Origin of the sequence: Bacillus sp. JNUCC-22, from assembly GCF_018861275.1 — a bacterium.
Lineage (GTDB): Bacteria > Bacillota > Bacilli > Bacillales > Bacillaceae > Bacillus > Bacillus velezensis.
The window spans coordinates 2035608-2148044 of record NZ_CP076408.1 but is presented as its reverse complement, the minus strand read 5'-3'; the positions used below and the strand labels follow the sequence as shown (position 1 = coordinate 2148044).

The following is a 112437-nucleotide window of genomic DNA, read 5'->3' as shown; positions in this document are numbered from 1 at the left end:
GAAAACTTCGAAAATCTTGATGGGTGCTTCTGCATTACTGATAGCAGGCTCTACATTTATTTGCAGTCCTAAAGCAGAAGCAGCAATGAGTTCATGGCAAACAGTTCAAGGAATTAAAGGTTGTGAAGCTAGGGTTTGGACTGATGCAACAACATATACAAGAAAAGCTACTTCTATTGATGTATATGCTCAAACAAACGGAAAATGTGGGACATTGAACTATCGAATGGGTGTTACCACCTTAGATGGGGAATACAACATCGGAAATTTTTCCCATAAGGGTTCATTCTCGAATAAAACACCTGTTAAAAAGTTTTATTTCAGTAAACTACTAAAACCTACATTTAAAGAGAGATGGCAGGTTAATGTTGAGTTATACAAAGGCGGGAAAATGAAAGACGCAGTTCAATCCAAAACTATTTATGTAGAGAAAAGAAAATAGTCAGAAAAATTTTTCTGTAGATATAATTTTAACAGGCTGTCGATATTCGACAGCCTGTAAGCATCTTTACGTTTTATTCTGCCATTACCAGCGGTGCGCTTTTGCGTTGCTCCGTAAAATAATGTTGGTCTGGGACATTTCGGTGTGGCCGTTCACTTGCGATTTAGAGCGTTTCGGCCGTGTCCAATTGTGATGAAACAATTCAGAATGCTGATCTAATCGATCTTTATAACTCATGTAACCATCACTCCCGGATAGAATAATTTTGTGAAGATGGATATTCAATCGAATATCTGTTGTAGTTTGTGCAGGTCAGGTGCGGATCATTCAGAATGGCATGTATAGAAAGTGAAGCATCGGCATAGAATGATGATTATTTCTATTTGAGAGGTGATCTATTTTATGCTGAACAGCGAGCACTTCACTAAAATACAAAAGGCGTTAGACGCAACTGCTTTCCGGTTGGAGGAAGCCGGAGCGGAGTTCGGTCCTTCCGCCATGACACACGCACAGGAAGAACTTGAAAATGCGGTAAAACATACACATTCAACAGACCATCCGTTCCTATGTACACATATCATTAACCGGAAATGATAATGACAAAAACTTGGCGAGGCCAAGTTTTTTTGTTGTATTGAAAAGGGTTAAATGATATTATAGATGGTCTGAATGCCGAATAGTTAGGGGTTGGAGTTGGGTGACAACATCACGTTTGCCTTTTGCTTTAACAAAAGAAAAGAATTTTTACGAAGAATTGAACAATTGGATTGGTGACGTGTTTTACGATATCCTTCCCGAGAAAGGCTTTGACCTTCGGGATGAGCAGGTATTTATGGCGTTTCAGCTTGAACGGGCATTTAAAGAGAAAAAGGTCATGTTCGCTGAGGCAGGAGTCGGTACGGGGAAAACGCTGGTGTATCTGCTGTTTGCCATCAGCTATGCCAGATATACGGGTAAACCGGCCATTATCGCATGCGCCGATGAAACGTTAATTGAACAGCTTGTCAAAAAAGAAGGCGACATTTCCAAGCTGACAGAACATTTGGATCTGCAGATTGATACACGGCTGTCCAAATCCCATGAGCAGTATTTGTGTCTGAAAAAGCTTGAGAAAACGATGCAGCGTTCTGATGATGAGAAGTGGCTGGATCTTTATGAGTCGCTGCCTTCATTCGTACACGAATCACAAGCGATGCAGCGCTTTTATCCGTACGGCGACCGCAAACAGTACGCTGATTTGACGAATGAAGAGTGGGCAGGCGTCAGCTATGATTCCTTCCAAGATTGTTTAACATGTGATATGAGACATAGATGCGGTTTAACACTTTCAAGAGATCATTACAGAAAATCAACGGATCTGATTGTTTGCTCTCATGATTTCTACATGGAACATGTATGGACGGAAGAATCACGCAAAAGGGAAGGACAGCTGCCGCTTTTGCCGGATCACAGCGCCGTCGTGTTTGATGAAGGACATCTGCTGGAATTCGCCGCGCAAAAAGCGTTAACCTATCGCGTGAAGCAGTCGACGCTTGAGCTGTTTTTAGAGCGTCTGCTTCAAAATGACATCAGAGAGGAATTCGCCGAACTGATTGAAGATGCCCTTGCCGCAAACGATGAGTTTTTCTATGTGCTGTCAGAGGAATCGAAGGAAATCGCCGGCTCTCACCGATTGGACATCCAAAACGACCAGCGCGTTAAGCGTGCGGCTGACGAGCTGTGCCGTCTGCTCGATAAAATCGGCGAGGCGCTCGTATTTGAATCGGAAATGTATACGATCGATAAGTACGAGCTGTCAGTTGTAGAAGAATACGTCGAACAAATGGCATATTCGCTGTCGCTGTATCAAAAGGATGCCATCAGCTGGCTTGAAACGCGGGATACAGACTCAACGTTTGTCGTTATGCCGAGAACAGTAGCCGAAGTTTTGGGAGAAAAGGTCTTTTCTAAAAAGATCCCTTATATTTTCTCATCGGCCACTCTTTCTGAGGGCGGTTCATTTGATTATATCGCTGACAGCCTCGGAATCCGTGATCCTTTATCATTCACCGTTGAATCTCCGTACGATTACGAGGAGCAAATGTCTGTTGCGCTTCACGGTGATATGACGTCTGAGCAGAAAACAGCCGTAACGATTGAAACCATTAAGAAGAATAAAGGACGCACCCTCGTTCTTTTCCCTTCCTTTGAAGACATGAAGGAATTTAAAGAACAGGCTGCCGCGTGGGAGCTGCCGTATCCGATATACTACGAAGGTGACGAAGAGATCAGCAGTCTGGTCGAAAAATTCCAGCGGGATGAAGAATCCGTGCTTTGTTCCGTCCACTTATGGGAAGGTCTTGACATTCCCGGTGACTCGCTCCGGAATGTGACCATTTGGGCATTGCCGTATCCGCCTCATGATCCCGTGTTTACCGCAAAGCGGAACGGAGCGAAAAAAGATCCGTTTGAGGAAGTTGATCTGCCGTACATGCTCTTGAGAGTCCGGCAGGGAATCGGCCGCCTCATCCGTTCTAATCAGGACAGCGGAACCATATCCATTTATGCGGGCGGAGAAAGTGAACGGGTCCTGGCCGAAGTCAAAAAGGTTTTGCCTGTTACACCGAAAATCGTATAAAAACAAAAGCTGCAGGATTCTTATCCTGCGGCTTTTTTAAATCCGGGAAGTTGACTTTGTCACGGCGTTCCATTAGCCTGTAATTGATAGTGAAAAGGGAGGGGAATGGATATGGATTTACATACATATGAAAAAGAGTTTTTTGATCTGTTAAAAAGAGTGTCCCACTATGAAGAAGCCATTGCGCTTATGCACTGGGACTTAAGAACGGGAGCCCCGAAAAAAGGCTCTGATGACCGGGCGGAAAGCATCGGACAGCTGTCGGCTGACGTTTTTCAAATCCAGACATCCGACCGGATGAAAGAGCTGATCGACATCCTTCTCGCGCATGCAGAAGAGCTGCCTGAAGATACAGTGAAAGCGGCGGAACTTGCGAAAAAAGATTATGATCATAATAAAAAAATTCCTGAAGATGAGTATAAAGAATATGTCATTTTAACATCGAAAGCTGAAACGGCTTGGGAGGATGCAAAGGCTGACTCTGATTTTTCTATGTTTGCTCCGTACCTTGAGAAGCTGATTGATTTTAATAAGCGGTTTATTTCGTATTGGGGCTATGAAGATCATCCATACAATGCATTGCTCGATATTTTTGAACCGGGTGTTACGGTAAAGGTGTTGGATCAGCTGTTTTCTGAATTGAAGGAATCGATCATTCCGCTTATCAAAAAAGTGACGGAATCCGGCAATAAACCGGACACTTCCTTTATAACGAAAACGTTTCCGAAAGAACAGCAAAGAGACCTCTCCTTGTATTTCTTAAAAGAGTTCGGGTATGATTTTGACGGCGGCCGCCTGGACGAGACGGTGCATCCGTTTGCGACGACAATCAACCGGGGCGATGTACGGGTGACGACCAGATATGACGAAAACGATTTCCGCACGGCGATTTTCGGAACGATTCATGAATGCGGGCATGCGATCTACGAGCAGAATATTGACGAAGCGCTGAGCGGAACGAACTTATCTGACGGTGCATCCATGGGAATTCATGAATCCCAATCGTTATTTTATGAAAACTTTATCGCCAGAAATCAACATTTCTGGACCGCCTATTATGAAAAAATGGTTGAGGCTTCACCTGATCAATTTCAAGATGTGAAAAGAGAGGACTTTGTACGCGCTGTCAACGAGGCGAAACCGACCTTTATCCGAATTGAAGCCGATGAGCTAACGTATCCGCTTCACATTATTATCCGTTATGAAATTGAAAAAGCGATTTTCAGCAATGAAGTGACAGTGGAAGAACTGCCTGCATTGTGGAATCAAAAATATCATGATTATTTAGGCATTACGCCGCCATCTGACGCAAAAGGCATTTTGCAGGACGTACATTGGGCGGGCGGCGATTTCGGCTATTTCCCTTCCTATGCGCTCGGATATATGTATGCGGCACAGCTGAAGCATACCATGCTTGACGATCTGCCTGAATTTGACCAATTAATAGAACGGGGCGATTTTGAGCCGATTAAACAATGGCTGACGGAAAAGGTTCATCAGCACGGAAGACGCAAAATGCCGCTTGACATCATAAAAGATGCAACGGGAGAAGAGCTGAACGTTCAATATCTCATTGAGTATCTCGTCGGCAAATATTCAAATTTATATTTATAAACGAAACGCCCGGCATACACCGGGCGTTTTTCTAAAAATTCTAAAAACACGAATAATCGAAAGCTAATTCTTTGTAAAAGTTCGGAAATATTCAAATTTCACTATGCAAAAGAAGTGTATCTTGTTATAATTTGATTAATATCATACGAACACTCATATAATCGCGTGGATATGGCACGCAAGTTTCTACCGGTCACCGTAAATGTCCGACTATGAGTGAGCAATGGGACGGCTTTATTCGGCCGTTGCGTGTAGATCATTCGGCATTGCTTGCTCTTTTTTTGGAGAGCGGGCAATGCTTTTTTTATTTTTTATAAGCGGGGGTAATCATTGTGGAAGCATTAAAACGAAAAATAGCAGAAGACGGAATTGTTCTTTCTGATCAAGTGCTGAAAGTGGATTCTTTTTTAAACCATCAAATTGATCCGGTTCTCATGCAGCAGATCGGCCGGGAATTTGCGCGCCGTTTTGAAAAAGACGAGATAACCAAAATCGTTACAATTGAATCTTCGGGTATCGCCCCTGCGGTGATGGCTGGCCTTGAACTCGGCGTTCCCGTCATCTTTGCGAGAAAAAGGAAGTCTCTCACATTAACGGATGATCTGCTGACGGCATCCGTCTATTCTTTCACGAAAAAAACAGAAAGTCAGATTGCAATCTCCGGAAATCATCTGTCGAAAGATGACCGCGTGTTAATCATTGACGACTTTTTAGCGAACGGACAGGCGGCAGAAGGACTTTTATCCATCGTAAAACAAGCAGGCGCAGCGGTTTGCGGGATCGGAATCGTCATTGAAAAGTCATTTCAGCCGGGAAGAGATGAGCTGGTGAAAAAAGGATGCCGGGTCGAATCACTGGCGAGAATTCAATCGCTTGAAGATGGAAAAGTGACATTTGTACAGGAGGTCCGTTCATGAAAAACGGCTATGCCAAAACACTTTCCCTCGGTATCCAGCACGTGCTTGCCATGTATGCCGGTGCCGTCGTCGTTCCTTTAATTGTAGGAGCGGCATTGGGACTGAACGCAGAACAGCTGACATATCTCGTATCAATTGATATTTTTATGTGCGGGGCGGCTACGCTGCTTCAAGTATGGAGGAATAAATTTTTCGGCATCGGCTTGCCCGTTGTGCTCGGCTGTACGTTCACCGCGGTAGCCCCGATTATTTCGATCGGTAAGGAGTATGGGATTTCAGCCATTTACGGAAGCATTTTGGCATCGGGTCTGCTTGTCATTCTGCTGTCGTTTTTCTTTGGTAAGCTCGTATCCTTTTTTCCGCCTGTCGTAACCGGATCTGTCGTGACGATTATCGGGATGACCTTAATGCCGGTCGCGATGAATCATATTGCCGGCGGGGAAGGCAGCAAGGATTTCGGTGATCCGGCTAACCTTGCCCTCGGATTTACGGTGCTCGTCATCATCGTGCTGCTTTATCGGTTTACAAAAGGATTTTTGAAATCCATTTCGATTTTAATCGGCATTGTCATCGGGACGGCCATCGCATATTTTATGGGAAAAGTGCAATTTGACAATGTGGCGAATGCTGATGCAATTCAAATGATTAAACCGTTTTACTTCGGGACGCCGACATTTCATGCGGCACCGATTATTACGATGTCCATCGTTGCCATTGTCAGCCTTGTTGAGTCAACCGGCGTCTATTTCGCTCTCGGTGACCTGACAAACCGGCGCCTGTCTGAACGTGATTTAGCAAAAGGCTACCGTGCGGAGGGCCTGGCGGTATTCATCAGCGGCATTTTTAATGCTTTTCCGTACACGGCTTATTCCCAAAACGTTGGCCTCGTGCAGCTGACGGGAATTAAGAAAAACGCGGTCATCGGTGTCACGGGCGCACTTTTAATGCTCTTCGGCCTTTTTCCGAAAATCGCAGCCTTCACGACCATCATCCCGTCTTCGGTACTGGGAGGCGCGATGGTGGCCATGTTCGGCATGGTCATTTCCTACGGCATTAAAATGCTCAGTCAAATTGACTTTAAAAAGCAGGAAAACCTTCTGATCGTCGCGTGTTCGGTCGGATTGGGACTCGGTGTAACCGTCGTTCCCGATATGTTTAAGCACCTGCCGTCTTACTTAAATCTGCTGACCACAAACGGAATCGTCGCCGGAAGCTTTACCGCCGTCCTTTTGAATATTATTTATAATATGATTCCTAAAACGAAAAAAACCCTTGATGTGACAAGGGTTCAAGAGGGTTAGTTATCCGTTTTCTTTAAAATAACATCTTATTTTATCCAGATCGAGGATGCTTCCGATTGTGAGGCATTCTCTTTTTTTATTAGTTTCATTGTTTGAAAAGAAATAAATTGAGTGATGAGGCATCCGCCTTTTTTGCCGAAAAACCGTCCCGAACTATATGTACGTGAACGAGTATCTTGTGCACGGATCCTTACAAATGAGAGTGAAAAGAAGGGAAAGCCCCTTCTTTTAATTAATCCATCCTTCAAAAGTTGCGCGATAGAACCCTTCGATTATCTCTACTTTCTTAAGGTAATATGTAACACCATTCTTAACAGTTGTATTTGGGATATCCCATCTATGAAGGTAATCCATTGTAAAAGAATCTTTGGTCGCTTGTGTCGATATTTTTGTTTGAGTTGAGTCGCTATTTGTATTGCCAGGGCTAGATGCAAAAGCAGGGGCAGCGGAAACGAGTAAAGCGAGAGACAAGGCAGAACCAGTTAAAACTTTTTTTAATTTCATTTTGAACACTCCTTTGTTTTTTAATACACTTGTATTATTACATACAATACAAAAATAACCAAGGGTTTTTTTGTTAATATTTTGCGAGCGTGAATTTAGTTAGGGGCAATCTTTTCATTCACTGTTGCGGCTTATTTCAGGATATTGATAAGTATATAGAGAAAAAGAGTTGAATATTGCTGGCCTCTGGTGAACTTTAGATATTTCAATGCTTTTCCAACGGGGAAGATGTGATAGTAACTTAATCAATTGTACAAAAGTAAAATCTTTATTTAAAATGTTATAAATACGAATTTTCAATATAGGAGGTTATCTGATGGCAGAAAAGAAAAAAGCTTTAATCATTGTGGATGTACAAAAAGCCTTTGATGATAAAAAGTGGGGAGAACGAAATAACGTAAAGGCGGAAGAAAATATCAGCAAAATACTGAAATTATGGAGAGAAAAAGGATGGACAGTCATATACATACAACATATTTCTGATAAACCTGGTTCTTTATTTTATCCAAAAAATGAGGGGGTTGCTATAAAGGAAATCGTTAAACCTATGGATAAAGAAGTCATATTAACCAAGAAAGTAAACAGCAGCTTTATTGGGACTAATCTAGAAGAGCTTTTAAAAGCAAATGATATAACAACTGTCGTAATCACTGGCTTGACTACGCCGCACTGTGTTTCAACAACCACAAGGATGAGCGGTAATTTAGGATTTGATACATACCTGATTTCAGATGCAACAGCAGCCTTCGGAATGAGAGATCAAAATGATACATATTATGATGCAGAGACTATTCACAATATATCTCTGGCAACATTGCATGATGAATTTGCCACAATATTAACGACTGATCAATTAATCAATGATTTTATAAAAACAAACTGATTAACATTATGGCTAAGGCCGGCGGTAGGGACAGGCGGCTGAAAAGCATATTCAGGCGCATACAAGGACCTCGTCGGAAAATACGGGGGTTGCCGACTCTTTTCATCGTCGCAATATCGATTGAAAAAGGCATCTGCTTCAGATGCTTTTTTTGTTTCTTGTAAACCGGTTTCGGTAAAAAATGATCGGCGGTTAACGGTCTGATTCGGCGAATAACAAAAGGCTTTACTAATCAGCGAATTATTCAAGATTTTTTGGCTTGTGCTGGGTCTGGTGACTTTTGATTTCCTCGAATATATTGGCTTGATCATCTTTTTGAGGCTGAGGCTCTTTGTTAAGACATTTTGGATCGATCACATTTTTAAGATCTTTGATGGTTAAAGGCTTACAGTCATCTTTTAATTCGTAGCCTAATTGTCCATTAGCTTCTAAAGTGGCATATTTAATTGTATTTATATTTGAAATGCCAAGAAGCCTTAAACGCATTTCGAGTTGATCTGCTGTCAGTCTCAGCTTCTTTAAGTTTTCTATATTGAGTTGGCCGTCTTCTATAACGAATTTAGATTTTCCGGTTAAAAAAGATTCAATCCAGTTTACTTTTACTTGAAACCACTCCATTAAAATCAAAGCGCTAAAAAGGATAGACGCAGCGATTAATGTTTTCAATAAACTGGTTTCTAAAATGGGGTGAACGATAATCGTACCGATTGAAATCATCACCATTGTCTGTGCAATGGTCATTTGTGCAATGGATTTTCTCCCTGAAATTCTCAGTAAAATCATTCCGAATGCAATTATAATTAATTCTTCCCAAGCAAATCTCATGTTATCACCCTGGATTGTGTTTTATCAAAAATAAAAGAGCAAGTAAGAGGTTTTATGGGGTACTTGCTCACGAAGAATTATTGCCCTTACATTTAATTTTATTCATTTTAGGTGTTTTCCTAACTGGAGAAACTATTCTGCGAGGGTGAATTCATTTCGGAATCTCCAATACAAGAGGCGGCGGTGAATATTGGTGGCTGAAAAGCACACCAAGGAGTATAAGGAGTGCGTAAGGCATGAAATAGAAGAACCTTGCCAAGAAATACGAGTTGTCAATTAACACAATTAAGTCATAGGAAAAGCGGCATGGTTGGGAACAAAAAAGGATGCATACTGAGACACCCTGCTAAAATGCATTGAGGAACAACGGTCTGCTGCTGAGACAGAGCTTGAAATACGGTTGCTTGGGATCGCCGCACAACGCTCTTCGTTGATCATGGTTTTTAGGAGGTTAGTAGGGAAAACAACTATGAAAAAAGGGATGAGAGAAAAATCTCTTATCCCTTAGATAATCTTAAAACCAACCTTGGTATTCACCAGTCCATGTACCATCACTGTTCTGCTTTGCATCTTTTAAATAGTATTTAACTCCAGCAAATACTGTTACATTAAGAAGTTCTCCACGTGTATTAGCATTGATGTATATAGTTTTTAACACTGCCTGAGGAGCTGCAGTTTTATGACTCCCGCCATCTGCAGTCGGGCTTGCTGCAAAAGCAGGAGCAGCAGAAACAAGTAAAGCAAGTGATAGAGCTGAACCGGTTAAAACTTTTTTAAATTTCATTTAAAACACTCCCTTTTTTTATTTGATACAACTGTATTATATAACTGTATGTAAAATTTGTCCATATAAACTTATGTTAACTTTTTGTGAATATAAGAAAGTATTTTCCCCCATGAGTTTTATTAACTCGTACCATCTTATTTTAAGCCTCCAGAGTAAGGCATCATCATATGGCCTCAAAACTGTTGTATGATACTAGGGAAATCATTTTTAGTCGAAATGAGGAGTTGCATGACATTTACGGAACGGGCGGTAGCCATTATCAAACAGATTCCTGAAGGAAAAGTGATGACGTATGGTCAAATTGCCGATCTTGCGGGAAGTCCGCGGGGAGCGAGGCAGGTTGTGAGGATTCTTCACTCCATGAGTAAAAAGCATCGTCTTCCTTGGCACAGGGTCATCAATGCAAAGGGCGAAATCGGATTGAGAGACGAAGAGATGTTTTCTGTACAGAAGCTGTCTCTTGAAGCTGAGGGGGTAGCGGTCACGTCAGACGGACGTATCGATCTCAATTTATACGTCCATGATCCGAATATGTGAAAAAACCTGCCGATACACGGCAGGTTTTTCAGTTATATGCTGCGAGCCGGCCAGAAAGGTTTTGCCGGATATAAGGCCATTCCTCCCGAAGGATGGAGTAGTAGGCGGTATCTCTGAGGCCGACGTCGACAGCCGGAATGTGTGCGCGGCGGATCCCTTCAAATTGGGCTCCGATCCGCAAAATCGCAGTCCGTGAGCGCTGATTGCGAACATCGGTTTTCAGTGTCACCCTGACAGCTTGCCACACGTCAAACGCATGAGTCAGCATCAGAAGTTTACACTCCGTATTGACACCGGTCCGCTGCACGGCAGAGGCATACCATGTGCTGCCGATCTCACACACTTCCGGAGCTGCATCCGTCGGCCGCGTAAGCACTTCCGCATCCATAAACCTCGTGCTTCCGACGATTCGGTCTGTTTCAAGACTCCGTACTGCAAAAGGCAATGCAAGTCTTTTTTCATAATCGGAAAGCGCGCGCTCGATATAACGCTTTGTTTCTTCGATTCCGTCAGGAACATGGGTGTAAGCGTAAGTCGTCCTATTTTCTGAAGCAGCGTCACAGAGTGCCTGAGTGTGATCAATCGCCAGCGGCTCTAACTGAACGAGTGACCCTTTAAGAATGACAGGCTTCAGCATTCTTATCACAACCTTTTTTTATGAATGGATCAAGTATAGTCGAACGGTTTCTTATTCAAAAGGGCCAATTTCCTATTAAAATGGCAGGTCAGTGAAATCCTCGATTCACACTTATGCATACATTCAGGAAAAAAGCGGAAACCTTTATGTGAAGAGGTGATGGGCATGGCATATGTGTTATCTGTCGGAACGAGCATTCCGAAGTATCATGTCTCGCAAGAAACGGCGGCGGATTTTGCGAGAGGGATGTTTGCCGATTCATTTAAGGATATTGACCGGCTGTTAAAAGCCTTTCAAAACGGCGAAATTGAATCAAGGCAGTTTGTCCGGCCGATTGAATGGTATAAAACGGCACGGGGTTTTTCAGAAAAAAACCGGCTGTATACGGAAGAAACCGTCAAGCATAGTGCGGATGCGGCACTTGATTGTTTAACAAACCCGGATTGTTTAACAAATCCCTTTCCATATGAAAAAGTGGATGCGATCTTTTTTATTTCCAGCACCGGGCTTTCGACACCCAGCATTGAAGCGAAAGTGATGAATCAGCTTCCGTTTTCTGCGAAAACAAAACGGATACCGATCTGGGGTTTAGGATGCGCGGGCGGAGCGGCCGGCCTGTCCAGGGCGTACGAATACTGCCGCGCGTATCCTGAAGCATACGTGCTTGTCATCGCGGCTGAACTCTGCAGCTTAACGTTTCAGCCGAACGACAAGTCAAAAAGCAACTTAATCGGAACTTCCCTGTTTGCGGACGGAATTGCCGCAGTACTAATCGGAGGAGAAAAGGCGAACCGAAACGACGTCAAACAGCCGCTTCTTCCGCGGATATTCGCCACTCAATCGGTGATGATGCCGGATGCGGAAGATGTGATGGGCTGGGAATTCACCGACAGCGGTTTTCAAGTCATTTTTTCAAGAGATATTCCCACCCTGGTTTCACAGTGGCTGAAGGACAATGTTAATGAATTTTTATTTGAATATGGCGTCAGTCCTCACGACATTAAAACCTTTCTTGCCCATCCAGGCGGGAAAAAGGTCATCGACGCCTATTTAACGAGTCTTTCAATGGGCACCGGTCAGCTTGCGGCATCTCGGAAGGTGCTGCAAAAACACGGGAACATGTCTTCCGCAACTATTTTTCATGTGATAAAAGAACAGTTGCTCCACGGGCGGCAGAAAGAAAACGAAAAAGGGCTGATCGGCGCTCTCGGGCCGGGATTTTCGTCTGAGCTTTTGCTGTTCAGCTGGGAAAAGGGGGCTTCTTAATGTTTTGGCTGTTTATCATGCTGCTTGCGGCCCAGCGGATTGCGGAGATGATCGTGGCCCGGCGCAATGAGCAAAAGGTGAAAAAGCTAGGCGCAGTCGAATACGGAGAAGGGCATTATCCCTTTCTCGTCCTGATGCACGTGCTCTTTTTTGTCTCTCTTACAGCTGAGGTGGCGGCGTTTCAAAAAACGCTTTCTCCAAGGTGGGCCGCCATTATATGTATCATTTTATTTGTACAGGGGATCAGGTATTGGGCGCTATTATCATTAGGGCGGTATTGGAATACGAAAATCCTTGTCGTGCCGGATGCGGAGCTTGTCAGAAAGGGGCCGTACAGGTGGATGAAGCACCCGAACTACGCGGTCGTCATCTTAGAATTTATTTTTCTGCCGCTGTTATACGGAGCGTATTGGACACTGTTTCTCTTTTCGATTCTCAATGCCTGCATGCTCACTGTGAGGATTCGCGCCGAAGAGAAAGCGCTAGAAGAAAACACCGCAAAATAGAGATTGAAAATCATTCTCACTCATGATAAGATATAAATATGAAAATGATTCTCATTCAAGGTGGTGCCGAAAATGACAATGTTATTTTTATTTGCAGCCGTTTGTACATACAGTGTTTTAATTGGTTTCGTATTGAAAAAAGTTTCGAATAAATCGATGTCTTCTTAAACATCTGCGGTTTTTCCTGCCGCGGGTGTTTTTTCTTTATCAGCTGCCGATATCGGCTGCTTTTTTGCGTTTCCTGAAGAAAAGTGAGCCATTCTTGTGTAAAATGGGGGAGAGGTTTTTTTCAGAGCTTTCTAAAAATGAAAAACGTCATTTGATGCGACAGACACAAAGGGGTAAAGACACATGACAGAAGAAGAACGCCATAACAGGGAGATTTTCAGCAGAACGGGTGCCTTATACGCACAATTTTTGGATCATCAGGATGAAAAACGGGCCGATCAGCTCGCGGCCATTATGAAAAAAGCGGCTGATGAAGAGGTTTATATCGCGTTTACCGGGCATTATTCGGCCGGAAAGTCCTCTTTATTAAACACATTGCTCGGTGAAGACATACTGCCGACAAGCCCGATTCCCACAAGCGCCAACCTCGTTGTCATCCGGCACGGTGAAGATAAAGTCGTGCTTCATACGACGGACGGGGCTTATGCAGAGATCAAAGGAAGTTACGATAAAGAACAAGTGCAGCAATTCTGTAAAGACGGTGAGCAAATTGAGACGGTGGAAGTCTATGCCGGCTTTAAGGAGTCAGAGCCTTATGCGGCCTACATTGACACACCGGGAATTGATTCGACGGACGAAGCGCATTTTTTATCTGCCGCTTCGGTTCTCCATCAGGCTGACGCTTTATTTTACGTCGTTCATTATAATCACGTCCATTCAGAAGAAAATATGCTGTTTCTCAGCTCCATCAAAGACCGTATTCCGAATTTGTTTCTGATCGTCAACCAAATTGATAGACATGATGAAACTGAAACGAAGTTTGAAGAGTACCGCAGGCAGGTGGAAGATATGCTTGAAGGCGCGGGAATACCGAAAGAATCGCTTTTCTTTACGTCTGTCACTGAGCCTGACCATCCTTTAAACGGCATGGAACAGCTGAAAAAACATCTGCAGAAGCTGAAACAGCAGGCAAAAACAAATTTATGGTCCTTAACGGAGAGAAAAGTTGCACACTTAGTCAAAGAGCATACAGAGATGCTCGTAAAAGATGATAAAAACGGCAGCGGAGAGCAGTTTGACAAACAAGAAGCACTTGTCCGTTCTGTTGAAAATGAGCTTAAAAAAGCCGTTCAACAGGCTGATACAGCAGAGAAAGACATCAGAAAAGACGTGCAGAACATATTGCAAAACGCTAATCTGACACCCTTTGAGATGAGGGAGCTTGCATCTGCTTATATTGAATCACAGCAGCCCTCATTTAAAACCGGATTATTCTTTTCAAAAGCGAAAACAGCATCGGAAAAAGAAAGAAGGCATGCTGAATTTTTTGCCGATATTAAAAAAAGAACGGAAGGGGAAGCGGATTGGCATATTATCGACACATTTACGAAAGCGGCCAAGCGGTATGAAGCGGATTCGGACGAACTGATCAAGAAAATCCAGGCGTACCGCACACCGCTTTCTGATGATATCACCGCTCAGGCCCTTAAGCAGGGAGCGGCCTTTTCATCTGAATACGTATTAACTTATACGAAAGACCTCGCTGAGATGATCAGAAGGGAAGCCAAAAGACAGACAGCGGAACTCATTGAGGAGCTGACCGCTTATGTTCAGACAAAAAACGGACCGCTCATTGAGAACTTGAAAAACCGGCTCGAAAAAGAAAAGAAAATAAGGGATGAGCTCGCGCAATCGGCAAAAGAAAAACGCAATGCCTTGGAAAAAGCAGCCCGAGTCCGCGCTTTGTGGGAAGAAGAATTGACCTGTGATACGGGAAGCGGCGACTGGTATACGCGAAAAAAACGCCTTGCAAAAGCGCCCGTCCAAAAGAAACCAAAAGAGGCTGTACAGCATGAAGTAAGCAAGTCCGAAAAAAATGCGATGAAGGAACTTCCTATAAAAGAGCAGACTGATCGGTTCTATGAGCTTGCCGGGATTCTTGAATCCTCGAGCATATTAGGAAAACAGGCAGAAGCCTTTCGAAGCAGGATTGAGCGGCTTGAAAACCGCCAGTTTACCTTGGCGTTATTCGGCGGATTCAGTTCCGGTAAATCATCATTTGCAAATGCGCTTGTCGGTGAATACGTGCTTCCGTCATCACCGACGCCCACAACGGCTACGATCAACAAAATAACGAAACCGCAAGATGGCAAACCGCATAAATCTGCGGAGATCGTTTTTAAAACGGAGGAGGAGCTGGACGCTGAAATGCTTCAGCTGACTGAGCTGAAAGATGCTGATTTAAAAGGGCGTTCACTGAAAGAGAGATGGAATTATGCCATTAAAAAGGGAAAAGTTCCGGATGAACTTATCCCGGTGATTCAGACGATGCTGCAGGCGTTTGATACGTACGAAGAACAGATCCGTCAAAGGCTGACACTGACGGTGCCGGTTGAAGATTTAAAACCGTATGCAGCCGAAGAAAAAACGGCCTGCTGCGTAAAAGAAGTCACCGTGTATTATGATTCGCCTCTCACGCAAAAAGGCATCACCATTGTTGATACGCCGGGAGCAAGCAGTATAAACAAGCGCCATACGGAACTTGCCTTTCAATATATAAAAGATGCTGACGCGTTCTTTTATATGACGTACTATCAGCATTCTTTTTCAAAAGGAGACAGGTCTTTTCTGAAGAAACTCGGCCTAGTCAAAGAATCATTCGGCATGGATAAAATGTTTTTTGTCATTAACGCCGCCGATCTGGTCAAAACCGAAAGCGAGCTGGAAACCGTCAAAGACTATGTCCGCTCAGAACTCTCAAAAGAGGGAATTAACCGGCCGAAATTATATCATGTCTCAAGTAAAGAAGAGCTTGCGGGTAAAAAAGCAGCTTTTTATAACAGGTTCTCTGATGTAAGAACCGGACTTGAGCACTTTATTGAGGAAGATGTAATGAGGGCCAGCTGCGCCCAGTTGAAAACAGAGGCGGACAAATTGTGCGATATGGTGGAACAGCTTCACGAATCTCTTCACCAGTCGGCAGAAGAAAAAGAGAAAAAGAAACAGCGTCTGGAGTCTTCCTATGAAAAAGCTCTCGCTGACATTTCAAAGCGCCGTACGTCTGAGGTCATCATTCGAAAAGTGATGAAAGATACGGAAGAACAGCTCTATCACATTAAACATCGCCTGACGTTTTATGCGAATGATATGCTGAAAACCGCCTTCCATCCGGGCCTTCAAAACGGCGATTGGAAACAAAATATAGCAGCGGCGCTGAATGAGGCGCTCAAGGAATTCCGTTTTGAATATATTCAAGAGCTGAAAACGCTCGATATCCGGATGACCGGTTTTATTGAGCGCCATATGACTGAGGAATGGATGGAAAACTGTCAGAAGAAGCTTATGGAAGACGGAGATTTCTCCATTTATGTGAGCGCCGAAAACGAATTTGCCGTTCAGCTGAAAGAGGTCGCTCCGGTCATTGACGTCTCAGCTTTCACAAATCACATAAAAGAAGTTAAATCGCCGAAACAATTTTTTGAACAGAACGGAAAAGCAGCGTTTGTGGAAGGGCTCAGGCTCAGCCTGCAAAAAGTGACAGAAAAGTGGCTTGAGCAGGAGAAAGAAAGCCTTTCAGAGCGATATACTGAGCAGGTGCGCCGTCTGCAAGAAGACATGGCGGATAAAAGCCTGTCCCAGATCCGCGAGCAGCGGGACACTTATTTACAAGGCCTTGCGGAAAATACGAGTGCAAGGGAAATTGAACACCTTTACGAAGCCGAAAAAGCATGGAAAAAGAAAGATGAAATGCTGAAAATTTAAAAATCCGGTTGGCGGGCAGATAACAGTCGTGGTAGACTAAAATGAAAAAAGCGAGATGAAACCTTTTATGTCAGAAGTCCATAAAGCAATTTCAGCACATTCCGCAAAACAGCATCAGCACGTCAAAACATTTGTACAGCTTGATTATGAGCGTGAACAGGCCATTGAAGAAGCCATTGTAAAATGCAGACAGAATAAACCGTTCACGACAGATGCCATCAATGGCATCACCGCAAAAATGAACCAGCTGGCGAAAAAGGGCATCGTGCCGCAAAGACGATTCGTAAGTGAAGAGATGGTGAAAGAATTCGTCAGCAGACAGTAATGGATGAACCTGCCGCGTGTGTCATCAGCGCTTGCTGTACATACTATCCGTATCTTCTCTAAAGGGGGATATGACCATGGGCAGAACAAAACTGGGAAACAGAAATGCTCAGCAGAATAACAATGCCAAAAAGAAAAACGGCTTCGGACAGAAATTTGATTCTTATGCCGGCCGTGAAGCTGAAAAGCTGATGGCAAGCAATAAAAGACACGGTGAATAACGTGACGGCAGCATCTTCCAAATGGGGGGATGCTGTTTTTTTACCGCCTTCTTTGGTAAAATAGGAACATTGAATAAAAAGGAGTTTCGATATATGAATAATAAATTACTGCTCGTTGACGGCATGGCGCTTTTGTTCCGCTCGTTTTTCGCGACGGCCGTTCATCGCAATTTTATGATAAATGAAAACGGAATTCCCACAAACGGAGTCAACGGTTTTTTAAAGCATCTTATTACGGCGGTTGATACGTTTCAGCCCACACATGTTGTCTGCTGCTGGGATATGGGAAGCAAAACGTACCGTAATGATTTGTTTCAAGATTATAAAGCCAACAGAAGCGAACCGCCGCTAGAGCTGATTCCGCAATTTGATCTAGCGAAAGAAGCAGCGCGAGAGCTCGGTTTTTTAAACATCGGCATAAAAGGCTATGAGGCGGATGACTGTATCGGTACGCTTTCTGCTCTATTTTCCGGGGAAGCGGAAATTACGATTGTAACGGGTGATAAAGATCTGCTTCAATTGCTGAATCATCAAGTTCAAGTAGCACTGCTGCAAAAGGGTATCGGCAATTATAAGGTATATACAGATGAGATATTCAGAGAAGAAACGGGAGTTCCGCCAAAAGCGCTGATTGACATTAAGGCGCTGATGGGAGACACGAGCGATAACTATCCCGGCGTTAAAGGGATCGGGGAAAAAACGGCGTACAAGCTGATCCGTGAATATCAAAACATAGACCGCTTATTAGAAAGCCTCGCTCTCTTGCCGAAGGGCCAGCAAACGAAAATTCAGCAAAGCTTGAAAGAATTGGAGCTGTCAAGGCAGCTTGCTGAAATACATTGCGAGGTGCCGTTAGTCTGTACGCTTGAAGAAGCGCTTTTCTCATTGAAGATGGAAGAGGCGGCATTAATGCTCAGACGTCATCAGATAAAAGGAATTGAAAGGATGCTCGAAAAGCTGAACGCCAGAGAGATCAGCTGATCCCTCTAGCGTTTTGTATTGCTTTTTTTTGCGTTGTTTTCAAGGGCTGATTTCGGGTCTTTGTGCGCATTTCCTTCCATATTTCCCTGAGGATTCACGCCCCCGGTCAGCCGGCCTTTATTTTCTTTTCTCATAGCTGTTCACCTCATTTGTAGGATGAACAGTGAGACGCAATTTCATTCCGGTTATTTATTCAGCCGAATCGCTTTTTTTGCGAGCTGATCGGCTGTTTGGTTTTGTCTGCCGGGAATCCACTTAATGAAAAACAATGGAAATCCGGCCTTTAAGCGGATGATTTCGTCCACAAACGGCTGGAAAGCCTTGTTTTTAACCGCTTCAAGATCTGCGGCCCGCTCCACGATATCCGAATCCGTCCGGAATGACACGGACTCAAATCCGCGGGCGGCACACAGCTTCATTCCTTCAATTAAAGCGAGAAATTCAGCTTCCTGATTTGAATGGTCGCCGATCGGAATTGAGAAAGATTCTGTTTTCCCGTCATGTTTAATAAAAATACCGATACCGGACGGGCCCGGGTTTCCGGCGCTTGCACCGTCCACATAAATTTCAGCGGGCATCATCCGTCACTCTCCATTCGGTGTCATTCGTTTTGCCGCATACGCATAAGGGACAGAAATGAGTGATACCGCAAATTTAATCAGGTAAGTTGAAATGAAGATGCTGAACCATACTCCCGCGGAATAAACGCCGATAAAGGCCACGGCAGTGAAGATAAATGTATCCAGCAGCTGGCTGAGCGCCGTGCTTCCGCTGTTTCTGAGCCAGAGAAGCCTATCTGAAGGAAAGATTCTCCGAATGGCTGAATATACATAAACATCTATCGTTTGGCTGAAAATAAAAGCCAAGAGGCTTCCGAGCGCAACACGCGGCAGAAAACCGAAAATCGTCTCAAGGGCAGGCTGTGCGATATCTGACGCAGCCGGTTTATATAAAAGAGCCCCCTGCATGGCGCATGTCAAAGCGAGCAGAGTGGAAAACCCGAGCCACACGGCTTTGCGAGCTTCCCTGGGACCGTATTTTTCATTCAGCACATCCGTTGCGAAGAAAACGGTGCCGTACATGATATTTCCCAGTGTTGCCGTAAGCCCGAACAGCTCGACTGTTTTGACAACCTGCAAGTTGGCGCACACCGTGGCGAAACCGATCCATACGAATAGGCCCGTTTTGCCAAATCCTTTATAAAACAGAAGAACAATGATAAAATGAATGACCGCAAATAAGATCCATAACACATCGTTAAACAAAACCTGCTGACTTCCTTTCAATTTGAGAATGGTTTGATTATAGCACACGCCCGTCAACTAATGAATGGTAAGGTGATTTCAATGAATCTTAAGCCGTATATCGAAATAGAAGCAAAAGGAACAGGCCCTGTCGCGTTTTTTTCCGAAGATTGGCTGACCGTTCCGAAAGCGCGTATGCTTGCAAGAGAAGTCAGCCGCTTTCCTTATATAAAAGACATTTATTTCGAGGATGAAAAAGGCGCGAGCTGGACGCTTAAAGAATTAGAAAAGCTTACTGAAGAGCTTGCGCACGAGCCTGACGACATTACAGTGTATTTCGACGGCGGCTTTGACAAAACAAGCGGACGCGCCGGACTCGGAATTGTCGTGTATTATTCTCTCGGCGGCAAGCGGCACCGCATACGGAAAAACAAAAGCTTAACGCTTCAGACAAACAATGAGGCGGAATATGCCGCTTTGTACGAAGCCCTTAAGGAAGTGCAGGAACTTGGTGCAAGCAGAAATTCAATCACGATAAGAGGGGATTCCCTCGTCGTTTTGCATCAGCTTGACGGCAGCTGGCCGTGTTATGATGAAACGCAAAACGAATGGCTGGATAAAATTGAAGCGCTGCTCGAATCCTTAAAGCTGACACCGACATATGAAGCCGTAAACCGAAAGGAAAATCAAGAAGCGGATGACCTTGCCAGAAAAATTCTCTCGGACCGGCAGATTGAAAGCCGCATAACATTAGAAGGTAACGGAGATGACTGATATTGGATAAAAAAAGCATTTATAAAGAATTGACTGAGCTTCAGGATGAATATTGCAAAGACTGTTTTGTAAAAAAGCATTTTCGCAAAGAGTTTGGAAAAACGCACGCTCATTCTTTCTGCATCAACCAATGCACGGTGGGGGAGAAGCTGAAAGCCTACGGCAAGGTGCTGACAAATCAATAAAAAATAAAACCGCAGTTTCTGCGGTTTTATTTTTCGAATTCATCGAGCTGATGCTGGCAATCGTCGAGAAGCATTCGCTGCTTTTGCAGAAAATCCTGGTCGAGAGCTTGCAGTTCACTGGATTGTGACATCGTTCTGGCATCCTGAATCGCCTGGTAAGCAGATTCCACCAAAGTTGAATTTTGGCCCCGGGTAGCCGCTCCCGTTGTTTTCTGGGCCGTTTCTACCGCTAATTCAAGCTGGCGTTTATCCGTCAGTCCGTTTGGAAAAAATTCAGAGTCCATTAAAAAACACCTCCGCAAATAGTTTGGAGATTTTTTTTAGAAATATGTACGGAAAATAGAAAAAATATATAAAATGAGCCGATATAACTATTGAACCTGATTAATTAGGGCTTAATTACTATTATTCAGGGTATCTTGGGAGAGAAGGGAAAAACCAGCCGTGAATGATAATGATTTAAAAACAATCCTTCAGCAGACATTTAAAGAAATATACGGTGATTTGGGAAGTTTAGCGGAAATGGCAAAAAAAGGAATGCCGTCAATGGAGAAACAAATTGAAGAAATCGAGCAGCGCTGCAAGCAGAATCTTGTCGCAATTGAGATTCAGACGGCAATCAAATAGGAGAGGCATACGCCTCTCCTCTATTTGTGTCATCTGATCAACATGTATTGAGTTTAGAGTTTTACAACATTAGAAGCTTGAGGTCCACGATTACCTTCGACAATTTCAAAAGAAACTTCTTGTCCTTCTTCTAATGATTTGTATCCGTCTCCTTCGATAGCAGTGAAGTGAACAAATACGTCGTCTCCGCCTTCAACTTCGATGAAGCCGAATCCTTTTTCGTTATTGAACCATTTTACTTTACCGTTTTGCATATTGCTTAATTCCTCCTAGTACTGTAGCACCTTCGTGCTAAAAAAAATTTTGTCATCATTCAACCGTACGTATGTTTACGTTGTTAAATGATGGTTCAACTATACACCATATGGGAGCGGGCGTCAAGCGGCCGCTCTCTATTTTTTATCTTTATTTTTCCAGTGACAAAGCTTATCCGGAAAAAAACAAAAAGCACACGAATCGTCCGTGTGCTTTTCTCTTACGATAATGCCATATCCGCCTTTTCGGCCATTAGTTCAGATTCTTTTATAATGTCCTGCAAAATGACTTCAGAGGAGTTAGGGAGGTGAAGGCTTTTAATATTGTCCTTCATCCGGTTCAGCTTCTCCTCATCCGCAAGAAGGGAGGTGACAGACTCTAAAATTTCTTCGTGGCGGTTGACCACGACAGCCGCACCGCGATCTTCAAAGAAAATGGCGTTTTCCTTTTCCTGTCCGGGAACCGGTTTGTACAAAATAACGGGTACTCCGATCGCCGTCGCTTCCGTCAGTGTGATGCCGCCCGGTTTCGTGATCATGCAGTCCGTAATACGGAACAGCTCGTCAATTCTTTCTACATAGCCCAGCACTTTCAGCCGGTCGGTATTGTCACCTTCCAAGCTGCTGAGGGATTCTTTCAGCGAGCTGTTTTTGCCGCATACCACCACAACCTGCACCTGATCGTCATGAACGAGATTTTCGCACAGTTCTTTTACGTTTTTCAGCACACCATGCGCTCCCGCCATAATAAGAAGAACTTTTTTGTCGGGAGAGAGATTGTATTTTTTATAAATCGGCTCTTTCGGCATCGATTCCTCGAATTGAGGCCTGATGGGAATGCCCGTGATCTTTACGTTGTTCGGGTGAGTGCCGATTTCAATCAGTTTTTCCTTCACGTAATCTGTGGCGACATAATATTTATCAACATTTTCATGAACCCAGATTTTGTGAAGGCAGAAATCGGTCATAACGTTGAACGTCGGGATCACTTTTCCGGTTCTCCGTCTGTATTCCGGTACGACAATCATCGGAAATGTATTGATAATAATGTCCGGCTTATGCTCTTCGACGAGCTGGCCTAAACGTTTATTTCCCATTTTAAAATAAATATTGAATTTGCGTTTATTATAGATTTTGTCAACTCCGTAATAAAACAAACGATAAAACTGTTTCCCGATTGAGAAGCTTTTTAAATAAAGGTATTGAGTAACCTCTGAAACAATCGGATTTGACTCTTGATACAAATTGGAAACCGTCACATCTAAGCCGAGACGCAGACACTGTTCGTAGAGCGTTTTGGCCACTTGAACATGCCCGTTTCCGTAATTTGCAGTCAAAATTAATACTTTTTTATTGGTATTCAAGTAAATTCACCTCAATGTAATCAACAACAAGCAAGCTTCATGCATCGTAAGGAGTTATTGTCTATAGATAAACATAACACAAGTGCATCATTTTATAATAAGCGCGGCAACATATTTAAACTAAATTTAATTGATATGTTCCATTATTTTAAAGTTTTGTTATACGCATACTGAATCAAGAGTATTTTATCATATTTTTGTCACCGTATCACTCAAAACAAAAATTAATCCCATTCATACGGGGTTTCCTGATATACGTAATAATTCAGCCAATTCATAAACAATAACGTTGCATGAGCTTTCCAGCGGTTAACAGGTTCTTTCCCGCCGGGCGCAAAATAGTGCTTAGGAGCTTCTACGTTTGAAAGATTTCTCTCTATGTCTCTCTCATACTCCTGAAGTAGCGTATCGGTATCATATTCCGGATGACCCGTTAAGAAAATCTGTTTTTCGTCTTTTGAAACGATTAAACAGACCCCCGCTTCCTCTGAAACGCTGAGCACATCCAGATCCGAAGCCGATTGCAGCTGCTCCGTATTAATATCTGTATGCCGTGAGTGGGGCACATAGTATAGCTCGTCAAACCCTCTTACCAATCTCTCATGTTTTTTAAGAACGGTATGCTCAAACACACCGAAGATTTTTTTCGGCAGCTCCACTTTCTCAATGCCGTAATGATAGTATAAACCGGCTTGAGCGCCCCAGCAGATATGGAGTGTTGAAGTGACGTTCGTTTTGCTCCATTCCATGATTTCCTTCAATTCTTCCCAGTAAGAAACATCTTCAAACGGCAGGTGCTCAATCGGAGCTCCGGTAATAATCATTCCGTCAAACCGTTTGTGGCGGATGCTGGAAAAATCCGTATAAAATTCATCCAGATGCTGCCTTGCCGTATTTTTTGGAGTATGTGTGCTCGGAATTAAGAACGTAAAGTGAACTTGTAAAGGTGAATTCCCAAGCATCCTGAGGAGCTGGGTTTCCGTTTGGATTTTTTTCGGCATCAGATTTAAAATCACGATCTTCTGCGGCCGGATATCCTGATGAAAAGCCCGGCTTTCATCCATTACAAAGATGTGTTCACTTTCAAGCACCTGCTTAGCGGGCAGGTGATTTGGTATATTAATAGGCAACATGCCACCTCCGTTATTCCCCGTTAATTTTCTTCATTATAGAAATTTTTAAGCCATTTTTCAATCCATCCCGGCGTAATAAACCGCATTTAACGCATAATGACAAGGGTAAAAGCGGCAAATGGGCATAAATTCGGAGCGACTCTTTATTATGACGGGTAAAGAGCCTTTTGGTTCCTCGAAAAAAACGTTTTCCGTTAAGTGGAAGGAAAAAGCGGTTTCCGTTTGTTTTGCAGTGTAAAACAGGTAAAATAAATGAAGAATGTAAATAGGAGGGCCGCAGATGACAATTTACGATATAAACGTACGGACCATAACAGGCGAAGACATGATGCTATCGGCTTACAGAGGCAAGGTGATGATCATTGTGAATACAGCAAGCAAATGCGGGTTCACATCCCAGCTCAAGCAGCTTCAGGAGCTCTATGATACATATCGGGAGGAAGGTCTTGAAATATTGGGATTTCCCTGCAACCAATTCATGAACCAAGAACCTGGAAACGAAGCGGAAATTAAAGAGTTCTGTGTGAAAAACTACGGAGTCATATTCCCGATGTTTGCAAAAGTCGATGTCAATGGAGCAGACGCTCATCCTCTCTTCACATATCTGACGGAACAGGCGAAGGGGATGCTCGGCACAAAAGCGGTCAAATGGAATTTCACTAAGTTTATCGTGGACCGAAACGGTGAAGTCACCGGGCGTTTTTCACCGAACGTCAACCCAAAAGAGCTTGAAGATACGGTGCAGAGGCTTTTGGCCCGATAAGAGGTGATACGGTGAACGAAAAAGAGCAGCTGGAAAGCGTCAGGAATTGGGTCAGAGAAAAGCTTATCAATGAACGGACGGGCCATGACTGGCTTCATATTTCCCGGGTCGCAACACTTTCTGTTTATATGGCAAAAGAAGAAGGCGCCGACTTATTTATCACTGAGACGGCCGCGCTGGTTCATGATCTGATTGACGCTAAGCTCGAAAAAAGCGAAAGGCTGACGGCAGGCGAAGTGACAGAACGGCTGGCTGCTTTCAACATCGCGGATGGCTCCATTCAGGAGATCACGGATATTATCACGAGAATGTCATTCAGACACAGGGAACTGCTGAAAAAGCGGCCGCTTTCATTGGAGGGGAAAGTTGTTCAGGATGCAGACATGCTTGATGCGATCGGCGCAGCGGGCATCGGCAGGGCTTTTATGTTTGCCGGCGCGAAAGGTCATCCGATGTACGGAACTCAAACAAGTGTGCTGGCCCATATAGAGGATAAATTAATCAAGCTTAAAGGCTTAATGAATACAAAAGCGGGGGCCGGTTTAGCAGAGGAGCGGCATCAATTTCTTTTGCAGTTCGCCGCCCGTATCCAAAAAGAGGCCGGCATTTGCAAAAGCTAAGCGGCGCAATAGAACGCTTGTGCCGACTATGTTAGAATAAGTGTCAGATTGCGCATAGGAGGACCAATATGAAGATTAAATCAATAGAACCGACGCCGAGTCCGAACACGATGAAAGTGATTTTGACTGAAGAGCTTCCGGCAGGGAAAAGCAACAATTACAAGCCCGATCAGGCAGATGATGCTCCGGCCGTCGTACGTGATATTTTAAACATTGAAGGAGTAAAGGGCGTTTATCACGTTGCCGATTTCCTGGCTGTGGAGAGAAACGCACGTTTTGACTGGAAGGAAATTCTGCCTCAGGTCCGTTCCGCTTTCGGAATGGAACATACGGAGCAGTCTGAGAGCCGTTCTGAACAGGAATCGTTCGGTGAAGTGAAGGTTTTCGTACAAATGTTCAGCGGAATCCCGATGCAGGTCAAATTGACGGACGGCGAACGTGAAGAACGCTTCGGCCTTCCGGAACGTTTCCAAGAAGCCATTTTAAAGCTGCGTTCCGAAGCTTCAAATGTTGTATTTGAGCGGACTTGGAAAGAACAAGGCGTGCGCTTCGGAGATTTTACCGAAATCGGACACGATGTCACAGAAGAGCTTCAGGCCGCCTACAGTGATGAGCGGCTCAAACGCCTGACAGAAGCAGCCGCACAGCAAAAGGGTGAGGCCAAACCGGCAGTGCAGCGGAAAGCTTATAAAGTGACATTGGAGATGCTTGATGATGAAGACTGGAAACAGCGCTATGCCCATCTTGAGCAAATGGATCCGGATGAAGACGATTTACCAGTATTGGAAAAGGCGCTGCATGATCCGAAGACTTCGATCAGAAGACAAGCCGTCGTTTATTTGGGAATGATCGAAAAACCGTCTGTGCTTCCGCTGTTATACAAAGCGCTTGAAGACAAAACGGTGACGGTCAGAAGGACGGCGGGTGACTGTCTGTCGGATCTCGGCGATGCGAGCGCCATCCCGGCCATGATGAAATCGCTCAGTGACTCAAGTAAGCTTGTGCGCTGGCGCGCGGCCATGTTTTTATATGAAGTCGGCGATGAAAGCGCGCTGGAAGCATTAAAAGCGGCGGAAGACGATCCGGAATTCGAAGTCAGCCTGCAAGTCAAAATGGCGATTGAACGGATTGAGCACGGAGAAGAGGCGAAAGGTTCAGTCTGGAAACAGATGACTGAAAGCAGAAAAAAAGAACAGTTATAACAAAAAGGTGCGCCCATGCACCTTTTTTATTTGAATTCACTTTTTATAAAAATTATTTAGAATATTGTTGAAAAATGATTCAAAACTCTATATAGTAAGTACAATATTAATTGTTGGAGGGTTTTTATCGAAATACAGAAAGAATAGAAAAGCGAGACAGGGCAAAGACACTGTAAAATTTGCAGAACGCGCCCTAGAATAAACTGAAAATTTTAAAAATAGTGCACAGTCTAAAAACAGTAGGGGGATCACCATGGCAGAATTACGCAGCAACATGATCACACAGGGAATTGACAGAGCGCCGCACCGCAGCCTTCTTCGCGCTGCCGGCGTAAAAGAAGAGGACTTCGGCAAGCCGTTTATCGCGGTCTGTAATTCATACATCGATATCGTTCCCGGGCATGTTCACCTGCAGGAATTTGGAAAAATCGTAAAAGAAGCAATCAGGGAAGCGGGCGGTGTGCCTTTTGAATTTAACACGATCGGAGTAGATGACGGAATCGCAATGGGGCATATCGGCATGAGATATTCGCTGCCGAGCCGCGAAATCATTGCCGATTCAGTTGAAACGGTCGTCTCGGCGCACTGGTTTGACGGAATGGTCTGCATTCCGAACTGCGACAAAATTACGCCGGGAATGCTGATGGCGGCTATGCGGATTAATATTCCGACCATTTTTGTCAGCGGGGGGCCGATGGCAGCCGGCCGCACAAGCGACGGCCGCAAAATTTCGCTTTCTTCAGTATTTGAAGGCGTCGGCGCATATCAAGCCGGGAAAATCGGTGAAAGCGACCTGCAGGAGCTGGAACAGTTCGGCTGCCCGACGTGCGGATCTTGTTCGGGCATGTTTACGGCAAACTCCATGAACTGTCTGTCTGAAGCGCTCGGTCTGGCGCTTCCGGGCAACGGAACAATTCTTGCAACTTCACCGGAAAGAAGAGAGTTTGTGAGAAAATCAGCGGCCCAATTGATGGAGACCATCAAAAAAGACATTAAGCCGCGCGATATCGTCACCGAAAAAGCGATTGACAACGCATTTGCGTTAGACATGGCTCTCGGCGGCTCAACCAACACAGTGCTACATACGCTTGCGCTTGCCAATGAAGCTGGGGTTGAGTACTCTTTAGAACGCATTAACGAAGTGGCTGAACGAGTGCCTCACTTATCGAAATTGGCGCCGGCCTCGGACGTCTTCATTGAAGATCTGCACGAAGCGGGCGGAGTCTCGGCGGCCCTTAATGAATTAGCGAAAAAAGAAGGGGCGCTTCATCTTGACGCGCTGACTGTAACAGGCCGCACACTCGGAGAAACAATTGCGGGTCATGAAGTAAAGGATTATGACGTGATTCATCCGCTTGACAATCCGTTTACCGAAAAAGGCGGTTTGGCCGTCTTGTTTGGGAATCTGGCTCCGGACGGCGCCATTATCAAAACAGGCGGCGTACAGGACGGGATTACAAGACATGAAGGTCCCGCTGTCGTCTTTGATTCCCAGGATGCCGCGCTTGAAGGCATTATAAACCGCAAAGTAAAAGAAGGAGATGTTGTCATTATCCGTTATGAAGGGCCAAAGGGCGGCCCGGGCATGCCGGAGATGCTCGCTCCGACGTCTCAGATTGTCGGAATGGGGCTTGGCCCGAAAGTGGCGCTTATTACAGACGGCCGTTTTTCAGGAGCGTCCCGGGGCCTTTCAATCGGGCACGTATCGCCTGAAGCGGCTGAAGGCGGCCCGCTCGCATTCGTAGAAAACGGTGACCATGTCATCGTTGACATAGAAAAACGGATTTTGGACGTACAAGTGCCTGAAGAAGAATGGGAAAAACGCAAGGCCGAATGGAAAGGCTTCGAGCCGAAAGTAAAAACAGGATATCTAGCCCGGTATTCCAAACTCGTAACAAGCGCCAATACAGGCGGAATCATGAAAATATAAAACAGAGGCCTGAACAATTGAATTCCGGCCCCCTCTATAGTATCCTTGACTTCATATAAGGATTTTAGAGGGGGCTTTTTTATGTCAATGGCTTATGAAGAATATATGCGCCAGCTGGTCGTGCCGATGCGCCGTGAGCTGACGGGTGCGGGTTTTCAGGAATTAACGACTGCTGAAGAAGTAGAAAGCTTTATGGAACAGGCAGAGGGCACGACATTGGTCGTTGTCAACTCCGTGTGCGGCTGTGCAGCCGGTCTTGCCCGGCCGGCTGCGACTCAGGCTGTTTTACAGCATGAAAAAGCGCCTGATCATACGGTTACCGTATTTGCCGGTCAAGATAAAGGCGCAACTGCAAAAATGCGTGAATATTTTACGGGGCAGGAACCTTCCTCGCCCTCAATGGCGCTGTTAAAAGGGAAAGAGGTCGTTCATTTTATTCCCCGCCACGAAATCGAAGGGCATGACATGGAGGAAATTATGAAAAATCTGACGGATGCCTTCGATGCGCACTGCTGAAATGCCCGAATTCCGGGCATTTTCTTTTTGGAGAAAAAAATGATCACAACGAGTTACAGACCAAGCGAATATACGATACACACAGCGCAGTCACTCAGTGTCAAGCTGGGTGACACTTACTGCAGCCGCAATAAACAGCCCATTGAAAAAATGCTGGAACGAGCGGCTGGCGATCTTTTAGTCATCGGAAAGGAACGGTTCGAACTTTACACGAAGCAAGGGGAGAAGTTCTTTTTTCACCCGAATACAGCGATGTTCCGCGCAAAGCGGTTTTTGAGAGGGGAAGCCGAGCCGTTGTTAAAAGCAGCCGGATTACGCGAAGGGGATTCCTTTTTAGATTGTACGCTCGGCCTGGCATCCGATGCGATTTTGGCAAGCCTGGCAGTCGGAAAAAGCGGACAAGTCATCGGCCTGGAGAAAAACAAGCTTGTCTCATTGCTTGTAGAAACAGGACTTCAAACGTGGGAAACCGGAATGGAGCAGCTCCAAACCGCCATGAAACGCATTCAGGTCAAACATGCCGACTGCGCCGATTATTTGCGGGAGCTTCCTGATTCATCGGTAGATGTCATTTATTTTGACCCGATGTTTCACGAACCTGTTGAAACGTCAGACGGCATTGCACCGCTCCGCGCGCTGGCAGAAGAGGGTTTTAACGAAGAGTGCATCACGCAAGCCGTCCGGGCGGCGAAAAAATGCGTAGTGCTTAAAGACCATTGGAAAAGCCCGCGGTTTGAACGATACGGCTTCAAGGTGCTGAAAAGAAAGACGGCGCTTTTCCACTTTGGTGTCATCCATGTGAGCTCATGATAACATGGGCTTCTTTTTCGTTAATCAGTGATTTCCATAACGACAAAATAAAGCAGCGTGAGAAGTGATACAGTCGCAAATAAAGCGTTAATCATCTCATCCCCTCCTTTTTCTCCTTCTTATTGTAAGCGGTTTATCCGCTCGGTCACAGTTACCAATTTCCCATATTGCATGATAATACGCTGCCGGACATGACGCCGCGCTTTCATCTATGCTAAAATAAAGGAAAAGAGGACAATAAAACAGAGGGGAACAATCTGTCATGAAATTGTGGATGAAAAAGACCCTTGTGGTTCTGTTTACCATTGTAACGTTCGGACTCGTGTCTCCTCCGGCTGCTTTGATGACAGACAAGCCTTCAGGACAGTCGAGCAGTCTTGAGCAGAATGATTACACCGCTTTTTATGATGAACACGCCCTGCCGGGAGAAGAGAAGGCAGGGCGGGAGCCTGAATTACAGTTTCAATCGTATCAGCAGCAGCTTCTCGGTGATGCTGAAAATCAATCATTTTTAAAATTCGGCAGCAAAATCTCTCCGGTCATTGAAGATGATTACAGAAGTGAAATTCTGCCGAAAATCGAAGGTGTGATCACAGGACATTTAGCCAAGTTTCAAGATGATGAAGCGTATCAGGATGTGGTTATTTCCAGCAAACCGTCGGCCGGAAAAACTGAAAAAATTTTTCATGTGTATAACAGGCTGACGGGTGAAGATCTTTTAAGGTTCCACGTCCGCCGGGATCATCCTCCGCAAGACGGCTACTGGTTTAATTTTCATTACCATACCGCTGAAGACGGATTTCAATCACATCATGAGCTCGGCAGCATTTACTGGGACCGCAATACGCCGCCTGACTGGATGAGCGTGTAATAGCGAGAAGAAATAAAAAAATCATTTCTGAGAAATTTTGCAGAAATGATTTTTTATTGTGTTACACTACTAAAAGACTACTTTAAAAGGATGAAAAAAATGAAACAATATAAAGATTTGTGCCGTCATGTGTTAGAAAACGGAGAAAAAAAAGGAGACCGTACGGGAACGGGTACGATCAGCACGTTCGGCTACCAAATGCGGTTTAACCTTCAGGAAGGTTTCCCGATGCTTACGACGAAAAAGCTCCATTTTAAGTCCATCGCGCATGAGCTGCTTTGGTTTTTAAAAGGAGATACGAATGTCCGCTACCTTCAGGAAAACGGAGTCCGCATCTGGAACGAATGGGCGGATGAAAACGGAGAACTCGGACCGGTTTACGGTTCTCAATGGCGTTCATGGCGCGGAGCGGACGGCGAGACCATTGATCAAATCTCCCGGCTGATTCACGACATCAAGACAAACCCGAATTCCAGACGTTTAATCGTCAGCGCCTGGAATGTCGGCGAAATTGATCATATGGCGCTTCCGCCTTGCCACTGCCTGTTTCAGTTTTATGTTGCGGACGGAAAACTGTCGTGCCAGCTTTATCAGCGCTCAGCGGATGTCTTTCTCGGCGTGCCGTTTAATATTGCGTCTTATGCGCTTTTAACAATGATGATCGCGCATGTGACGGGGCTTGAACCGGGTGAGTTTGTTCATACATTCGGAGACGTCCACATTTACCAAAACCATGTGGAGCAGGTGAATTTGCAGCTGACAAGGGATGTCCGTCCGCTGCCGAAACTGCGGTTTGCGCGAAATGTTGATTCTATTTTTGATTTTACGTTTGAAGACTTTATCATTGAGGATTATGATCCGCATCCGCACATAAAAGGAGCTGTCAGCGTATGATTTCGTTTATTTTTGCGATGGATGAAAACCGGCTGATCGGAAAAGATAACGATCTGCCTTGGCACCTTCCCGATGATCTCGCATATTTCAAAAAAGTGACGACGGGTCACACCATTGTAATGGGGCGGAAAACGTTTGAATCAATCGGACGCCCGCTTCCGAACCGGCGTAACATCGTTGTAACCTCACGGGACGAATCTTTATTCCCGGGCTGTATTACTGCCGACTCGGCTGAGGAAGTGCTCAAGCTGATCCCGGCAGATGAAGAATGCTTTGTGATCGGCGGCGCCCAGCTGTACAGTGCGCTCTTTCCTTATGCGGACAGACTCTACATGACAAAAATTCACCATGTCTTTGAAGGAGACCGTTTTTTTCCGGAATTTAATGAAGCTGAATGGGAATTGACATCCCGCAAACAGGGAGTAAAAGATGAAAAAAACCCTTACGATTATGAGTACCTTGTATACGAGAAAAAGAATTGATTTAAGCAGGGGGACAAGAATTGATTCGTTACGGCTGCCTTGTGATGTACGTTGTATTTATGTTCATGAAAAATATTCAGGAATATATCAATCAAAAAGAGCTTGACCCGCGGCTTTCTTTTCAAAAACAGATGAGGCTGGTGTATGAGAGGCCGAAAGCCTTTATGAGAGGCTGCATTGACGTGTCGGGATCGGCAATCGGCATTCATCATGATCAGCCGATACCGGACGGCCCCGTATTGTATGTGCATCCCAGATTGCGCCCGGCTGATCTTCTGCTGCTTGCGGGACATCTTGAAGAGCCGGCTGGTTTTATCGCTGGCGAGAAAGCTTTCCGGATGCCGTTTCTCGGGAAATGGCTGCGGCTGATGGGTATCATTTGTGACGGAGACAGCCGGGACGCCGTGTTTCAGGAGGCGGAAGTCCGTCTGCAAAAAGGACAAAGTCTGATTCTGTCTGAAGACGGCAAAATCAATCCGGAGGAACTGGCTCTTCGTTTCGATCTCCCGATTGTGCCCGTCAGCACTTCGGGAACAGACCGGCTGCTGCGGGGCAGATTACTGAAACGGCTGAAGCCGGCTGACATTGAATTACATATAAAGCCCGCTTATTATCCGGCCGGTCAGAAACGGCTCCGTGCATAAAAAAAGCACAGTCTCTATAGAGAGGCTGTGCTTTTTTATTTCAGATAAAGGGAACTTTGACGCAATAAAACAAAATACAGAAAAACATCGAGGCGCTGCCGCCTAAAACAAAACTGTGCCAAATGGCGTGATGATACGGAACCTTTCTCCAAATATAAAATATTGTGCCGGCGGAATACAATAAGCCGCCGAAAAGAAGAAGGCCGAAACCGGGGCCTGACAGCGAAGCGTACAGCGGTTTAATGGCGACGATGATCAGCCAGCCCATCAATAAATAGACAAGCGTTGAAAAAATGATAAACCGCTTCACGAAAAAGATTTTAAACACGATGCCTCCGATGGCAAGCGACCAAACAATAATTAAAAGGGTCAGACCGAGTGCCCCTTTAAGGGGTCCTAATAAAAATGGCGTATATGTTCCGGCTATTAATACGTATATCGCGGAATGATCCACAATTTCAAGAATGTCTTTTGTTTTTTTATGCTGAATGCTGTGCAAAAGAGTCGAGCTGAGATACAGCAGCAGCATTGAAGCGCCAAAGATTGAAAAGCTGACGATGTCTGTCGGCGAGCCGTATTTCACCGCGAAGATAATGAGAAAAATAAGCGCCGGAATCGACAGCAATACACCGATTCCGTGTGTGACGGCATTTGCGATTTCTTCTTTTATTGTGAACAATCAAATGTCCTCCTTTTTAAAGGATTTGTTTTTGCAGTGACTGCAAAAAGCTTAACCCTTCTAATGTAATTTTTGTTCCTGCGCGTCCTCGGCCTTTTGTCACATAGTTCATCTTTTCTAAGTAATCAAGCCTGTTTCTGACCTGCTGGGGCGATAATGTCATTGTGCTGTTTTCGCTTAATTCGGATATGCTCCGTCTGCTGGCGGGTTCGCCTTTTGTATTTAAGTCTTTAATTGATTCCAAAATAAACAAAAACTCTTCTTTCTCCATCAATGTCAGCCGTTTTTCTTTTTTCTTAGTTGTTTTCGCTTTCTGGCTGTTTTTGATATACAGCGGGACATCATCGGGATAAATCGTGTTGCCGGATGCTGCCGCGGCCATATAGTGCGCCGCATTTTGAAGTTCTCTGATGTTGCCGTTAAAGGTGTGCCGCTCAAACAGCGGATAAACGGACGGATCGATATGAACATGCTGCTCCGAGGCTGTCAGCATATGCTGCAGAAGAAGCGGTATATCGCTTTTTCGTTCAGATAAAGCAGGGAGCGGAAGGCATAACACGTGAAGCCTGTAAAATAAATCTTGGCTGAACGTATTTTCTGCGCCGGTATCGCCAAGATCCGCCGTGCTGCTTGCAATGATGCGGGCGGAAAGCCCGGCATCCAGCTCGGAAAGAAGGCGGGCCTGTACCGAGAGCGGCATGTCTCCGATTTCATATAAGAATAATGTTCCGCGGCGGGCCCTGTTTAATGCGCCTTCAGCGCCGAACAGTTCATATTCGAGCCGCTCTTCGCTTTGGCTGCAGTGAACGGTAATAAATAGTTCGCTGTTTCTGCGGGATTTATGATGGATCGCTCTGGCCATTTGTTTTTTTCCGGTTCCGACTTCACCTGTTATGAAGACCGGCAAATCAGATAAGGCAAATTGCGAGGCCAATCGTTTCGCTTCTGAAAAGGTGTGATGTTCGCCGGCCAGCTGATAAAAAGGATCAGTTTGTTCAATTACACTCATGAATTGGCTCCTTTTGGTTCTAATTGGTTTAAGTATAACACGTTTGTGCGATCAAAAATATCTTTTTCTCTTGTATCGGTTCATTTAATTTTATTTACAAAATTAAAATAATTGTCTTATTATTTGAATATTCATGTTATAATGGCATATTAAATAGGGATTTAAATAAGAAAGGACTCTGTAAATGAAACCGTTGCTTAAAGAAGACTCTCTCATCCAGGTAAAAGACATTTTAAAAGCGCACCAAAATGTAAAGGACGTTGTGATACATACGCCTTTGCAGAGGAATGACAGACTTTCTGAGAGGTATGGCTGCAACATCTATTTGAAAAGGGAAGACCTGCAGGTGGTCAGATCATTTAAGCTCAGAGGGGCTTATAATAAAATGAGGCAGCTCTCAAAAGAGCAGACTGAAAACGGAATTGTATGCGCAAGTGCGGGAAACCATGCGCAGGGGGTTGCGTTTTCATGCAAACACCTCGGCATTCACGGCAAGATTTTTATGCCGTCAACCACACCGAGACAGAAAGTATCCCAAGTGGAACTGTTCGGAAAAGAATTTGTAGAAATCATATTGACGGGTGACACTTTCGATGATGCGTATAAGAGTTCTGCGGAATGCTGTGAAAAAGAAAACCGCACGTTTATTCATCCGTTTGACGATCCCGATGTCATGGCCGGACAGGGAACGGCTGCCATCGAAATTTTAAATGACATTGACGTTGAACCGCATTTTCTTTTTGCAAGCGTAGGGGGAGGAGGACTCCTGTCCGGGCTCGGCACGTACATGAAAAACATCTCGCCGGATACAAAAATCATAGCGGTAGAGCCGAAGGGCGCAGCCTCCTATTTTGAATCGAAAAAAGCCGGACAAGTGGTTGAACTTGAGAAAATTGATAAATTTGTCGATGGGGCGGCCGTAAAAAAAATCGGCGCCGAAACCTTTCAAACGCTCGAAACCGTTGTCGATGACGTTGTGCTTGTCCCGGAAGGAAAAGTGTGCAGCACGATTCTCGAATTATATAATCAATGCGCCATCGTAGCGGAGCCGGCGGGGGCATTGTCCGTGTCAGCACTTGATCTGTACAAGGAAGAGATTAAAGGGAAAAACGTCATCTGCATGGTCAGCGGAGGGAATAACGACATCGGCAGAATGCAGGAGATGAAGGAGCGCTCCATGATTTATGAGGGGCTGCAGCATTATTTTATCGTTAATTTCCCGCAAAGGGCGGGAGCGCTTCGCGAATACCTAGATGAAGTGCTTGGGCCTGATGATGACATCACCCGGTTTGAATACACGAAAAAAAATAACAAAAGCAGCGGCCCCGCATTGGTCGGCATTGAGCTCAAGCATCGGGAAGATTACGGCGCGCTCATTGCCCGGATGAATCAAAAAGGATTTCATTACGTAGAGGTGAATAAAGATCAGGATCTGTTCCACCTGTTAATCTGACTTTTTTTAGAACGGCCGCGCAAAATGACAGACACGCTTTCTCAGATTGTATATAATAAAAAGAAAACAATCGAAAAAGAAGGATTGATATCTTGTTACTCAAAAGCCTAGAGTTCAAACGACAGGACGGGATTCAGGTAAAAGTGACAGAAATACCGGTTGTCACGGAAGGTGAACATTATTTTTTTCAAATTCATCAGCACCTTGAGCTTTATTTGAGAGAGGTTTTTGCTTCACAAAGTGTGAGAACAGTGTATTCATTCCGACAATATGTCAAGCGCCGTATGAAGTGGAAAGATTACGAGGCCGTTTTCAACCAAGAGATTTTAAAACATAACGCCTAACGGTGCATATTCCTTAGCGCCTTCCTTTTGATAAGGGAGGGTGCGGGAATTTTTTTATGATGAATGCTGTAAGCGTTTTATCCATGGGGGGAATGGAAATGAAAAAAATGAAAATCTTCGCTGCCGTCTTTTGTTTGCTGCTCTTGTGCGCCTGCGGGGGGAAAACGATAAAAGACCCGCTGAACTATCAGATTGAACCGTTTTCATACCAGAACCAAGACGGGAAAACAGTGTCACTGAAAAGCTTGAAGGGGCATGTCTGGATTGCCGACTTTATGTTTACAAATTGTAATACGGTCTGTCCGCCGATGACGGCCCACATGACCGAACTGCAAAAAAAACTGAAGGCTGAGAATCTGGACGTGCGGATTGTGTCGTTCAGTGTAGATCCTGAAAAGGATACGCCGAAACAGCTGAAAGCCTTTGCTTCCAAATATCCGCTTTCGCTTCGCAACTGGGATTTTCTGACCGGTTACAGCCAAAAGGACATTGAAGATTTTTCCCTGAACAGCTTTAAAGCAATCGTCAAAAAGCCGGAGGGAGAGGACCAGGTCATACATCAAACCTCTTTTTATTTAGTCGGACCTGATGGCAAGGTGCTTAAAGATTATGACGGCGTGCAGAAGGTTCCGTATGATGACATCCTCTCAGATGTCAGAGCGGCTGAGGAGCTCAAGTAAACTGGCAGATTAGACATTTTCAAATCTGAAAAAACATGTTACACTTTCCACTAGTAGACGGGGAAGGAGCAACCAGATTGAAGCTGCGAATGTTCTCATTGATCGCCGGACTGGCTTTGCTTTTATCAGCTTGTTCTGTCCAGCGCACCGGTTCTGACACTGAAGAACCGAAAACGAAAGATCATATTGTCATAGCTGCGGTCGGTGATTCATTGACTGAAGGAGTAGGAGATCCTGACGGTTCAGGATACGTCGGCAGGGCAGCGGAGTCTCTTAAGAAAAAGGGACATGTGAAAACGGTTGATATTAAAAATTATGCGGTGCAGGGTGACAAAACGTCTGACCTGCTGGAAAAGCTTGATAATAAAAAAGTGCAGAAATCATTAAAGAGCGCCGACTATATCTTTTTTACCATCGGCGGTAATGACTTAATGAAGGTGCTCCGCCAGAATATGATGCAGCTGACGGTTCAGCCGTTCCAAAAGGAAGAGAAACCTTTTGAAAAACGATTCAAGGCGATCGTTTCAAAAATCCGCAAATATAATGAAAACGCAGAGCTGGTGTATGTCAGCATGTATAATCCATTCACGTTTACGCTGCCTGAATTAAAAGAAATTAATGGGGTTGTAACGGATTGGAACAAGATCGCCGCAAAAGAGCTGGAAAAAGATCCTCACGCCGCCGCGGTGAATGTTGAAGACTTGTTCAGTCAAAAAAGCGGCAGCAGACGGATTTCAAAGGATGATGATTTTCATCCGAACGCAAAAGGGTATGCACTCATCGCCGATCGATTGTACGGCATCATTGAAAAACAAGGGTTACCAGCAGAATAGGGTGAAATGATGAAAAAGTGGAAATCGCTGTTTTTTGTTCTTCTCGCACTCAATGTGATTGCCGCCGCGGTAATTGTGACATTATTGGTTATGCCGGGAGAGCAGGCGAAAATACAAGATCAGACAAAAAGTGAGTACGGCTTTCATATCACAAGCTCCAAAGAATCTCTTGCCAGGTTTGTGAATGCGTACTTAAATGAGAAGGCATCGAATCAGCTTGACTACAAAGTGGACATCAATAACGATGTGCACGTGGCAGGTAAAATCAAAGCATTCTCAACCTCCATTAATGCGGTCGTCACATTTGAACCGTCCGTACAGGAGAACGGAGATGTGATTTTGAAAGTGACGAAGTTTTCATTAGGCGAATTAAGCCTGCCGATCAGCTTTGTGCTGAATTATATGGACAGCTTTTATGAACTCCCGTCATTTGTGCACGTTCATTCCGGGGATAAAAGCATCGAGATCCGTCTGTCAGAAATGCCTTTAGACAACGGCATGTATGTAAAAGCGGATAAAATCAATCTCGACACGGATGAAATTGAATTTTCCTATTATCATCCGAAACAATAAGTTTTCATAAAAAAAACACAGATCCTTTCAGGGATTTGTGTTTTTTCGTGTCAGCGTTTTTTGTCTAGCTTGCTGAACAGTTTGATTAACGTTGCAAGCTCTTCATCAGAGTAGCAGTCAAACCGTTTAAAAAAGTATTCTGTTTTTTTCTGGTTGAAATGATCGACAATTTTCTCCCCGGCTTCCGTAATATGGATTCTGATAATTCGCCTGTCCTCTTTAGAACGGATGCGGGTGATCCATTCCTTTTCTACTAAAGCGTCGGTCACTGCGGTAATGTGGCTTGCGGAGACCTCAAGAATAGGGGCGAATTCCGTTACTTTTTTAGGCCCTTGTTCACTGAGAATCCGCAAAATGGTGAATTCGTTCCTGGACAGCTCTTTATCTAGAATTTCATTAACTTCATTTCTGATTTGTTTAAACACTTTTCGAAGCAAAGCTTCCATATCATACATCATTTGTGTCCTTACTTTCAAATCATGAACCTCCAATATGTAGTCAGCGTGGCATTCGTTTAGCTTCCCCTGAAAGCAGAATTATTTTTATTCTGTTTATACATGCTATAATATAATAATACCACGTATGAACAAAGGAGGGCACCCGTATGTCAGAAAAAAAAGAAATCGCCACATTTGCAGGCGGCTGTTTTTGGTGCATGGTGAAGCCGTTTGACGAACAGCCCGGAATTGAAAAGGTGGTGTCCGGCTATACAGGAGGCCATACTGAGAATCCGACTTACGAAGAAGTGTGCAGTGAAACGACCGGACACAGAGAAGCCGTTCAAATCACATTTCAACCTGACATTTATCCGTATGAAAAGCTTGTCGAGCTGTTTTGGCAGCAGATCGACCCGACTGATGCAGGCGGCCAGTTTGCAGACCGCGGAAGTTCATATCGGGCGGCGATATATTACCATAATGATGAACAAAAACAAATCGCTGAAGCCTCAAAAAAACAGCTTGAAGAAAGCGGCATATTTAAAAAGCCGATCGTGACAGACATTTTAAAGGCTGAGCCTTTTTATGAAGCGGAAGGCTATCATCAGCACTTTTATAAGAAAAATCCTGATCACTACGGGCGCTACCGTGTAGGTTCCGGACGTCAAGGCTTTCTGGATGAGCATTGGAGGGACAGATAAGATGGCTTTTAATAAAGAAGAAAAAATCAAATCATTAAACCGCATGCAATATGAAGTCACACAAAATAACGGAACGGAGCCGCCGTTTCAAAATGAATTCTGGGATCACAAAGAAGAGGGGCTGTATGTTGATATCGTATCGGGAAAGCCCTTGTTTACTTCTCTGGATAAATTCGATTCTCATTGCGGCTGGCCCAGTTTTACAAAACCGATTGAGGAAGAAGAGGTTGACGAAAAACTGGACACAAGCCACGGGATGATCCGGACGGAAGTGAGAAGCAAAACAGCGGATTCCCACTTAGGCCACGTATTTAATGACGGCCCGGGGCCAAGCGGTCTCCGTTATTGCATTAACTCTGCGGCACTCCGGTTTATTCCGAAAGACAAGCTGAAGGAAGAGGGCTATGAAGCCTGCCTGCATTTATTTGAAAAATAGAGCTCAGCAATGAGGCCTGCCTATCAGACAGGCCTTTTTTCTATGTTTTTTTTTCTTCATGTAATCGTTCAATAATCTTTACGATTGTGTCTTTTGTGATGAGCGGCGCCTGATCGGATTGATATCTGGGGAGATTGACCTTCCGAAATTCCGGATGTTTGGCGGGGTCGGGCAATATCGCGTAAAGATTGCCCCATTCATATAAAGATTCCGTCTCATGAGGAGAGGTCAGTTCTTCATGAAGCTTCTCACCGGGACGTTTTCCCACTTCAACAGCGGCGGGGCGCGGCAGCCCGTGCCGGGACGCATATTCCTCAAACCCGTGAAGCAGTTCTTCGAGCCTCAGGGACTCCATTTTAAAAATAAACGTTTCTCCGCCCTTTGTAATCGCCGCAGATTGCAGGGTGAGCGATGCGGCATCATCAATCGACATAAAAAACCTCGTCATGTTTTTATCCGTAATGGTGAGCGGACCGCCTGCCATCAACTGCTCAAATAAAATAGGAATAACGGAACCGCGTGAACCTAGCACATTGCCGAAGCGGACCGAACAAAATACCGTACCGCGGTTTTGAACATGATGATTCGCCTGATGAAACAGCTTCTCGGACAACAGCTTCGTAGCTCCCATTGTGTTTACCGGGGAAACGGCTTTATCGGTTTTTTAAGGTATTTACTGTATTGTGAGGGACTATCAGTGACGGTGAGATCGAAAGCGAAAAATTAAACCTCAGGATAGGGGTGATTTCAAACTGAGCCGGAATTGGCCCTTTTCTTTTTTGTGTCATCGTAACGATAACTTCTTTGAAGACTATTCTTAATAGCGCGTTCTTTTTCTCTGTGCTTGTTTCAATGTGATATTGATCAATTATCTTATTTATGTTGTTTCTGACTGTATTACTGTCTATTTCTGATTTCGCTTCTTGGGTTCCATTGAGCTCATGCTTAGCAATCTGGAGTTCTTTAAATTCTTCATCTAAAACAGCTTTTCTCTTCAAAAAAAGTTCATCAGTGTAAATGCCGCTCTCATATTTCTCAAAGATAAAATTCTCTTTGTTTTTTAACTCTTGTTCTTTTTGTGAAAGATGTTCAGACATTTGCTTTTTTGCTTTCACATTACTATTTACGTCTTCGTATTTAGAAATCATTGAAGTGATATGTTTTGTTAAAGTCTTATTATCTAAGTTGCTTAAAGAAGAGAGGTAATCCAGAATGGCATTTTCAACATCGTTATATCTCACATAAGTGCATTTATTCTTTTTGCAAGTGAGTGATTTAACGTGATATACACTTTCCGTGCCGTTTTTGTTTTCTCGCGTTCGCCTAGTTTCGTATTTAGATAATGGTTCACCGCACTTAGAACAAGTGCATACGCCTGCCAATTCACTTAATTCCAATGCGTTTTTATTAGGCAGCAGGGGAACTTTGTTTGCAATTTTCTCTTGTGATTGTTGAAATTGTTCTTGATCTATTATAGGGGCATGTGCATCCGATACTACAATTTGTTCCTTTTCAGGTCTAATTGTTCGTTTACCGTCTTTTGTTTTTTCTCTAACCTTATATTTAACAGTTCCGATATACGCTTCGTTTTGCAGAATTGCTTTAATTGTGTATTGATTCCAGCGCTTTTTTCCTGATGGAGTCGGTATTTGTAATTTTGTTAAGTGAGAAGCAATCGCTGTATAACTATAATCTTTTCCATTCAACCCATTTAAAAAGAGGTTAAAGATGAATTGAACGACTTTTGCTTTTTCTTCGACTGGGACTAGTTTGGATGTTTTTTTGTTTAACCGGTATCCATAAGGCGCTAGTCCGGAAATCCATTTCCCTTGTGCCGCATATGTGTATTTAGCGCCTGTCATACGCTCTCTGGTCATTTCAAATTCTTCTCTGGCCATAAACAATTCAAAACGAATCTGACGCATGTCTGCAGGATTTCGAGGGTCATAAACTTTATATGGTGTAATGATAATCAATCGCTTGCTTTGAAGAAGGTTAACAATTTGTCCCGCATCACTGTAGCTCCCGCGGCTGAGTCTTGTTATTTCTTTAACAGCAATTGCCTGGTACTTGCCTTCCTCGAGGTCTTTAAGACATTCTTTAAAAACAGGGCGACCCTCAATGCTTTCTCCTGACCCGATTTCCATTTTTAATTCATAGGGGATTTCAATCGACTTCAGTATTTTATTCATGAGTTCATTTTGTTCTGTTAGCGTATCTTCGCCTGTTCTTTTTTCTCGCTCCATATCCTGACGAGAGCGTCTAAGATAACCCAAAATATTTGTAATGTTGTAAGAATGAACGATGTTTTTTAACTCCAAAAAATCAGCACCTCCTCTTTATTGTATTTACTGTAAAAACAGAAGTATTCGTACAATATTCTGTCTGACATTGAATACGAAAATAACGTAATATATTGTAAGGATTGTATTGTTTGAATATCTATTCTAATCGTGTTCATTTTTTAATTAAACGCCGCTGTAATTAACAGGGTTTTTATTTTGTTCATTTCTTGAAATGTCAACGCAATTCATTAGTGGCAGATAAGAATTTGCAACAATTTTTCAAATCAGTTTCATCTGAATGTCCTGATATTAAACAGTGAAACGGGGGCCGCAGAGCTCCCTCACATGCTAAGAAAATACCCAAATAAAAAAGAAGCCTCAGAGGACTTCAAAATAATTAATTCTTCTCACATGCAAAGTTGTCATTATCCCGATCCATTTTAGATGTATAAGCAGGGTGAGTGCTTGGTACACCATGCGGATATTTCTTTCTCAGCTCTGTGCAGTTTGCAAAGTGTTCTGTTCCTCCAGCAGAAGGGGAGGCTTGTGCAGAGTTAGAAGAGCTGCTTGATGCTGAACTGCTTGAGTTCGATTTATGTGTCTCGGATTGGTGTGTTGTAACTGACTTTTGAGCCGGCTTAGATACACTTACTGATTTCTTCGGTTTCGTTGCGCAGCCATTAAATCCTTTATCAGTCGCATATCCATTCTTACTCCAAATCTTCAAGTCTTTATCTTTCGCAGCTTGCTCATCGCTCTTATACGTGTCTAAATACTTCGTGTTTGGCTCATATACATAAGCTACTCGTGCTAATCCTTCTTTAAGCAGTGTTTCTTGTACTGATTTGCCATCTGCATAAACGTAAGCCAGCATTCTCCCATACTTGTCTGTACGATCTCCTTTATCAAACTCCAGTTGAAGTTTTCCCTTGTTAACCAGCTGTTTGTTTCTTGCTGAAGCATCCTCACCATATGGTTGTACGCAAGAGTTTGGGTTCTTAGTTTTAGGCGTGTCAACAAGTAAATAACGAACAGTTTTGACTCCGCCTTTATAGTTAACTTTAATCGTATTCCCATCAACTGTTCTGTTAAATGTTACATCGACCAGCTTTTTCTTTTTGTCAGACGCCTTTTTATCCGACGAATCCTTCTTTGAAGCATTTTCGGCTTTTTCATTTTTGTCATTTGATTGAGTGTCTGCCTTTGTCTCTTTTGCATCCTTTTCTTCTTGCTGCGTTGTTTTAGCTTTATCTGAATCTGTTTTATCTGTAGAAGCAGAATCAGATCCACACGCAGCCAAAGAAAAGCTTAGAGATAATGCGCCAATACCTAACAGCCATTTCTTCAATGTAATTCCCCCAAATTTGTTTGTTCTGTCTCTATATCGGACAAACCTTCCTTATTATAAATATAAAACCAAAGATTGTAAATTACGTTTGGCATTTTAGGACACTCAAATGCAGTTGCGTGGTAAAATTTAGTGACCTAAACACCATAAAGGAGGGAAATTTAAATGGAAGAAGGAAAGTTAATTCGCATGACTCTTGATGGGATAAAGGAAGCTGTTTCTAAATACGGAACTTTTCCTATGCTCCAACATGGAGGGCATGTCATGGAAGATGCTGCTTTTCGATTCAGAGACCCAGCCAGTCCTCAAGAAATTAATAGTTTAGAAAAGATGTTAGGGGTAACTTTGCCTGATGATTATAAAGAGTTCCTATTCAATCACAATGGAATGGAAATGTTTAATGGTATTGAGCTTCTAAGCACAGAAGGGATAATTGGATTTAATGAAGTTCAAGACTTCCCTAAGGGATATGTCCTAATTGGGTATCATTATGATGGCAGGTATGTTATTGATGTAAACACAAATCAAATAAGGGATTAGGATATATGTTGTATCTGGATTCAATTGATAATATTGAAGATACGGTATATTTAGACTCTAACTTTGAGATATGGTTTGACATGTTGGTGTCATCAAACGGAACTAAATACTGGGAAGTAAAGCCGAAAATTAAAGAATATTATAAATATGTTTCAGAATAGAGAGTTTAGATAAGATCAAGTGGAAAGGAGACGTAAATGAAAGTATTTGAAGCAGCCTCGTTCATTTCAGCCGCAGAAAAGCGGGCGAAACAATACGATCAGATTAGAGAACAATTTATCAATCTCAGAAAAGCGTTTCAGGGAATGGCTGACTTAGACGACAGTGAGTTTTCAGGCAAAGGCGCAGACAACATTAAAGCATTCTTTCAAGATCACGCTGGTGTCACAGACAGTTGGCTTGATCTGATGGATATGAAGATTGCGTTTCTTAACAGTATTTCAGGAAAAGTAGCTGATGCCGGATTGGCCGATTCGTTTGTGGAAGAGTCCTTTTTAGAACACGAGCTTATCCATGCGAAGAATAAATCAAAAGCCATCATGCAGGAGCAGCGCAATGAAATGAAAGGTATCCTTGATGAAATCAGTGATATCGTTCATCTAGAAGTTTTCTCGACAGAAGATGTCGATCAAAAGCTGGATTCAGCAGATGAAAAACGGGATGAGACCATACATAAGCTCGGAAAGCTTGATCACGATCTAACGAAAGAATACGCAGAAACCGAGGCAAATGAACATTTCATTCAGGCAGATTTTCAACAGCTCCTAAACGCTACGGGAAAAGGGAAAAACGCTACTCCGCTTCACTATAACGCCAAGGCATACAGAGAAAGTGACATACATAAGAAAAAAGGCGAGATTGCAAGACACTCAGACACATATTTAACGTTTAAGAAGGAAGAAGCAAAAGAGCGGGAAATCAAGGATCTGAAAAAAAAGCTCGCTGATGGAGTAACTGATCCTGATGAATACTTGGAGATTGCCAAGAAGATCGGTTACGAGAATCTTGAACCTTCCCAGCAGCAATATGTGATTCAGCTTGAACAAGCAAAACAGATGGAAGAAGCCGGAGAAGTGACTTGGGATATTTTAAAAGGAGCCGGCGTCGGTCTATATGATGTCGGGAAAGACACGGTAACCGGTTTATGGGACTTCATAACCGATCCAGGAGAAACCCTGTTAGCGCTGGGGAATGCAGTACTTCATCCAGTTAAAACATATGATGCTGTTTCAGCAGCAATCGAGGAATCGTATCAAAACGATATGGTGAACGGAGATGCTTACTCCAGATCAAGGTGGGTGACATATGCAATTGGTTCAGCAGCTGTGGCTGTCGTCGGAACGAAAGGCGCGGGAGCCGTTAACAAAGCTGATGCGGCGGGGAAGGTCATAAGCAAGGCAGGACAGGCAGGGAAGAAAATTAAAGATGTTAAACTTCCAGAACTGCTTCCTTATAACTCTAAATATGATCTTGCTCTGGCGGGTGACGTACCATACAATGTGGTTGACAGCCAAAACCTTAAAAATGAACTATTAACTAATGCGAAGAAATTAGATGAGCGCAGAAAGCCATTTACAGGTAAGGAATTAACTCTCCCTTGGCTAAATAAAGAGAAGTATGGCGCCTTTGAAGTTAAAGGGAAGGTAAAAGCTTCGGGTAAAACTAAAGATGTAAGTCGAAGAGTATACACATTGAAAGATATTGATATAAACAAAGTTGATGCTGAAAGCGGAAAAACAAATTTACAACTTATGAAAAAAGGTGACGCTCCTTTTGCTAATGATGGCACAAAAATCAACTTACATCATTTAATTCAAGAAGAGCCAGGAACGATGGTGGAAATTCCAGCTTCTGTTCATCAAAATAATAAAAAAGTTCTCCATGGATTGAAAAAAGGTGGGGAAAGTTTTAGAAATGACAGGGAGTTGCGGAATCAGTATAAAAGCTTCCAACGAAGATATTGGAAATGGAGAGCGAGCCAATTTGAGAAAGGAGAAATGTAACGATGACTTATCATGAAATTGAAGAATTTATTAAAGAAAACGCTGAAGATGATGATTTTACAGGCGGAATAAGTGAAGAAAAAATCATAGAGATACAAAATCGTTTAAATGTAAAACTTCCCGAGAGTTATAAGTGGTTTTTAAATAAATATGGCTCCGGTGGAATTTACGGGGTAAATATACTTGGCCATGGGAAAGTTTCTGCAAGGGTTGTTACAGTTACTGAGGAATATAGAACTCATTATAATTTAAGTGACGGTATTATCGTTATAGAAGATGTAGATGAATTCTCTTATTGCCTCGATACAAACAATATGGAAAACGACGAATGTCCAGTAATAGTTTGGGCAAATGAAGCCGGTTATGGTGACAAGGTTGCAGATAACTTTCTGCAATTTTTCTTGGAAGAGCTTGAAGAAGCAAAAGAAAATTGGGAAGAGGACGAAGATTGGGACGATTAAGTAGAAGTATTGCAAAGTTAAGCTCTCTTTTTGAGAGCTTTTTTTGTATGAAATAATGAAATAAGGTGCTGTTGGTTGAAAAGAAACTGTTTTTTCATCTTATATTTGGTGGAATTTAAGTTGAATACCTCGCTGGAATTACCGATAAATAACATGCGAAATAATACCAAACGGAAGAAATTTGTTATACAAAGGTGAAGCAAACATATACAAATATGATGCTATACTTGGGCAAAACAGGATAGTGATAGGATGGGACAAATATATTGAAATTCCAATGAACGAACTTCCTTCAAATGAGATTCAAGTTGAAGGATTTGGAAAAAACATGAAAATCATTTACAGCAACGTTGTAAAATTTGAGAGAGGGTGAATGTTATGGAAGGCCTTAATAACTCTTACAACATTACGAAAGACCCTAAGTTTTTAGCATTTTGCAGTTTAGCGACAGAAGGCGCAGGAAGTAATTCGAATCAGCAATGTTCAATTAATTTTGATGAATTTAAAGATGCGCTCGAGAACGGAAAAGTGGTTGATAATCAAAACCTTAAAAGCACTTCAGAATTAAATCACCAGTTCGATTACTGGAAATCTAGAATAACGGGTGGACGAGCTGTAACTGAAACAGATAATCAAGTGCTGGATATCATCAAACAAGCATACAATCTTGGAATGGTGACGAAAGATAATATGCTTTTGAGAAATCAAGCCATTAACGCGTATAAAACATCTATTTAATTTAAAATTAAAGCCCCTTATTCAGGAAGGGGCTTTTGCTTTGCAACTTATTCTTTATGTTTAATCTAAAACCATAAAGTCCTGCACTTTTGTTTCTTCTTCAGGCAAATCAAATTCATTAAGTTTCTTTTTAGTACGGATATCAAAAATCCCCATATAGCCACCAATGCCTTTTTTGTTTTCCTCTTGTGAAATCACATAAAGTTTTTGATCTTTAAACTTTGCATTCATATACGGAAATTTTAAATCGAATTTTTCAAAAGAAAAATCTTTCTCGTACTCAAGTAAGCAGGCGTATCCGGATTTGTTAATATATGTAACGTAAAATTTACCGCTTTTTTTGTCGTAATACACAGCGTCCGCTTGTTCGAGATCATCAGGATATTTTATGAATTTTGATTTCCAGGATCCTTTTTCGATTACAGTTAGTTCATGTTCTGAGCTAGCTACAACATATTTTTCAGAGTGATCAAATACATCTCCATAGGAAGCTAATCCAATCGTTTTAATAATCTCTTCTGTTTTTCTATCAATGACGTACAAAGACATTCCTTGAATGGCGTAAATATACTTATCATCGCTTTCTCCCATGGTTACTAGGGAGGGCAAAGTCAGGCTATATTTTTTATTGAACTTTTTATCATTTACTTTCAGTTCATTTCCATTGGTGTCGACATTATAGGCTTTTACGTTCCTCTCCTAGATACCAAAAAGCAAATGGATTTGACAATTGATGATCCTTAATGGTTTTGTTATTTAATGTGTAATAATATGGTTCATGTTCAGCTAACAAGACGATATCGTCTGAAGAAGGGTTTTTTTCTGGATATATGGTATATCCGGTACTTTAAAGTATCGTTTATTGAATTTTTCTCCTTGGGATGTGGATATGAGTACGCTTTTCTTGATGAGTGGATTTGAATAGATAAAAAAGATTTTATCTTCGGCTGGATTAATTTTAGAAGTACGTACAGAGTGTTCACTTTTATTTATAAAGATTGCATAGATCAACAATATAACTATTGCACCAATTAGAACTCCTGAAATCCCATATAAAACATAAGACTTTTTCATATAACGCTCCTTATCTTTTATATAAAATAAAAAGACACTTGCAGAATAAATCTGCAAAGCAAATGATTAGGAGCAGACAGTTTTTAATGAGCGGTCAATATCTGCAGGTGTGACAAGTGCGCCTCCATTACTGTCTAGGTCGGTTCCTTTTGTATTTTTGTATGATTGCCACACAAGTTTAGAGCAATACTATTTATTTGTGCTTTTTTTGGTTGCGGCCACTGAATAAGGCTTACCTGTTTTACTACTAGCATATCTCTGGGCCTTTACCTTATCATAGATATCTGCGCCCTTAACATACTGTTTCTTTTTGCTTTTGAATCGCTTACCCCAGTTGTTCTGATAATTCCTTACCCCTTTCATGCGTCCATAATTTTGTTATGGATGATAAGAAATAAATACGGATTAAAAGCGATCTTACGAGTTGTTTCTTATACACCTGGAGGCACAGCTTTGCATAGAGCAGGTTTGACAGGTGGCCACAAATTATAAAATAAAAAGCCCACTCATATGAGTAGGGCTAAATTAATTTTTAACCTCCGACTGGCCTTTCAGCTACCTGGATGTTAGATGGTGAATCTGTACTCAATTGCGTTAAAGCTACCCCACTTAAAATTACAGTTAAAATAGATACGCAAAGCACAATTTTTTTCATAAGATTCCCTCCACCTGATTCATTTTCTGTTCAGCCCAAATTTTTTCATTGAAAAAGCTTGTTGCTTCTTCAAAAGCACCTATTGATTCAAACCTTTTTGCAGCTATGTAGGACAATTCATCTACACTTTCAAGGTCATTTTGTTGTTTTAAAAACTCAATGTAACGGATGCAATTATTGAAGTTGTTTTTTAATTCACCACAATATAGGTTGTATAGGGTGCTAATTTTGGCTTCGTATACCTTATTCTCCATTAATATGAGTCTTTCCTGTGCTTTATTGTAAAAATTAATGGCTTTCATTTTTTCGTCAATTTTAAATAGCTCCTTAATCATCATGAATAAAGAATTTATATAATAATTTGAATTCATCCAAGATTCATTTCCAATAGCTTTTTCGAGAGATTTAATGCACTTATCAGGTTTGTCCCAATCAGAATACACGATACTAAGGTTGTGATATAACTGAGCTTCCAAATATTCATCCTTTGTTTCTTGTGCAATGTCTATTGCTTCTAAATAATATGTTTCTGACTCCTCAAACCGTTTCATATCGGAATAGTTTGCAGCCGCAATCATTGTTGAAGTTGCCAGTTTACATTTATAGTCAGGGTGTCGCTTATATATTGCAATTGCATTCTTGATATAGTGTTGTGCCACAATGCTTTGTTTAACAAGAGTGTATAAGTAGGAGACCTTGGAGTAGAATTCAGCTGCTTCAATTTCATCCGGAATTTCTGCAAGCTTTTTCTCAGCTAATCCATATAAGTTAATTGCTCGATCATAATTTTTGTTGTATGCCTCGTACATTGCTTCGAATAAATAAAAGTTATATTCCAATTTATCGTTCGTTCTTTTTATGAAATTTTCATTCTCTTCAGTGAAATAAGTGTGCTTTTGTAAAGGCTCTCCGCGTGAAGAGTGCAGCAACATTTTGTGTCTTTCTTCTAATAAACTGTAATATGCAAGAACTTCTTGATCCTCTTCCATATCATCGAACAGGCTTTTAATCTCTGAGTAATATTTTATTGACTCATGTACCTTTTGTTTCTTTATAGCAATGTACCAATCATTCAGTGTAGTAGCAACAACTTCTGAAGCGATCTTGCTCATCCAAACCCCTCTTTCTGAAAATTTCAAAAATCCTTTGGGAATAATCATAACATAGTCATTGAAAAAATTGTAAAAGGATGTAGAGTTTTTGGGGTTTTCTAATTTGAAAAACGAAAAAAATACCCTCCTCGTTAGAGAAGGGATGTGATCAATTTCCTGTTGCTTTCAGTGAGGCAAGCCACTCATCTAATGTTCCTGAGAAACCTTGTTGAACGGCTAATTCATATGCTGATTTTCGCATCTTTACCGGCAGCACCAGTAGCTCCTTTAGCTCCAGTACTGCCTTTTTCACCTTTTAATGAAGCTAACCATTCGAAAGTGATGAATATTCAAGGCGGGAGTAAGGGAAATTAACAAAAAAAGGTGAGGGAATGTAGATGAAACGATTTATCTTGGTTATACCTTTATTGGCTGCTGTTATTGCCTCTCCAACTCAAATGAAAGCAAGTCCAATGCCTTGTAGTGCAGTACTCAAACCGGTAAATCAAAAACTGAAAAATGCGAAGGGTGCGGCACTAATCTATAAAGTGCAGTTATACCCGCCAAGTGCTGCAAGAACGAATATGAGTATTCTTGCTGTCCACCTTCCTCAACCATCTTCTTATGGAAGCTACGACAGTTATGAAGGATTTGCCGCCAAAACAGGGGAAATCAGTTGGCGATTTAAACTATATCCGACTCCCGAGGGAGAGAGTCCTAATTGGGCTGGAAGGATTGATTCTATATCAGCTGAAATGACAAATGTTAAAGTGCAAGTACGCCTTTCAAATTCTAAGACACAAAAGTTGGGGCCGAGTGTATTAACAAACAATATTCAATCTTGCTATTAGAAATGTAGAGTTCTTATCAAAGAGAGCAATGCGACTGGATCTTTTGTAAATTGTCAAAAAGGTAATTGATCGAGAAATTCTGGTGAAAAATGAAGAAGAGTCCATTAAGATGGAATGTCTGGAGTCAATTCATCATTTGACAGAAGAGAGCCGGCAAAAGTCGATATTGCGTTTGATTTTGTACATAGAAAGACGGCATAAAAAGAAATGGTTAGCTAAAAAAAGGCAAAGAGTCAACGCTCTTTACCATCAGGTGTTTTCCTTAAGCGGTCTGCAATATGCTTAATTAAATTCAGCGCAGCAGTCACTAATCCAATAACTAAAACAATTTCAAGTAAGAGGATAAATCCAAAATTTAAACCGCGACTTTCAAAGTAATCATCGGTAAAAAAGAGAAATTGATAAATTCCAAGCATTAGCACAATAAAGGAAGCGCCTATAATCGCCAGAGACTTTTTAGAGAACTCCTTAGTATGGTTAAAATTATAAACCAATAAGAACAAGAATAGACAAGCCATGGCGATCTTATGAGTCAATGAATCACTTGCTGAGAACCCTTGCACAAGTAAGGAGATAATTAATCCGGTCATTCCGATTATTTTATTCAATATATCACCTGCTTTGTATAAGTATGACCTTAGATGTCAGCTTACCAATTAAAGGTGATATTCTCAACATAATGCAGTTTAAACTTAACTTAAAATCGTAATTTTAAGAACAAATTTAGAGTGGATCATGACATGCTGTTTATTATGCTGTAAACAAACGCAACAATAAATAATGGATAAGAGATAACAGCAATTAGTTTTGAAGATTTGCTCTTTTTTTCAAATGTGTATATTAGTGCAAATCCTAAAAGAAATATTGTGACAAACCAAGAAGAATAGGATGGATACAATGCAATAAGTAAGACAATAAGAGTGGATAACGCAAAAGAAGAGTCAAGTGTTATTTTCTGATCGTTTTTCAAATAAACCGCCTCCTTACACATATTCCCCCATATAAAAACACTTAAACATTATATTAAGTCAGCATGATTAAATGATAAACATTTTAAATAAAGAACAAGATAAAGCAATCCGGCATTTCAAGGACAAGCTGAACATGTCTGAAAAACTGTACATACCCTTAGTTAATGTAAACTGCTTATAGATAAGCAAAATGATTAAGCGGAAAGGTGTATAGACTTATAGGACCTTATAATATAAACATTAGATCGCTTAAAGAAGGTGATGTGGTTGATCAGTCAATTGAATATTTCATGATGCAATTTGTGCGGTTCTATAATGGTGAAGACCTCACCGTGTTCCATTTGTCTAGGAGGAATTTGTTTAAATTCATAAACATGAGGCGTTTTAGTCTGTCATTTCCTAAAACGGTGTTTTATTCTTGTTACAAATATGCAAGAAGGGCGGTTTTAACTTGTATAGAGTGTTTATAATGCTATTAATTTTGTTATGTATAACATTAGGGTGTCAAAACCAACATAACAAACATTTTATGGAGGCTGAGCAAACTATGGTCGGCTATGTCATTTTAAAAAGAGAGAATCAAGCAATTCTCATACCTAATGAAAAAGCTGATGTTAAAGACTATGAAAATCTTAGTGAAAAAGAGATTATTGAAAAGTATAGATCGGATATAGTTTTACTGGGGCTTAGTCAACTTAACAATAAAGATGACTTGAGCAAAGGACAAAAAATTCGTATTTGGTATAAAAAATTAAATGAATCTTCACCTCCAAAAACAAATATATCAAAATTTAAAATTATTCAGTAAGTGGTATTGTTTCCTAGAAAAACCGCTGCAAAACTAGGGAATGTCATATTGAACAGCAATAATGTCTTCAAACCTCACCTCATCCGCTGATCTTTTCTGTTGACGATGTGTTAAAGCTGATGAGCGCTCAATTGGATACTTAGTGAAGAAGTAACGTTCATTGACGGAGGCTCTATATATGAAGCATTCCTGCTCCAAGGTTTATTTGACGATTCAGATGATGAAAAAGACACATTTATATTTTCAAAGGCTGAATGATAATTAGAGAGTAATTGAAAAAGACCACAGGAGGCGGATACCAAGAACATATTTTTGAATTACTGAGTACCGTTAAAATGGTGATGGATGAACTCAACAAAGTCAAATATAAGATTAGCAAATAAGCATCTTGAGTATTATTCAGTTTAAGCACAAGTCTGCATTATTATTTTAAACAAATATTTTAAAAATAAAAAAGAGAGGGAAACCCTCTCAATGCATTAATAATTGTAGTCCCAGTAAACATCGACATTAACTGTTACTTGGGCTGAAGTGTCATTATTATGAGCTCGGATATACAATTGTTTTCCTGTGATGCTTGATGTGTTGACGCTAAATACTTTGTAAAATTGTTCTCTTGAATAATTTCCTCCACTCGGTCTAACAGTAGAAACTACAGTTCCATCTGACTTTACTAATTCATACGTCACATCCGCAGAGGCACTGCCCGTTGCGCCTGATTCTTGGAATCCCATCAGAGAGATCTTGGTTACATTGTTTGGTGTGAAGCTGCTGACTACAGTCTTCCATGAGTCTGGCCCTGTTCTAGCTAGATTGACTTTGCCTACACCGTTTTTGCGATCTGTGCCAGTTTTTAAAACATGGAAGCTATCAGTATTTGTTAAGGCTTCAAGATTACTGTGAGGCAGGGAAGCTGGCTCACTTTTAGCAGCAGCGTTCGCTGAAGCAGCTGCACCAGTAAGACCGATAGTTGAAACTAATAAAGCAATTGCTGTTTTTTTCATTAAAAGCATCTCCCTTGGTTTAGGTATGTAATACAACTATAGTATAACAATTAATTTTGAAATAAATGGATAATGTTGTGAATATATGGTGAATTTTCTGAATGGAGTGTAAATTTCTTCGGTGAGAATTTTAAGGAGGCGGTTAGTTGGAAACAAAAGATACAAGAATGATGGTTAAAGAAGGAGATAAAGATTTCGGAATTGCGGAATATTTGTGTTGACGAGGCTGCTGCTGCATTAAAGAAGTACGGGTAAATGAACTGATAATATGGAAGGAATGAACACTTGATGAACCGAAAATATCGAAGGCAGGTCTGAGGAAATTCGCAAAAGGGTGGATATAGCTGCGGATTTTGAATGGTTTAGAGAGCCAGAGAATAAAGTTTATGTCGTACATATAAATGATTTCCTTATGTATAAGAACATAGCTGAAAATCAATTAACACATACCTATATAAAAAGTAAAACAAGTACAAAACACCGATTTCATCTCTGATGAAATCGGTACTGAACGCTGGATAAAGAAAAAAGTTAACCATACATTTGAACAAGCTTGCGAGGCTTTGATAAAGAAAGAACAGTCAAGAGACGAACCATTACATACATATAATACTCCTGTGAAAGCGGGGGTGTAGTTTTGGAACCTTACCAACGTTATGAGGAATTAAAGAAGAAAACAATAAAGGTTGTCCATAAAGATAATTACAGTATCCGTTATATAGATCAGGATGAAGCGAGTAATGACTTAGATGAATTTTATAAACAATTTGCTCAGCATTTATTGGAGGCTGCTTTGGAAAGGAGTGCAGAGTAAGCTTCTTTTTTTGATTTGTTTGTGGTAAGTATCTTAATAAACGGCTTTATCGGTACTGATATTAATCACATGCGTCACTTCTTGCAGCAAAGCGGCTTCTGCGACATTTTGTCCGCCGATAAGGTTGGTTTGAATGGCTTCAAAGGGATTATCCTCACATGTCGGAACCTGCTTCAGCGCAGCTGTGTGAAAGACAATATCAACACCTTTCATCACTTGGTTGACTCTTCTGTAGTCACGAACATCGCCGAGCACAAACGACAGTCTTTGTTCATCCGCGTATTTTTGTTTCATCACATATTGTTTGCTGTCATCTTTGCTGAACACAATGATTTCTTTAGGGGTTAAGAGCAAAAGGCGTTTTACAATTTGGCTTCCGATTGATCCTGTCCCGCCTGTGACGAGAACAGTTTTATCGTGAAAAAACGGTTGTAGCTCTACTGCTTGCTGTTTAGGCATGGCTTATCCTCCAACTCTCGTTTCTCTACCATGCATCATATGTTGAACAATTTCAGCGAGTTAATGAAAGAAACCAATAAATCAAAAATTAGAGAAAAACATTAATCTGATGCGCTTTCATATCGCTTTACCCGGTTAATAGAATAGAACTTACAAATAAAACAATGTACTAAATATTCATCGAGAATATTTGCTCACGTCAATTTTTTCTCTTCATAAATTCTCATATGCGGACAATCTTCACAAAAACTTAACACTGAACTTCCTGTATGTATTTTACAATTAAGGTGCATTTTCATAAAAGGAGGAAGGAAAATGAATCATTCAAAAACACTTTTGTTAACCGCGGCAGCCGGATTGATGCTCACGTGCGGTGCGGTTTCTTCCCAGGCCAAGCATAAGCTGTCTGATCCTTATCATTTTACAGTGAATGCGGCGGCAGAAACGGAGCCGGTTGATACAGCCGGTGATGCAGCTGATGATCCTGCGATTTGGCTGGACTCCAAGAATCCTCAGAACAGCAAATTGATCACAACCAATAAAAAATCAGGCTTAGTCGTGTACAGCCTAGAGGGAAAGATGCTTCATTCCTATCATACCGGGAAGCTGAACAATGTTGATATCCGCTATGATTTTCCGTTGAACGGAAAAAAAGTCGATATTGCGGCGGCATCCAATCGGTCTGAAGGAAAGAATACCATTGAGATTTACGCCATTGACGGGAAAAACGGCACATTACAAAGCATTACGGATCCAGACCGCCCGATTGCATCAGCAATTGATGAAGTATACGGTTTCAGCTTGTACCACAGTCAAAAAACAGGAAAATATTACGCGATGGTGACAGGGAAAGAAGGCGAATTTGAACAATACGAATTAAATGCGGATAAAAATGGATACATATCCGGCAAAAAGGTAAGGGCGTTTAAAATGAATTCTCAGACAGAAGGAATGGCAGCAGACGATGAATACGGCAGTCTTTATATCGCAGAAGAAGATGAGGCCATCTGGAAGTTCAGTGCTGAGCCGGACGGCGGCAGTAACGGAACGGTTATCGATCGTGCCGACGGCAGACATTTAACCCCTGATATTGAAGGACTGACGATTTACTATGCTGCTGACGGGAAAGGTTATCTGCTTGCATCAAGCCAGGGTAACAGCAGCTACGCGATTTATGAAAGACAGGGACAGAACAAATATGTTGCGGACTTTCAGATAACAGACGGGCCTGAAACAGACGGCACAAGCGATACAGACGGAATTGACGTTCTGGGTTTCGGTCTGGGGCCTGAATATCCGTTCGGTCTTTTTGTCGCACAAGATGGAGAAAATATAGATCACGGCCAAAAGGCCAATCAAAATTTTAAAATGGTGCCATGGGAAAGAATCGCTGATAAAATCGGCTTTCATCCGCAGGTCAATAAACAGGTTGACCCGAGAAAACTGACTGACAGAAGCGGAAAATAAACATGAAAAAAGCAGCTTATCCAAGCTGCTTTTTTTGATGTGAAGAGCGTTTCATGAGAAAGTCCTGGAACGGATAGCCGCAAGCACAGCCGGCAGCCGGTCATACGTGTACGCCGGTACTGTCTCTTGGTAATTAAGCGCCGCGATTTGTTTACGTTCACCCGGGTTTGCCATATAAAAATGGATCTTATCCGCAAAATCCGCAAGCCCGCTGTAAGAAACAAAGGATGAAAACGGGGGCGCGGGAGAAAGGTCTGTCAGCTGAAAGGCCTGACAAGCCGCAATGTCTAAGCTTCTCGTATTTAAACTGATATTTTCGATGCCGCGTCCGTTCTGATTGAGCGCAAACCGATAAGAACGGTGAGGGTTTAAGACCACGTCTGCGCTGTTGTAATATAATGCGGCATGTTCGGGTTCAATCCATTCATCCATTACGAGCACATTTTGCTGCCTGGCGATTTTTTTAGGCAGATGTCTGCGCCATCCCTTCCCGATAATACGAAGCGTATACGGAAGCTTCGCCGCTGCTTTCACCAGTTCAACGCGGTTCGGGTAAGGGTATCCGATCAGAAGCAGATTTGTGTGAAGAGAGGCTTCAGCAGGTTGTTTCTTAAAAAGCCGCTGATTAACGGGGATCGGGACATAATATACGTGCTGTAAGCCCATTTGCCGGTAAGCATCAAGCGCGTTTTGTTCTATCGTCAAAACGGCATCGGCGAAAGGGGCGATTGTCATGCTCACATCGAAATAAAAAGGATCCTCCGTCATCCATAGATAAACGGGAATCTGTTCTGTCTTCAGCCATTGAAGCCATTCAGACGGAATACGGTCTCCCGTCATCATCAGACTGATGTCTGGTTTGAATGCCCGTATACTGCGGATGGTATCTTCCTCAAACTCAGAAACAGAAAAAAAGCGGACGGAAGACTGTAAAAAGCCTTCCTCGATCCAGCGGTCAAAATACGTGTATATGCCTTTATATCCTGAACGGATATATAAAACGTTCATATGCTGTTACGAAGTGAACGTGACACTTTCAACTTTGTCGACGTCAAGCAATGTTGTAGCAGAGCCTGCCGGTGTAACGGAATTTTCCTGCGTAACAAAAACGATTCCGTGAATTTCGTCAAAGGCAACAAATTGAACCGGGCCGATCATGTCTCCTGAATCCATCACAATGCTGATGACAGTGCCGGGCTGAATTCTTGCAAAAATCCATCTCGCCGCTAATGAAATACCGCTTCCCAATACAGATTGTGCGCTGAGACTGTCTTTCGCCGCTGCTTCATCTACTTTTGCATCAATTGCCGATTCCAATAAATCTTTTACTTTGTTTTCCACATTATCTCCTCCATCTGTGCCGCCAGATAAAGCGCTGTTGTCAAATACAGGGGCTAAAAGAGTTTTCAATAACGCCTTTTTAAGCTCCAAACGATCCTCGCTCATGCGAACATACACCTCCTTTAACAATTTCAACCTCACGTTTATTCATATTCCTGATTGAAGAGATTGGTATAAGTCGAATGCCGTTTTGCTTGTGTTTTTTTCAATATTTAATCAAACAGCTGAATTTTCGAATCAGGCTTTGTTTGCCTATGCGGTTTGTAAGAGTATGACATACGTTGTATAGATTAAAAAATGAAGGAGAGGAATATTTTGGATTCGGAAGAAACTGTAAAACACGGGGGTTTTGAGGAGGAATTTCAGCTCGTACTGCTTCTTCTTCTTTTGTTATCCCGTCAGCCGTCCGGAGATCATTCAGATTTGCGGCGTCAGCTTGTAATGGCAAAAGAGCTTGGGGTTCCTGTATCACGCGTCAATCTGATTAACGGCAGCACACTGCAAAACGTAATTGTCAAAGAAGTGCTGTCAGATTTGGCCGTTTTTCAAAATCCGCTCAATAATACGAGATCAAACGTCGCGATTTCAAGCATCGTCAGCTGGGGTGCTTTTTAATAACGGATATCAGGCTCTGTCTCTTTCGGAGCCGTTTTTTATGTTTTTACAGAAGGGGTGATGGGATGGAAAAGAAGATCTCAATTATCTTAACGAGTTACAACAAACCGGATCTTGTGAAACAGGCGATTGAAAGTGTTTTGCATCAGACCTACAGCAATTGGGAGCTGTTTGTAATGGATGATCATTCAAATGAAGAAACCTCGGCTGCCATCAGTACGTATATAAAAGATCCTCGCATATATTATGACAACAGTTTTATCAATCCTGCCGAACGGCTGAAGTCCACCCGGTATGCCGTTTTGATTAATGATGCGCTTTCACGGGCTAAAGGCGAATACATCACTTATTTGACAGACGACACCGTATTTCATCCGGATAGGCTCAGCCGCATGGCGGAAGCGCTTAATCAATACAGCGAGTTTGATGCCGTCTATTCCAGCCAGAAGGTGATACATGTAAACGGGCGCGGAACAGAACAATTCCACTTCTATCGTTTTGCTGAAGAGGTGCTAGATCAGGCCGCTTTTCTCGTTGATCACTGTTCAGTGATGCACCGGAGATCATTGCTTGAGCGTGTGAAAGAGAAGTTCGGCAGCTTTTGGGACGAAGATGTTATGCATTGGAATCACGGAGACTCTGTTTTTTGGAGCAGGCTCAACACATTTACATCATTTCTGCCGATAAAAGAAGTGTTGGATACGACCTATAAAACACCCCACTCATTTCAGAACACGTATCAATCGCTTCCGTCTGTCCTGATCGACGGATCCTTTGTAAAGGGGACGGATCAGAAAGTATATCAGCTTGACCGAAATAAAAGGAAGCCTGTAAACGAGCGCTGGCATTCGTTATATGAAGGCAGAACCGTCGTCATTCCGGATCCGTTTTTATTTCAATATGAGGAAGAGAACTCCGTCAGTATTCCGAATTTTCAGCTCGTCAGGGATCAGTTTCATGTTTATTTTATAGAAGACGGGGAGAAAAGGCTGGTTGATCATAGCGCATTTCGCTTTTACCGATTTAAACAGCATGACATCCCGGCTTTAGAGCGGGCCGAAATACAATCGCTTCCGGACGGTCCGCCGATCAGCCGGGAGACATCGGGCTGTATTCAACATCTGCCCGGGAGAATGCTGTTTCGCATTGAACGGGAATTTTATGTTTATTTGAGAGGGGTTCTCCATCCGATCAGTCATGACGTAGCGAAACGCTTTTTTGCGAATCAGAAGGCGATACCCATTTCCTTTCAGCAAATTAAACAATTACCAATTGGAATGCCGTTCTATCCGGTGTACGATGAAATTATGAGAAATCTCAATATAACAAAAGGTTGAGAGATGCAGTCGGATGTGTAAGGAAAAGGAGAGCTTTTATGACCGATCAATTTGATAAAACCGAGAAGCAGTATATAGAGCTTACTTCCGGCATTCAGAGGTTCGAGCATTTCAGTGTATATACGGACCCTTTTTTGCCGCAGATTTTTTCGCATAACTTTGTTCAGCTGCACCGTACATTTCCGTTAGACAAACTCCTGCCGTTTTTTTCGTCCGTTCCGGGCATGCTTCAAGCCAATTATATTCATGTGAAAGCGGCTCCGGAGCACACGTTTCCGCTTCTTCTGAAACAAACTCTGGTAAAACAGGGCTGCGTAGTGGAAGATGAGCTGTTTTTTGCAAGGAAACTGGAAAATGGGGACCTGCAGGCCGGGCACCCGCTCACTGCTTGGGGGACGGAAAAAAGCCTCGCCGACGGGTCGTCTATTATGAACATCTATGATGCCCTTTACATTGGCGAGGCGGCGGCCGAACAAAAGCTTGAGCGGAAATATCCTTTGTATAAGGACGGAACGGTTATGCTTGTCGTGTGCTACAGCGACGCCTCGCAAACGATTCCGATCGGCTGCGGAGAGCTTTTCATCAACAAAGCAGATAAAACCGCAAAAATAGAAGAAGTCGCAATTCTGGATCAATTCCAACGAAAAGGCTACGGATCGATATTGATGAATGAGCTGATGGCGGCGGCAAAGCTGAACGGCATGGAAACCGTATACCTTGTGACGTCCGGGATGGACGGTGTAAACCGCTTTTATGAAAAACTCGGTTTCAAAAGATTTCGGCGCGTGCATACAATTTTTCATTATTTTCTTACATAGTTGGGCATTCGCATAAACCAATTGGGAGTTGGCCCGCATACAATGCCGTATATCGTAAGAAGAAAGGATGATTTGCGTATGTACGGATACGGATATGGCTACGGTTGCGGCAGTTTTGGCTATGGTTACGGGCACGGCGGCTGCGGAGGCGGAACCAGCACTTTTGTGCTGATCGTTGTATTGTTTATTTTATTAATCATCGTCGGTGCGGCTTTTATTTGTTAGACTGAAAAAAATCCTATAATGAAAATCAGCCTGCAGAGAACATCACTTTCTGCAGGCTTTTTGTTATTTCCATGCTGAAAAATCAGCTTGAAAAACATTTTAATACATATTACCTTTCTGGAGAAGGGGGAGAAAATGTGAACATAACGATTGAAGAATTACCCGAATCCAGAATTGCTTATTTCCGAAACGTCGGAGAGTATGGCGGAAAGCAAAACAAAGAACTGATGGAGTCATTTAAAAACTGGGCGCAATTGAATGGCCTGCTTGATCATTCTGTCATTTTAGGAATTCCGCAAGATCATCCGAATCGTACTCCTAAAGAGAAATGCCGCTATGATGTTTGTCTTGTTATCAATCAAGACCATGTGCCTGAACCAGCCCAGATCGGTACATTTTCCGGAGGGAAGTACGCTGTTTTCTTGCTTGATCATACAAAAGAGGCAGTCAGTGGATTTTGGAACACTGTTTTTTCTGAGATCGAAAAAAATAATTTATCAATCAGAGAGAGCAGCCCATTATCGAAAGGTATACTTTACAAGAGGTGAATCATCATTTGTGTGAAATATTGATTCCCATACGGTAAAGAAGACGGGAATTTTCCGCCTTTTGCTTATACTGATTCAGATCAAAAATGATGTGATGATGAGCTGAGCAAAGAATAAAATCAACAATAGGAATAGAATTTCCAGAACGCTCTTCAGGCTGTCGGGACATCTCCGGCAGCCTGTTTTACAGAAAGGCATTTTCTGCAAAAAACTTTCTGAAGGATAAGAATGCGGTTATTCATCTGTTCATACAATGAAGCAAATGGGTTTTCGAGGTGGAAAGATATGGGGAGCTATTTAATCAAACCGGAGCTTGACGGGAATTATCCGTCAGTCAGTCATGGAAAGGGATCATATGTGTATGATCAGGAGGGGAACAAGTATCTTGACGGAGCATCGGGGGCGGTCACTTGCAATATCGGCCACGGCACAGAGGATATTATACAAGCTTTAAAAGAGCAGCTTGACTCTGTTTCGTTTGTGTATCGCTCGCAATTCACCAGTACTCCGGCAGAAGAACTGGCTTTATTTCTGGCCGATCATCTGCCGGGCGGGCTGAATTGGTCATTTTTTGTAAACAGCGGCTCAGAGGCAGTCGAAACAGCGATGAAAATAGCCGTTCAATATTGGCAGGAAAAAAGGCAATACCAAAAATCCGTCTTTCTATCAAGATGGGGCAGTTACCACGGCATTACTTTGGGAGCGCTTTCATTATCAGGGTTCTACGAACGGAGATACCGCTTCACCCAACTGCTTGAACGGTTTCCGGCCGTTTCAGCGCCTAATATGTATCGTTCTGAGCTGCAGGGAGAGGAATTTGTGAAAGCTGCGGCGGCTGAACTGGAAACGGCTGTTCAACGGATCGGTTCCTCATTTATCGCGGGATTTGTCGCAGAACCGATTGTCGGAGCAGCCGGGGCGGCCATCACTCCGCCGGCAGGTTATTATGAAGCGCTTGAGGAGGTCTGCCGCCGGCACGGTATTTTGTTTATCGCGGATGAAGTCATGACGGGGCTCGGGAGAACAGGGCGGATGCTTGCTTCTGAGCATTGGGGGATCGCACCTGATATCGCGGTGCTCGGAAAAGGGTTAGGCGCCGGTTACGCTCCGATAGCGGCAGCTGTTGCGTCTGATGACATCATTGAAACGATCAAGCGGGGCTCCGGGGTCATTATGAGCGGACATACGTACAGTGCCAACCCATACTGTGCAAGAGCGGCGCTTGAAGTGCTTCGCTATGTTAAGAAACACGAGCTGCTTCGGCAGTCAGAGGAGAAAGGCGTAATGCTGAAGCGGAAATTAGAAGAAATCAAAGAGCGCAGCGGGGTGATTGGGGATGTCCGCGGTAAAGGCCTCCTGATCGGGGTTGAATTCGTTAAGGATAAAACGACGAAGGACGTTTTTTCGAAAAAACAGGCCTTCACCGAAAAAATCATTAAAGCGGCAAAAAAACGGGGCCTGCTTATTTACCCTGCAAAGCCCGGTATTGACAGCGGAGAAGGAGACGCCGTCATCATCGCCCCGCCGTTCACGATTTCATATGCCGAGCTGGATGAGCTGTCAGATCTATTTTCACAGGCCGCAGAAGAAGTTGAAAAAATGATGAAGAAGGATTGAGCTGATATGTCTATTTTTCATAAAAAAATCGATATTCATGAAGCAATTGCCGATGTCAAGGACGAATCTGTCATCATGTTCGGCGGTTTTGGGGGAGTGGGTTCACCTCCGTCATTAATCGAAGCGATTTTGGAAAGCGGCGTTAAAGAGCTGACCGTCATCTGCAATGATGCCGGATTTCCGGAAATCGGCATCGGCCCGCTTATCGTTCATAAGCGGGTAAAAAGGCTGATCGCTTCCCATATCGGCTCAAATCCTGTCGCGGGCAGACAAATGACTGACGGAGCGCTTGAGGTGGAATTTTCGCCGCAAGGGACGCTTGCTGAACGGATTCGCGCAGGCGGAGCGGGGCTAGGCGGTATATTAACTGATATCGGCATTGATAACGCAACCGTTTGTGAAAACAAAGAAACCGTAACGATTGACGGAAAGTCCTATTTAGTTGAAAAAGCGCTGACGGCTGATTTCGCTTTTGTGTCCGCACATACTGCTGATGAATTCGGGAATCTGACGTTTGACAAAACGGCGCGCAACATGAACCCTCTGATGGCTGCGGCGGCCGAAAGAACATTTGCTGAGGCGGCAGAGATTGTGCCTGCCGGCGAACTTGACAGCGAGCATATTGTAACGCCGGGCGTTTTCGTGGAGGGTGTCGTGCAAAGTGAAGGAGTGAAGTGGAAATGGGCTTGGGAATAGCGGAAAGAGAGAGTATCGCGAGGCGGGCCGCCAGTGAAGTTACCTCAGGTATGATTGTCAACCTGGGGATCGGCATTCCTTCTTTAGTGCCGAACTTTCTGCCGGCCGGCATGGAGGTCATGCTGCAGGCGGAAAACGGCGTCCTCGGGATCGGCGGCAGTCCGGAGCGCGGAGAGGAGGATGAGCTTTTATGCAATGCGGCCGGGTTTCCTGTCAGTACAGTTAAGGGTGCTTCCTATTTTGATTCAGCTCTGTCTTTTGCCATGATCAGAAAAGGGCTGATAGATATTACCATTTTAGGCGCGCTCCAAGTCAGCAGGACAGGTGATCTCGCCAATTGGCTCGTGCCGGGAAAAAAAGTGCCCGGAATGGGCGGGGCGATGGAGCTTGCCCAAGGCGCGAAAAAAGTAGTTGTCGTCATGAGCCACACCGATCAGAAAGGCCGGTCGAAGCTTGTCGAAAGCTGTTCATTGCCGCTTACAGCAGCGGGCTGTGCAGATCTCATCATTACAGAGAAAGCCGTCATCAGCATAGATGATGGGGCTTTTGTTCTTGAGGAACTGCTGAATGGCACGACCATAGACGATGTCATTCAAACAACGGATGCCGAGATCAGATTGGGAGAATGTTTTCTTAAAAGGGGGCCTGTCCATGGATCAATTAGAAAAGAAAGTCACTGAGTGGGCGGAAGAAAACACAGCAAAAGCGGTAAGCTTGCTGAAACGGCTGATCGGGGAAAAAAGCACGTTCGGCCATGAATTTAACGCGCAGGCAGTCGTTTTAGAAAAACTGAGACAGTTTGACATGGATATTGATGTATGGGAGCCGAGTGTCAAACATTTGAAAGAGCATCCTTATTTTATATCAGAACGCGAAGACTTCCATGAAAGCCCGAATATCACAGCTGTAAAGAAAGGGGCCGGGGGCGGAAGATCACTGATACTGAACGGACATATTGATGTTGTCCCGGAAGGAAATCCCGCCGCATGGACGTATGAACCGTTTACCGCTGTTGAAAAGGACGGCAAAGTTTACGGCCGCGGGTCAACGGATATGAAAGGCGGCAATACAGCCCTCTTGTTTGCGTTAGAAGCGCTTGAAGCCTGCGGGATTACATTAAAAGGAGATGTTCTGTTTCAAAGTGTCATAGATGAAGAGTGCGGCGGCACGGGAACACTGGCGGCTGTTATGAGGGGCTACAAGGCTGACGGGGCGCTTATTCCCGAACCGACTAATTTAAAGCTGTTTGTTAAGCAGCAAGGGTCTATGTGGTTCCGCATTACGGTAAGGGGATTGTCCGCACACGGCGGCACCCGCTATGAAGGGGTGAGCGCCATTGAAAAAAGCCTGCATGTCATCACAGCCCTTAAAGAACTTGAACACGTCCGCAACGCCCGTATCACAGACCCGCTTTATCGGGACGTTCCGATCCCGGTTCCCATTAATATCGGCACCGTCCAAGGGGGAACGTGGCCATCATCGGTAGCTGACCGTGTGGTGATAGAAGGCAGGTGCGGAATAGCTCCGGATGAAACGCCCGAAGCAGTAAAAGAAGAGCTCGCAAGCTGGCTGAAAGATTTGGAGTACCGGGATGAGTGGTTTAAACACCACCCGGCGGAAATAGAATGGTTTGGGGCTCAGTGGCTTCCGAATGATCTCCCGGATGAGCATCCGCTGATTTCCGCTCTGGAATCTTCTTTTGAGAAAATGAAAGGGGCAAAACCGGTTCGTGAAGCGTCCCCGTGGGGAACGGACGGAGGGCTTTTGCAGCACGCGGGACAGACGCCGGTCATCGTCTTCGGGCCGGGAGAAGTCAAAGCGGCGCATCAGGCGAATGAATACATTGAAATCCGGGCGTTAATCGATGCCGTCAAAATCATTTCTCTTTTTATCATGGAATGGTGCGGGGTGGCAGATGGGGGTGACGGAGCTGATAAAGGAACTGAGGGCTGAAAAGGGAGCGGCCGAGATTGATGCAGACCGTTTCAATGAGCGGCTCAGAGTCATTCGTTATGACGGACAGATCACGGCGCTTATTCCGGCCGTTTTGGCAGAAGCAAAGCAAGAAGGAGCCCAAAAGGTAATTTTCTTTGCCAAGCGCGGCGATGAGCCGGAATTTGTCAAGCATCTTTTTATTGTTGAGGGTGTCATAGACGGGTATTACAACGGGCATGAGGCTGTTGTGATGGTGCGCTATTTAGCAGAGGAACGGAGACGGTCAGATTCATATGTATCAGAAGATTCGACTGTTGACCGTTTATATGAGACACCGCGGCGGGGACTGACTCAGGCAGAAAGCGCGCTGATGTTCAGAAAAGCGGACGAAGATGATGCAGACCTTTTAACGCACTTATATAAACATGTTTTTCTTACCTATCCGACTCCTGTCTTTAATCCCCTTTATATTAAAAAAACAATGAGAGAAAACACCATCTATTATGCCGCATTCGATCAGGATCGTCTCATTGGGGCGGCAAGCGCAGATATCAATCCGGTATTGGGGCACGCTGAAATGACCGATTGCGCGGTTCTGTCAGATTACAGGGGGAACTCCGTAACGGCACACTTGTTTAAAGCGTTGGAGCAGGAACTCGCGGGCCGGGGAATCATCCATCTTTTTTCCTTGGCCCGTGCAGCGTCTTACGGGATGAATGCTGTTTTGTACCATGCGGGATACGGCTACAGAGGCAGGCTTGTGAACAACTGCCGCATTTCAGAAGGGCTCGAAAATATGAATATATGGTGCAAGACTTTACGTTTGGCCATTCATAAGGAGGAATTCGTTTGACAAACAAATGGTTTCAGCCGAAGCGTCATTGGAAGGAGATTGAATTGTGGAAAGATGTGCCGGAAGACAAGTGGAATGATTGGCTGTGGCAGCTCACCCATACTGTAAGAACCGTCGATGACCTGAAAAAAGTCATTCATTTGACCGAAGAGGAAGAAGAAGGCGTCAGGATGTCTGTAAAAACCATTCCCCTGAACATTACGCCTTATTATGCTTCTTTAATGGATCCCGATAACCCGAGATGTCCGATCCGCATGCAGTCCGTGCCGCTGTCAGAAGAAATGCACAAAACGAAATATGACCTTGAAGATCCGCTGTTTGAAGATGAAGATTCACCGGTTCCCGGTCTTACGCACCGCTATCCCGACCGCGTTCTTTTTCTGGTGACAAATCAATGCTCGATGTATTGCCGATATTGCACCAGAAGGCGTTTTTCCGGACAGATCGGAATGGGGGTGCCGAAAAAACAGCTCGATGCGGCAATCGCTTACATCCGGGAAACGCCGGAAATCCGTGACTGCCTGATTTCCGGCGGAGACGGGCTTTTAATCAACGATCAGATTCTGGAATATATTTTGAAAAACCTGCGTGACATTCCCCATCTTGAAATTATCCGGATCGGAACGAGAGCGCCCGTTGTATTTCCGCAGCGGATAACGGATAACCTTTGTCAAATTTTGAAAAAGTATCATCCGGTCTGGCTGAACACTCATTTTAATACGAGCATCGAACTGACGGAAGAATCGGTTGCGGCGTGTGAAAAGCTCGTTAACGCAGGTGTTCCGGTCGGTAACCAGGCCGTTATTTTAGCAGGCATTAACGATTCGGTGCCGATTATGAAAAAACTCATGCATGATTTAGTGAAAATCCGCGTGCGTCCGTATTATATTTATCAATGTGATTTGTCAGAGGGGATCGGCCATTTCAGAGCGCCTGTGTCGAAAGGGCTGGAAATCATTGAAGGACTGAGGGGCCACACAACGGGCTTTGCCGTGCCGACCTTTGTCGTCGACGCCCCGGGCGGAGGCGGTAAAATCGCCCTGCAGCCGAACTACTTGCTCTCCCAAAGTCCGGAGAAAGTTGTGATCAGAAACTTCGAAGGGGTGATTACATCTTATCCCGAGCCGGAAAACTATATCCCGAATCAAGCCGACGACTATTTTGAATCTGTTTTTCCGGGAACGATGGCCAAACGTGAGCCGGTCGGACTGAGCGCCATTTTCGCGGACAAAGAGGTTTCGTTCACACCGGAAAATGTATCGAGGATCGACAGAAGGAAAACGTTTACATCCAACCCTGATCATGAAACGCTGAAAGACCGCAGGGAAAAAAGAGATGAATTGAAAGAAAAGAAATTTATTGCACAGCAAAAGAAAGAGCAAAAAGCAGGATCGGAAGTCGGAGGTGAGTCGCCGTGAAGCCATGCGAGTGGTGCGGCAATCAGAAGGCGTCAGCTTGTCAGGCGGCTGTGTACTGGGAGCTTCCTGACGGTACGAGGGCCATAGAAATTACAGAAACACCCGCATTCGCCTGTTCCTCCTGCGGCATGACTTATCAGGAGGAAGCGGTCATAGCGGAAATCGAAAATCAGCTTTTTTTAGTCAATGCAAAAAAATTACCGGAAACACTCACATATCAAGAGCTGATGGAGACAGAACGGATCTTGAAACGGAATTATTTTGACTTCTCCTAGTCTTCTTTTGTTGTAATTTCACACTTGAATTGTATAATAGTACAACAAAAGACAGTCATCAGGAGGGGAAACCCATGAAATCCTTTTATCACTATTTGATGAAATACAGGCATCCCAAGCCGCAGGACGCAATCAGCCAGTTTGCGAATCAGGCATACGAAGATCACGGCTTTCCGAAAACGTCAAGCGATTATCACGAGCTCAGTTCTTATTTAGAACTGAGCGCCGACTATTTAGAAACGATGGCGACATTTGATGAAGCTTGGGAAAAATATGAGACCGAGGTGCATCACGCCTGACGAAAAACCGCACATTGTGCGGTTTTTTTCTGTTGAAATCACTCGCTTATGAGCTGCCGTATGATCAAATCCCGTAACGCCGTCCGTTTTGATCAGCACGTAAACAAATCTTCCTGACGGCACGGATCATAAGGCAGGAGAAGGTATAGCTGCAGAGTTCACCGGATCAGGCCTGCTGCCGGCAGGGTCCCGTGTAAGGAGCCTCTTTTCACGGAGAAATAATCAAACATTTAAATGAAGTGAGAGGAATCAAATGATCCATTAGGTAAGACTGATGAGGCACTGACGTTTGGACGGAAAAGGGGATTTTATGTGACAAGGTTGAAGCGGATTGAAGTTGTGGCTTCATTGAAAGCCGAAACGAGTTTGGTTCTTCATGATAAACAAGCCATTGCAAATATGCGCCGGAATTGAGTCTCCATACATCTTCGATGATGTGTTTCACGGCAAATCTTGAACATCACGGCGGTGATATTGTCAACATGCCTTCGGGCCGGGTATTTACCTTTGCGTCATAGAGAAAAAAACAAAGACTCATAAAAATAGAAGCTTTTTGTCTCAGCATTGTTACTGCTCACTGCTCAGTCGATCGAGAGCGGAATGTCATCAGGCGCTTCTGTTACGGTAAGTGAAAAAACGCACAAGCATGTTGCGGTTTTTGCCATTTTGAACAGGTGCAGAAATAGATATTTCCTGTGGTTTTCATGCCCATGCGAAATGATGGCGGCCGGCATACGATAGCGTATGACAGTCCGCGGCAAGGGGGAGACAGCATGGAGCCAGATAAACCGAAATTTCAAGTGGGAGACATCGTGGTCGTCGTGATGTACGGAACCGTCGGCACCATTACGAAGGTTCATCAAATTGATAAACATTATCTTTACGAAGTCAATCATAATGAAGTGCTTTATTTTGAATCGTCCATCCAGCTTTATAAGGATTATGAGGGCGTGATCGTCGATATGGAGAAATTGGATATTGAATATGAATTTCTGATCGGCGACGTCGTATATGTAAAGGACTACGGAAAGGAATTATTCCGTGTCATCGGTCACAGAACTGAAATATGGAGATATTTAGAGGATGGCTGGGAGGATATTATTTATGAGCTGACTCGGCTGAAAGACGGAGAGTGGCTTGAAACGGAGGAAGAGGATCTCACGCTGGTTCTGAGAAAATATGAAATGGATCAGTTTGTGCATCAGCTGCTGTTTGTCCACTATGTTGGGGAAGCATCTCATGAGATCGGCGAGGATACCGTCGCGTCTGCTCTTCTTCAGTTTGAAGGCGATGCTGATGATCCCGATGCCCTGCATGTGCTGGCGGTATCGATTGTAGATGAGCTGCTTGATATTTATAACGATTATAAGATTCTTTATCATTTGTTCGGTGACGAAGAATATAAAGATATGATGAATTTTGTGCTGGAAAGCCTGCGGGAGCATTTCAGCTAGCCGGCAAAAAAACGGACGGTGACATATAAAAACCAGGGCAGACAGCCGGCAAAGATGACAAACGACATTCCTTTCAGCACTTTTTCCAATACGATATCAAATCCATCTCCGTCCAATAAAGCCATCATTTTCGTCATCATCTTTTCTCCCTCCGGGGCTTGTTTTTTAAAAGTATATGAGCGGACAAAACGTTTAGAACTTTCGGGTATAATTTGAACGGTTTTTTCATAAAACATAAAAAAGGAGGCGGTGTTTGCATGAAAGAAATAGATCTTGTGATTGACACAGAAGAAATAGCTGATTATTTTTACAGTCAGCTTGCTATGCGCGGGTACATACCGAGTGAAGAGGAAATCTTCGAAATAGCCGACATCACCTTTGATTATTTATTAGAAAAATGTATGATAGACGAAGAGCTTGATGAAGACTGAAACTGCGGAACCGAAGTGAAAAAGCTTCGGTTTTTTCAATCAGCTCGGGAGAATGAAACATGGGGGGAAAACGTTGTACAAGCCAGCAAGTCTTTTCGCATTGTTTATTCTGCTCGCAGCAGCGATCCGGATAGAAGCCGTCCGGGTTTTTGATGAGCGTGTCATAGAAGCGGCTGTCAGGATCAGGGCTGCCTGGCTGAATGAATTGATGTTATGGATAACGGAGCTCGGCACGACCGCGGTGCTTTTGCCGCTTCTTCTTTTGACAGGCGCGGCTCTGTATATGTACAAAAAAACGCCGGATGTTGTTTTTTTGCCGCTTCTCTTTCTCATTGAACGGATTGTAAACATAAAAATAAAAGAATTGATTGAAAGAGCCAGACCCGCTTTTGAACCGCTCGTCCATGAAACCTCATACAGTTTTCCGAGCGGCCACTCCATGAATTCGGCAGTGATGTATCCCGTCATCGCTTACTTTTTGATCAAGCATGTTCCGTTTTTCACGAAAAGAAAACGGGTCGTCACCGTCTTTACCGGGGTTCTCGTCATTCTGATCGGATTCAGCAGAATTTATTTGGGCGCGCATTTTCCGACGGATGTGCTTGCCGGATTCAGTCTCGGACTTTGCCTCGTTTCGCTTTTTGCGCTCTTTGACGAAAAGTATCATCCGTTTCGACAAAAATAGAGACAGGAGAAATGAGAAAAAACGCTAATACTATTAAGAAATAAGAGGGAGGGATCTTGATGCTGTTATCGCTGCCCGTGTTTAAAAAAAAGACTTGCGCCTATGATGTGACGATTTTTCAAACACCCCGCTACGGCGAGAAAAAGGGATACAGGGTCGTCTATCGGACAGAGCTGGCCGCTGACAATCATCAAGACGCACTGGAAAGGGCATTTTCTGTTTTTAATGTGCCTGATACGGTCCCAAACGACTATCAAGCCAGATTCATAGCGACCGGAGATGTCATACTCATAGACGAAGGAAGAAAAGGAAAGACCTATTACAGGCTTAACCCTGCGGGATGGAGCAAAATTAACCGGCTGCTCGTCCAGCCGAGGTAAGACGGGGCCGGCTGAATCTTCAGCCGGCTTCCGTATTGTCTGGGAAAGACAGTGTTAAGGCTTCCGTTTAGCGGCGGAATGCTCTTTTCCATGCGCTTCATCAGCTGCAATGACGTCTGAAACGGGCACGTGATTGTTCTTTTTCTGGCCGGTCACCCGGTTGCGCTGTTTTTTGCCCATTATGTTCACTCCTTTTTCTTTAGGCTTGTCATCCCGCATATTCTGCCCAAGATCGCCCCAGTCATGCTGATGATTGTCTCTTACCGTTATTCAGTGTACAATGGGTGGGAGTTTGAATAGGCAGGAGGAAAAGGAAATGAGTGTACATATAAACGCAGAAAAAGGCCAAATTGCGGATACAGTGCTTTTGCCGGGAGATCCGCTCCGAGCGAAATTTATTGCGGAAACTTATCTTGAAAATGTGGAATGCTATAATGAAGTCAGAGGAATGTACGGATTTACGGGTACATATAACGGCAAAAAAGTATCAGTCCAAGGCACCGGCATGGGTGTTCCGTCTATCTCTATTTATGTGAATGAACTGATTCAAAGCTATGATGTTCAAAACTTAATCAGAGTCGGCTCATGCGGAGCCATCCGTAATGACGTGAAGGTGCGTGACGTGATTTTGGCTATGACGTCTTCAACTGATTCACAGATGAACCGTGTCGCCTTCGGCAGTGTAGATTATGCTCCTTGCGCAGACTTCGAACTGCTTCATAAAGCGTACCAGGAAGCGCAAAAAAACAATCTTCCCGTAGCGGTCGGAAGCGTATTCACCGCCGATCAGTTTTACAATGAAGACTCCCAAATCGAAAAGCTTGCCAGATACGGCGTTCTCGGCGTAGAGATGGAAACGACTGCTTTATATACGCTTGCCGCTAAATACGGCAAAAAAGCGCTGTCTATCCTGACTGTAAGCGATCACGTATTAACGGGAGAAGAAACAACGGCAGAAGAGCGTCAAACGACTTTTCATGATATGATTAAACTGGCGCTGCATACTGTATCGTAAACTTGAGATGAGGGTTATGCTGATTAAAGCAGCCCTCTTCTTTATGCATCGCCCTGATTCAAAAAAAGAAAGGTAAGTGTAAAATGAAGAAATCCACTAAATGGTTCTCGCTCGCTGCCGCTCTCAGCGTAACCGCAATCGTGGGAACCGGCTGCAGCATTTCAGGCGGCGACAGCCACAAGGACACAAAAACAGCAGCTGAAACAAAACAATCAGATGACACATCAAGCAAAAAAACAACGAAGGCAGAAAACAGCGATTTTGTATTGGAGAGCAAATATTTTAATGATATTAAAGAAGTGAACGGGCTTGAGACCATTCAAAACCCGACAAATACACTTGCGCTCGTGAATAAGACATACACGCTGCCGGGAGATTATAAACCGAATGATCTCGTGATCCCGAAAGTCGAATTTTCTTTTACTGAGAAAATCGAGAAACGATATATCCGCAAACCTGCCGCCGATGCTTTGGCGGAACTATTTAGCGCCGGGAAAAAAGAAGGTTATGACCTGGTTGCCGTTTCAGGATACCGCTCTTATGACAGACAGAAAGTTATTTTCGATAATGAAGTCAGTCTGAAAGGTGAAAAAAAGGCGAAAGAAGCCGTCGCATATCCAGGGCAAAGCGAACACCAGACGGGGCTTGCCATGGACATTTCCAGCAAAAGCAACGGATATGAGCTGAATGAAGCGTTCGGAAACACGGCGGACGGCAAATGGGTGAAAGACCATGCGTATGAATACGGCTTTATCATCCGCTATCCTAAAGGCAAAGAAAATGTCACAAAGTATGAGTATGAACCATGGCATTTACGCTATGTAGGCAAAAAAGCGGCAAAAGCCATCCATGACCATCAATTAACGCTTGAAGAATATTTTAATGAAGTAAAGAAAGTGTAATAAGAAGAAGCCCGCTTGAAAAATAGAAAGCGGGCTTTCTTTATTACCAGAAGAGTAAACCTCCAAGCGCAAATCCGGTAATGAAACCAAGGCCGATACCGTAGGCTGCTCCCCAGCCTCCCCAGCCTCCCCAATAGCCGAACCCGTATCCTCTGTGACGGCCGCCGACAGGGGCGATATACACTTTGCTGTTAGTCACCCGTACGATTCTTCCGACGTGGACTCTGCCGTTTCGTTCTGTAATTCTTGCTACTTTTCCCTGGTGCTGCCGGCAAAGATGATAATAGTTTTGCATCTTTTCTCCTCCTATCCAACCTATCTTTCTATGTCAGCTTATGATAGAGTGCGGTAAAAAGGTTGGACGAAAACAGGAGGACAATCGCCGTTTTACTTGTAAGCGACAAAAGCGCAGTGTCCCATATATTCACGGTACGTCTGCATAAGCTCGTAATGAGCCGTCAGCGTATCGTAGTGAACCGGCTGAATAACGGGTGATAAATCCATTTCTGTAGTCGGCTCCTGCGCATTGTTTTCATAGACAGCGGGAATGAAATCCGCTTTCTGAAAGCCTTGCTGAAGCAATCTCTGTTTCCATGCCGTTTCATCCTGCAATACGGTAAAACCGTAGAAGTCTTTTATCTGCGTGATGGCGTTTTCCGGCATGGGTTTTTGTAAAGCAGCTTCAATGCCGATCAGCATACCCCCGGGTTTAAGGACTCGCAGGATTTCAGACAGCGATGAATCAAGATTTGAAAAGGTGAGAACTGATTCGGAAAGAACGGCGGAAAATTGATTTTCAGCAAACGGAAGCCGCTCAAGCTCCGCCAAATAGCCCGGAATGGTTAAGCCTTCAGCGGCAAATCGTTTTGCTGCTTTTTCAAGCATAAGGGGATCCTTATCAACACAGGTGACGGGGTACAGCAGGTGGCCGAGATAAGCGGCCGTCTGTCCCGTTCCGCAGCCGGCGTCAAGAATCGGTTCGCCAGGAGGAGGAGCCGCTTTTGTGAGAACGGCTTTGGAAAAAGCGAGCCCGCCGGGGTGAGCCCCTCCGACTCCGAATAAGGACAGCATTTCTAAATATTTGCTCAAAGGCCGAATCCTCCTTTTTCCTCAGCATATGTTGAGAGAAAAGCATAGGTTTGGGTAAACGGGAAAGAAGGGCGCCTCATGTTTGAAGTTGACGAATGAGCGTTCGTCTATGATAATAATGTAAGAATAAAAAGGTGGTGTTTTCTTGAAGCGGCAATTTAAACTGTTTTTTATTATATTGATCACTGCGGTCGCAGCCTCGGCGCTTACGCTGTTTATCACGGGCAATACGACCATTTTCGGGCAAGGATCGGCTGCTTTGACGAACAGCAAATTTGAGAAATTCAATAAAGCCTACGAGCAGATTAAAAGTGATTACTATCAAAAAACAGATGACAGCAAATTAGTAGACGGAGCGATAAAAGGCATGATCAGTTCCCTGGATGATCCATATTCTTCTTATATGGACCCGCAGGAAGGAAAGTCTTTTGAAGAAACCATTTCCGCTTCGTTTGAAGGCATCGGCGCACAAGTGGAAGAAAAGGACGGCAGCATCCTGATCGTATCGCCGATTAAAGGGTCACCCGCGGAAAAAGCGGGGGTTAAACCGAATGACCAGATCTTGAAGGTCAACGGCAAAAGCGTTAAAGGCCTTAATGTAAACGAAGCCGTCGCATTAATCCGCGGCAAAAAGGGAACAAACGTCAAGCTTGTGCTGCACAGAGCGGGTGTCGGCGATCTGAACCTGTCGATCAAACGTGACACCATTCCGGTTGAAACGGTGTACTCTGAAATGAAAAAAGGAGACATCGGCGAAATCCAAATCACATCCTTCTCCGAATCGACGGCAAAAGAGCTGAATTCAGCCATTGACAGCCTCGAAAAACAAGGAGCGAAAGGATACATTCTCGATTTAAGGGGCAACCCGGGCGGACTGATGGATGAAGCCATCAAAATGAGCAACATGTTTATCGATAAAGGGAAAAATATCATGCAGGTCGAATACAAAGACGGCACGAAAGAGGTCATGAAAGCGACGAAAGAGCGCAAAGTGACAAAACCGACAGTCGTCCTCGTCAATGACGGCACCGCGAGCGCCGCGGAAATCATGTCGGCTGCGCTGCATGAATCATCGGGCATTCCGCTGATCGGCGAGAAAACGTTCGGAAAAGGAACCGTGCAGACGGCAAAAGATTACAGCGACGGTTCTACCGTTAAACTGACAATCGCTAAATGGCTGACAGCGGACGGAGAGTGGATTCATAAAAAAGGCATCAAACCGCAATATCAGGTTAAGCTTCCTGAATATGCGAACCTGCCGTATTTAGATGCGAAAAAAACATACAAATACGGGGATTCCGGAACCACCGTCACCAATGCGCAAAAAATGCTGAAAGCGCTGGGGTACAGCGTGAAAGTAAACGGCACGTATGATAAAGCATTTGAACAAGCCGTTAAACAATTCCAAGCAAAAGAGAAACTGAAACAAACAGGCATTATAAAGGGAGACACAACGGCCAAATTGATGACGGATCTGCAAAAACAGCTTGCGGACAACGATACACAAATGAAAAAAGCCGTTGAAACATTAAATAAGAATATGAAATAGTAAAAAACACCCGATGCGCCGCTCGCGCATTGGGTGTTTTTTGTTTGCGAAAAGCCCGTCTTATGTCGTTTCCTGTTCAAAAAGGTGGCTGTTCGCCTGAATGAAAAACTGTGATTGCTCATAGTGATAGGTGACTTTTGAGAAGTCAAACGGCTGGCCGTTGGTTAAATGAAAAATCGTTTCAACGCAAAGCTTAGGCGCTCCTGTAAACAGACCTAAGTACTCCGCTTCTTCCTCATTTAACATCCCCGCGTACAGATATAAATCTGAAAAACCGCGCTTTAACCCGAGACCTTCTCTAATATAATCAAATATTGATTCTGCCACGATCTCTTTATTCAAATACGTAATAATCGATTTGTTGTAAAATGACTCTTCGATACACAATGTCAGCCCGTCAATATATCGGATTCGCTTGACATAATACACGTCGCCGTCAGGCGGCATATTCAGATTTTGGGCAGCCTCAGGCGTGGGTTTTCTCACTTCCAGCGCTAATAATTTGGAAGTGACATTAAAATCTTCAAGTGATTCTTTAAATCCCTGATTAGAAAGCAGACTGATATACCCTTTTCTTTTATTCCGTCTGACAAAAATGCCGCTTCCCCTCACTTGAAACACAATCCCCTTTTTTTCTAATAAATCTAAGGACTTGGTGATCGTGCTTTTGCTCACGTTAAACCGTGTCATTAAGGTTTGCAGCACAGGCAGTTTATCCCCTTGCTGCAGCTGATGTTCTTCTATGTATTTTTCAATATCTAACGCGATTTGCTGGTATTTTAACATATACATTCCTCATTCATTTATTGTCCCGCTTCTTTCAGAATTATAGCATAATCGTTTTTAAAAGCCATTTCGTAAATTAACTATAATTGTTTATGTATTGATAAATTATACCGGTACAATTATAATGTAAACGTATAATATGAAAATGAAGGCAGGAATTCTTCTACACTTGCGAAGCGGTGGTTGAAGCTGCTGCAGTGCATTTATTCGGCATGCAAGCGGCAGTCAAATAAAGGAGGATATAAACGATGGGGACATTGCCAAAAGATTTTTTATGGGGAGGCGCTCTGGCCGCCCACCAATTTGAAGGGGGATGGAATAAAGGCGGCAAGGGGCCGAGTGTAGTGGACGTCATGACAGCAGGCGCGCATGGTGTGCCCCGGAAAATAACAGATACAATTGAAGAGCGGGAATTTTATCCGAATCATGAAGCGATCGATTTTTATCACCGTTATAAAGAGGACATCGCATTATTCAGCGAGCTGGGCCTGAAATGTTTAAGAACGTCCATCGGCTGGAGCAGAATTTTTCCTAAAGGTGATGAAGCCGAGCCCAATGAGGAAGGATTGGCTTTTTACGACCGGGTGTTTGATGAATTGCTGAAACATGGGATTGAACCGGTAATCACGCTGTCACATTTTGAGATGCCGCTGCATTTGGCGAGGGAATACGGCGGTTTCAGAAACAGAAAAACAGTCGGGTTTTTTGTGAAATTCGCTGAAGTGTGTTTTGAACGCTATAAACATAAGGTGAAATATTGGATGACGTTTAACGAAATCAATAATAAGATGGATGTGAATAATCCGATCTTTTTATGGACGAACTCGGGCGTCGCCGTTAAAGAAAACGAAAACGCAAAAGAAGTCATGTATCAGGCCGGCCATCACGAACTGCTGGCAAGCGCATTGGCAGTTTCGAAGGGAAGAGAAATCAATCCCGAGTTCAGGATCGGCGCGATGGTATCACATGTCCCGATTTACCCGTACTCATCTCACCCCGATGATGTGATGCTGGCTGAAGAAACGATGAGACAGCGTTTTTTCTTCCCGGACGTGCAGGTTCGCGGATATTATCCAAGCTATGCGTTAAAAGAGTTTGAAAGAGAAGGCTATCAGATACACTTTGAAGACGGTGATGAAGAGATTTTGAAAAACGGCCGAGTGGACTACCTCGGATTCAGCTATTACATGTCCACTACCGTAAAAAGTGACGTGATAAACGATAATACCGGGGATGTCGTAAACGGAGGATTGCCAAACGGCGTGGAAAATCCTTATATTACAGCGAGTGATTGGGGCTGGGCGATTGACCCGACCGGTTTACGGTACACATTAAACCGCTTATACGACCGCTACCAGATTCCATTATTTATCGTGGAAAACGGATTCGGCGCCATTGACACATTAGAAGAGGACGGTTCAATTCATGACGCTTCAAGAATTGAATATTTATCGTCACATATAAAAGCTGTGGAAAAAGCAGTCACATATGATGGCGTGGATGTAATGGGCTATACACCATGGGGAATTATTGATATCGTGTCATTTACAACCGGAGAAATGAAAAAACGCTACGGCATGATTTATGTTGATCGGGATAATGAAGGCAACGGTTCAATGAAGCGGGTTAAGAAAGACTCATTTGAATGGTATAAAAAAGTGATTGAAACAAACGGTGCATATGTATCTTAAAGGTGTAAAAAGGGAAGGCTTCACTGTTGTGTGAAGCCGGCTTTTTATCAGTGGTTTTGAAAGCGCATTCATTTAAGCGGGAAGGAGGTGACTGTCCGGCTTTTCATTTAGAATCGCTTATAAAAATAAGGAAAGGGATGGTGGTTCATGTTTTTTAAAAAAAGTCTGCACATGACCCTGGTTTTTCTTATGTTTTTCTTTTTCATATCAAGCAGCACAGAAACCGAAGTGTATGCAGCTGATCGGAAGGCTTCAGACAAAAACAAAGTAAGGGTGTGGTTCAGTTCTGAAAAAGATCCGGCTTCCCGTACGTGGTATGACGGGCCGCTGGAAGTGAAATACGCCTTAGACGAACAAACACCGCTTATATGGACAAAAAAGAAGGCTTCTGACTCCGCCGCCGTGTATATTGATCCGTCGCACCGCTATCAAAGTGTGTTGGGCGTAGGATCGTCCCTGGAAGAATCCACAATCCATAATTTATCAAAAATGACACCCGCAAAAAGAAAAGAAGTGCTGAAAAAATTGGTTGATCCCAAAGATGGTATCGGCATGGACGTTATGCGCATAACGATCGGGACATCTGATTTTACGGCACAGGAATTTTATACGTATGACGATATGCCTGAAGGCCAAACAGATCCTAAGCTCCGTCATTTCTCGATCCAAAAGGATATTGATTTACACATTACAGCAACCATCAAGGAAGCGCTGGCGATAAATCCGGAACTGAAAATCATCGCCTCACCGTGGAGCCCGCCGGCTTGGATGAAAACGAATGAAAACCTCAAGCGGGGAAAGCTGAAAGATAAATATATCGGCGCACTGGCCGTTTACTTCCGCAAATTTATTGAGGCGTACGAAAAGCAGGGAATTCCGATTTATGCGATGACCCTTCAAAATGAACCTTTGCTGGAAATCGACTATCCGAGCATGTACATGCCGCCGTCTCAGCAGCGCAAACTGGCACTGGCCTTAAAAAAAGAAATGAAAAAACACGTAATTGACACGAAAATTTGGATTTATGATCACAATGCGAGCGGGGCGTGGAACTATATTCCGCCGATTTTAGATGATAAAAAAGGAAACCGGGCGGCAGACGGCATCGCTTTTCACGATTATGACGGTGACCTTTCCGTCATGTCGGAAATCGGAAAGAGATATCCTGATCAATCTATTCACTTAACGGAGCGGTCTGTCTGGGGGACGGCAGGGGCGGATCGGATCGCACAGTATTTCCGCAACGGCGCGTCGAGCTACAATGCGTGGGTGACGATGCTCGACAGTCAAATCAAGACGCATCATTGGATAGGCACCCCAGACCCGACGCTGTTTATTCAGGATGCTAAAAACCCTGACCGCTATTGGAATATCCCGATCTTTCATATAACAGGCAACTTTTCAAAATTTATCGACCGGGGAGCAAAGCGGATAGAAAGTAATTACGGCTCCAAAAACACAGTCTCGAATGTATCGTTCCTTAATCCTGATCAATCCATTGTGACAGTCGTAATCAACCAGACATCTTCAGAACAAAAATTCCATGTCGTTTCAGAAAATCGGCAGTTTGAAGCCGTCATCCCGGCAAAAACCGTCGCCACCTACAAATGGCAGCACAAAAAGTAAAAAACCGGCACATTTACGTGCCGGCTTCTTTCTGTTAAGCGCCTTTTTGGTTCAGTTTATCAGAGGGCGCTTTATTGAATAAACCGTCTTTGACGGCGTTTGAAGACGCTTTTTTTACAAAAAACGGGTTAAGGATAATAACGGCTGCCATGTTAGCGGTCAAACCCCAAAACCCTTCATATATACCGTGGGCGGATTGGGTGATATTTACCGTAAATGTCACGAGAAGACCGACGAGAAGACCGATAATTGTCGCTTCTTTCGTTTGATTCTTCCAAAACAGACTGACGGCGATAGCCGGAAAGATCTGAACCATGCCGGAAACACCGAGAAGCTGAAGGGTAACGAGCGCAGTCGGGAACAGCATACCGAATAAAAGCGCGAGCCCGATGACGACAAATACCATTGAACGGGTGATCAACGTCAGCTTGCTTGGTGACACATTCGGGTGAATCAAATCCCGATATAAGTTATTCGCAAATAAGTTTGATGCTCCGATGGCCATGATAGAGCAGGGAATTAATGACGCAAGGGCGATCGTGGAGTAAGCAAAGCCCTGCGCGACTCCGCCGTAAGACGTTTGAATCAGCTTCAATAAAGCGAGCCGCGGATTGGTATCTTCCGGCAGGACAAGAAACGCGATAAAGCCGAGAAAAATAACAAGAATCAAAACAATATTATAAAGCGGCAGAAACATGCTGTTTTTGCGGACGGCATCTGCGCTTTTTGCCGTAAATACGCCGGTTGCCGCATGCGCCCACATAAAGAGCGCCAGCGCAGATACGATGGAAGCTGTGATAAACCAAGGAATTCCTTTCGGCCCCGAGTCCGGAATCGTCAGCATTTGCGGCGCTTTTTCAGCCAAAGTGTGAATCATCGGCGTCCAGCCGTGAAAATGGATCAGCGGGAGTGAGACGACCATAAACAGCATAATCACCCACACCAGAATGTCTTTAATAATCGCCGTAAACGTCGGCCCTTTAATTCCGCTGAAAAAAGTATACAGCGCTACAAGAATAAAGGAGATGATGACGACCATATTAACATTAATGACTCCCGTTCCGGCCACCTGAAGCGTATCTTGAATGCCGCTCAGCTGGAGACAAATATAAGGAATGAGCATAAGAACGCCGACAATGGCGACAAGACTGGCCAAAAGCTTACTGTCAAAACGCTCACGGGCGTAATCGGCAAGCGTCGTTAATTTATGGATTTTTGCCACTTTCCACAGCTTCGGCAGAAAGAAATAAGCAATAAAATACGCCAAAACAGAATACGGGATTGCAAAAAAAGCAACGCTTCCCCCTGTGTAGGCGGTGCTTGTCAAGCCTAAAAACGTATAAGCCGTATAGAGGTCCGCGCCGACTAAAAACCAGACGAGGAGCCCTCCGAACCGTCTTCCGCCGACAGACCATTCCTCAACAGAAGTACGTGATGATTTGTCTCTTCCGGCTATAAAGCCGATACAGACAACGGTTAAAACGATGACGGCTGTAATGATCAATGCTGTTATATTTGCGGGCATCAGTCCAGTCCTCCTTGTTTCTTCTGCAGCCTATAAATAAGAAACGAACATAATGGAGTGACTGCGATCCATAAAAGCAGCCAGAAATGAAAAAAAGGCAGCCCGATAATGATCGGATGAACCCGATTAGCGACTGACAGCAGGGCCAGCTGGCTGAAAGGAATTAAGATGAGAACGAAAATTAGTGCTTTTCTGACCATTTACTTTCCTCCTGAAACTTGATAATGCTCCTTATCATAGCAGGTGTCAGATAAGATCACAAGATATTTTTCAGAAAAAAAAGAATTCTATTACTTTTTTAACTGAAACACTTTAGTTGCATCTTCATTCATATTAAATTAGAATAGTTAATATCTCGAAATCAAGATATTTAGGAGTGAATACATTGAATACACAAGGATTGCACCATGTTACCGCATTTGCAAAAGATCCTGCTGAAAATCTTCGGTTTTATACTGAAGTGCTGGGTTTGCGGCTCGTTAAAAAAACCGTTAATTTTGACGACCCGGCCACTTATCACTTTTATTTCGGCAACCAAAACGGAGAGCCGGGCACGATCATTACATTTTTTCCTTTTCAGGGTAGCCGCCCGGGAACCGTGGGAAAAGGGCAGGCCGGAAGAATCTATTTCTCCGTGCCGAAAGGAGCACTCGCGTTTTGGAAGCGCCGGCTTGAAGAAAACGGCTTGTCTGTAAAAGAACAGATCATGCTGTCTGAACAAGTCCTTCTCTTTAATGATACAGAAGACCTGCCGCTTGCCATAATGGAAGATGAAAGAAGCGGACAGAGTGAATGGACTCCTTCGGGCATTACTGAAAAAGAAGCGATCACAGGCATGAGAGGTGTTCTTCTGTACTCGTACCGTCCTGAAGCAACCATTCACTTTCTCATAGAACGCTTCGGTTATTCAAAGACAGGAGAAGAAAATCAGATTGTCAGGCTGCAATCGGAGGCGCGGATCGGACATATTATAGATGTTGACCTTGCGCCGAAAGAAGCAGGTGCCGGCGGTTACGGGACAGTTCATCATGTCGCTTTCCGCACTAGCGACAAAGAGCAGGCGGAGTGGAAGGGTATTCTTGCTGATTCTCATCTTGCTTCATCTGACATTCTTGACAGGTCATACTTTACTTCAATCTATTTCAGAGAAAGCGGCGGCATTTTATTTGAAATGGCAACCGATGAACCGGGCTTTATGACGGATGAATCCTTTGAAAATCTCGGAACAGAGCTGAAGCTTCCGGAATGGCTGGAAGAGCATCGCAGTCAGATTACAGCTGTTCTGCCCAAAATGGAGAAAGGAGAATGATGATGAAACATGTGTTTGAACAGGGAACGTCAGAAAATGTTCTGCTGCTTTTGCACGGAACGGGAGGAAATGAACATGATCTTCTGTCGCTCGGACGTTTTATCGATCCGAACGCAAGTCTGCTAGGGGTCAGAGGATCAGTGTCGGAAAACGGCATGCCCCGTTTTTTTAAGCGGCTGAAAGAAGGGGTATTTGACGAGAAAGATTTAATTGAACGGACGGAAGAATTAAAGAATTTTATTGATGAAGCGGCGCAAATGTACGGGTTCAGCAGAGAAAACGTGATTGCTGCCGGCTATTCAAACGGCGCCAATATTGCAGCAAGTCTTTTGTTTCATTATAAAGATGTACTGAAAGGAGCGGTTCTGCATCATCCGATGGTGCCGATACGCGGAGTGAAGCTGCCTGATATGGAAGGGCTGCCTGTGTTTATCGGTGCGGGAAAACGCGATCCCCTATGTACAAAAGAAGAATCGGAGGAGCTTTATCAGCATCTGACAGATGCTCATGCATCCGTTGCTCTTGAATGGCAGGAGGGCGGTCATCAGCTCACACAGCAGGAAGCCGAGCAGGCACGAGCCTGGTACAGTGAGCGATTCCTATAAAAAACCCTTAGTCTGCTTAAGCGGACTAAGGGTTTCTTTTATCTTACAGCCAAGTTGACACTTTAGATACAGGCAGCCGGTTGCTTTTATGCGCCGGCTTAACGGCTTTACCGATTGAAACCAGCATGACGGGCACGAAACGCTCGCTCACGTCGAATTCTTTAACGAATTGCTCTTTATTGAATCCGCCGATCGCGCAAGTGTCGTAGCCTTTTGCTTTAGCGGCAAGCATCAGCTGCATCGCTGCTAAAGAAGCGTTTAAAAATGCTGAATCACGGGCAAACTGATCATTTTGGTATGCACCGTTAATCTGGCCTAAAAGCGTTTGTTTAATCTCTTCTGTGATATTGCCTTGCTCAGCCAGTTCAGCATAAACTTCTTCACCATTTTCATTTGCTTTTAAGTCGCCTAATACGGCAATAACTGCTGATGAATCAATAATCTGTTTTTGATTAAAAGCTACCGGAAGCAGGGCAGCTTTTGCTTCATCACTGTGAAAGACTTGAAAATGCCAATGCTGAAGGTTCCAGGCGGAAGGCGCTTGCGTTGTGATTTCAAGGAGTTCTGTCAATTCCTCTTTTGTAATGACCGCGTCTTTATCGTATTCTTTAACAGATGCGCGTTCCTTTAAAACGTCTAATACGGATGTCATCATGTTTCCTCCTTCGGATAAACGTGTTATCATAATAGAAAAGTTAGAAGCTTACTAAATGTAACTCGAAAACTAATTTTAATGGATCACAAAAAACTTGTCAATTCATAGATGAAGGGATGAACTCACGTGGGATATACAATGTGTCCTAAAATGGAATCCGCTTTTTCTCTTTTGGGAAAGCGCTGGAACGGCCTCATTATCCATGTACTGATGGACGGGCCGAAACGATTTAAAGATATGACCGAAACGATACCGACAATCAGCCAAAAAATGCTCGCGGAGCGGCTCAAAGAGCTGGAACAAAATGAAATCGTCGAGCGTCAGGTGCTGCCTGAAACACCTGTCAAAGTCATTTATAAACTGACTGATAAAGGCTTGGCCCTGCAAGCCGTTTTTCAGGAAATGCAAAAATGGGCAGACAGTTTTTGCGAGCCCGGGGGATCTGCCAACGACACATGTGATGAATAACAAAGGCTGCCCAAGGCAGCCTTTTCTTAATGATAATGTTTACTCGTCATAAAAACCATTAATATCAAAATTGTTCAGATTGAAATTCAAGCCTTTTAATTGCTTTAATAAAGCATCGAATGTAAGGAAATGATCTTTTTTACATTCCGCCGGAACATCATTTGGAGAAAATAATTTCATTCCTCCTTCAATCCACTGTTTCCGGTATAACTGAAATGCCGATTCAATTAAATGATCAGGCGTTACAATAAACCCTAAGCTTACGTCATGGTCTTCGCTGTAGCCGAATTCAAACCCGCAGCAGGGGCAAATATCAAATGTTTTTTGATATTCGCCGTTATAAACGGGACTTGTCTCTAATCCTTTAAATCCGCATATCAAACAAGGGTACAACTCACTAACCAACATACATCCCTCTTTTATTCAGTTTGCAATCATTCAGAACAAGCGGGGAGGCCTTTTACAGTTTCCCGGTTAAAAACTGAGCCTCACCAAGCCCGAAGCTCCAATCGGCGTTCCCGTTTTCCGTAATGGAAATCATGACGTCCTCGGGTGATATGCCGCATTCTGTTTCAAGCTGATCAGCCATCAGTTGATATAACGTTTCTTTTTGATGTTCGGTGCGCGCTTTGCTGACAATGCTGATGATGACAAGATCTTTGCTTCTTTTGAAACCGAGCCCGGTATCTTCAATGATAAGCTCATGAGGCCGATGCTGGTGAACGATCTGATAACGGTCCGTTACAGGGACGTCAAAAGCTTTAACCATGGCGTAATGGGCGGTATCCAGTAATTTTTTTAATGCTGCGTCATCCCGGCCTTCAATAACGTCAAAACGAAGTAATGGCATATTTTATTCCCCCTGATGGTTTTTTATCATGTCGCAACTTGTAAAAAAGTATAACAATTAATCAAAATGTAATCAAATTCTAACCAAAATATTTATACATTAATGCAATATCAGAGAGAGGCACATGTTGTTACAATCGCCCAATCAATTTCCTCATTTTATGAATACGCTTAAGAATAGGCAGACATAAAGGAGGAAAAACATGTACCCTCGTCATGCATTGTATCGCGGGAATTTCGGTCCTGCCGGATTTCCGGCGAGAAGTCCTTTTTTGTTCGGCGCTCCTTTATTCGGCGGATTTTTAGGCGGTCTTCTCGGAGGCGTGATTGCCACAGGTTTCACAAGACCCCGCTATCCGTACGGGTTCGCCGGTTACGGATACGGAGGCGTCCCATACGGCGGTTTTGGGCCGGGAGCCGGCGGTTATCCGCCATTTTATTAAAGAAAAAACGGCCTGCATTGCGCGGGCCGTTTTTTTATCTTAAAATCTCCACTTCCGATAGATTGTAGTCTTCCTGTTTTGAAAACATAACTTCAATCATCCCGTCTTTATAGACTGCTTTTGTTCCTTTCCGTTTGACGAGGCTCGGAAGGACGATTTCTTTTTTTCCTTCTCCCAGACTGCTGTTCTCTACAACGAGGCTGTGTGACGTATGCTTAATCCTGATACGGTCGAGTTCCTCTTGTTCGGCGGGAATTTTCGCAAAAACATGATCGGATGTTTCAAACAGGTCAATTTCCGGCTTGGGCGGTTCCGCTTCGACCGGCTCGGCATTTTTGGACATGGGATCGCGAAAAGGGAACTGTCCGGCATAACCGGCGCCGAATACGCTTTCCATCACTCGGTTGACATATGTCTCGACATCTTTCGGATCAGCATTTTTAAACGTTTCTTTAGAGAACTGATTTTGGAAGGGAAAATATTTGTTCCAATCAAACACGGCATCTCACCCTTTCTTAACGGACAACATAGTATATGCCCGCCGGAAGCTTCCCGTGATATAATATAATCTGTTTACAGAAAGGAAGGGGAAGGCCGTGCAAGGGAATAACGCAAGAAAAGGAATCATTTATACCGCTTGTTCTTTCGCCATGTGGGGGCTGTTTCCGGTCTACTGGAAACTTCTTGAACAAATACCCGCATTGGACATTTTAGCTCACCGGATTTTATGGTCATTTGTTTTCATGTGTGTGCTTTTAACTGTGCTTAAGAAGTGGAAAACCGGATGGCGTGAACTGCGTCTTTTGAAATCGGAAGGGGGCCTGCTGGCGCTTTTTTTCGCTTCCGTTTTAATTTCCGTTAATTGGTTTGTGTACATATGGGCCGTCAATCACGGCTTTTTGCTTGAAGCAAGTCTCGGGTACTACATTAATCCGCTCGTTTCCGTTCTTTTGGGCATCCTATTCTTAAAAGAGAAGCTTAACAAGATGCAAACAGCAGCCGTTTCTATTGCCGGGGCGGCCGTGATCATATCTGCGTTTCAATATGGCGCGGTTCCTTATATCGCATTGCTGCTTGCATTCAGCTTCGGCCTGTACGGCTTATGTAAAAAAAGAACCCGCATGTCCAGCACGATCGGACTGACGCTGGAGACGCTTTTGATTACCCCGGCTGCACTTATTTATTTAGGATATACAGCTGACGGGAGCACTTCCGGGTCCTTGGGGGCAGGAACATGGGCGCTCCTATTCTTCGCAGGCGTATTTACGGCCCTGCCGCTGTTGCTGTTTGCAGAGGGGGCAAAGCGTCTGCCGCTGTATCAAGTCGGCATTTTGCAATATATAGCGCCGACCATTACCCTTATGCTCGGCGTATTTGTGTATCATGAACCGTTTTCCGGGCAAAAAGCGTTTACCTTCATTTGTATATGGGCAGCATTGCTTTTGTTTACCTTTTCACAGATAAAATGGAAGCGGCCGATAAAAAGCCGCTAAGCCTTTCGCTTTCCAGCGATAGCTTAAATTATGTATAATCATTACGAGTATGTAAAGGAGCTGTACAATGGGCACTGATAAAGACATAGCAAAAGCCTATCAGGCACTGTGGAATAACCGCACTCTCCCGGCTTCAACTCTTGAAGAAGCGGAGAAGGCAATTGATCTTGAATTGCTTGATCAAAGAACACATCCGAGGCTCCGGAAGTCACCCGAGGAAAAGTTTGCTCTGGCCGTGCAGCGAATTGTAGATTCCCGGCTGCGGCCGATTGAGAAATATGAATTGGTTGAACTACATACGAAGCGTTTGCAATTTTTAAAAGAAGAAAGAGGGGAGCAGCTATGAAAGCGATTATAAAAGAAGATGTGCAAACTTCTTTAGAGCGATATGCCGATCGTCCTGTATATATCCATTTGGAAACAACGACCGGTTCTTATTCAGCGCATCTGAATGAGAAAAACATGACGGTTGTAGCCTATATACGCAATGCAAAAGTGACGTACCATCAGGCGAAAATCAAGGGAAACGGCCCGTACCGCGTCGGTTTGAAAACGGAAGAAGGCTGGATTTACGCAGAAGGTCTGACTGAATATACAGTAGATGACGAAGACCGCTTGTTAATGGCAGGGCATCTGCCGGGCGGAAAATTGGCGATTTCGCTTCAAATCAGCGAAAAGCCGTTTACAGTTTAAAGAAAAGGGTGAAAATCATGAAAGAACATGTACTCGTCATCCTGCCTCACCCTGATGATGAATCATACGGAGTGGCAGGGCTGATTGCTTTACACAGACAAAAAGATATTCCCGTTACGTATGCATGCGCAACGCTTGGCGAAATGGGGCGGAACATGGGAGACCCTTTTTTCGCGAACCGTGAAACACTGCCGCTGTTAAGAAAACAAGAGCTGATCGACGCATGCAAAGCAATGGACGTTACTGACCTGAGAATGCTCGGGCTTCGTGATAAAACACTTGAATTTGAAGATGACGAGTGGCTCGCTGATATGATGGAAGAGATTATCGACGATGTAAAACCGAGTCTGATTGTCACATTCTATCCGGAGCACGGCGTCCATCCGGATCATGATGCATGCGGCGAAGCGGTTATCAGAGCGCTTTACAGAAAGAAAAAAGAGGACCGCCCGCGCACGCTTTGCATGGCAATCACCCGCAACAGGGAGGAAGCCGTCGGCAAGCCTGATGTCATTCTTGATATTAAAGAGGTTGCCGATATTAAAATGAATGCCTTAAAAGCGCACCGCACCCAAACGGAAGGCATGCTGAGAGAGCTGGAAGAAAAAATAAAAAATAACGAGCCGGTTCTTCAGACATGGTTTGAAGAAGAAGTGTATTGGACATATCCGTGGAAAGACTGATAAAAAAAGGGATAAGGCTGAAATGCCTTATCCCTTTTTTTGTGTCAGATCGGAGGCGATCGCTTCCGCAAGCGAAGACCGTATTGATAAATTTGAAAAACTCAGTCCGAGCTGCACCGCGGTTTGGGCGATTTCAGGACGGATTCCGGATAATGTCGCTTTCACGCCGAGCATTCCGAGTGATTCAATTAAGGTGAAAAGCTGTTGGGCAACCATCGTATCGATCATGGCTACGCCCGATAAATCAATGTACAGCTGCGTGATGCGCTTCTCTGAACACTGGTGCAGCGTATTCTCTAAAATCATTTTGGCTCTTGCCGTGTCAATATCCCCGATCAGCGGCAGCAGTCCGACATTATCAAAAAGCACAATTACCGGCGAGCTCAGCTCGGTGATCAATTCTTTTTGCGCTTCAAGCTGAATGTTTGTGTTTTTATACATTTCCTCTATGAAAATATGAATCACCACATCAAACGATTTAATCAGCGTATGGAATATATCTTCGGCATCTTCTTCTGTCAAGGTGTCTGAATGAAGTCTGGTAAACTGCTTGACATGGCCGACATACAAATCACGAACTCTGATAAACTCGCGAATAATATAATGGATGGGCGTTTTTAAATGTTCTTCATCCCGTGCGGCTTCAAACGCCCACTTTTCCAATGCCGCTGTATATACTTCCTTCTCTTCAGAAAAAATCCGGTTGAGCTGATAATTAAACGCCAGATTTTGTTTTTTCAGATTCGTGAGTACAGCCGGGTCAGTAGAAGCATAAACAGAATCAGGATCCGTATCATGAAGGGTATCAAACCATGTCTGACTGATGTCCTCCGCCCGTTCAGTTAAATAATCGTACAGCAGTTTATGTTTTGGCATTGCTGCTCCTCCTTTATGAAATCATCATTTTTTTTACATAACGCGTTTGCAGCTTCAGCAGTCTGAAGAATAAACCGACAGCACCTGCGGCAAGTCCTGCAATTAACCCGATCCAATAGCCGTATGCCCCGAGGCCCGTATAAGTGCCGACTGCGTAACCGACCGGAAGCCCGATAATCCAATACGACACAAAAGCCGCGCCGAGTGTATAGTTGACATCCTTATATCCTCTCAGAGCGCCTTGTATCGGAGCTGCTACGGCATCAGAAAGCTGGAAAAACAGCGCATAGATTAAAAAGTGCTGTGTCAACATGAGCACAGCCGGATCTGATGTATACATTCCGGCGATTTGCGGTCTGAACAGTAAAATGAAAGCCGCCGTGCATAAAGAAAAACTAAGCGCCATCACGATCCCGATATAGCTGTATGAGCGGGCATCTCTATAGCGATTTGCGCCTGCTTCAAAGCCGACCAAAATGGTCATGGCCATGGATACGCTGAGCGGCAGCATATACAAGAGGGAAGCAAAATTCATTGCCGCTTGGTGGGCTGCAATCGTCACCGTCTGAAAATGACTCATAAGCAGTGTGACAGCCGCAAAAATGCTCGTTTCAAAAAATACCGCAAAACCGATAGGCAAACCGATTTTCAAAAGCTTTCTGCATTCAGACGGAGAAAAACGGTACAGTTTCCGAAATATAGAGTACCCGGCAAACGGCTCAAATCTGCAGACGATAAAAAAGCTGATGGCGCAAATACACCAGTAAGTCAGGGCGGAAGCGAGCCCCGCACCGACTCCGCCCAATGCCGGCATGTTGAATTTCCCGAAAATAAATATATAATTTAAAACAAAATTAATAGGCAATGAGCAAAGCGTAATAAGCATTGTGACTCGCGTTTTGCCGAGTGCATCAATAAACGAGCGCAAAACGGTGTACACAAACAAAGGAAAAATACCGAGGGATAAAAACCCTAAAAAGTGTTTTGCGATCGTCCGGACACGAGGTTCCAGCCCCAAATGTCCCAAGATCATATCAACGGTGAAAAAGCCGATCAGGATAACCGCCGCACTGAGAACGGCCGCTACATAAACGGCCTGGATGACGGAAAACGGCACTTCCTTTTGTCTGCCGGCTCCAAACAGCTGCGAAACAACGGGCGTAACGGCCATTAATATTCCTGCAAGGCCCGTATACACCGGTGTCCACAGGCTTGAACCAATTGCAACCCCGGCTAAATCGGCAGCGCTCACTTTCCCTGACATCACCGTATCCAAAAAGGTGATCAGGGAAAGGCCCGCCTGTGTGATTAAAATCGGAATGAAGATATGTAACAGCTGTCTGACCTTTTGGCCGATCGTGTTCGTTTCTCTCAAGTTAGGTTCCCCGTTTCTTTATTTTAACGAGAGAAATTATAACATTTTATGTATAAAAAGCAATGAAAGCCGGCCTACTCTTTTTTGTCCGGTTTCGGCTTTTTAAACATCTTGGCATAAATGAATGAAAGTGAAATGACCCCTAAAAAGGTGCAGATATATTGCATCAGCCGTGCGAATTCCATATGATGTGCGCCTCCTTTCATGATTATGGTGCGCACAGCGGCGCATATCCATGCGCGCGATGCAGAAAATAAGGGAAAGGAGCTGATGTGACATGCGCCACACTCAAATGACGGAAAGCGCGTTTACCGCTGCCGTTCAAACGTATTTGAAACAAATTACGGAGGATGCCGGAATGATACTGCGGACATTGGATGAAAAAGACCAATGCCTTCTTTGCGAATTAGATGAACTGGGACATACGTTTCAGGAAATGCAGGCTGTCGCTTCGTCGTTTTACCTGCAGACATATATCGAACATTTTACGCCTTCCTATACAGAGCTGGCGAGGGCCGTGCAGCATCTGGCGGAAGAAAAACACGGAGCGCTGATTGTGATTGAACGTGCAGATCCGCTGGACGGAATAATACAAAAAGGGACCAGCCTGCATGCCGAGATCAGTGCGGCTTTAATTGAGAGTATTTTTTATCCCGGCAATCCGCTTCACGACGGAGCCGTATTGGTCAGAGAAAACCGGGTTGTATCAGCAGCCAATGTGCTTCCGCTCACAACAAAACATGTCGATCTCAAATACGGGACGCGCCACAGGGCCGCGATGGGACTTTCGGCCGTGACTGATGCACTCGTGCTCGTTGTTTCAGAAGAAACGGGAAAAATGTCCTTTGCTAAAGACGGCGGACTGTATCCGCTTGTTTCTCCGCGGGCGCTTCATGCGAAATAATAAGAAAATGGGAATATTGTACCCATTTAATATTAATAAGGTGAACATCTTTACCTTTTTCTGTATTGATGTTATCGTTTAAATATACATAAAATTTAAAAGAATAGGGAGTGGAAAGATGGCAAATGTATTGATGATCGGCTTTCCGGGAGAAGGCCATATCAATCCGTCTTTAGGCGTCGTAAAAGAACTGAAGGCAAAAGGGGAACATGTCGTATATTACGGCGTGAAGGAATATGAGAACAAAATCGCGTCAAGCGGAGCGGAATTCCGTGAATATGAAGATTTCCGAAAAGATGAATTCGGAAAAAATGCAACGGGTGATGAACAGCGGGACGCTACCGAGTTTTTGCTATTAATGATTGAGACTTCCAAAAAAGCCGCACTCCGTATTCTTGAGGAAGTAAAAGATGAATCCTACGACTACATCCTGTATGATCATCATTTTCTGGCAGGAAGGCTCGTGAGAAACCAGCTGAAACTGCCGGCATATTCACTTTGTACGACATTTGCAATGAATGAAGCATTTATTAAAGAAGTGTTTTCAAATACAAACCTTGTATCAGAGGAATCATCTCATTATCCGGCTTATACCGAAGCGGTCAGCCGGCTCAATGAAGAATTCAGCGCAGACATTAAAACGCCGTATGATATTTTCTCAAATGACGGCAGAAAAACCATCGTATTTACTTCAAGAGCGTTTCAGCCGAAAGAAGAAGAGTTTGGCGATTCTTATCTCTTTGTCGGTCCGTCCATAACCGAAAGGGCGGCGGCTCAAGATTTCCCGTTTGAACAGCTTGAAGGAGAAAAAGTCCTGTTTATTTCCATGGGTACGATTTTTAACAATCAGAAGGAATTGTTTAATAAATGCTTAAAAGCGGTCAGAAACTTTAACGGAAAAGCCGTCATGTCAATCGGCAAACATCTTGATCCGGCGGAGCTTGATGAAATTCCTGAGAATGTCATTGTCAAGCCTTATGTTCCGCAGCTTGAGATCCTGAAGAGAGCGGACTTATTTATCACTCACGGCGGAATGAACAGTACGAGCGAAGGGCTTTACTACAAAACCCCGATGATCGTCATTCCGATGGGCGCAGATCAGTTCGCCGTCGGAAGCCAAGTGGAAAACACGGGCGCGGGCAAAATGTTTAAAAAAGAAGATGTAACAGCGGAACTGCTTACTGAAGCAATAAAAGAATTGAGCGAAAATCCTGAATATCAGACAAAAACTTCTGAAATCGGAGAATCCCTGAAAGCGGCCGGCGGAGCACAGCGTGCAGCGGAATTGATAGCAGAAGACGTGAAAACTGCCGAGACCCGGGTTCTGTAATCAGCCCTCACCCGCTTCCTTTAAAGGAAGCGGGCTTTTTTTGATTGTTTTTCGGGAGGATTTTTCACGCCGTAAAGAGAATTGTATGAAAAACAGACAAGAAAGGTGGAATGTCGCGGAAAAAAGCCATGTTATGAAAATGATTCCAAAGTCTTTTGTGAAATGTTCTCAATTTATGTAAAATGTGTGGCATTGGTGATGATCTAAGGCCAAATGAATCGGAATTAATGTCGACTTCTGAATGAATCCTGCATAACAGGCGGCGTCCAAAGAAAAGGAACGTCCCTTTCAGCAATGATAAATAGGAGGTTTTTCGTTATATGAAGAAAAAAATCGCAGCCGGACTGGCTGTATCTGCAGTAATGACTTCAACCTTCGCCGTGCATCCCGCTGAAGCAAAAACCATTCAAGTAAAAAGCGGCGACTCTCTTTGGAAGCTTTCCCGGCAATATCATACAAGTATTTCAGCCCTGCAGGCGGAAAATAAACTGAAATCAACGATACTCCACCCAGGACAGCGGCTGCACATTCCCGACGGCAGCGGCACACATAAAACGGGGCAAAAGGGAAAACGAAGCACGGGTGCCTACACAGTTACATACGGAGACTCATTATGGGTGATCGCAAAAAAATACAAAATGAGCGTTTCTGAGCTGAGAAGCTTGAACCGTTTGAGTTCAGATGTCATCTATCCGGGCCAGAAACTGAAAATTAAAGGGTCTGCCGGCGGCACGGACGGAGGCGGCAGACAGACAAAGCCTGATAAAGGCGCATCAGGGACTTACACTGTGAAGCCGGGTGACTCGCTGTGGAAAATCGCCAATCAAACCGGGATCACCATCGCCGAACTGAAAAAGCTGAATCAATTAACATCAGACATGCTGTATCCGAATCAAGTGTTAAAGATCAAAGGTTCTTCACATAACGGAAACAGCGGCACAACACCGCCATCTCATTCAAACCCTTCTGAGAAGCCATCCACTTACAAAGTAAAAGCAGGCGATTCCCTCTGGAAAATTGCTAATCGGTTCGGCATCACCGCTCAGCTCATCAGAGAAAAAAATAAATTGACAACTGATGTGCTTCAAATCGGACAAGTTCTGGTGATTAACGGAACGGGAAAAACAGAAGATCCTGTGCGGCAGCCGGATAACAAACCGGCAAAACCAAACAAGCCGAATACTCCCGAACCTCCGGTGACAGGGTCAAAGATTGACAGAATGATAGGCGAGGCGAAAAAACATGTCGGCGTGCCTTACCGCTGGGGAGGCAATACGCCTGCGGGCTTCGATTGCAGCGGTTACATCTATTACCTTTTAAATAAGGTAAGCTCTGTTTCCCGTCTGAGCACGGCCGGATATTGGAATACGATGAAACATATCAGCCAGCCGTCAGCAGGCGACTTTGTCTTCTTTACGACATATAAAGCGGGCCCTTCTCATATGGGGATGTATTTAGGCGGAGGAGATTTTATTCACGCAAGCTCCTCCGGGGTTGAAGTTTCAAACTTAAGCAATCCGTATTGGAAAAAAGCGTATTTAGGAGCGCGCAGTTATTTTTAAAAAAAGCCTTTCGGGGCTTTTTTTGTTTACCATTTTCACGTTTTGACAAGACTGATGGGTAAAAAATAAGGGGGAGGAAGCATGAATCGTCTCTTGCTTTTTCTCATGCTCGCATCAATTACGCTTTGCGGCTGCGGGGGGAGACCCGCTCCTGTTCCGCCCAAAAAACATGGGGAAAGCCGCGCATTGGAAGCTTCTGCATACCGTGAGCATGCCGGACTCATCAATCAAAACGGAAAAACGATCGGATATATCGAAGTGAGGGAATCTGATGATGAAGGGTCAGACATTCATATATCAGCGGGGCATCTGCCGCCCGGCACTTCTCTCGGATTTCATATTTATGAAAAAGGGACTTGTCAGGCACCTGATTTCGAATCAGCCGGCGGTCCGTTCAACCCTTTGAACAAAGAACACGGCTTCAACAATCCGATGGGTCATCACGCCGGGGATCTCCCCAATCTTGAAGTGGGGGCTGACGGTAAAGTGGATGTCATTATGAACGCGCCGCAAACTTCATTAAAAGAAGGGAGCAGACTCAGCCTGCTCGACCGGGACGGAAGCGCGTTCGTCATTCATGAACATACGGACGATTATTTGACAAACCCGAGCGGAAATTCCGGAGCCAGAATCGCCTGCGCTCCCCTGACAAAAAGCGCCCGCAGGGAATGAGCCCTTTTGTATTGAGTATACAAGGGCTTTTTTAGTATACTCGGTTATGGAATACAAATGGAAAGGAAACATCACCTATGACTTCAGAATTACAGCACCTATCACTTCCGGAAGATATACAAAACAAACTGCAGGCTTATCAAAATCATCCCGTTTCCCAAGAATTCCGGGATTTAATCGGATCATCAGGCTATGAGGCCGAAGATAAAGCGATTGTATTCGATGCCGTCATCGCTTTGACTATGGGAAAAAATATCTTATTAAAAGGACCGACGGGTTCAGGGAAAACAAAATTGGCGGAAACGCTTTCGAACTATTTTCATAAACCGATGCACAGCGTCAACTGCTCCGTAGACCTCGATGCAGAAGCGCTTGTCGGCTATAAAACGATTGAAAATGAACAGGGACAGGCGACAATTGAATTCGTTCCCGGACCTGTAACAACCGCAATGAACGAAGGACATTTTTTATACATTGACGAAATTAATATGGCTAAGCCTGAAACCCTTCCGATTCTAAACGGCGTGCTTGATTACAGAAAAATGATGACAAATCCCTTTACAGGAGAAGTGATTAAGGCAAGCGAAGGATTCGGTGTTATCGCCGCGATTAATGAAGGCTACGTCGGCACCGTTCCGCTGAACGAAGCCCTTAAAAACCGTTTTGTCATCATTGATGTCCCGTATATTAAAGGAAGCCTCCTGAAGCAGGTGCTGACCTCTCAGTCTGTCTTAAAAGATGAGAAATTAATTGAGCGCTTTATGACGCTGTCTTCTGATTTAATCGCACAAGCGCATAACGGACAAGTGTCAGAAGAAGCGGCGTCCATCAGGGCTCTCATTGATACGTGCGACTTGGCTGCGTACATCCCGCCGAAACGGGCGATTGAAAGAGGCATCGTAGAAAAACTTGACGATGACAGGGAAAAAGCCGCTGTCAGAAATATTGCAGAAACGCTGTTCGAATGAGGGATATACAATGAAGTTTATCAAATTTAATGACAGCACGATTGATTCGTTTTTGTTCATGATGCTGACTGATCTGGCCAAAACACTGACCAGAAGCAGTGAAGTTGAAGTGGAATACGGCGTGCAGTCTTACTACAATCCCTTTGAAAAGAAAATTTACATGAGCCACTTTTGGAAAGACCGATCAGCCGGGGATATGGAAGCCGGCCTGAAAAGCGATGTCTATTTGCGCGCTGTCGGAACACGCAGCAGCTCATTTCGGGAATTTGCGGGGTTTTTAAATGACGTTCACCGGCATTTCACCCGCCAAAGCTTTGCCAAGCAGCTGTTTATGCTGCTTGAGGATATCAGAATTGAAGAGCTGATCAAAAAAGAACGGCCGGGAACGAAACGTGTTTTTCAGAAGCGGAGGGAGATGTACAGGAAATATTTCACGACGCAGCTGACATTGAATTTAGAACGGAGCATTTTCACCGACGCTTTGTATTGCGCGATGTTTGTCAAGCTGACGGCTGAGTCTCCGCTTGAAGGCATTCCTTCCATGCATGAACATATTGATATGATGATACCGTATATTGAACGTCAGCTCATCCGGGTGTATGAGGCGGATTCTACGGAACAAATCGCAAAAATAACGGAAGACCTCATGGAAGGCCTTGATGAAGTGCTTGAGAAAGATATGCTGAACACGTACTTTTTTCTGCCGGAACTTGATTACGAAAAAGCGGCTGAAGAGCCTTTATTCGAAAGTGTAAAAAAAGCGCCTTCGTTAAGTGACGATCTCACGCTCCCTGAGTCTTCCGACGGAGATGAAGAAATCCTTGAAGAGAAAATGAATACGTGGCACCGGGAAACCGAAGCGCCGTCAAAAAGTTTCCTTCAATTTGATATTGAGCACGGCGCGAAATCAGATCTTGGGAAAGACGCGGCCAGAGAAGGCGATGACGGTGACCAGGCGCTCGGCTCCGTTCAAGGTTCCGCACGTCAGACGAAAAGAGAGGATTACTCCAAACTGGAAGCGCTTGAATCCATTCAGGATGAACATGAGGGCGCGGGGCTGGCTGACGGAAAAGAAAATAAATTTGCCTTCCCGGTTTATCAAACGCCTCATAAAGCGTCTCCTGAAGAGGAGCAGTCTTATAAAGAACAGACAAAAACGATAGAATCATATCAAAAACGCCTGAAGCAGATGATACAAAAAACACTTGAGCACAAAAAGACGCTCCCGCGGACCGACCTTCACGCAGGCCGGCTGAATCGCAAACTGATCCGCTATTTTACGGAGCGGAACCCGCGCCTTTTCTTTAAAAAGCAGGACCCGTCTTCAGACATTGACGCCGTTTTTACATTGCTTGTCGATTGTTCGGCCAGCATGTTCGACAAAATGGATGAAACAAAAAGAGGGATCGTTCTTTTTCATGAAGCCTTGAAATCATTGTCCGTACCGCACCAGATCGTCGGATTTTGGGAGGATACGAACGAAGCGACTGAAACGAGCCAGCCGAATTTCTTCAATACCGTCATTCCGTTTGAAGAGTCGCTGCTGCAGGCGGCGGGTCCGCTGATCATGCAGCTTGCGCCTGAAGAAGATAACAGAGACGGATACGCCATCAGACAAATGACGAAACAGCTGATGCGGCGGAGTGAGGCGCAAAAATTTTTAATCGTGTTTTCAGACGGAGAGCCGGCAGCATTCGGATACGAACAAAACGGCATCGTCGATACGAGCGAGGCTGTCATCGAAGCGAGAAAAAAAGGGATAGAAGTCATAAATGTTTTTCTGTCCAATACTGCAATAGAGGAATCACAGATGAAAACCATTCAGGATATGTACGGAAAGTACAGTATTTTTGTTCCGGATGTCGATCAGCTGCCCGATGTGCTGTATCCGCTCTTGAAAAAACTGCTTCATAAAAGCATAGGATAGGCTTTTTCCTATGCTTTTTCGCTTTTTATTTTAAAATGATTTAATTTTTTCGGTATTGATCTGTTTTTTTTACTATTTTGTGAACAATCAAGGTAGAATCCAAACGCAATCAGTGGTAAAATATCCTTGGAAGCGTTTTTATTACATAATTTTGGGCACAGCGTTCAAAAGTTATTTCAAGATAGTGAATTGATCACTTGATTATCTAGGTTGGGGGTAATATTCAAATGTTTCAAAATAATATGAAACAAAGAATGAATTGGGAAGATTTTTACGGACCGAACCTCGGCTACGCACTGGAGCTGTACGACCAATATGCTGAAGATCCAGACAGCATTGATCCGGATCTGAAAGACATGTTTGACGAACTCGGCGCTCCGCCAAGCCAAATAAAAGAGGCATCGGGTACAAAGGAACAGGGACGCGTCACCGCAGATCTGATTCAAAAGATCGCAGCAGCAGTTAAACTTGCAGAAGATATTCGAACCTATGGCCATCTGAACGCTTCCGTCAATCCGCTCAGAAAGGATCCGAAAAAGAGCGAGCTCTTTCCGTTATCCGAGTACGGGCTTACAGAAGAAGAAATGAAAGCAATACCCGCGTCTGTCATCTGTAAAGACGCACCTGCCAATATAACAAACGGCTTAGAAGCCATCCAGCATTTACGCAATACCTATAAAAGAACCATCTCCTTCGAGTTTGACCATGTGCATGATTTCGAAGAGCGCGCATGGATTACAAAAATGGTCGAATCCGGAGAACTGTTCCGGAAAAATTCACCGGAAAAACTGTCAGCCGTTTTAGAAAGACTGACGGAAGTAGAAGGATTTGAACAATTTTTACACCGGACATTCGTCGGTCAGAAGCGTTTTTCAATTGAGGGATTAGACGCGCTTGTGCCGGTTCTTGACGACATTATCGCCCAGTCTGTGAAAGCGGGCACAACCAATGTCAATATCGGAATGGCGCATAGAGGCCGTTTAAATGTGCTTGCGCATGTGCTCGGCAAACCGTATGAGATTATTTTCTCAGAATTCCAGCACGCGCCGAATAAAGACCTTGTGCCGTCTGAAGGATCGACCGGCATCAGCTACGGCTGGACGGGCGATGTAAAATACCACCTCGGTGCAGACAGACAGCTTCAGGATGCTGAAACCAAAAGCGCGCGGATTACGCTTGCAAATAACCCGAGCCATTTGGAATTCATCAATCCGATTGTTGAAGGAAGCACGCGGGCGGCACAGGAAACAAGAACGCAAAAGGGGTACCCGGTTCAAGACGAAACAAAATCGCTCGCCATTTTAATTCACGGTGACGCAGCGTTTCCGGGAGAAGGCATTGTCGCCGAGACGCTGAACTTAAGCTCTCTGAAAGGCTATCAGGTCGGCGGGGCCATTCATATCATCGCCAATAATATGATCGGCTTTACAACTGAAAGCGATGAATCACGATCCACGAAATATGCCAGTGATTTGGCGAAGGGCTATGAAATTCCGATCGTTCACGTCAACGCGGATGATCCGGAAGCATGCCTGTCAGCCGTTAAATTTGCGGTTGAATACCGGAAGCGGTTCAATAAAGATTTCTTAATCGATTTAATCGGGTACAGACGGTACGGCCACAATGAAATGGATGAGCCGTCAACGACACAGCCGATGCTGTATGACGCCGTCAGAAAACACCCGACTGTCAAGCGGATCTTTGCGGAAAAACTCGTAAGTGAAGGTCTGATCAGCGAGGAAAAAGCGCAAAACATCGAAACGGCAGTGACAAAACGAATTGAAGACGCCTATAAAAAGGTGCCCGCCAAAAAAGAAGACGCCGTACGGGAAATTGAATTGCCGGAACCGGTGTCCAACGGTTTTCCAGACGTTGACACAGCCATTGACTTTGATGTTCTCCGCAAGCTGAACGGCGAACTTATCAACTGGCCGGAATCTTTTAACGTGTTCGGCAAGCTGAAAAGAATCCTGGAAAGACGTGCAAAAGCGTTTGATGATGACCGTAAAGTTGAATGGTCATTGGCTGAATCGCTTGCGTTTGCTTCCATTTTGAAAGACGGCACGCCGATCCGGCTGACCGGACAGGATTCAGAGCGCGGAACGTTCGCTCAAAGAAACCTTGTGCTGCATGACAGCGAAACAGGAGAAGAATTTGTTGCCCTCCATCACTTAGACGACTACGCTGCTTCATTTACGGTGCATAACAGCCCGCTCTCTGAAGGATCGGTTCTCGGCTTTGAATATGGATACAACGTGTATTCGCCTGAAACGCTTGTGATGTGGGAGGCGCAGTACGGGGACTTTGCCAATGCGGCTCAAGTCTATTTTGATCAATTCATATCTGCAGGACGGGCAAAATGGGGACAAAAATCAGGACTGGTCATGCTGCTGCCTCACGGTTACGAAGGGCAGGGCCCTGAACACTCCAGCGGCCGCGTCGAACGGTTCCTGCAGCTGGCGGCGGAAAACAACTGGACGGTGGCCAACCTGACAAGTGCGGCTCAGTATTTCCATATTTTAAGAAGACAAGCGAAAATGCTGCTTCGTGAGGAAATTCGCCCGCTTGTGATCATGACGCCGAAGAGCCTGCTGCGCAACCCGAATACGGTATCTGAAGTGCAGGAACTGAGCGAAAGCCGATTCAAGCCTGTCTATGAGCAGTCCGGTCTTTCCCATGCTTACGAAAAAGTGACTCGCGTCGTATTATCAAGCGGAAAAGTGTCAATTGATATCAGCGATCACTTCAACAAAATGGAAGGCGATAAGGATTGGCTTCATATTGCCAGAATCGAACAGCTGTATCCGTTCCCGGCAAAAGATACGAAGGAGCTTTTCGCCAAACTGCCGAACCTGCAAGAGATCGTTTGGGTTCAGGAAGAGCCGCAGAACATGGGGGCATGGAGTTATATCAGCCCGTATCTGACGGAAATCGCGCCAAAAGGAGTAAATGTCCAATACATCGGCCGAAGAAGACGATCCAGTCCCGCAGAAGGAGATCCGACAGTCCACAAAAAAGAACAGGAACGCATTGTATCTGATAGCTTGACTCGCAAAAACTAAGGGGGAAATGAAAAAATGGCGGAAATTAAGGTACCTGAATTAGCAGAATCAATCTCAGAAGGAACGATAGCCCAATGGTTAAAGCAGCCCGGTGATTATGTAGAACAGGGTGAGTACTTGCTTGAACTGGAGACGGACAAAGTAAATGTTGAATTGACAGCAGAAGAATCGGGTGTTCTAAAAGAGGTATTGAAAGATTCGGGTGATACCGTCCAAGTAGGAGAAATTATCGGTACCATTACAGAAGGCGCTGGCGAAAGTTCTGCACCCGCCCCTTCAGAAAGTGCTCCAGCCAATGAACAAACGAAAGAGGAAGCAAAAGCTGAACCTGCTGCACAAGAAGTCAGCCAGGAAGCACAATCAGAAGCGAAATCCAGAACGATAGCGTCTCCGGCTGCACGCAAGCTGGCAAGGGAAAAAGGAATTGATCTATCACAAATTCCGACGGGAGACCCGCTCGGCCGCGTGCGCAAACAAGATGTGGAAGCTTATGAAAAACCGGCTTCAAAACCTGCGGCACAGCCGAAACAGCAGGCTCCAAAAACACAGCAAAGCTTTGACAAACCTGTCGAAGTGCAAAAAATGTCCCGCCGCAGACAGACGATCGCGAAACGATTGGTTGAAGTGCAGCAGACTTCTGCGATGCTGACTACATTTAACGAAGTTGATATGACGGCCGTTATGAATCTAAGAAAACGCCGTAAAGACCAATTCCTTGAGCAAAACGAAGTAAAACTCGGTTTCATGTCGTTCTTTACAAAAGCCGTCGTGGCTGCATTGAAAAAATTCCCGCTCCTTAACGCTGAAATTCAAGGCGATGAGCTGATCGTGAAAAAATTCTATGACATCGGTATCGCTGTCGCGGCTGAAGAAGGGCTTGTCGTCCCAGTCGTGCGTGACGCTGACCGCCTGACGTTTGCCGGCATTGAAAGAGAGATCGGCGAACTTGCGAAGAAAGCGCGAAACAATAAATTAACATTAGGTGAGCTGCAAGGAGGCTCCTTCACGATCACAAACGGAGGTACATTCGGATCGCTTATGTCAACACCGATCCTAAACAGCCCTCAGGTTGGGATCTTAGGTATGCACAAAATTCAGCTGCGCCCAGTAGCGATTGATGCGGAGCGCTCTGAAAACCGTCCGATGATGTACATCGCTTTATCATACGATCACAGAATTGTAGATGGTAAAGAAGCGGTCGGATTCCTTGTCACCATTAAAAACCTGCTTGAAGATCCGGAACAGCTGTTGCTGGAAGGGTAATTTGAGACAGACAAAAAGTACACTGCCCTTACAAGCAGTGTACTTTTTTTATTGAGAGAAGGGGAGAATTTATATGAAAAGCTGTTATCCGCTTGAGATCGAATTTGAATATAATGAAGAATTGCATTCTATCACTCCGGTTCTTCTGCAAGACGAACATGACACGATATTAATAGACTGCGGATATCCCGGTTTTACAAACCATCTTCAACATGCTGCTGCCCGGCATGGAATGTCGCTTCATTCATTGACAAAAATCATTGTAACGCATCACGACATAGACCATATCGGTTCACTCGCTGCATTACACCGTTTGCACCCGGATGTCAGCGTGACAGTACATGAGCGTGAAGCGCCGTATATTGACGGCTCTAAAAAATCTTTACGGCTTGAGCAGGCTGAATCAACGTTTTGCTCATTGCCAGAGGATGCAAAGCCTTATGCAAAACAGTTCATCCGCTCGCTTCAATCAGTCGAATCGGCTCCAGTTCACCGGACAGTTACTGACGGCGAGCTGCTGCCTTGGTGCGGAGGCATTCGCGTTGTAGCCACGCCGGGTCATACACCCGGCCATATCAGTCTTTATCTGCCTGCCGAAAAAACAATGGTCACAGGTGATGCGGTCGTCATTGAAGACGGAAAGCTGAACCTTGCTAATCCCGGCTATACGTTACATATGGATGATGCGGTCCGTTCTGTGCAGCGGCTGCTCGATTATGATATCCGCCAATTGATTTGTTATCATGGAGGTTTATTTCAGGGGGATGTAAAAAAAGCGCTTTTGCGTCTGTTTCGTGATCTGCAGAATAAACAAGGATAGGAGCGGCAGCAGCCTATCCTTGTTCAGTTATGAAAACGGAATCTTTGCCGTTTCTTCTTCTTCGGCGCTGTTTTTCTCTTTTTTCTTAGACCAGTAGGTGGCAAGAACAGACCCCGACAGATTGTGCCATATGCTGAAAATTGCGCTCGGCACGGCTGACAAAGGGGAGAAATGCGCTGTCGCAAGCGCTGCGCCCAGTCCGGAGTTTTGCATTCCGACTTCGATCGCAATCGCTTTTTGTGAAGCATAATCCATTTTGAACAGCTTTGCAGTCAGGAATCCTAACAAATATCCGATTCCGTTATGTAAGATGACGACAGACACAATCAGCAGTCCTGATTGAAGCAGATGCTCACGATTTACGCTGACGACAGAGGATACAATCGCTACGATGCCGATTACCGACACGAGAGGAAGCGCGTGCACGGCTTGTCCGACCTGTTTTTTGAAGAACAGCTTCACAATCACCCCGAGGACGATCGGCAAAAGCACGGCTTGCATAATGGAAACAAACAGTGAGCCGAAAGAAACGGGGAGCCACTCTTTCGCAAACAGCATAATAAGTGCCGGCGTTACAATAGGAGCAAGCAATGTTGAGATCGTGGTGACCGCAACAGAAAGCGCCGTATTGCCTTTCGCCAAAAACGTCATGACGTTTGATGCCGTACCGCCCGGACAGCATCCGACCAGAATGACGCCCGCGGCGATTTCTGCGGGGAGGCGGAGCCCGATTGATAAACAGAAAGCCGTAAGCGGCATAATCGTAAACTGGGCAGCGACTCCGATCACGACATGCCAAGGCTTTCTGATTAATTCTTTAAAATCGTCTGCTTGAAGAGTAAGCCCCATCCCAAACATAATAATACCAAGGAAAATCGTCATATAAGAACTGATCCAAGAAAACAAATCAGGGCAGGCGAATCCTAAACCGGCAAAGACGATAACCCACAAGCCAAAGGTTTGGCCCGCAAACCTGCTTATTTTTTTCAGCCATTCCATAAACACAGCTCCTTTTACATTCAATCAATCAGTCAGAAAATATGACTGACTTTTCTGTATTCCATTATAAATAATTTTCTGAATAATTCAATATTAAATATAAGTTTTCAATAAAATTATTATGTAAACTAACATCTTCTTGACTATTCAGACATATATTCTTACAATTGATTTTTATACTGAAATGAATTGGGAGTGCTGAAGTGAAAGAAGCTAATCAATGGTCATCTAAGCTGGGATTTATTTTAGCTACGGCCGGCTCTGCAATCGGGCTCGGCGCAATATGGAAGTTCCCTTACGTAGCGGGAACCAGCGGAGGCGGCGCTTTTCTGCTTGTTTTTATTTTATTTACTGTTTTAATCGGACTGCCGCTTTTGCTTGCTGAATTTATTATCGGCAGAAAAACACAAAAAAACGCCGTTGAATCCTATAAGGCGCTCGCGCCGGGGAAAAAGTGGCACTGGATCGGATATCTCGGAATCATTACGTGTTTTATTCTATTATCCTTCTACAGCGTAGTGGGGGGATGGATATTAATCTACATTATAAAAGGCTTTACAGGCGGCTTATCGCTTTCTTCGGGATTTGATACGTTATTTATCGATACCATTTCAAATCCTTATGCAGCCGTTTTCGGCCAGCTGCTGTTTATCGTGCTGACGATTTTAGTTGTGGCAAAAGGGGTGAGCAGCGGAATCGAAAAGGTAAGCCAGGTGCTGATGCCGGCTCTGTTTATTCTGTTTATTCTCTTAATGATCCGCTCCGTTACGCTGCATGATGCAGCAAAAGGATTAAAATTCTTTTTTATGCCTGATTTTGGCGCGATGGATGCCAATACCATTTTATATGCGATGGGACAATCATTTTTCTCGTTAAGCGTCGGAGTGTCCGTAATGGTTACATACAGCGCATATTTAGAAAAAGAAGAAAATATTGTTCAATCCGCCGTATCGGTGACGGTATTAAATGTCCTTGTTGCTGTGATGGCGGGAGTTGCGATTTTTCCGGCGGTGTTTGCATTCGGCCTCAAGCCGGATCAAGGCCCGCAGCTTTTATTTAACGTGCTGCCGACCGTCTTTAACCAAATGCCGTTGGGCATCGTGTTTTTACTCGCCTTTTTGCTGCTGTTTTTATTTGCGACGCTGACATCGGCTTTTTCAATGCTTGAAATTTTAGTTGCTGTTTTGTCAAAAGGCGATTCGGCAAAACGGAAGCGGTATGCATGGATCGGGGGACTTGCTATATTTATTGTCGGGGTCCCTTCGGGGCTGTCGTACGGAATTTTGAGTGATGTTTCTATTTTTCACCGCAGTATTTTTGACGCTGCGGATTTTCTGGTCAGCAATGTCTTAATGCCGCTGGGCGCGCTTTTAATTGCCGTTTTCGTACCGCTGAAAATTCCGAAACAGATGCTGTTTGACGAACTGAAAAGCGGTTCCGGTATAAAACGAAAATGGTTTGCAGTCTGGCTCCTATTAATCCGTTATGTGGCTCCTGTAGCCATTATTATCGTTTTTCTGCACGTCCTTGGTATTTTTTAAACCAAAAGAAGCAGGCCCCCGTTCAAGACGGGGGCTTTTTTAATAAAGCGGCCATATCACGCGGTGCGCTTGCTCGAACCGTTTCTCCGCCTCCCGCCAATCAACGACATTCCACCATTGATCCACGTAAGCCGCTCGGTCGTTTTTATATTGTAAGTAATAAGCGTGTTCCCACACATCCAGCGGAAGCAAAGGAATGACGTCCCACTGGCTGTAGAGCTGATGCTTCTCAGCGGCCAAAATCTCCAGCCGCCCGGCGCGCGGCGCCCAGACTAGGATAGCCCAGCCGACTCCTTCGACTTTTTTCGCCGCTTGAGAAAATTGCTCTTTAAAAGCGGAGTAGCTTCCGAATGACACATCAATCATTTGAAAGAGCGCCCCCGTCGGCCGTCTTTTTCCGTTTGGATTCATCGAAAACCAGAAAATACTGTGCAAATAATGACCCGCGCCGTGAAACGCCAATTGCCGCCCCCAATGCGCCACTAAGTCGTACTGTTTCGTCTGTCTCGCTTTTTTGAGCTCCAGTTCTGCTTTATTCAGACCGTCAACATAGCTCTGATGGTGTTTTGTATGGTGAAGTTTCATAATCTCTCTTGAAATATACGGTTCCAGTGCGGAATAACTGTAAGGCAGTTTAGGGAGGACATGCTTGCCGATCGGCACATAAGCTCTGCGCTCATCCGGCTCTTCGGGTTCAGTAATGTCCCGGTAAAGTGCTGATGCCTGTTCGTACCATTCCGCCTCCGTTAATCCATCATCCTGAAGGGTGTGAAAAATCCGGTCGATTTGTGCCGCGAAGCGATCGAACCGACCTTGCTGAATAACTTGTTCCTTCAAGGTTTCACACCAATTCAGCATTTCGGTTTGATAAGCGTGCCGTTTCATTTTTCTTCCTCCTTTTCACTCATTTTCATAAAAGTGCTGAGCGCAAGCAAAGAAAACACATACGGGTAGCTGTGATACCTGATGTAAAACTGCTTCGGCAGGCCGATTCCGGTCGGATAGCTGAAAGCGGCTCCTTCGTAATGCCGGTTTTCAATAAGAAAAGATATGCCTTTTGTGACGGCTTGATGATGAGTTTTTTCGTATTGCAGCAAAGCTTCGGCCGCCCAAGCCGTCTGGACAAGCGTCCCGTAAGAAAGCGGAACATAGGTTTTCTCTTCTGCGCTTTTACAGGATTCCCCCCAGCTTCCGTCCTCGTTTTGAATGGACTTCAGCCAGCGGATCGCTTTTTTCACGGCCGGGTGGTTTTGGCTCACGCCGCAAGCCTTCATCCCTGTCAGCGCTGCCCATGTGCCGTAAATATAGCAGACACCCCATCTGCCGTACCACGAACCGTCCTCTTCTTGATGGCGGATCAGCCATTGGACGGCCTTTTCAATCTGAGGGTGATCAGAAGAAAGCCCCGCTTCTCCTAAACAGTGCAGCACCCGTCCGGTTAAGTCGCTTGTTGAGGGATCGATGGCAGCTTCCTCAGCCGATTCCAGCGGCAACAGGCGGACCAGCGGATGATTGACATTTTTCTCAAAAGCAGAGAAGCCGCCGTCACTGTTTTGCATGGACAAAAGCCAGCTCAGTCCGCGTTCCCATGAGGCGGGATAAAGTTTTCGCGGAATGGCTTTGAGCACTGCGGCTGTGTCATCACAATCAGGATTATTTGTATTGATGTTTGAAAAACCCCATCCTCCCGGTTCAGCATGCGGGTTGTGAACGGCCCAATCAGCGACTTTCGTCTGCTGCCGTTCACGCAGAAACCGGGCGGCGCTGGTTATCATCTGATCGTTATCTGAGATGCCGCTTTTCATAAGCGCATAGTTGAGAAGCGCCGTATCCCAAACGGTCGACGTTGAATTTTCCAGGTACGGTATATCGCCGCAAGACGTGAGCAAAGCTTTCGTGCCGGCAAGTGCTTTTCTGATAACGGGGGAGTGGCGCGATACACCGAGAGCGAGCAGGCCGTACACCATAAAAATAGTGGCGCTCGCATAGCTGTATAATGTGCCGTCTTCTTCAATCCGGTCAAGCATATACGTTTTGGCCGTACGCAGACCGAGCTGGTGAAAAGCGGCAGGAATCTGCAAAAGCCGCTTCCAGTGCGCGAAAAGAGAAGAGAGGTCTCTGTTCTCATCCTGATCGGAACGAAGCCATGTAAACGGATTTTTAGTCATATGCCGATCTAAATGCGCGAGAGACGGAACGTTGGGATTTTTCAGCGAAAATCTTTTGTTAAGCGTCACGGCCATCGGTACAAAATGAATACGGGCGTATGTACTGAACTGGTAAAAATGCAGCGGGAAGGATGGGGGAATAACTAAGAAAAATAATGGCAGATGCAGCGCGGGCCATGGATAAAGGCCGTTTGCCGCAAGCATCCACTTTGTCATGAAGTGTACGTTGCGCAAGCCGCCATTTGAGATGATAAAGCGTTCGGCCTGAATCATATGCGCCTCAGAACGGCTATATAAACCGGAAGCCAGCAAGCCGGCATAGCCCTGTACAGTGGCGGTCACATTTCCTTTCCGGTCATCAGGATAGTTGGCAAAAGTTCCGTCCGGGCGCTGTTTAGAGCGAATGCCTTCTGCAAGCTCAGCGATCAGTTCTTTATCATTGTCTCCAAGAGAAGTGAGAAGGAGGATCAGAAAGGCGTTTGTCAAAATCGGTCCTTCAAAACAAAATGACCATGAGCCGTCCGCATTTTGCGTTTCTCTTAATAGAGAGATGGTTTTCTTTTGGCGGCTTCTGACGTTTTCATGAATTGTGCTCACACTCGCTCAACTCCTTCAGAAGCATATATATTCATATGTAAAAGGCGGCATGACAAAAGAAAGAAACTGCTGACAGGCAGCAGTTTCTTGTTTGATTTAATCTTCCAGATTGATCCAGACGCTTTTCACTTCTGTATAATTATTCAGCGCGTAAGAGCCCATTTCCCGCCCGAGGCCGGACTGCTTATAGCCTCCGAAAGGAGATGCCGCATCGAAAACATTGTAGCAGTTGACCCAAACGGTGCCGGCTTGGAGACGGTCAGCAATGTAATGGGCGTTTTTCACATTCTCAGTCCAAAGTCCGGCTGCAAGGCCGTATTCCGAGCGGTTCGCCCTCTCAATGACTTCATCTACCGTATCATACGGAATGGCGGCTAAAACAGGGCCGAAAATTTCTTCTTTTGCGATGGTCATGTTGTCATCCACATCCGCAAATACAGTCGGGGAGACAAAATACCCTTCTTCAAACGGGCAGCTGCCGCCCGCGACAGCTTTGGCTCCTTCCGCTTTTCCTTTTTCAATATATGAAAGCACGCGCTCATGCTGTTCCTGACTGACGAGCGGGCCGATTTGTGTATCTTGGTGAAGGCCGGCGCCTTGCTGAAGCGATTTCGCATATGAAACCATTTCGCTGACGACCTCATCATATTTGTCTTTGTGAATGAAGACACGGGAGCCTGCGCAGCATACCTGCCCCTGATTAAACATGACCCCGTTTAAAGCGCCGGGAATGGCTTTCTTCAAATTGGCGTCAGGCAAAATGATGTTAGGTGACTTTCCGCCAAGCTCCAGTGTCACGCGTTTAATTTTTTTTGCGGCTTTTTCCATGATTTTTTTGCCGATTTCTGTAGAGCCGGTAAAAGCGAGTTTATCGACATCGTCATGGTTGGTCAGCGCTTCCCCGGCCGTCTCGCCGAACCCTGGGACAATATTGATGACGCCGTCAGGGAAGCCCGCCTGATCTATTAATTCCGCTAAATAGAGGGCGGTCAGCGGTGTCTGTTCCGCCGGTTTCAAAACGATTGTGCAGCCTGTGGCAAGGGCGGCGCCCATTTTCCACATCGCCATAAGGAGCGGGAAGTTCCAAGGGATGATCTGCCCCACGACGCCGACAGGCTCATGGCGGGTGTAATTAAAATATGAGCCGGCGACCGGAATCGTTTGTCCGGTTATCTTTGTAGACCATCCGGCATAATAACGCATATGCTCAATTGCAAGCGGGATATCCCCATTCGTCGTTTCATTAATCGGTTTTCCGTTATCAAGTGTTTCAAGCTGCGCGAGTTCCGTTTTGTGCTCTTCCATTAAATCGGCAAGCTTATACATCAGCCTGCTTCTGGAAGCGGCCGGCATAGTGCGCCATTCGCCGTGATCAAAGGCTTTGCGTGCCGCTTTCACTGCACTGTCAATGTCTTCTGTCTGTGCCTCGTAAAGCGTCATCAGCGTTTCTCCGGTTGCCGGATTCGGTGTGACAAATGTTGATCCTGAAGCGCTCGGAACAAATTTTCCGTCAATATAAAGTTTCTTCGTGCCCTGTAAAAATGTTTCCAGCCTTTTTGTGATCTGCATCGTTAAAGAACTCATTCGTAACAAACCTCCCGAAATTTTTTTATGGTCTGTTTTGAGCATCTTGATGTCCGCGCAAAGTAAGCGCATACAGTCATTCTATAATAACAGCCCCGGTAAAATCAATTGATAACCGTTATTGCAATTCACAAGAAAAAACGGCTACAATAAGCTTATCGATTAAGAAAAGGAGTTTTATAAATGATTCATAATAATTGGCAGACAAAAGAAAGCGTCAAAAAGGTCAAATGCGTACATACAGATGCGAAAAAATACATTGTCAAAAATGTGCTGACGCCGGGTAAAGAGTATGAAGTCAAAAATGAAACAGAAGAATTCATTTTTGTTGCAGACAATACAAACAAAGTCGGAGGCTTCTACAAAGAGTATTTTGAAGAAGTTTAAAGCTGAATGAATTTATTTTGCCTGAGCCATACTAAAAAAGACTACATATAAAGGGTGGCTGCAAAATGAAAAAAACAGAGCAAGACAAACAAAATAAAACATCAGATCATCTTCAGCAAGTGCAACCTGAAGAAGGCACCGACACGACGATGGAACAAATTTCAGATACCTATAAAGAAGGAACAATTGAAGATACCGATCGTTGATGTTTTGTTGAAACCGCGGCATTGGAGAAGCCGCGGTTTTTTATGGCGGAAATAAAAAACTGACTTTTCAAAAAAAACACCGTTTTCTTGAAACCTTTTCTTTCGCTGAACCGTACTACTTCATAACAGCGGCACCTTTCGCGAAGGGCTTTTTTGATGAACGTTCTAAAAATGTAATCTGTTCGTAATGGTTTAAATGCCGTCTATGTCGTATTCTTATATAGGGATAAAGAACTTATTTTTTTATGATTGTAATAAAACAATAGTATAGAAGCAGAAAGTGGGGTTCTTCATTGGGAATTTTTTCTGTCAGCAGATCAACCGACACAAAAAAGCTGGAGGCTTTGCTCGTTGAGGGAGAACGGATCGAAACGATTTATAAACTGCGGGTTGACCAAATATGCTTTACGAATAAACGAGTGATTTTCTTTGATAATAAAATGTTCTCCAAAAAGAAAGTGCGCGTATTTCTTCCATATAAAACAATTGAAAGCTTCGCCATTCAAGAAGCGGGGATGTTTGATCCAGATACCGGGCTTGTATTAATGACAAGGGGAAAAACTTTCGAATTGGAATTTGCAAAAGAAACGGACTTGACTGAGGTTCAAGCCATCTTAACAAAATACTTATGCAGTTAAATATCACATAAAAGCCATCCGAATGCATGCGGATGGCCTTTTTATTATATAATGCTTGTTTTTCCGGAGTTCGAATCAATGAGATCCGGATCAGCAATAGAACTGATGGGGATATAAATCGGCGCCAAATCACCATTTTCTTCACCGAATCCGTAGTTGATCTTATTGGATAAAAAATAATCGATTTGCTGATACGGGCCGATCGTAATGGAAGAACCGCGGTCGACTGCATTTACTTTAAAGCCTCCTACATTTACCAAAACCGGCGAAAACATCATAATGGGCCTCCTTTTCCGGCAGGGATTTTATCGCATGCAGACTCAAAGGTAGATGGAGAATCAATTTGATCCCGGTCATCCACTTTGCCGTTCGTGCCGATGAAGCCGCTTGCATCTCCGAAGTTCTGTCCGTATCCCTGATTCTTTTTATCAGAATTCTGCCATTCCGCCAGTAAATTTTGTCCGACATTCACCGCTGAAGCATTTTCAAAGGAATTAATTTTCAACATGAAAATATTAATATTGATATATGGAGTTGGTTGAACCACAGGCAAACCTCCTTTAATACAGGTGTATGCCGGCTGTTATGACCGTATGCTTAGACAGGGGGCGATAAAAATGGATTTCGATAAGATGAAGCAATGGATGGAAATGGCGCAAAACATGTCCGGCGGCGACTTTTGGAAAAACGTTTTTGATGATGAACAACTGAAATCATTTCAAAACGGCCATTCTCATTTTCCCTTTCAACAGGGAGATGGGCAAATGAGAAGAAATGAGGATGCTTTTCCTCTTATAGATATTGTGGAAACCCATGATGAGCTCCAATTTTTACTGTATCTGCCCGGCTACCGGAAACAAGATGTTCAGCTGCTGTCCTACGGAGAATATATCGTCGTAAAAGGCACGAGAAAATCCTTTTTTAATGAACA

128 protein-coding genes, 8 pseudogenes and 1 riboswitch (2 of these 137 running past the window's edge) are annotated in these 112437 nt (G+C 44.2%); of the genes and pseudogenes, 89 read left to right on the top strand and 47 right to left on the bottom strand.

Annotated features, from left to right (window positions below; all coding sequences use genetic code 11):
- Window positions 1-442: the 3' portion of a hypothetical protein gene (locus JNUCC22_RS10290; RefSeq protein ID WP_041482202.1), read on the top strand. 5 nt of this gene lie to the left of the window's left edge; 442 of the gene's 447 nt are visible here — the last part of the coding sequence; the start codon falls outside the window, past its left edge; its stop codon occupies window positions 440-442.
- An 84-nt stretch (window positions 443-526) separates the two neighbouring features.
- Here the strand turns inward: JNUCC22_RS10290 and JNUCC22_RS10285 are convergent, their stop codons facing one another.
- Window positions 527-679 (bottom strand): YpzG family protein, encoded by a 153-nt coding sequence (locus JNUCC22_RS10285; protein WP_003153548.1) that lies wholly within the window; start codon window positions 677-679, stop codon window positions 527-529.
- 165 nt (window positions 680-844) lie between these two features.
- Between JNUCC22_RS10285 and JNUCC22_RS10280 the strand changes: the two genes are divergently transcribed.
- The 5 genes from JNUCC22_RS10280 (at window position 845) to pbuX (ending at window position 6891) form a co-directional block, all read left to right on the top strand.
- Window positions 845-1036 carry a hypothetical protein gene (locus tag JNUCC22_RS10280; protein WP_216061693.1) on the top strand — a complete coding sequence of 64 codons (192 nt, stop codon included), beginning with the start codon at window positions 845-847 and terminating at the stop codon, window positions 1034-1036.
- A 103-nt stretch (window positions 1037-1139) separates the two neighbouring features.
- Window positions 1140-3059: an ATP-dependent DNA helicase gene (locus tag JNUCC22_RS10275; RefSeq protein ID WP_216061692.1), complete on the top strand. Its 1920-nt coding sequence runs from the start codon at window positions 1140-1142 to the stop codon at window positions 3057-3059.
- Window positions 3060-3170: 111 nt separating this feature from the next.
- Complete coding sequence (locus tag JNUCC22_RS10270) at window positions 3171-4673, top strand: carboxypeptidase M32 (protein ID WP_216061691.1); 1503 nt, start codon at window positions 3171-3173, stop codon at window positions 4671-4673.
- A gap of 133 nt (window positions 4674-4806) precedes the next feature.
- Window positions 4807-4906: riboswitch (purine riboswitch) on the top strand.
- Between the two features lie 99 nt (window positions 4907-5005).
- Window positions 5006-5590, top strand: a complete 585-nt coding sequence (gene xpt, locus JNUCC22_RS10265; RefSeq protein WP_012117825.1) for a xanthine phosphoribosyltransferase — start codon at window positions 5006-5008, stop codon at window positions 5588-5590.
- Window positions 5587-6891 (top strand): xanthine permease PbuX, encoded by a 1305-nt coding sequence (pbuX, locus tag JNUCC22_RS10260; RefSeq protein WP_021494222.1) that lies wholly within the window; start codon window positions 5587-5589, stop codon window positions 6889-6891. The genes xpt and pbuX overlap by 4 nt, the downstream gene beginning before the upstream one ends.
- 228 nt (window positions 6892-7119) lie before the next feature.
- Here the strand turns inward: pbuX and JNUCC22_RS10255 are convergent, their stop codons facing one another.
- Window positions 7120-7395 (bottom strand): hypothetical protein, encoded by a 276-nt coding sequence (locus JNUCC22_RS10255; RefSeq protein ID WP_007409505.1) that lies wholly within the window; start codon window positions 7393-7395, stop codon window positions 7120-7122.
- 316 nt (window positions 7396-7711) lie between these two features.
- Here JNUCC22_RS10255 and JNUCC22_RS10250 point away from each other — a divergent pair, with 316 nt between their 5' ends.
- Window positions 7712-8278 (top strand): cysteine hydrolase family protein, encoded by a 567-nt coding sequence (locus tag JNUCC22_RS10250; RefSeq protein ID WP_216061690.1) that lies wholly within the window; start codon window positions 7712-7714, stop codon window positions 8276-8278.
- 240 nt (window positions 8279-8518) lie between these two features.
- Here the strand turns inward: JNUCC22_RS10250 and JNUCC22_RS10245 are convergent, their stop codons facing one another.
- Together JNUCC22_RS10245 and JNUCC22_RS10240 are read right to left on the bottom strand one after the other, a co-directional pair.
- A complete protein-coding gene (locus tag JNUCC22_RS10245) occupies window positions 8519-9103 on the bottom strand; it encodes a DUF421 domain-containing protein (RefSeq protein WP_044802173.1) in 585 nt (194 codons plus the stop codon).
- Between the two features lie 514 nt (window positions 9104-9617).
- Window positions 9618-9887: a hypothetical protein gene (locus JNUCC22_RS10240; RefSeq protein ID WP_007409508.1), complete on the bottom strand. Its 270-nt coding sequence runs from the start codon at window positions 9885-9887 to the stop codon at window positions 9618-9620.
- 231 nt (window positions 9888-10118) lie between these two features.
- Between JNUCC22_RS10240 and JNUCC22_RS10235 the strand changes: the two genes are divergently transcribed.
- Window positions 10119-10427: an MGMT family protein gene (locus tag JNUCC22_RS10235; protein ID WP_007612133.1), complete on the top strand. Its 309-nt coding sequence runs from the start codon at window positions 10119-10121 to the stop codon at window positions 10425-10427.
- A 28-nt stretch (window positions 10428-10455) separates the two neighbouring features.
- Here the strand turns inward: JNUCC22_RS10235 and JNUCC22_RS10230 are convergent, their stop codons facing one another.
- Window positions 10456-11064 (bottom strand): GNAT family N-acetyltransferase, encoded by a 609-nt coding sequence (locus JNUCC22_RS10230; RefSeq protein WP_216061689.1) that lies wholly within the window; start codon window positions 11062-11064, stop codon window positions 10456-10458.
- 165 nt (window positions 11065-11229) lie between these two features.
- Between JNUCC22_RS10230 and JNUCC22_RS10225 the strand changes: the two genes are divergently transcribed.
- From JNUCC22_RS10225 to JNUCC22_RS10195, 7 genes are all read left to right on the top strand, one after another.
- Entirely contained in the window at window positions 11230-12330 is a 1101-nt protein-coding gene (locus JNUCC22_RS10225; RefSeq protein ID WP_216061688.1) for a type III polyketide synthase, read from the top strand.
- Window positions 12330-12836, top strand: coding sequence for an isoprenylcysteine carboxyl methyltransferase family protein (locus tag JNUCC22_RS10220; RefSeq protein WP_060562806.1), 507 nt, complete (start codon window positions 12330-12332; stop codon window positions 12834-12836). Before JNUCC22_RS10225 ends, JNUCC22_RS10220 begins: the two co-directional genes overlap by 1 nt.
- Before the next feature lie 72 nt (window positions 12837-12908).
- The gene (fbpC, locus tag JNUCC22_RS10215) at window positions 12909-13004 is read left to right on the top strand and encodes a Fur-regulated basic protein FbpC (RefSeq protein WP_025284905.1); all 96 of its coding nucleotides are present in this window, start codon (window positions 12909-12911) and stop codon (window positions 13002-13004) included.
- Window positions 13005-13187: 183 nt separating this feature from the next.
- Complete coding sequence (locus tag JNUCC22_RS10210) at window positions 13188-16766, top strand: dynamin GTPase (RefSeq protein WP_216061687.1); 3579 nt, start codon at window positions 13188-13190, stop codon at window positions 16764-16766.
- Between the two features lie 67 nt (window positions 16767-16833).
- Window positions 16834-17091, top strand: a complete 258-nt coding sequence (locus tag JNUCC22_RS10205) for a YpbS family protein (protein ID WP_012117818.1) — start codon at window positions 16834-16836, stop codon at window positions 17089-17091.
- Window positions 17092-17167: 76 nt separating this feature from the next.
- A complete protein-coding gene (locus tag JNUCC22_RS10200; RefSeq protein ID WP_003153570.1) occupies window positions 17168-17311 on the top strand; it encodes a hypothetical protein in 144 nt (47 codons plus the stop codon).
- A gap of 93 nt (window positions 17312-17404) precedes the next feature.
- Window positions 17405-18292, top strand: coding sequence for a 5'-3' exonuclease (locus JNUCC22_RS10195; protein ID WP_014418167.1), 888 nt, complete (start codon window positions 17405-17407; stop codon window positions 18290-18292).
- A gap of 5 nt (window positions 18293-18297) precedes the next feature.
- Here the strand turns inward: JNUCC22_RS10195 and sspL are convergent, their stop codons facing one another.
- From sspL to JNUCC22_RS10180, 3 genes are read right to left on the bottom strand one after another with little or no spacing between them, the layout of a single operon-like run.
- Window positions 18298-18426, bottom strand: a complete 129-nt coding sequence (gene sspL / locus JNUCC22_RS10190; protein ID WP_003153575.1) for a small, acid-soluble spore protein L — start codon at window positions 18424-18426, stop codon at window positions 18298-18300.
- A gap of 51 nt (window positions 18427-18477) precedes the next feature.
- Window positions 18478-18870, bottom strand: coding sequence for a reverse transcriptase-like protein (locus JNUCC22_RS10185; protein WP_025649782.1), 393 nt, complete (start codon window positions 18868-18870; stop codon window positions 18478-18480).
- Window positions 18871-18876: 6 nt separating this feature from the next.
- A complete protein-coding gene (locus JNUCC22_RS10180) occupies window positions 18877-19557 on the bottom strand; it encodes a queuosine precursor transporter (protein WP_012117815.1) in 681 nt (226 codons plus the stop codon).
- 81 nt (window positions 19558-19638) lie between these two features.
- On the opposite strand from JNUCC22_RS10180, the gene JNUCC22_RS10175 reads away from it, so the two are divergent.
- A complete protein-coding gene (locus tag JNUCC22_RS10175) occupies window positions 19639-20310 on the top strand; it encodes a ribonuclease H family protein (RefSeq protein WP_014418166.1) in 672 nt (223 codons plus the stop codon).
- 2 nt (window positions 20311-20312) lie between these two features.
- Entirely contained in the window at window positions 20313-20495 is a 183-nt protein-coding gene (locus JNUCC22_RS10170) for a zinc-finger domain-containing protein (protein WP_003153581.1), read from the top strand.
- Window positions 20496-20521: 26 nt separating this feature from the next.
- Here the strand turns inward: JNUCC22_RS10170 and JNUCC22_RS10165 are convergent, their stop codons facing one another.
- On the bottom strand, window positions 20522-20779 hold the full coding sequence (locus JNUCC22_RS10165; protein ID WP_007409519.1) for a DUF2564 family protein: 258 nt from the start codon (window positions 20777-20779) through the stop codon (window positions 20522-20524).
- A gap of 160 nt (window positions 20780-20939) precedes the next feature.
- On the opposite strand from JNUCC22_RS10165, the gene JNUCC22_RS10160 reads away from it, so the two are divergent.
- Complete coding sequence (locus JNUCC22_RS10160) at window positions 20940-21122, top strand: hypothetical protein (protein WP_003153585.1); 183 nt, start codon at window positions 20940-20942, stop codon at window positions 21120-21122.
- Between the two features lie 53 nt (window positions 21123-21175).
- On the opposite strand, the gene cspD is transcribed toward JNUCC22_RS10160, so the two are convergent.
- From cspD to metA, 4 genes and pseudogenes are all read right to left on the bottom strand, one after another.
- Window positions 21176-21376 carry a cold-shock protein CspD gene (gene cspD / locus JNUCC22_RS10155; RefSeq protein WP_003230776.1) on the bottom strand — a complete coding sequence of 67 codons (201 nt, stop codon included), beginning with the start codon at window positions 21374-21376 and terminating at the stop codon, window positions 21176-21178.
- 15 nt (window positions 21377-21391) lie between these two features.
- A pseudogene (locus tag JNUCC22_RS10150) lies at window positions 21392-21503 on the bottom strand (hypothetical protein); the annotation flags it as partial.
- A gap of 94 nt (window positions 21504-21597) precedes the next feature.
- The gene (locus JNUCC22_RS10145; RefSeq protein ID WP_007612114.1) at window positions 21598-22740 is read right to left on the bottom strand and encodes a diglucosyl diacylglycerol synthase; all 1143 of its coding nucleotides are present in this window, start codon (window positions 22738-22740) and stop codon (window positions 21598-21600) included.
- 224 nt (window positions 22741-22964) lie between these two features.
- Window positions 22965-23870: a homoserine O-acetyltransferase MetA gene (gene metA / locus JNUCC22_RS10140; RefSeq protein ID WP_003153608.1), complete on the bottom strand. Its 906-nt coding sequence runs from the start codon at window positions 23868-23870 to the stop codon at window positions 22965-22967.
- Window positions 23871-24153: 283 nt separating this feature from the next.
- On the opposite strand from metA, the gene JNUCC22_RS10135 reads away from it, so the two are divergent.
- From JNUCC22_RS10135 to JNUCC22_RS10090, 10 genes are all read left to right on the top strand, one after another.
- Complete coding sequence (locus tag JNUCC22_RS10135) at window positions 24154-24636, top strand: glutathione peroxidase (RefSeq protein ID WP_216061686.1); 483 nt, start codon at window positions 24154-24156, stop codon at window positions 24634-24636.
- An 11-nt stretch (window positions 24637-24647) separates the two neighbouring features.
- Window positions 24648-25256: an HD domain-containing protein gene (locus tag JNUCC22_RS10130; RefSeq protein ID WP_216061685.1), complete on the top strand. Its 609-nt coding sequence runs from the start codon at window positions 24648-24650 to the stop codon at window positions 25254-25256.
- A gap of 68 nt (window positions 25257-25324) precedes the next feature.
- A complete protein-coding gene (locus JNUCC22_RS10125) occupies window positions 25325-26458 on the top strand; it encodes a conserved virulence factor C family protein (protein ID WP_015417679.1) in 1134 nt (377 codons plus the stop codon).
- A 253-nt stretch (window positions 26459-26711) separates the two neighbouring features.
- Window positions 26712-28388 carry a dihydroxy-acid dehydratase gene (gene ilvD, locus JNUCC22_RS10120; RefSeq protein WP_007409524.1) on the top strand — a complete coding sequence of 559 codons (1677 nt, stop codon included), beginning with the start codon at window positions 26712-26714 and terminating at the stop codon, window positions 28386-28388.
- Window positions 28389-28469: 81 nt separating this feature from the next.
- Window positions 28470-28904, top strand: coding sequence for a BrxA/BrxB family bacilliredoxin (locus JNUCC22_RS10115; RefSeq protein ID WP_216061684.1), 435 nt, complete (start codon window positions 28470-28472; stop codon window positions 28902-28904).
- Between the two features lie 39 nt (window positions 28905-28943).
- Entirely contained in the window at window positions 28944-29714 is a 771-nt protein-coding gene (locus JNUCC22_RS10110) for a class I SAM-dependent methyltransferase (protein ID WP_007612096.1), read from the top strand.
- Window positions 29715-29976: 262 nt separating this feature from the next.
- On the top strand, window positions 29977-30585 hold the full coding sequence (locus tag JNUCC22_RS10105) for a YpjP family protein (RefSeq protein ID WP_216061683.1): 609 nt from the start codon (window positions 29977-29979) through the stop codon (window positions 30583-30585).
- 99 nt (window positions 30586-30684) lie between these two features.
- On the top strand, window positions 30685-31479 hold the full coding sequence (locus JNUCC22_RS10100) for a thymidylate synthase (RefSeq protein ID WP_003153622.1): 795 nt from the start codon (window positions 30685-30687) through the stop codon (window positions 31477-31479).
- The gene (locus tag JNUCC22_RS10095; protein WP_007409527.1) at window positions 31476-31961 is read left to right on the top strand and encodes a dihydrofolate reductase; all 486 of its coding nucleotides are present in this window, start codon (window positions 31476-31478) and stop codon (window positions 31959-31961) included. The genes JNUCC22_RS10100 and JNUCC22_RS10095 overlap by 4 nt, the downstream gene beginning before the upstream one ends.
- 20 nt (window positions 31962-31981) lie before the next feature.
- Complete coding sequence (locus JNUCC22_RS10090; RefSeq protein ID WP_044802184.1) at window positions 31982-32605, top strand: lysophospholipid acyltransferase family protein; 624 nt, start codon at window positions 31982-31984, stop codon at window positions 32603-32605.
- A 40-nt stretch (window positions 32606-32645) separates the two neighbouring features.
- Here the strand turns inward: JNUCC22_RS10090 and JNUCC22_RS10085 are convergent, their stop codons facing one another.
- Together JNUCC22_RS10085 and JNUCC22_RS10080 are read right to left on the bottom strand one after the other, a co-directional pair.
- Entirely contained in the window at window positions 32646-33284 is a 639-nt protein-coding gene (locus tag JNUCC22_RS10085; RefSeq protein ID WP_007612091.1) for a PAQR family membrane homeostasis protein TrhA, read from the bottom strand.
- 16 nt (window positions 33285-33300) lie between these two features.
- The gene (locus JNUCC22_RS10080) at window positions 33301-34293 is read right to left on the bottom strand and encodes a sigma-54-dependent transcriptional regulator (protein ID WP_216061682.1); all 993 of its coding nucleotides are present in this window, start codon (window positions 34291-34293) and stop codon (window positions 33301-33303) included.
- A 184-nt stretch (window positions 34294-34477) separates the two neighbouring features.
- Here JNUCC22_RS10080 and ilvA point away from each other — a divergent pair, with 184 nt between their 5' ends.
- The 5 genes from ilvA to JNUCC22_RS10055 all read left to right on the top strand — a co-directional run bounded on the left by ilvA (window position 34478) and on the right by JNUCC22_RS10055 (window position 38176).
- Window positions 34478-35746 carry a threonine ammonia-lyase IlvA gene (ilvA, locus tag JNUCC22_RS10075; RefSeq protein WP_007612085.1) on the top strand — a complete coding sequence of 423 codons (1269 nt, stop codon included), beginning with the start codon at window positions 34478-34480 and terminating at the stop codon, window positions 35744-35746.
- A gap of 92 nt (window positions 35747-35838) precedes the next feature.
- Window positions 35839-36090 carry a DUF2535 family protein gene (locus JNUCC22_RS10070; RefSeq protein ID WP_007409532.1) on the top strand — a complete coding sequence of 84 codons (252 nt, stop codon included), beginning with the start codon at window positions 35839-35841 and terminating at the stop codon, window positions 36088-36090.
- A 98-nt stretch (window positions 36091-36188) separates the two neighbouring features.
- A complete protein-coding gene (locus JNUCC22_RS10065) occupies window positions 36189-36770 on the top strand; it encodes an SCO family protein (protein ID WP_095353038.1) in 582 nt (193 codons plus the stop codon).
- 77 nt (window positions 36771-36847) lie between these two features.
- Entirely contained in the window at window positions 36848-37603 is a 756-nt protein-coding gene (locus JNUCC22_RS10060; protein ID WP_007409534.1) for an SGNH/GDSL hydrolase family protein, read from the top strand.
- Between the two features lie 9 nt (window positions 37604-37612).
- Window positions 37613-38176 carry a YpmS family protein gene (locus tag JNUCC22_RS10055; RefSeq protein WP_216061681.1) on the top strand — a complete coding sequence of 188 codons (564 nt, stop codon included), beginning with the start codon at window positions 37613-37615 and terminating at the stop codon, window positions 38174-38176.
- Between the two features lie 50 nt (window positions 38177-38226).
- On the opposite strand, the gene JNUCC22_RS10050 is transcribed toward JNUCC22_RS10055, so the two are convergent.
- Window positions 38227-38652 (bottom strand): MarR family transcriptional regulator, encoded by a 426-nt coding sequence (locus JNUCC22_RS10050; RefSeq protein WP_003153639.1) that lies wholly within the window; start codon window positions 38650-38652, stop codon window positions 38227-38229.
- A gap of 128 nt (window positions 38653-38780) precedes the next feature.
- On the opposite strand from JNUCC22_RS10050, the gene msrA reads away from it, so the two are divergent.
- Entirely contained in the window at window positions 38781-39314 is a 534-nt protein-coding gene (msrA, locus tag JNUCC22_RS10045) for a peptide-methionine (S)-S-oxide reductase MsrA (RefSeq protein WP_003153641.1), read from the top strand.
- A gap of 1 nt (window position 39315) precedes the next feature.
- Window positions 39316-39750: a peptide-methionine (R)-S-oxide reductase MsrB gene (msrB, locus tag JNUCC22_RS10040; RefSeq protein WP_007409536.1), complete on the top strand. Its 435-nt coding sequence runs from the start codon at window positions 39316-39318 to the stop codon at window positions 39748-39750.
- A 40-nt stretch (window positions 39751-39790) separates the two neighbouring features.
- Here the strand turns inward: msrB and JNUCC22_RS10035 are convergent.
- From JNUCC22_RS10035 to JNUCC22_RS10025, 3 genes and pseudogenes are all read right to left on the bottom strand, one after another.
- Window positions 39791-40411 (bottom strand): annotated as a pseudogene (locus JNUCC22_RS10035) (polysaccharide biosynthesis protein); the annotation flags it as partial.
- A pseudogene (locus tag JNUCC22_RS10030) lies at window positions 40387-42071 on the bottom strand (recombinase family protein). The pseudogenes JNUCC22_RS10030 and JNUCC22_RS10035, both read right to left, overlap by 25 nt.
- Before the next feature lie 361 nt (window positions 42072-42432).
- Entirely contained in the window at window positions 42433-43383 is a 951-nt protein-coding gene (locus tag JNUCC22_RS10025; RefSeq protein ID WP_216061679.1) for a thermonuclease family protein, read from the bottom strand.
- A 264-nt stretch (window positions 43384-43647) separates the two neighbouring features.
- Here JNUCC22_RS10025 and JNUCC22_RS10020 point away from each other — a divergent pair.
- From JNUCC22_RS10020 to JNUCC22_RS10005, 4 genes and pseudogenes are all read left to right on the top strand, one after another.
- A pseudogene (locus tag JNUCC22_RS10020) lies at window positions 43648-44084 on the top strand (SMI1/KNR4 family protein).
- Between the two features lie 36 nt (window positions 44085-44120).
- The gene (locus JNUCC22_RS10015) at window positions 44121-45926 is read left to right on the top strand and encodes a T7SS effector LXG polymorphic toxin (protein WP_216061678.1); all 1806 of its coding nucleotides are present in this window, start codon (window positions 44121-44123) and stop codon (window positions 45924-45926) included.
- A gap of 2 nt (window positions 45927-45928) precedes the next feature.
- Window positions 45929-46387, top strand: a complete 459-nt coding sequence (locus JNUCC22_RS10010; RefSeq protein WP_216061677.1) for an SMI1/KNR4 family protein — start codon at window positions 45929-45931, stop codon at window positions 46385-46387.
- Between the two features lie 378 nt (window positions 46388-46765).
- The gene (locus JNUCC22_RS10005) at window positions 46766-47125 is read left to right on the top strand and encodes a hypothetical protein (RefSeq protein WP_047935828.1); all 360 of its coding nucleotides are present in this window, start codon (window positions 46766-46768) and stop codon (window positions 47123-47125) included.
- Between the two features lie 60 nt (window positions 47126-47185).
- Here JNUCC22_RS10005 and JNUCC22_RS10000 read toward each other — a convergent pair.
- Window positions 47186-48199, bottom strand: a pseudogene (locus tag JNUCC22_RS10000) (hypothetical protein).
- 375 nt (window positions 48200-48574) lie between these two features.
- On the opposite strand from JNUCC22_RS10000, the pseudogene JNUCC22_RS09995 reads away from it, so the two are divergent.
- Window positions 48575-48691 (top strand): annotated as a pseudogene (locus JNUCC22_RS09995) (hypothetical protein); the annotation flags it as partial.
- A 40-nt stretch (window positions 48692-48731) separates the two neighbouring features.
- Here the strand turns inward: JNUCC22_RS09995 and phrK are convergent.
- A complete protein-coding gene (gene phrK, locus JNUCC22_RS09990) occupies window positions 48732-48854 on the bottom strand; it encodes a phosphatase RapK inhibitor PhrK (RefSeq protein ID WP_016936664.1) in 123 nt (40 codons plus the stop codon).
- Window positions 48851-49966 (bottom strand): Rap family tetratricopeptide repeat protein, encoded by a 1116-nt coding sequence (locus JNUCC22_RS09985; protein WP_029326141.1) that lies wholly within the window; start codon window positions 49964-49966, stop codon window positions 48851-48853. Before JNUCC22_RS09985 ends, phrK begins: the two co-directional genes overlap by 4 nt.
- Window positions 49967-50343: 377 nt before the next feature.
- Here JNUCC22_RS09985 and JNUCC22_RS09980 point away from each other — a divergent pair, with 377 nt between their 5' ends.
- A complete protein-coding gene (locus JNUCC22_RS09980; protein WP_216061676.1) occupies window positions 50344-50796 on the top strand; it encodes a YoqH family protein in 453 nt (150 codons plus the stop codon).
- Window positions 50797-51029: 233 nt separating this feature from the next.
- Here the strand turns inward: JNUCC22_RS09980 and JNUCC22_RS09975 are convergent, their stop codons facing one another.
- Together JNUCC22_RS09975 and JNUCC22_RS09970 are read right to left on the bottom strand one after the other, a co-directional pair.
- Window positions 51030-51404: a YoqO family protein gene (locus JNUCC22_RS09975; protein ID WP_029326142.1), complete on the bottom strand. Its 375-nt coding sequence runs from the start codon at window positions 51402-51404 to the stop codon at window positions 51030-51032.
- A gap of 125 nt (window positions 51405-51529) precedes the next feature.
- Window positions 51530-51766 carry a hypothetical protein gene (locus JNUCC22_RS09970; RefSeq protein ID WP_007612058.1) on the bottom strand — a complete coding sequence of 79 codons (237 nt, stop codon included), beginning with the start codon at window positions 51764-51766 and terminating at the stop codon, window positions 51530-51532.
- Window positions 51767-52227: 461 nt separating this feature from the next.
- On the opposite strand from JNUCC22_RS09970, the gene JNUCC22_RS09965 reads away from it, so the two are divergent.
- Window positions 52228-52575 (top strand): DUF3221 domain-containing protein, encoded by a 348-nt coding sequence (locus tag JNUCC22_RS09965; RefSeq protein WP_252729759.1) that lies wholly within the window; start codon window positions 52228-52230, stop codon window positions 52573-52575.
- 479 nt (window positions 52576-53054) lie between these two features.
- On the opposite strand, the gene JNUCC22_RS09960 is transcribed toward JNUCC22_RS09965, so the two are convergent.
- Window positions 53055-53579 (bottom strand): hypothetical protein, encoded by a 525-nt coding sequence (locus JNUCC22_RS09960; RefSeq protein ID WP_025284882.1) that lies wholly within the window; start codon window positions 53577-53579, stop codon window positions 53055-53057.
- Window positions 53580-53931: 352 nt separating this feature from the next.
- Between JNUCC22_RS09960 and JNUCC22_RS19535 the strand changes: the two are divergent.
- Window positions 53932-54214 (top strand): annotated as a pseudogene (locus JNUCC22_RS19535) (hypothetical protein); the annotation flags it as partial.
- 2 nt (window positions 54215-54216) lie between these two features.
- Complete coding sequence (sprB, locus tag JNUCC22_RS09955; RefSeq protein ID WP_007612049.1) at window positions 54217-54393, top strand: recombination directionality factor SprB; 177 nt, start codon at window positions 54217-54219, stop codon at window positions 54391-54393.
- Between the two features lie 33 nt (window positions 54394-54426).
- On the opposite strand, the gene JNUCC22_RS09950 is transcribed toward sprB, so the two are convergent.
- Window positions 54427-54852, bottom strand: coding sequence for an SDR family NAD(P)-dependent oxidoreductase (locus JNUCC22_RS09950; protein ID WP_007612048.1), 426 nt, complete (start codon window positions 54850-54852; stop codon window positions 54427-54429).
- A gap of 315 nt (window positions 54853-55167) precedes the next feature.
- Here JNUCC22_RS09950 and phyC point away from each other — a divergent pair, with 315 nt between their 5' ends.
- Window positions 55168-56319: a 3-phytase gene (gene phyC / locus JNUCC22_RS09945; protein ID WP_216061674.1), complete on the top strand. Its 1152-nt coding sequence runs from the start codon at window positions 55168-55170 to the stop codon at window positions 56317-56319.
- A gap of 51 nt (window positions 56320-56370) precedes the next feature.
- Here phyC and JNUCC22_RS09940 read toward each other — a convergent pair whose 3' ends face one another.
- Together JNUCC22_RS09940 and JNUCC22_RS09935 are read right to left on the bottom strand one after the other, a co-directional pair.
- Window positions 56371-57327, bottom strand: a complete 957-nt coding sequence (locus tag JNUCC22_RS09940; RefSeq protein ID WP_039063239.1) for a CgeB family protein — start codon at window positions 57325-57327, stop codon at window positions 56371-56373.
- Window positions 57328-57333: 6 nt separating this feature from the next.
- Window positions 57334-57765 (bottom strand): hypothetical protein, encoded by a 432-nt coding sequence (locus JNUCC22_RS09935; RefSeq protein ID WP_031379006.1) that lies wholly within the window; start codon window positions 57763-57765, stop codon window positions 57334-57336.
- 210 nt (window positions 57766-57975) lie between these two features.
- On the opposite strand from JNUCC22_RS09935, the gene cgeC reads away from it, so the two are divergent.
- The 14 genes and pseudogenes from cgeC to JNUCC22_RS09865 all read left to right on the top strand — a co-directional run bounded on the left by cgeC (window position 57976) and on the right by JNUCC22_RS09865 (window position 69750).
- Window positions 57976-58275, top strand: a complete 300-nt coding sequence (cgeC, locus tag JNUCC22_RS09930) for a spore maturation protein CgeC (protein ID WP_007407929.1) — start codon at window positions 57976-57978, stop codon at window positions 58273-58275.
- 65 nt (window positions 58276-58340) lie between these two features.
- Window positions 58341-59612, top strand: coding sequence for a glycosyltransferase family 2 protein (locus tag JNUCC22_RS09925; protein ID WP_039063238.1), 1272 nt, complete (start codon window positions 58341-58343; stop codon window positions 59610-59612).
- 38 nt (window positions 59613-59650) lie between these two features.
- On the top strand, window positions 59651-60430 hold the full coding sequence (locus tag JNUCC22_RS09920; protein ID WP_031379008.1) for a GNAT family N-acetyltransferase: 780 nt from the start codon (window positions 59651-59653) through the stop codon (window positions 60428-60430).
- A gap of 78 nt (window positions 60431-60508) precedes the next feature.
- Window positions 60509-60655, top strand: coding sequence for a YjcZ family sporulation protein (locus tag JNUCC22_RS09915; RefSeq protein ID WP_014418145.1), 147 nt, complete (start codon window positions 60509-60511; stop codon window positions 60653-60655).
- Between the two features lie 137 nt (window positions 60656-60792).
- Window positions 60793-61241, top strand: a pseudogene (locus tag JNUCC22_RS09910) (GyrI-like domain-containing protein).
- A 247-nt stretch (window positions 61242-61488) separates the two neighbouring features.
- On the top strand, window positions 61489-62820 hold the full coding sequence (locus tag JNUCC22_RS09905) for an aspartate aminotransferase family protein (RefSeq protein WP_039063237.1): 1332 nt from the start codon (window positions 61489-61491) through the stop codon (window positions 62818-62820).
- Between the two features lie 6 nt (window positions 62821-62826).
- A complete protein-coding gene (locus JNUCC22_RS09900; protein ID WP_015240035.1) occupies window positions 62827-63516 on the top strand; it encodes a CoA transferase subunit A in 690 nt (229 codons plus the stop codon).
- On the top strand, window positions 63501-64196 hold the full coding sequence (locus tag JNUCC22_RS09895; protein ID WP_039063236.1) for a 3-oxoacid CoA-transferase subunit B: 696 nt from the start codon (window positions 63501-63503) through the stop codon (window positions 64194-64196). Before JNUCC22_RS09900 ends, JNUCC22_RS09895 begins: the two co-directional genes overlap by 16 nt.
- Entirely contained in the window at window positions 64162-65469 is a 1308-nt protein-coding gene (locus tag JNUCC22_RS09890) for a peptidase (RefSeq protein ID WP_103715911.1), read from the top strand. Before JNUCC22_RS09895 ends, JNUCC22_RS09890 begins: the two co-directional genes overlap by 35 nt.
- Window positions 65432-66304, top strand: coding sequence for a putative beta-lysine N-acetyltransferase (gene ablB / locus JNUCC22_RS09885; RefSeq protein ID WP_020954041.1), 873 nt, complete (start codon window positions 65432-65434; stop codon window positions 66302-66304). Before JNUCC22_RS09890 ends, ablB begins: the two co-directional genes overlap by 38 nt.
- Window positions 66301-67722 (top strand): lysine 2,3-aminomutase, encoded by a 1422-nt coding sequence (gene ablA, locus JNUCC22_RS09880; protein ID WP_031379013.1) that lies wholly within the window; start codon window positions 66301-66303, stop codon window positions 67720-67722. Before ablB ends, ablA begins: the two co-directional genes overlap by 4 nt.
- Entirely contained in the window at window positions 67719-67997 is a 279-nt protein-coding gene (locus JNUCC22_RS09875; RefSeq protein ID WP_012117773.1) for a YokU family protein, read from the top strand. Before ablA ends, JNUCC22_RS09875 begins: the two co-directional genes overlap by 4 nt.
- 74 nt (window positions 67998-68071) lie before the next feature.
- A complete protein-coding gene (locus JNUCC22_RS09870; protein WP_007407941.1) occupies window positions 68072-68296 on the top strand; it encodes a YozE family protein in 225 nt (74 codons plus the stop codon).
- A 773-nt stretch (window positions 68297-69069) separates the two neighbouring features.
- Window positions 69070-69750: a hypothetical protein gene (locus tag JNUCC22_RS09865; RefSeq protein ID WP_072589175.1), complete on the top strand. Its 681-nt coding sequence runs from the start codon at window positions 69070-69072 to the stop codon at window positions 69748-69750.
- Here the strand turns inward: JNUCC22_RS09865 and JNUCC22_RS09860 are convergent.
- Window positions 69747-69890, bottom strand: coding sequence for a hypothetical protein (locus tag JNUCC22_RS09860; protein ID WP_012117771.1), 144 nt, complete (start codon window positions 69888-69890; stop codon window positions 69747-69749). The two genes, JNUCC22_RS09865 and JNUCC22_RS09860, sit on opposite strands and share 4 nt — an antisense overlap.
- Window positions 69891-70007: 117 nt before the next feature.
- Here JNUCC22_RS09860 and JNUCC22_RS09855 point away from each other — a divergent pair, with 117 nt between their 5' ends.
- From JNUCC22_RS09855 to JNUCC22_RS09845, 3 genes are all read left to right on the top strand, one after another.
- Window positions 70008-70181: a YozD family protein gene (locus JNUCC22_RS09855; protein WP_003153696.1), complete on the top strand. Its 174-nt coding sequence runs from the start codon at window positions 70008-70010 to the stop codon at window positions 70179-70181.
- A gap of 73 nt (window positions 70182-70254) precedes the next feature.
- On the top strand, window positions 70255-70866 hold the full coding sequence (locus JNUCC22_RS09850; RefSeq protein WP_015417649.1) for a phosphatase PAP2 family protein: 612 nt from the start codon (window positions 70255-70257) through the stop codon (window positions 70864-70866).
- Between the two features lie 59 nt (window positions 70867-70925).
- The gene (locus JNUCC22_RS09845; RefSeq protein WP_003153700.1) at window positions 70926-71246 is read left to right on the top strand and encodes a YodL domain-containing protein; all 321 of its coding nucleotides are present in this window, start codon (window positions 70926-70928) and stop codon (window positions 71244-71246) included.
- Window positions 71247-71300: 54 nt separating this feature from the next.
- On the opposite strand, the gene JNUCC22_RS09840 is transcribed toward JNUCC22_RS09845, so the two are convergent.
- Window positions 71301-71426: a hypothetical protein gene (locus JNUCC22_RS09840; protein ID WP_003153701.1), complete on the bottom strand. Its 126-nt coding sequence runs from the start codon at window positions 71424-71426 to the stop codon at window positions 71301-71303.
- A gap of 136 nt (window positions 71427-71562) precedes the next feature.
- Here JNUCC22_RS09840 and deoD point away from each other — a divergent pair, with 136 nt between their 5' ends.
- Both deoD and JNUCC22_RS09830 read left to right on the top strand, forming a co-directional pair.
- Window positions 71563-72261, top strand: coding sequence for a purine-nucleoside phosphorylase (gene deoD / locus JNUCC22_RS09835; RefSeq protein ID WP_003153702.1), 699 nt, complete (start codon window positions 71563-71565; stop codon window positions 72259-72261).
- An 83-nt stretch (window positions 72262-72344) separates the two neighbouring features.
- Window positions 72345-73163, top strand: coding sequence for a M15 family metallopeptidase (locus tag JNUCC22_RS09830; protein WP_007407945.1), 819 nt, complete (start codon window positions 72345-72347; stop codon window positions 73161-73163).
- Between the two features lie 43 nt (window positions 73164-73206).
- On the opposite strand, the gene JNUCC22_RS09825 is transcribed toward JNUCC22_RS09830, so the two are convergent.
- Complete coding sequence (locus JNUCC22_RS09825) at window positions 73207-73458, bottom strand: hypothetical protein (RefSeq protein ID WP_007407946.1); 252 nt, start codon at window positions 73456-73458, stop codon at window positions 73207-73209.
- Between the two features lie 92 nt (window positions 73459-73550).
- Entirely contained in the window at window positions 73551-74252 is a 702-nt protein-coding gene (locus JNUCC22_RS09820; RefSeq protein ID WP_007407947.1) for a class I SAM-dependent methyltransferase, read from the bottom strand.
- A gap of 145 nt (window positions 74253-74397) precedes the next feature.
- Here JNUCC22_RS09820 and JNUCC22_RS09815 point away from each other — a divergent pair, with 145 nt between their 5' ends.
- Window positions 74398-75801, top strand: a complete 1404-nt coding sequence (locus JNUCC22_RS09815; RefSeq protein ID WP_039254848.1) for a carboxy-terminal processing protease CtpA — start codon at window positions 74398-74400, stop codon at window positions 75799-75801.
- A 60-nt stretch (window positions 75802-75861) separates the two neighbouring features.
- Here the strand turns inward: JNUCC22_RS09815 and JNUCC22_RS09810 are convergent, their stop codons facing one another.
- Entirely contained in the window at window positions 75862-76587 is a 726-nt protein-coding gene (locus JNUCC22_RS09810) for a GntR family transcriptional regulator (RefSeq protein ID WP_071391727.1), read from the bottom strand.
- A gap of 248 nt (window positions 76588-76835) precedes the next feature.
- Here JNUCC22_RS09810 and bglA point away from each other — a divergent pair, with 248 nt between their 5' ends.
- On the top strand, window positions 76836-78278 hold the full coding sequence (bglA, locus tag JNUCC22_RS09805; protein WP_216061673.1) for a 6-phospho-beta-glucosidase BglA: 1443 nt from the start codon (window positions 76836-76838) through the stop codon (window positions 78276-78278).
- A 147-nt stretch (window positions 78279-78425) separates the two neighbouring features.
- The gene (locus JNUCC22_RS09800; protein WP_216061672.1) at window positions 78426-79904 is read left to right on the top strand and encodes a glycoside hydrolase family 30 protein; all 1479 of its coding nucleotides are present in this window, start codon (window positions 78426-78428) and stop codon (window positions 79902-79904) included.
- Window positions 79905-79938: 34 nt separating this feature from the next.
- Here the strand turns inward: JNUCC22_RS09800 and JNUCC22_RS09795 are convergent, their stop codons facing one another.
- A complete protein-coding gene (locus JNUCC22_RS09795; protein WP_039063228.1) occupies window positions 79939-81429 on the bottom strand; it encodes a sodium:solute symporter family protein in 1491 nt (496 codons plus the stop codon).
- Window positions 81429-81629, bottom strand: coding sequence for a DUF3311 domain-containing protein (locus JNUCC22_RS09790; RefSeq protein ID WP_003153716.1), 201 nt, complete (start codon window positions 81627-81629; stop codon window positions 81429-81431). The genes JNUCC22_RS09795 and JNUCC22_RS09790 overlap by 1 nt, the downstream gene beginning before the upstream one ends.
- A gap of 185 nt (window positions 81630-81814) precedes the next feature.
- On the opposite strand from JNUCC22_RS09790, the gene JNUCC22_RS09785 reads away from it, so the two are divergent.
- Entirely contained in the window at window positions 81815-82738 is a 924-nt protein-coding gene (locus tag JNUCC22_RS09785) for a ring-cleaving dioxygenase (protein WP_039063227.1), read from the top strand.
- Between the two features lie 2 nt (window positions 82739-82740).
- Window positions 82741-83343: an alpha/beta hydrolase gene (locus tag JNUCC22_RS09780; RefSeq protein WP_039063226.1), complete on the top strand. Its 603-nt coding sequence runs from the start codon at window positions 82741-82743 to the stop codon at window positions 83341-83343.
- A 43-nt stretch (window positions 83344-83386) separates the two neighbouring features.
- Here JNUCC22_RS09780 and JNUCC22_RS09775 read toward each other — a convergent pair whose 3' ends face one another.
- Window positions 83387-83995, bottom strand: a complete 609-nt coding sequence (locus JNUCC22_RS09775; protein ID WP_039063225.1) for a nitroreductase family protein — start codon at window positions 83993-83995, stop codon at window positions 83387-83389.
- Window positions 83996-84124: 129 nt separating this feature from the next.
- On the opposite strand from JNUCC22_RS09775, the gene JNUCC22_RS09770 reads away from it, so the two are divergent.
- Window positions 84125-84466, top strand: a complete 342-nt coding sequence (locus tag JNUCC22_RS09770; protein WP_012117759.1) for a transcriptional regulator YodB — start codon at window positions 84125-84127, stop codon at window positions 84464-84466.
- A 39-nt stretch (window positions 84467-84505) separates the two neighbouring features.
- On the opposite strand, the gene JNUCC22_RS09765 is transcribed toward JNUCC22_RS09770, so the two are convergent.
- On the bottom strand, window positions 84506-84874 hold the full coding sequence (locus JNUCC22_RS09765) for a hypothetical protein (RefSeq protein WP_216061671.1): 369 nt from the start codon (window positions 84872-84874) through the stop codon (window positions 84506-84508).
- A gap of 52 nt (window positions 84875-84926) precedes the next feature.
- A complete protein-coding gene (locus JNUCC22_RS09760) occupies window positions 84927-85316 on the bottom strand; it encodes a tautomerase family protein (protein WP_007611992.1) in 390 nt (129 codons plus the stop codon).
- A gap of 202 nt (window positions 85317-85518) precedes the next feature.
- On the opposite strand from JNUCC22_RS09760, the gene JNUCC22_RS09755 reads away from it, so the two are divergent.
- Window positions 85519-85758: a hypothetical protein gene (locus JNUCC22_RS09755; RefSeq protein WP_003153736.1), complete on the top strand. Its 240-nt coding sequence runs from the start codon at window positions 85519-85521 to the stop codon at window positions 85756-85758.
- Window positions 85759-85792: 34 nt separating this feature from the next.
- Here JNUCC22_RS09755 and JNUCC22_RS09750 read toward each other — a convergent pair whose 3' ends face one another.
- Window positions 85793-86257: a hypothetical protein gene (locus JNUCC22_RS09750; RefSeq protein ID WP_012117757.1), complete on the bottom strand. Its 465-nt coding sequence runs from the start codon at window positions 86255-86257 to the stop codon at window positions 85793-85795.
- A gap of 97 nt (window positions 86258-86354) precedes the next feature.
- Between JNUCC22_RS09750 and rarD the strand changes: the two genes are divergently transcribed.
- From rarD to bshB2, 4 genes are all read left to right on the top strand, one after another.
- Window positions 86355-87251: an EamA family transporter RarD gene (rarD, locus tag JNUCC22_RS09745; protein WP_012117756.1), complete on the top strand. Its 897-nt coding sequence runs from the start codon at window positions 86355-86357 to the stop codon at window positions 87249-87251.
- 67 nt (window positions 87252-87318) lie between these two features.
- The gene (locus JNUCC22_RS09740) at window positions 87319-87597 is read left to right on the top strand and encodes a hypothetical protein (protein ID WP_003153742.1); all 279 of its coding nucleotides are present in this window, start codon (window positions 87319-87321) and stop codon (window positions 87595-87597) included.
- Window positions 87594-87944 carry a YojF family protein gene (locus JNUCC22_RS09735; protein WP_007611980.1) on the top strand — a complete coding sequence of 117 codons (351 nt, stop codon included), beginning with the start codon at window positions 87594-87596 and terminating at the stop codon, window positions 87942-87944. The genes JNUCC22_RS09740 and JNUCC22_RS09735 overlap by 4 nt, the downstream gene beginning before the upstream one ends.
- A gap of 17 nt (window positions 87945-87961) precedes the next feature.
- A complete protein-coding gene (gene bshB2, locus JNUCC22_RS09730; RefSeq protein ID WP_007407961.1) occupies window positions 87962-88627 on the top strand; it encodes a bacillithiol biosynthesis deacetylase BshB2 in 666 nt (221 codons plus the stop codon).
- A gap of 27 nt (window positions 88628-88654) precedes the next feature.
- Here bshB2 and JNUCC22_RS09725 read toward each other — a convergent pair whose 3' ends face one another.
- The gene (locus JNUCC22_RS09725) at window positions 88655-89503 is read right to left on the bottom strand and encodes an STAS domain-containing protein (RefSeq protein WP_007611979.1); all 849 of its coding nucleotides are present in this window, start codon (window positions 89501-89503) and stop codon (window positions 88655-88657) included.
- 13 nt (window positions 89504-89516) lie between these two features.
- Window positions 89517-90878, bottom strand: a complete 1362-nt coding sequence (locus JNUCC22_RS09720) for an MATE family efflux transporter (RefSeq protein WP_216061670.1) — start codon at window positions 90876-90878, stop codon at window positions 89517-89519.
- 277 nt (window positions 90879-91155) lie between these two features.
- Between JNUCC22_RS09720 and cdaS the strand changes: the two genes are divergently transcribed.
- The 9 genes from cdaS to JNUCC22_RS09675 all read left to right on the top strand — a co-directional run bounded on the left by cdaS (window position 91156) and on the right by JNUCC22_RS09675 (window position 103386).
- Window positions 91156-91782: a sporulation-specific diadenylate cyclase CdaS gene (cdaS, locus tag JNUCC22_RS09715; protein ID WP_007611976.1), complete on the top strand. Its 627-nt coding sequence runs from the start codon at window positions 91156-91158 to the stop codon at window positions 91780-91782.
- 118 nt (window positions 91783-91900) lie between these two features.
- Window positions 91901-93112, top strand: coding sequence for a macrolide family glycosyltransferase (locus tag JNUCC22_RS09710; RefSeq protein WP_216061669.1), 1212 nt, complete (start codon window positions 91901-91903; stop codon window positions 93110-93112).
- 320 nt (window positions 93113-93432) lie between these two features.
- Window positions 93433-94674, top strand: coding sequence for a C40 family peptidase (locus JNUCC22_RS09705; protein WP_032869970.1), 1242 nt, complete (start codon window positions 93433-93435; stop codon window positions 94672-94674).
- Window positions 94675-94755: 81 nt separating this feature from the next.
- Window positions 94756-95346, top strand: coding sequence for a superoxide dismutase family protein (locus JNUCC22_RS09700; protein ID WP_007407968.1), 591 nt, complete (start codon window positions 94756-94758; stop codon window positions 95344-95346).
- Window positions 95347-95423: 77 nt separating this feature from the next.
- A complete protein-coding gene (locus tag JNUCC22_RS09695) occupies window positions 95424-96314 on the top strand; it encodes an AAA family ATPase (RefSeq protein WP_003153758.1) in 891 nt (296 codons plus the stop codon).
- Window positions 96315-96324: 10 nt separating this feature from the next.
- Window positions 96325-98241 carry a vWA domain-containing protein gene (locus JNUCC22_RS09690; protein ID WP_216061668.1) on the top strand — a complete coding sequence of 639 codons (1917 nt, stop codon included), beginning with the start codon at window positions 96325-96327 and terminating at the stop codon, window positions 98239-98241.
- 227 nt (window positions 98242-98468) lie between these two features.
- Window positions 98469-101303 carry a 2-oxoglutarate dehydrogenase E1 component gene (gene sucA / locus JNUCC22_RS09685; RefSeq protein ID WP_216061667.1) on the top strand — a complete coding sequence of 945 codons (2835 nt, stop codon included), beginning with the start codon at window positions 98469-98471 and terminating at the stop codon, window positions 101301-101303.
- 15 nt (window positions 101304-101318) lie between these two features.
- Complete coding sequence (gene odhB / locus JNUCC22_RS09680; protein WP_132107280.1) at window positions 101319-102566, top strand: 2-oxoglutarate dehydrogenase complex dihydrolipoyllysine-residue succinyltransferase; 1248 nt, start codon at window positions 101319-101321, stop codon at window positions 102564-102566.
- Between the two features lie 73 nt (window positions 102567-102639).
- The gene (locus tag JNUCC22_RS09675; protein WP_136396438.1) at window positions 102640-103386 is read left to right on the top strand and encodes an MBL fold metallo-hydrolase; all 747 of its coding nucleotides are present in this window, start codon (window positions 102640-102642) and stop codon (window positions 103384-103386) included.
- A 27-nt stretch (window positions 103387-103413) separates the two neighbouring features.
- Here JNUCC22_RS09675 and JNUCC22_RS09670 read toward each other — a convergent pair whose 3' ends face one another.
- Entirely contained in the window at window positions 103414-104385 is a 972-nt protein-coding gene (locus tag JNUCC22_RS09670; RefSeq protein WP_007407974.1) for a bile acid:sodium symporter family transporter, read from the bottom strand.
- Window positions 104386-104588: 203 nt separating this feature from the next.
- Here JNUCC22_RS09670 and JNUCC22_RS09665 point away from each other — a divergent pair, with 203 nt between their 5' ends.
- The gene (locus JNUCC22_RS09665; protein WP_216061666.1) at window positions 104589-105926 is read left to right on the top strand and encodes a sodium-dependent transporter; all 1338 of its coding nucleotides are present in this window, start codon (window positions 104589-104591) and stop codon (window positions 105924-105926) included.
- 39 nt (window positions 105927-105965) lie between these two features.
- Here the strand turns inward: JNUCC22_RS09665 and JNUCC22_RS09660 are convergent, their stop codons facing one another.
- From JNUCC22_RS09660 to JNUCC22_RS09650, 3 genes are all read right to left on the bottom strand, one after another.
- Window positions 105966-106811, bottom strand: coding sequence for a superoxide dismutase (locus JNUCC22_RS09660; protein ID WP_007407976.1), 846 nt, complete (start codon window positions 106809-106811; stop codon window positions 105966-105968).
- A complete protein-coding gene (locus JNUCC22_RS09655; protein WP_216061665.1) occupies window positions 106808-108691 on the bottom strand; it encodes a terpene cyclase/mutase family protein in 1884 nt (627 codons plus the stop codon). The genes JNUCC22_RS09660 and JNUCC22_RS09655 overlap by 4 nt, the downstream gene beginning before the upstream one ends.
- A 96-nt stretch (window positions 108692-108787) precedes the next feature.
- Window positions 108788-110275, bottom strand: coding sequence for an aldehyde dehydrogenase family protein (locus JNUCC22_RS09650; protein ID WP_216061664.1), 1488 nt, complete (start codon window positions 110273-110275; stop codon window positions 108788-108790).
- 183 nt (window positions 110276-110458) lie between these two features.
- Here JNUCC22_RS09650 and JNUCC22_RS09645 point away from each other — a divergent pair, with 183 nt between their 5' ends.
- From JNUCC22_RS09645 to JNUCC22_RS09635, 3 genes are all read left to right on the top strand, one after another.
- Complete coding sequence (locus tag JNUCC22_RS09645; protein WP_003153779.1) at window positions 110459-110662, top strand: DUF6501 family protein; 204 nt, start codon at window positions 110459-110461, stop codon at window positions 110660-110662.
- Between the two features lie 65 nt (window positions 110663-110727).
- Entirely contained in the window at window positions 110728-110868 is a 141-nt protein-coding gene (locus tag JNUCC22_RS09640; protein WP_216061663.1) for a DUF4025 domain-containing protein, read from the top strand.
- 293 nt (window positions 110869-111161) lie between these two features.
- Complete coding sequence (locus JNUCC22_RS09635; protein ID WP_003153783.1) at window positions 111162-111506, top strand: PH domain-containing protein; 345 nt, start codon at window positions 111162-111164, stop codon at window positions 111504-111506.
- 44 nt (window positions 111507-111550) lie between these two features.
- Here JNUCC22_RS09635 and JNUCC22_RS09630 read toward each other — a convergent pair whose 3' ends face one another.
- Both JNUCC22_RS09630 and JNUCC22_RS09625 read right to left on the bottom strand, forming a co-directional pair.
- Complete coding sequence (locus JNUCC22_RS09630) at window positions 111551-111784, bottom strand: hypothetical protein (protein ID WP_003153785.1); 234 nt, start codon at window positions 111782-111784, stop codon at window positions 111551-111553.
- Window positions 111781-112053 carry a hypothetical protein gene (locus JNUCC22_RS09625; RefSeq protein WP_003153786.1) on the bottom strand — a complete coding sequence of 91 codons (273 nt, stop codon included), beginning with the start codon at window positions 112051-112053 and terminating at the stop codon, window positions 111781-111783. Before JNUCC22_RS09625 ends, JNUCC22_RS09630 begins: the two co-directional genes overlap by 4 nt.
- Window positions 112054-112123: 70 nt before the next feature.
- Between JNUCC22_RS09625 and JNUCC22_RS09620 the strand changes: the two genes are divergently transcribed.
- Window positions 112124-112437 carry the 5' portion of an Hsp20/alpha crystallin family protein gene (locus JNUCC22_RS09620; protein ID WP_003153787.1) on the top strand. The gene runs 169 nt beyond the window's last position, so 314 of the gene's 483 nt are visible here — the first part of the coding sequence; the start codon lies at window positions 112124-112126; the stop codon falls past the right edge of the window.

Bases quoted from the DNA above. Each gene is read 5' to 3' on its own strand.
- JNUCC22_RS10285 (WP_003153548.1), bottom strand. From the start codon at position 679: ATGAGTTATAAAGATCGATTAGATCAGCATTCTGAATTGTTTCATCAC.
- JNUCC22_RS10280 (WP_216061693.1), top strand. From the start codon at position 845: ATGCTGAACAGCGAGCACTTCACTAAAATACAAAAGGCGTTAGACGCA.
- JNUCC22_RS10270 (WP_216061691.1), top strand. From the start codon at position 3,171: ATGGATTTACATACATATGAAAAAGAGTTTTTTGATCTGTTAAAAAGA.
- pbuX (WP_021494222.1), top strand. From the start codon at position 5,587: ATGAAAAACGGCTATGCCAAAACACTTTCCCTCGGTATCCAGCACGTG.
- JNUCC22_RS10255 (WP_007409505.1), bottom strand. From the start codon at position 7,395: ATGAAATTAAAAAAAGTTTTAACTGGTTCTGCCTTGTCTCTCGCTTTA.
- JNUCC22_RS10250 (WP_216061690.1), top strand. From the start codon at position 7,712: ATGGCAGAAAAGAAAAAAGCTTTAATCATTGTGGATGTACAAAAAGCC.
- JNUCC22_RS10245 (WP_044802173.1), bottom strand. From the start codon at position 9,103: ATGAGATTTGCTTGGGAAGAATTAATTATAATTGCATTCGGAATGATT.
- JNUCC22_RS10240 (WP_007409508.1), bottom strand. From the start codon at position 9,887: ATGAAATTTAAAAAAGTTTTAACCGGTTCAGCTCTATCACTTGCTTTA.
- JNUCC22_RS10235 (WP_007612133.1), top strand. From the start codon at position 10,119: ATGACATTTACGGAACGGGCGGTAGCCATTATCAAACAGATTCCTGAA.
- JNUCC22_RS10230 (WP_216061689.1), bottom strand. From the start codon at position 11,064: ATGCTGAAGCCTGTCATTCTTAAAGGGTCACTCGTTCAGTTAGAGCCG.
- JNUCC22_RS10225 (WP_216061688.1), top strand. From the start codon at position 11,230: ATGGCATATGTGTTATCTGTCGGAACGAGCATTCCGAAGTATCATGTC.
- JNUCC22_RS10220 (WP_060562806.1), top strand. From the start codon at position 12,330: ATGTTTTGGCTGTTTATCATGCTGCTTGCGGCCCAGCGGATTGCGGAG.
- fbpC (WP_025284905.1), top strand. From the start codon at position 12,909: ATGACAATGTTATTTTTATTTGCAGCCGTTTGTACATACAGTGTTTTA.
- JNUCC22_RS10210 (WP_216061687.1), top strand. From the start codon at position 13,188: ATGACAGAAGAAGAACGCCATAACAGGGAGATTTTCAGCAGAACGGGT.
- JNUCC22_RS10205 (WP_012117818.1), top strand. From the start codon at position 16,834: ATGTCAGAAGTCCATAAAGCAATTTCAGCACATTCCGCAAAACAGCAT.
- JNUCC22_RS10200 (WP_003153570.1), top strand. From the start codon at position 17,168: ATGGGCAGAACAAAACTGGGAAACAGAAATGCTCAGCAGAATAACAAT.
- JNUCC22_RS10195 (WP_014418167.1), top strand. From the start codon at position 17,405: ATGAATAATAAATTACTGCTCGTTGACGGCATGGCGCTTTTGTTCCGC.
- sspL (WP_003153575.1), bottom strand. From the start codon at position 18,426: ATGAGAAAAGAAAATAAAGGCCGGCTGACCGGGGGCGTGAATCCTCAG.
- JNUCC22_RS10185 (WP_025649782.1), bottom strand. From the start codon at position 18,870: ATGCCCGCTGAAATTTATGTGGACGGTGCAAGCGCCGGAAACCCGGGC.
- JNUCC22_RS10175 (WP_014418166.1), top strand. From the start codon at position 19,639: ATGAATCTTAAGCCGTATATCGAAATAGAAGCAAAAGGAACAGGCCCT.
- JNUCC22_RS10165 (WP_007409519.1), bottom strand. From the start codon at position 20,779: ATGGACTCTGAATTTTTTCCAAACGGACTGACGGATAAACGCCAGCTT.
- cspD (WP_003230776.1), bottom strand. From the start codon at position 21,376: ATGCAAAACGGTAAAGTAAAATGGTTCAATAACGAAAAAGGATTCGGC.
- JNUCC22_RS10135 (WP_216061686.1), top strand. From the start codon at position 24,154: ATGACAATTTACGATATAAACGTACGGACCATAACAGGCGAAGACATG.
- JNUCC22_RS10125 (WP_015417679.1), top strand. From the start codon at position 25,325: ATGAAGATTAAATCAATAGAACCGACGCCGAGTCCGAACACGATGAAA.
- ilvD (WP_007409524.1), top strand. From the start codon at position 26,712: ATGGCAGAATTACGCAGCAACATGATCACACAGGGAATTGACAGAGCG.
- JNUCC22_RS10115 (WP_216061684.1), top strand. From the start codon at position 28,470: ATGTCAATGGCTTATGAAGAATATATGCGCCAGCTGGTCGTGCCGATG.
- JNUCC22_RS10110 (WP_007612096.1), top strand. From the start codon at position 28,944: ATGATCACAACGAGTTACAGACCAAGCGAATATACGATACACACAGCG.
- JNUCC22_RS10105 (WP_216061683.1), top strand. From the start codon at position 29,977: ATGAAATTGTGGATGAAAAAGACCCTTGTGGTTCTGTTTACCATTGTA.
- JNUCC22_RS10100 (WP_003153622.1), top strand. From the start codon at position 30,685: ATGAAACAATATAAAGATTTGTGCCGTCATGTGTTAGAAAACGGAGAA.
- JNUCC22_RS10095 (WP_007409527.1), top strand. From the start codon at position 31,476: ATGATTTCGTTTATTTTTGCGATGGATGAAAACCGGCTGATCGGAAAA.
- JNUCC22_RS10080 (WP_216061682.1), bottom strand. From the start codon at position 34,293: ATGAGTGTAATTGAACAAACTGATCCTTTTTATCAGCTGGCCGGCGAA.
- ilvA (WP_007612085.1), top strand. From the start codon at position 34,478: ATGAAACCGTTGCTTAAAGAAGACTCTCTCATCCAGGTAAAAGACATT.
- JNUCC22_RS10065 (WP_095353038.1), top strand. From the start codon at position 36,189: ATGAAAAAAATGAAAATCTTCGCTGCCGTCTTTTGTTTGCTGCTCTTG.
- JNUCC22_RS10055 (WP_216061681.1), top strand. From the start codon at position 37,613: ATGAAAAAGTGGAAATCGCTGTTTTTTGTTCTTCTCGCACTCAATGTG.
- msrA (WP_003153641.1), top strand. From the start codon at position 38,781: ATGTCAGAAAAAAAAGAAATCGCCACATTTGCAGGCGGCTGTTTTTGG.
- msrB (WP_007409536.1), top strand. From the start codon at position 39,316: ATGGCTTTTAATAAAGAAGAAAAAATCAAATCATTAAACCGCATGCAA.
- JNUCC22_RS10015 (WP_216061678.1), top strand. From the start codon at position 44,121: ATGAAAGTATTTGAAGCAGCCTCGTTCATTTCAGCCGCAGAAAAGCGG.
- JNUCC22_RS10010 (WP_216061677.1), top strand. From the start codon at position 45,929: ATGACTTATCATGAAATTGAAGAATTTATTAAAGAAAACGCTGAAGAT.
- JNUCC22_RS10005 (WP_047935828.1), top strand. From the start codon at position 46,766: ATGGAAGGCCTTAATAACTCTTACAACATTACGAAAGACCCTAAGTTT.
- phrK (WP_016936664.1), bottom strand. From the start codon at position 48,854: ATGAAAAAAATTGTGCTTTGCGTATCTATTTTAACTGTAATTTTAAGT.
- JNUCC22_RS09985 (WP_029326141.1), bottom strand. From the start codon at position 49,966: ATGAGCAAGATCGCTTCAGAAGTTGTTGCTACTACACTGAATGATTGG.
- JNUCC22_RS09980 (WP_216061676.1), top strand. From the start codon at position 50,344: ATGAAACGATTTATCTTGGTTATACCTTTATTGGCTGCTGTTATTGCC.
- JNUCC22_RS09960 (WP_025284882.1), bottom strand. From the start codon at position 53,579: ATGAAAAAAACAGCAATTGCTTTATTAGTTTCAACTATCGGTCTTACT.
- JNUCC22_RS09950 (WP_007612048.1), bottom strand. From the start codon at position 54,852: ATGCCTAAACAGCAAGCAGTAGAGCTACAACCGTTTTTTCACGATAAA.
- phyC (WP_216061674.1), top strand. From the start codon at position 55,168: ATGAATCATTCAAAAACACTTTTGTTAACCGCGGCAGCCGGATTGATG.
- JNUCC22_RS09940 (WP_039063239.1), bottom strand. From the start codon at position 57,327: ATGAACGTTTTATATATCCGTTCAGGATATAAAGGCATATACACGTAT.
- JNUCC22_RS09935 (WP_031379006.1), bottom strand. From the start codon at position 57,765: ATGAGCGAGGATCGTTTGGAGCTTAAAAAGGCGTTATTGAAAACTCTT.
- JNUCC22_RS09925 (WP_039063238.1), top strand. From the start codon at position 58,341: ATGGAAAAGAAGATCTCAATTATCTTAACGAGTTACAACAAACCGGAT.
- JNUCC22_RS09920 (WP_031379008.1), top strand. From the start codon at position 59,651: ATGACCGATCAATTTGATAAAACCGAGAAGCAGTATATAGAGCTTACT.
- JNUCC22_RS09915 (WP_014418145.1), top strand. From the start codon at position 60,509: ATGTACGGATACGGATATGGCTACGGTTGCGGCAGTTTTGGCTATGGT.
- JNUCC22_RS09905 (WP_039063237.1), top strand. From the start codon at position 61,489: ATGGGGAGCTATTTAATCAAACCGGAGCTTGACGGGAATTATCCGTCA.
- JNUCC22_RS09900 (WP_015240035.1), top strand. From the start codon at position 62,827: ATGTCTATTTTTCATAAAAAAATCGATATTCATGAAGCAATTGCCGAT.
- JNUCC22_RS09895 (WP_039063236.1), top strand. From the start codon at position 63,501: ATGGGCTTGGGAATAGCGGAAAGAGAGAGTATCGCGAGGCGGGCCGCC.
- ablB (WP_020954041.1), top strand. From the start codon at position 65,432: ATGGGGGTGACGGAGCTGATAAAGGAACTGAGGGCTGAAAAGGGAGCG.
- JNUCC22_RS09870 (WP_007407941.1), top strand. From the start codon at position 68,072: ATGAAATCCTTTTATCACTATTTGATGAAATACAGGCATCCCAAGCCG.
- JNUCC22_RS09865 (WP_072589175.1), top strand. From the start codon at position 69,070: ATGGAGCCAGATAAACCGAAATTTCAAGTGGGAGACATCGTGGTCGTC.
- JNUCC22_RS09860 (WP_012117771.1), bottom strand. From the start codon at position 69,890: ATGATGACGAAAATGATGGCTTTATTGGACGGAGATGGATTTGATATC.
- JNUCC22_RS09855 (WP_003153696.1), top strand. From the start codon at position 70,008: ATGAAAGAAATAGATCTTGTGATTGACACAGAAGAAATAGCTGATTAT.
- JNUCC22_RS09845 (WP_003153700.1), top strand. From the start codon at position 70,926: ATGCTGTTATCGCTGCCCGTGTTTAAAAAAAAGACTTGCGCCTATGAT.
- JNUCC22_RS09840 (WP_003153701.1), bottom strand. From the start codon at position 71,426: ATGGGCAAAAAACAGCGCAACCGGGTGACCGGCCAGAAAAAGAACAAT.
- deoD (WP_003153702.1), top strand. From the start codon at position 71,563: ATGAGTGTACATATAAACGCAGAAAAAGGCCAAATTGCGGATACAGTG.
- JNUCC22_RS09830 (WP_007407945.1), top strand. From the start codon at position 72,345: ATGAAGAAATCCACTAAATGGTTCTCGCTCGCTGCCGCTCTCAGCGTA.
- JNUCC22_RS09825 (WP_007407946.1), bottom strand. From the start codon at position 73,458: ATGCAAAACTATTATCATCTTTGCCGGCAGCACCAGGGAAAAGTAGCA.
- JNUCC22_RS09810 (WP_071391727.1), bottom strand. From the start codon at position 76,587: ATGTTAAAATACCAGCAAATCGCGTTAGATATTGAAAAATACATAGAA.
- bglA (WP_216061673.1), top strand. From the start codon at position 76,836: ATGGGGACATTGCCAAAAGATTTTTTATGGGGAGGCGCTCTGGCCGCC.
- JNUCC22_RS09800 (WP_216061672.1), top strand. From the start codon at position 78,426: ATGTTTTTTAAAAAAAGTCTGCACATGACCCTGGTTTTTCTTATGTTT.
- JNUCC22_RS09795 (WP_039063228.1), bottom strand. From the start codon at position 81,429: ATGCCCGCAAATATAACAGCATTGATCATTACAGCCGTCATCGTTTTA.
- JNUCC22_RS09790 (WP_003153716.1), bottom strand. From the start codon at position 81,629: ATGGTCAGAAAAGCACTAATTTTCGTTCTCATCTTAATTCCTTTCAGC.
- JNUCC22_RS09780 (WP_039063226.1), top strand. From the start codon at position 82,741: ATGAAACATGTGTTTGAACAGGGAACGTCAGAAAATGTTCTGCTGCTT.
- JNUCC22_RS09775 (WP_039063225.1), bottom strand. From the start codon at position 83,995: ATGACATCCGTATTAGACGTTTTAAAGGAACGCGCATCTGTTAAAGAA.
- JNUCC22_RS09765 (WP_216061671.1), bottom strand. From the start codon at position 84,874: ATGTTGGTTAGTGAGTTGTACCCTTGTTTGATATGCGGATTTAAAGGA.
- JNUCC22_RS09760 (WP_007611992.1), bottom strand. From the start codon at position 85,316: ATGCCATTACTTCGTTTTGACGTTATTGAAGGCCGGGATGACGCAGCA.
- JNUCC22_RS09755 (WP_003153736.1), top strand. From the start codon at position 85,519: ATGTACCCTCGTCATGCATTGTATCGCGGGAATTTCGGTCCTGCCGGA.
- JNUCC22_RS09740 (WP_003153742.1), top strand. From the start codon at position 87,319: ATGGGCACTGATAAAGACATAGCAAAAGCCTATCAGGCACTGTGGAAT.
- JNUCC22_RS09735 (WP_007611980.1), top strand. From the start codon at position 87,594: ATGAAAGCGATTATAAAAGAAGATGTGCAAACTTCTTTAGAGCGATAT.
- bshB2 (WP_007407961.1), top strand. From the start codon at position 87,962: ATGAAAGAACATGTACTCGTCATCCTGCCTCACCCTGATGATGAATCA.
- JNUCC22_RS09725 (WP_007611979.1), bottom strand. From the start codon at position 89,503: ATGCCAAAACATAAACTGCTGTACGATTATTTAACTGAACGGGCGGAG.
- cdaS (WP_007611976.1), top strand. From the start codon at position 91,156: ATGCGCCACACTCAAATGACGGAAAGCGCGTTTACCGCTGCCGTTCAA.
- JNUCC22_RS09710 (WP_216061669.1), top strand. From the start codon at position 91,901: ATGGCAAATGTATTGATGATCGGCTTTCCGGGAGAAGGCCATATCAAT.
- JNUCC22_RS09705 (WP_032869970.1), top strand. From the start codon at position 93,433: ATGAAGAAAAAAATCGCAGCCGGACTGGCTGTATCTGCAGTAATGACT.
- JNUCC22_RS09700 (WP_007407968.1), top strand. From the start codon at position 94,756: ATGAATCGTCTCTTGCTTTTTCTCATGCTCGCATCAATTACGCTTTGC.
- JNUCC22_RS09695 (WP_003153758.1), top strand. From the start codon at position 95,424: ATGACTTCAGAATTACAGCACCTATCACTTCCGGAAGATATACAAAAC.
- JNUCC22_RS09690 (WP_216061668.1), top strand. From the start codon at position 96,325: ATGAAGTTTATCAAATTTAATGACAGCACGATTGATTCGTTTTTGTTC.
- sucA (WP_216061667.1), top strand. From the start codon at position 98,469: ATGTTTCAAAATAATATGAAACAAAGAATGAATTGGGAAGATTTTTAC.
- odhB (WP_132107280.1), top strand. From the start codon at position 101,319: ATGGCGGAAATTAAGGTACCTGAATTAGCAGAATCAATCTCAGAAGGA.
- JNUCC22_RS09675 (WP_136396438.1), top strand. From the start codon at position 102,640: ATGAAAAGCTGTTATCCGCTTGAGATCGAATTTGAATATAATGAAGAA.
- JNUCC22_RS09670 (WP_007407974.1), bottom strand. From the start codon at position 104,385: ATGGAATGGCTGAAAAAAATAAGCAGGTTTGCGGGCCAAACCTTTGGC.
- JNUCC22_RS09660 (WP_007407976.1), bottom strand. From the start codon at position 106,811: ATGAAACGGCACGCTTATCAAACCGAAATGCTGAATTGGTGTGAAACC.
- JNUCC22_RS09650 (WP_216061664.1), bottom strand. From the start codon at position 110,275: ATGAGTTCTTTAACGATGCAGATCACAAAAAGGCTGGAAACATTTTTA.
- JNUCC22_RS09645 (WP_003153779.1), top strand. From the start codon at position 110,459: ATGATTCATAATAATTGGCAGACAAAAGAAAGCGTCAAAAAGGTCAAA.
- JNUCC22_RS09640 (WP_216061663.1), top strand. From the start codon at position 110,728: ATGAAAAAAACAGAGCAAGACAAACAAAATAAAACATCAGATCATCTT.
- JNUCC22_RS09630 (WP_003153785.1), bottom strand. From the start codon at position 111,784: ATGATGTTTTCGCCGGTTTTGGTAAATGTAGGAGGCTTTAAAGTAAAT.